This window comes from Streptomyces sp. NPDC091280 (assembly GCF_044768565.1).
Lineage (GTDB): Bacteria > Actinomycetota > Actinomycetes > Streptomycetales > Streptomycetaceae > Streptomyces.
On record NZ_JBIVUZ010000017.1, the window covers coordinates 173,015 to 276,674 of the forward strand.

Genomic DNA, 103,660 nt, shown 5'->3' on the forward strand with positions numbered 1-103,660 from the left:
TAGTGCGTCCGCTGTCGTAGGTCCCCGTGTCCAGGTTGAGTTGCTGCCCCTGGCCCCCGGCCATCGTTTCACCTTTCAGATCTGGGTCTGGGACGCCGAAGGGCGTCACGAGGTGGTTCTGGTACAGGACTCCGAGGTCTCCAGCGACCAAGTGGTCGAGGGGATCCGGAGAGTACTCCGCAATGAGGTACAAGAACACGTGGACCAAGCCCTGGTGGAGTTCTTCGTGGCACCCTCCTGGCTGCGACTTGACGTCGATACCTGGAAGTTGGCGGGGAACGAGGACGACAGCGACTTCCTGCTCGGTATCAGCCGCAGGGTCGTTCTGCGTAGTTCCAGCCGGACACGTGAGACTTACTCCGGCTGGAAGCGGCGTACCAAGGCCCTTCTGTCCTCTCAGCCCCTTGTCCTCGACCATCACTCGGCGGACCCCGCGGTCGCCCAGGCGCGGCTCGAAGCGACTCCGGACGCAGGCATCGTCATCATGTGTTGCGAGCAGGAGCACCAGAACCGAGTGCTCCGACAATGTCTCCAGGCCGGTGTGCACACCGTCCTGTGGCACCGGCAGAACCACGATGCGGAAACAGCCAAGAGGCTGCTCGACCTTCTGCAAGGGATCGGGCACGCTGACATTCCGGAGACGGTACGTCTCGAACGGGCTAGAGCATTGGTGGACCCCGAGTGTCTGACACATCATGGTCGCCGCTTGTCCCTTCTCTACGACGGGCCGGATCACAGGCCGCCGCCGCTCGCCCCCGATGCCTGGGCGCTCACTCAACCCTGAACCTCCATGTCAAGGAGAGCGACTGTGTCGCACAACGCTGCATCCGACCAGGTCCCCGGCGAGTCAGCCGAGGACTGGTGGGTGTTCCGCGGCCCGGCAGACCTGCCCCCTCCACCCCCCTGGCGGAGCCTCGCGGGCTCGAAGCAGACTCCGGCGGCTCAGCAGTACCTGTTGAGCCCGCAGCACGTGGCGGTCGTCAACGCCGCACTGCATCTGCGTCGTCCGTTGTTGGTCACAGGGCGTCCTGGCACCGGCAAGAGCTCTCTTGCTCATGCCATCGCTGAGGACCTGGGATTGGGCAGTGTACTTCGCTGGCCGGTCAACAGCCGCTCCACGCTGGAGGACGCCCTCTACCGCTACGACGCGGTTGGCCGGCTGCGAGAGGTGTCGCTGGAACGTGAGAGGCGCATGGCACGCGGCGTGCCGAAGAAGCTGCGGCACCGTGCTCGGGGCCGTCAGTCGGATATCGGTGAATATCTGCGGCTCGGCCCGTTGGGGACGGCTCTCGCCACTCCGGACCGCCCGCAGGTTCTGCTCATCGATGAGCTCGACAAAGCCGACATCGATCTGCCCAATGATCTCCTCGTGGTGCTGGAGGAAGCAGAGTTCGAGATTCCCGAACTCGCGAGGCTCCCCGAGGAGCAGCAGACCGTGAACGTCCTCGTCACCGGAAGCAGGAAGCGTGTCCAGGTCCACCGCGGCACGGTGTCGTGTCAGCACTTTCCGATCGTCGTCATGACCAGTAATGGGGAGAGGGATTTCCCGCCGGCCTTCCTCCGCCGCTGTGTACGCCTCGATCTGCAGGACCCCGACGAGCAGAAACTCCGCGACATCATCCAACTCCATCTGGGCCAGGAGGCACTTGCCGACGCGGAAGACCTCATCCAGAACTTCCTGCAGAGAGCGGCCACACAGACGCTCGCTACGGATCAACTCCTTGCCGCGGTACACCTCCGCGTGACGGGAGCCGATCTGAGTCGCGAGCAGCTGATCAACACTGTCATGCACCGTCTTGACGAGGTCTTCCCAGGATGATTGACCGTCTACGACGGATCCTGGACAGCCTCGGCCACCCACTCGGCAGTGCGGAGTTGCTAGACGTTCTCCTACTGGCCCGGACCATGGCAGCGAGCAGGAAGGACGTCCTCAGCACGACCGGATCGGGGGCGGGAAAGGAGGCCGATCACCAGGCCGACGACTCCTTGGAGCCCGCCTCAGATTCCGATCAGATGGACGACCTGGCGGAGGCGTCCGGCACAGGCCCGAAAGGCGGGGAGGAACAGCAGCCGGAAACGCCCTCACAGGGAAAGCGCCACATGCTCTTCTCGGATACGAGACCGCAGCAACCGTCGACTGGCTCCGCCGCTCACTCGCTAAGAATCCCTGGGCCTCGTGCCCTGCCGGGCGCGAACCACCTGGTCCGGTCACTGCGTCCGCTGCGTGAATACCGGGAGCATCCGCGTCGTACCGTCGTTGATGTGGAGGCCACGGTCCGGCTCGCCGCGGAGTCGGACATCTTCGATGTGGTGCTTCGCCCTACCCGTGAGCTACAGAACACTGCTGTTCTTCTAATCGACGACTCCCCGTCCATGCGCGTGTGGCGATCGCTGCTGTCGGAGGTCGGCCGTCTAGTGGAGCGCAGTGGAGTCTTCCGCACCGTTGAGATCCGTAAGTTCACGCCGGAAGAGCTGATCCGGCGGCACCGTGTGCGCAGCATCGACCCCTCCGTCGTCTTCCTGTTGACGGACGGTGTACATCGGGCCTGGGCGAGCTCGGCCATGGCCAACGCCGTCGCAGCCCTGGGGGCACGCGGACCGGTCACTGTCCTGACACCCCTGCCCCAGCGACTTTGGCGCGCCACAGGGTTCCAGCCGCAGCCGTGCCTCCTCAGGGCAACCCAGCAGTTCCCCGCGATACACGAGTTGTCCATGCTCGACCCCGTGACGGGGGAGTGCCTACAACTCGGCCCCGACCGTGTGCCGCTGCCGGTCGTAGCACTGTCACCGTCGTCGCTCGCCTCGTGGGCGCAGCTGATGACTCGGCCTACCGCTTCACAAATGATTGAATCCGCCCTGCTGGGGTCCCCACGTGCCAGCCCGCCGGCAGAGGCGGTGACCACAGATGAGAGTGCGCCGCCGGACAAGCTGATCGCCGCCTTCCGTGGATCCTTCTCCCCACAGGCCTACAGTCTCGCAGTCAGGCTCTCGGCCATCACGACGCTCAGCCCGCTCGTCATGCAGCTCGTGCGCACCGCCACCCTGCCCGAGGCCACGTCCACGCACGTGGCGGAAGTGCTGCTCGGAGGTTTGCTCCAGTGCCGGGACGACGCGGCCGGCACGCAGGAGCTCCCGGAGACGCTACGCGAGCACGACCTCTACAACTTCCGCCCCGGTGTGCGCGAGCTTTTGGCCACCGGGCTGAGCAGGGCGCAGACCCATGAGGTGACAGTGGCCGTAGGCCGCGCCCTCGCGCCCTATCTGGGCAGGCTGCCGGACTTCTCGGTCCTTGTGCCTGATGTGGCGGGTACCCACCGGATCTCCCAGGAGGCGATGCCTTTCGCAGCGCTGGCAGGCCCCCGCACAGATAGCGCACCGAGTCCTACGGCAGCGAGCGCAGCGGGCTCGGATATCGGTGGCCAGGAGACCTCTGCCGCGTTGGGCGGGGCCGCGCTGTTCCGGGCACCCGCTCGCGTTGTCGCGGCGGACGCTCTGAGGGGGTCGCTGATTCTGCGCCTCATCGAACAGCACGTGAGTGCCTTGGGGAGACGACCGACCGCTGCCCGGGTCCGCGCGTGGGAACGAGATCTTCCACAGCTGGCAGCCGCGCTCATGGACGTGGGTCTCGGCGAGGTCGAGATGCTAATCGAGTACGGACTCCCGATGAGCAGTTTCCACGTCTCCGTGGTCCTGGCAGGCTTGGACCCCGTCCACTCAGCTCCCTCCTATGTACTCGTCGAGTTGAAGCCGTGGACCCGGGCCAAACTCGATGAGGACGATCCGGTCCTGTGTTACGGGGATGCCACCTCGCGTCCAGTCCTCAATCCCGTCGAACAGGTACGGCGCTACTGCGAGTACCTGATCCGGGTCACCACAACGTTGTCCCGGAACCCGGAACGCGTCAGTGGAGTCGCCTACTTGCCCAGAGCCACCGAAGCAGGCCTGAGCGGGCTCCGTGAGCTCGAACGTGATGACCGGGTCCACTTGTTCACTGGTGAAAGACGCAGGGAGTTCCTCGACTATCTGCGTGCGAGGTTCAGCGACAGCCGGGCAGTAGAACGCGCGGCCGACGAACTCCTCCAGGCCACTTCCGTTCGTTCCGACCGACTCATGGCTGTCGCGGCGCAAGAGGTAAGGGAGCGGCAACAGTTCACGCTTCTGGACGAGCAGCAGGTCGCGTACCGCTTGGTACTCAACGCCGTGGAGAAGTCGAAGGACGCCGACCGCAAGGAAGTCGTCATCGTCACGGGCGGGCCCGGTACCGGCAAGAGTGTGATTGCTCTCCAGTTGCTCGGCGAGCTGTACCGGCGCGGCATCCCAGTGTTGCATGCCACAGGGTCGCAGGCGTTTACCCAGACGATGAGGAAGGTCGCTGGAGGCCGGAAGCGGGAAGTCCAGGACCTGTTCAAGTACTTCAACAGCTTCATGACCGCCGAGAAGAACAGTCTGGGTGTCCTGATCTGCGACGAGGCCCACCGCATTCGGGCAACCTCGACCAACCGTTACACCCCTGCCGCGCATCGGACTGGCAGGGCCCAGGTCGACGAACTCATCGATGTCGCCCGTGTGCCTGTCTTCTTCCTCGACGAACATCAAGTCGTCCGCCCGGGCGAGATGGGCACCGTGGCCGAGATCACGGCGGCTGCCCAAAGGAAGGGCCTGCCTGTCCGCGTGGTACCGCTAGGGGGTCAGTTCGGCTGTGGCGGTAGCGCCGCATATCTGAACTGGGTTGTGAAGCTCCTTGCGTTGGAGCCGGGCGGTCCGGCGCGCTGGGAGCCGGACGGCCGGATGCAACTTCTGGTCGCGGAAAGCCCGGAGGAGATGGAGGCGTTCCTTGCGGCTCGCCGATCCGAGGGACACAGCGCCCGCATGACCGCGGGCTACTGCTGGAAGTGGTCGTCAGAGCCCAAGCCGGGTGACCCGCTTCCCTTGGACGTGGTGATCGGTGATTGGGCCCGTCCATGGACCCTTAGGGGCGATCGCCCCGTTTCCGGGGCACCGCCTTCCGCCCTGTGGGCTACCGATCCGGCCGGCTTCGGACAGGTGGGCGTCATCTATACGGCGCAGGGCTTCGAGTACGACTGGAGTGGAGTCGTCCTCGGCCCAGACTTGGTCTGGCGGGGGGACCGCTTCGTCACGGACCGCACGTCTTCCAAAGACCCAGTGCTCAGACGGTCCGTTTCGGACGCTGAAACGGACCGGCTGATCCGCACCGCCTACAAGGTTCTGCTCACTCGCGGCTTGATGGGCACAGTCATCTACTCGACAGACGCGGAGACTCGCGCGCAGTTGCTCGACCAGGGGGCGCAGTCGCTGCATGGACATTCCAGTCGAGCTGAGGAGTCGGCCGTCGCCGCGCTCACGAATTGGCCGCACCGGCTCGCCGACCTTAGCCCTCGCATCACCGCCGGCTTTCATGAGACGAACGGCCGTGCAGCGGGTTTCTTCGATCGGTACCCGGGACCGGTCGAAGGCTGGCAGGACGTCATCCTTCAGGGCTCGTTCATCAGCGTTGCTACGCCGTTCCACAAGCAGCCTCCGGAGGGTAGAGCAAGAGGCATGCACGAAAGCGAGAGCTGGAATCATCTGCGCCTTGCGGCGGACGCTGTGCCGCGCACGAACTACCGTCCTACCGGGCCCCCCGCACGGTATCTCAGCGCCCAGGACCGCTGGGTGGACCACGAGCGGCTCACTCAGCTCCTGGGTGATCCGGCAGCTGTCCTGGCGGCGCATGCCGATGTCAGTGCGACCGATCTCGAATCGCAAGGGGGAGACTGCGACAAGGCCGCCGAAACAGTGCTCCGAGCCGTGAGCACACGGCCGTGCTCGGAGTTCTATCGAGTGGCATGGCGAGCCTTGCTCTCCCCCGACACAGAGCGGAGTCTGCATGCTGCACTCGTCCCGCCAGGGGCGAGCCACCTCCACACGATGCGCAGCGCTGCACTGCCGTCACCGCGGCTGACGGTACTCACAGCAGGATTCTTTGCTTCGCTTCCCTTGGACGACTTCCTCCGCAGATCAGGCCGCCACCGCCTGGACACCTCCGCCGTCGGGGACGCGCCTGCGCCCTCACCGGAACACCCCTTGGAATCAGCGCTGCTCCTGCGTACTCTCCGGCTGAACTGCCAGACCAATGCCTATGCTCCCCTCTGGGAAGAGCTGTACGACTCTTCCTGGCGCCAGGATGCCTGGGCCGCCTCCGCGCACTGGCCCGAATCCACGCCTCCACTCACCGAAGGTGTAGGCCCCACTTGGAATAGCGACGTCCCCCTCCGTACGGAGTTCGCCCGCAGGGCGGCCCTTGTGGAAATAGATGCCCTCGTCGCAGTCTGGCTTGGTATCAGCGCGGACGCATTAGTGACCGTATACGACTCCAGGTTCCCCGTTCTCCAGCGAAATGAGGAGAGCATGTGGTTCGACGCGAACGGTCGCCGCATCGCCGAGCTACGTCGGCAGCACGGTTACGATCAGCCTAAGGACGCCTGGAAGCAACTGAGTTCCCATAAGCACTTTCCGAGCGAATTTAACGTTCCTGACGGATACGCCGGCCCGCTCTACCGAGCACACCGCAAGGGCGAGATGCGGGAAGCACACGCGGAGTTCAGCCGCCGTCTTAGTGAGATCGGCCGAAGTCCGGGTGACACACGGCATCCGGACTTCCTGTGAACTCTCGCTTGATTTCCGCGCCGCCGGGATGAGCATCGGCACGGTGCGCAAGGTGACCAGCGTGAAATGGCCGCAGCCCACGCTCAGACCTGCCGACCTGCGCACCTTCCGAAGCAGTCGCCATGCCCGAGCCCGCATAGGAGCCGACCATCAGGGACTGTCCCATTCCAACGCTCAACGACTGTGTATTGGAAATGACTTGAGCCATGCCCTACTCGTGATGGACATTCAGCAGGTCGTCGTGGACACCGCTGACGACGGCTCCGGTTACCTGCCACGCCCGCGCAGGGCGACCAACGGGGTCCGGGCGGCGGATAGCCCTGTGACCTACGTGGTCATCGGGTTATTTCCCGGCTTCCCAGAAGTTGGGACACGCAACAAAGCTCTCCTTGTCATCGCACAGGCCGGCCTCTTCGTCGAGGGCGCCTCGGGCACCGAGATCCACCCGGAGGTCGCGCCCTGGCCGGGCGACGTGGTGGTCACCAAGAGACGTGCGAGCGTCCGCACAGCGGCTCGGCCGGCGTCCCCGGAAGCGCATACGGCCTCGTTCTTGCCCCCGGCGGCTCCCCGCCGGGGGCCGTCGTGCACCACACGGGACAGCTCACTTCCCCCGATTCGGTTGAAGTGGGGTAGCCAGCCGCACTTTCCGATCTCACCGCGGCCCTGACTCCCAATCCCACCGGAACGAGCGGTCTGCGTCTGATCACCTCCGTGGACGGGGCCCCGAGTATCTCGACATCAGCCTCGACCCTACCGGCGACTTCCTTGTCGAGCCGTGGGACCTGGCGAGTGAAATGAGTATCGGCCGTGACGCTCGTTTGACGCTCCGGACGCCCAACAGCAGGTCACCTGCCTTCGAAAACTGCACTTGACCTGCAGATTCTGTCGTCCCTGTGAGGAGTGACCTGTTCCCGATGACTCATCATGTGGAGTGCGTGGCGATTCTGGAGCCCGTCGCCAAGCCTTCCTGACCCGCGGTCGCGACACCCTCCGCGAACCGGCTTCGTCGCCGGGGGTCCTCATGCTGCCAGGGGAACGGCGACCCGCCCCGGGAAGCGTGGGGTCTCCGCCTCGTCGAGCATGGCGGCGGCGACCGTCTCGCGGCTGATGCGGGCCGGGAAGAAGCGCCTGGGGGTCTCGTCCAGTCCGACCGTGCGGCGCGTCGTGCTCGGCGGGCCGCCGGCGAAGGGGCCGGAGTGGAAGACGGTGCCTCCGGCGGCCAGTACGGCGGCGTCGGCGGTGACCTTGTCGGTCAGTTCCGCGCCCATCGCCTTGAGCAGGGTGCGGGTGGCGAGGCCGGCGGCCTGCGCGGACGGGCCCGTGCCGTAGGCGCCGAGCCAGATGACCGTGCCCGGGTGGGCGTCCAGCACCGCGCGGGAACCGGCGGTGAGGGCGCCGGGTTTGTCGCCCTTCGCAACGCCGAGGCCGGACAGGACAACCTCGCTGCCGTGCAGTGCCCGCGCGACGCTCGCCGGATCGCGTACGTCGGCGGCCACGCGGGTCAGCCGTGGTGAGTCGGGCACGGTGATACGTGCCGGGGTGCGGGCGAGGGCGGTGACGGTGAATCCCCGCTCCAGGGCCTGCCGGGTCAGGGCGAGCCCGACGGCGCCGGAGGCGGCCAGGATGGTCACGTGCATGACTTGTCTCCAGATTCCGGTTCTCGAACGGTGCGTGGTGCGTGGTGCGTGGTGCGTGGTGCGTGGTGCGGTCGTGTGGCGGTGACCGTGTGCCCGGTCAGACGATCGGGGCGAGGACCCGGACGGCCGGTGCGTGCAGGGGCGGCGGCGTGGCCAGGACCGTGTCGGCGCCCGGCGCCCACGGGGTGCCGTCGATTCGGGTGACCGTGCCGCCGGCCTCGGTGATCATCAGGGCGCCGGCCGCGATGCCGGGCAGGACGGGCTCGTACTGCCAGAAGACGTCGTTGTGTCCGGCGGCCACCAGCAGCATCGGGAACGTGGAGGGCACGCTGGCCCGCACCAGCAGGGCGTTGTCGAGCATCGCCGTGATGGACTGCCCGATGCGGCGGTACGTGCCCTCCTGGTCGGCCTCGGCCTGGCCGGTCACCGCTATCGCGGCGTCCAGGTCGGCCTTCGCGGAGACCCGCAGCGGGACGCCGTTGAGGTGGGCGCCCGCGCCGCGCAGCGCGGTGTAGGTGAGGTCGCCGACGGGCTGCCGTACGACGGCCAGCACGGTGTGGCCGTCGCGGACCAGCGCCACGGTCACCGCCCACTCGGGCAGTCCGTGCACGTGGTTGACGTTGCCCTCGACCTCGTCGACCACCCACCACTCGCCCGGCGGCAGCTCGGCGGTCTCGTACTCGTCGGTCAGCCAGCGTGCCTCGGGGCGCAGCGCGGTCAGTCGCGGGCGCAGGACGGCGAGGGAGGCCTCCCCGTCGGCCGTGCCCGCCCGGAACATGTCCTGGCGGCCGGCCGGACGGGCCCGCGTCGAGTACCTCGCCTCCAGGGCACGGCCGGCCTCGGTGGCGATGTCGATCACGGCGTCGAGCAGTTTCCGGTCCTGGGCCGGTGCGATCGGGGTCGGGCGGCTGCCGTCCGTGCTGGGAGCGGTCGTCTGAGTGGTCGTCATGATGCATTCCCTTCAGGGGAGTTGGGGTCTGTCCGACCCCTTCACGACCTCAACGCTACGAGCGCTTTCACATGATTGCCAGTGCACTCTTGTAAGGCCATCCGTTACCGTGGTGCATGTGGATCTGAATCTGCTGGTCGCCCTGGACGCCCTGCTGGAGGAGAACAGCGTGGCGGCGGCGGCCGAACGCCTGCACCTGTCCCCGCCCGCGATGAGCCGCACCCTCGCGCGCATCCGCAAGGCCACCGGCGACGACATCCTCGTACGCACCGGCCGCACGATGACCCCGACCCCGCACGCGCTCGCGCTGCGCGAGGAGACCCGCGAACTGGTCGCCCGGGCCACCGCCGTGCTCACGCCCGTGCGGACTCTCGACCTCGCGACGCTGGAGCGGGGCTTTACCCTCCGCTGCCACGACGCCCTCGTGTCGGCGCTCGCCCCGCTCCTGACCGCCGCCGTCGCCGACGCCGCGCCGAACGTCTCGATCAGGTTCCTCGCCGAGCCCTCCGTCGACGTCGCCGACCTCGCGCGCGGACAGACCGATCTGGAGGTGGGGGCCGCGGCGCCCGGGCGGCCCGAGATCGCCGCCATCGAAGTCGGCGTGGACCGGATGGTGGCCGTGATGCGCGCCGACCATCCGTTGGCCGCCGGTGCCCTCACCCCCGAGCGCTTCGCCGGGGCCGAGCACGTCACCGTCTCCCGCCGCGGACGGCTCACCGGCCCCATCGACGACGCCCTCGCCGCACACGGTCTGCGCCGCCGCGTCCGCACCGCCCTGCCCACCACCGCGGCGGCCCTCGAACTCGTCGCCGGCACCGGCATGCTCACCACGGTCGCCGAGCAGGTGTGCCGACCGGCCTGCGCGGCCCTGCGGCTGAGTGCCCGCCCGTTGCCCTTCGACCTGCCGCCCGTGCCGGTCGTCGTCGCCTGGCACCACCGCTACGACACCGACCCGGCCCACACCTGGCTCCGTACCGAACTCCTGACGGCCCTGCGCACCGTCCTCGGCGCACCGGCCCCCGGAGCGACCGACCTGAACCCGCCGACCGCCGACGGCACCTGAAGCCGGACGGAGTCGGACGGAGCCGGATGGAGTTGGACGGGGCGGTCCGGGCCCGGTCGAGCCGGGGTGCGGAGAGGCGCACCGGGTGGGGCGGACCCGGATTCAGGGCTGCTTCGCCCGTGCGGCTTCGAGGAGTTCGGCCAGTCTGAGGGTGTCGGCGAGGTAGCGGTCGTAGGGGAAGTCCTGTTCCCGCAGGCCTCGGCGGAGGGTGTCGGCGAGGGGTTTTCCGTTGGCGTGGTAGGTCTCGCGGCCCTTGGTGGTGAGTTCGACCAGGCGGCGGCGGGCGTGCCGCGGGTCGGTGGTGACGCGGACCAGGCCGTCCTCCTCCAGGGGGCGCAGGGCGCGGCTGATCGCCGGGTCGGAGACTCCCAGGGCCTGCGCGAGTCGGTGTTGGGTGGCCGGTTCCACGTCTTCCAGCGCGCCCAGCAGCCTGATCTGGCTGTAGCTGAGGCCGTCTTCGGGGTCGGTGTGGCGGCGGGCGAGATCGCCCAGCAGGGAGACCACGCGGTGCAGCAGGTCTGAGAGTCCGTCGTCCATTCGTGCAGCGTACCTCAATGTTGCAAAGTTAATATTAACCATGCAAGACTCGATGGCATGGACAACGCCTCGTACCTCGCGAAGACCGCACTCCCCATGCTCTGGCTGCTGGTGGCCGTCACCGGCGCGCTGATCCGTACCCGGCACAGCCCCTCCCGGCAGGCCAGGCTGGGGACCTGGCAGCGGTGGTGGGCGATCGGCGCGCTGGGCTGCGGAAGCCTGTGGATGACGGTCTCCTTCCTCGGGATGCCGGACACCATGGCCACCGCGATCGGCTTCCGGCGGACGCCGTTCGAGTTCGAGATCGCCTTCGCCAACCTCGGCCTCGCCATCATGGGCCTGCGTGCCGCCTCGTCCTCGGCCTCCGCCCGGGAACGCGTCACCATCGGCCTGGGCGCCGGGATGTTCCTCTGGGGCGCGGTGATCGGCCACCTCTGGCAGTGGTTCGCCCACGGCGACCACGCCCCGGGCAACACCGGGGGAGTCCTGGTCTACGACACGCTCATCCCGCTCGTCATGATCGCCCTCGCCCGCCGCGAACAGCGGCTCACCGCGACCGAGCGGCCGGCCGTACCCGCCCTCGTCTGAACGGCACCACGGCCTGTCCCTCCGGGAAGGGTCTCGTCGCCGTGACGACCAGGACCGCCCTGGTCACCGGGGTCGGACGGGCCACCGGACTCGGCCGCTCGACGCACTGGTCGACAACGCCGACGCCATGCCCGACTTCAGGACCCTCTCCGCGCTCGACGCCGACTTGGACGACGTACGATCCGCGCTCGACGACTCCCTCGTCGGGCCGTGGGTGCCGACCCGGGCGGTGCCGCCGCTGCCGCCCGCCGGACCCGCACCCCGGCCGAGAACGCCCACAGCCCTGATCGCGCGCCCCACCTGCGCCGCCACGACGCCTCCCGACGATGCCTCCCGGCGGCGCTTCCCGGCGGCGCTTCCCGCTGAGTTCACCACCGGTGGATTCCGTACCCACTGCTGAGACCCAGGTTCGGATGCCAGGATGAGGCGCCATGACGGCAGGGTGGGGTGCGCGCACGGTTCGGTCCGCGATGTTCGCGGCCGTCTGTGTGGTGCTCGCCGCCCTGGGCCACGTCCTGATGTCCGGCAGCCATGTGCCCGCCTGGGCGCTGGCCGCCGGGCTGGCCGCGACCGGCGCGGCCGGCTGGTCCCTGGCGGGCCGTGAACGCGGCCTCCCGCTGATCGTGACCCTCGTGGTCGCCGCCCAGGCCGCGCTCCACTCGGCGTTCTCCCTGGCCCGGCCCGCGACGGGGCGGCTGTCCATGGAGATGGGGTCCACCGGCATGGGCTCCATGCGTATGGGTGCCACGGACTCCATGACCGCCATGGACTCCATGGGCGCCATGGATTCCATGGACATGGGGCATCTGTCGGCTGCCCCCGCCGCCGGGGGCACGTCCTCGCCCGGCATGCTCACCGCTCACCTCATCGCCGCCCTGCTCTGCGGTCTGTGGCTGGCCTACGGCGAGCGCGCCGCGTTCCGGCTGCTGCGGGCCGTGGCCGCCCGGCTCGCGGCTCCGCTACGACTGCTGCTGGCGCCGCCGGTTCCTCCGCATCGCCCGCGGCCGCGTCCGCGCCGCCCCCGTTCCGAACGGGCGCCGCGGCTTCTCCTCCTCGTCCACGCGATCACCTCCCGGGGTCCGCCCGTGGGGACCGCTGTCGCCTGACGGCAGCCGGCACCCCGGGGCCGCTCCCGCGCGCCCCGGGCCCCGGCCGTACCTCCGCGCCGCTCCCGGCGCCTGGACGGCCGGCTCCCCTTTCACGGATGACCGAGAAGGACTCCAGGTGATCACTTCTGCCCTGTCCGCCGCGCCCGACGCGACGGAGTCGAGCGAGGACTCGCTGACCGGCTGGGCGCTCGCCGCCCGGCACGGCGATCCCGCCGCCGTCGACCGTCTCGTACGCGCGCTGCACCGTGACGTCCTGCGCTATGTCGCCCATCTCTGCGCCGACCCGCAGGCGGTCGACGACCTCGCGCAGGAGACGTTCCTGCGGGCGCTCGGCAGCCTGCGCCACTTCGAGGGCCGGTCCTCGGCCCGGACCTGGCTGCTGTCCATCGCCCGTCGCGCGGTGATCGACAGCTACCGTCGCGCCGCCACCCGCCCCCGCCTGTCCGACGTACCGGACTGGCAGCTGGCCGTCGAACTGGCCCAGCCCAAAGGGCTCCCGGGATTCGAGGACGGCGTGGCGCTGCTCGATCTGCTGGCCCTGCTGCCGGACGACCGCCGTGAGGCGTTCCTCCTCACCCAACTCCTGGGCCTGCCCTACGCGGAGGCGGCGGAGATAAGCAACTGCCCGGTGGGCACGGTCCGTTCACGGGTGGCGCGGGCCCGGGCCACCCTCCTGGACCTGCTGGCCGACGAGGGCGCCGTGTGCCGTAGCCGCTGATCCCCGTGCGTCAGTCGGCGGCCAGGTCCGGCAACAGGGCGCACATCGCCTCGCGTTGGGCCGGGCCGACGAACTGGGCGAGGGCCTGCCTGACCGTCTCGGAGAGGGTTCCCGACGCCTCCGTCAGCAGGCGTCGGGCCTTCTCCGTGAGGGCGACCTCGACCCCGCGCTTGTCCCCGCAGACCGACTTGCGGGTGACCAGGCCCGCGTGCTGGAGACAGGCGATCTGATACGTCAGCCGGGTCTTAGGGCGGCCGAGCAGCTCGGCGACCCGGGTCATGCGCAGCCCCTCGGGCTGCTCGGCGAGCAGGCACAGCACCAGGAACTCGTCGTGCGAGACGTCGAGGTTCCCCTTCACGACCGAGCGCAGCTCCTGCTCCACCGCGCCGGTCGCCGCCAGCAGCAGCATCCAGGCCCGCAGCTCGGGCGGGAGCAGTCCGCCGTCCGGCGAGGAGGGGCATCCGGGCTGGTCGGCAGGGTGCTCAGCGGGGTCGGTCATGCCTCCGATTCTACCTGTTGTCCAATTTTGGAGTAGGTGGTTGTCCATATTTGGATAATGGGCTAGCGTGAGGCTCATTCAAATTTGGACAACCAGAATCAGTGGGAGAGATCATGACCGTCGCCGTCGAGACCGGGGTGTGGCAGCTCGACCAGGCCGCCTCCACCGTGGGCATCAGCCACAGGACGATGTGGGGCCTGGTCAATGTGAAGGGCACCTTCGGCACCGTGAGCGGCCAGGGCGAGGTCCGCGCCGACGGGTCCGCCATCGGCACGCTCACCCTGGACGCCGCCTCCCTCGACACCAAGAACGCCAAGCGCGACACGCATCTGCGCTCCGCCGACCTGTTCGACGTGGAGAAGTTCCCGGAGATCACCTTCGCCGTGCGCAGCGCGGAGTTGCGGGACGGCGACGCCGTGCACGTCGTCGGTCAGCTGACCGTCCACGGCATCAGCCGCCCGCAGACCTTCACCGCCCGGCTGAAGGACGCGAGCGGCGAGGCGCTCACCCTGGACGCCGAATTCACCGTGGACCGCGACCAGTTCGGCCTGGGCTGGAACCAGCTGGGCATGCTGCGCGGCCTGACCACGGTCACCACCACGCTGCGCTTCCTGCGCACCGCCGCCTGACGGACCGTCAATCCGCGGGCTGGAGCCGGACGTCCGAGCTGGACAGCGTCTGCGGGCTCGCGGTGAACGCCCGCACCCGGATCCGGACCTTCTTGTGGGGGAGGGTGAACTTCCCCCCGGGCGGCCGGAGTTCGATGCGCTCGGTGCTGTGCGCGGGCAGCGTCGTCGGACCGCCCGCCTGGGACCAGAACCGGCTCATGCCCTGACCCGTGGTGAGCATGTAGTGGGGGGAGAGGGCGCTGTCGGAGGAGTTGGTGACCTGGACGGTCAGCCGGGTCACCACGGTCGGCGACGCGCGCCGCACCCCGGCCAGCCGCATGCTCATCGGCGCCGCTCCCGTCGCCGCCACGGCGGCGCTCGCCAGCGCGGGCGTGAGCAGCAGCACGGCCGCCGCGACCCGGAACCGGCGGCGGTGCGGGCCGGACAGCGCACGGGGGCGCGGCTGCCACGCGTCGCGGAACTCGGAGAGCGGTGTGGTGACCGCCGCCGCCAGCCACAGCGGCGTCATCATCAGGTAGTAGCCGTCCTGAGAGCGGGTCGCCAGATAGAAGGCGCACCACGGCAGGACGGTCGCGGCCGGGCCGAGCCGCCGTACGAACAGCACGAACACGGCGAGGAGGCCCGCCGCCAGCAGCATGCTCGCGTGGGAGTACCAGTCGAGCCGGTCGCTGCCGTTGGTGAAGTACAGGGAGATGTCCACCAGGCCCTGGCCGTGCACCACCGCGCCCTGGGTCAGCGGCAGCGCGATTCCCGCGATCCAGGTGCCCGGCTCGTGCACGATGAAGTACGTGTTGATCAGCAGCCACGCGGTGAGCGCGACGGCGACGATCCGCAGCAGCACCAACCCCGCCTGCCTGGCGCCGAGTTCACCGCGCCGCACGGCGTAGATCCCGGCCAGCAGGAACGGCGTGAGGAACCAGGGGAGTTGCTGGGCCGCGCAGGCCGCGCCCAGACACGCGGCCTGGGCGATCCCGGCGGGACCGAGCCGGCCGCCCCTGCCGATCCGGGGCCAGCGGATCACCACCGGCACCAGCAACGCCATGGCCAGCACGGCGGGATAGCCCTGCCGGCCGTACGTCGGCAGCAGGCCCAGGCCCAGGCAGGCGATGGTGGCCGCCGAGCGCCACTGGGTGGGCAGCAGCCGCCACATCAGGACCGCGCCCGCGATGAGCGCACCGGTGGCGACGGCCGTCGCGGGCGCGCCGCCGTGCCCGATCCACAGCAGCGGTACCGTCAACAGGGCTTCCAGCGGCGGATATCCGTAGGTGTAGTCGTAGCCGCCGGACACCGTCGGGGTCAGCGCGACACCGCCGGAGTGGAAGAGCCACGGCCAGGGCTGTCCGTAGACCGGGTGCCCGGCGGCCAGTTCCTTGGCGGCCTGGGTGGTGAGGACCGCCTCGTCGCCGCCGTTGTGGAACACCGACCACGCGGCCAGCGTCAGCAGGACCGCCGTCACCAGCACGGCGAGGTCGATCCGGGCCAGCGACCGCGCCCGGCGCACCACCAGGGCCAGCACACCGCACACCAGGATCGAGACGTAGCAGAGCGAGACGGCCGCCGCCACGACGAGCCGGTGGCTGGCGGCCTGCGTCCACACCGGCCGGACGCCGATGAACAGACTGATGTCGGCGAGCAGGGTGAGGATGCGATGCCACTGCGCGGGAGGTTCCGGGGCGGACACCGCCGACTGTGTCCGCCGACCGGGTGTCACCTGAGGTGTTTCTGCCAAGTGCACGACACAGGAGGCTATTCGGCGCCGGTGAGCGGGGTGGCGCGCAGCGTGAAGAGTCAGGTGTGAGGGTGGTAAGAAGTCCGATTTTGGTAGAGAAAGCCGCAAAAGCGAACGTCATTGTTCAACTGACCGAAGCCATCGGTTCATTCAGTAAACATCGCGCACATACCGTTTGGCCGCCGCCAGTTGCTTCACGTACGAGGCCGCCTCCGCCTCGTCGAGCCCGCCGTGCGCGACTGCGATGTCACGCAGCGCCCGGTCCACGTCCTTCGCCATCCGCGAGGCGTCACCGCACACGTAGAAGTGGGCGCCCTGCTGCAACCAGTGCCACAACTCCGGCCCGTGCTCCCGCATCCGGTCCTGCACGTACACCTTGGCCCGCTGGTCGCGGGAGAAGGCCGTGTCGAGCCGGGCGAGCGCGCCCTCGCCGAGCAGCGCGGTCAGCTCCTCCTCGTAGTAGAAGTCCGTCGCGCGGTGCTGCTCGCCGAAGAACAGCCAGTTCGGCGCCGAGTGCCCGAGCGCGCGCCGCTCCTGGAGAAACCCGACGAACGGCGCGACACCCGTGCCCGGCCCCACCATCACCATCGGCGTCGCCGCGTCGGCGGGCGGCCGGAAGTGCGGCGACCGCTGCACGAACACGGGTACCTCGGTGCCTGTCTCGGCATCGGCCAGGAACGGTGAGCAGACCCCGCCGCGCGGACGGCCGTCGAGATTCTCGTACCGCACCACCGACACCGTCAGCGACACACTGTGCGGGTCGACGAGCGGGCTGGAGGAGATCGAGTACAGGCGCGGCTGAAGCGACTTGAGCACTCCCGCCCAGTCCTGCGCGGCCGCCTTCACCGGATACTCGGCGAGCACGTCCACCGCCTGCCGCCCCCAACTCCACTGCGCGAGCCGGTCCTTGTTGTCCGGCCGCAGCAGCTTGCGCAACTCCCGGTCGTCCCGCGCCCGTTCGGCCACGAACCGCAGCAGGTCCGGGGTGATCCGGGTGATGTCCAACCGCCGGTGCAACGCCTCGGCGAACGGGACCTCCCCCACCCCCTCCAGCGCTACGGCCGTCCGGGCGTCGGTGCCGGTGGCGGCGAGCCACTCCTCCACCAGGGAGGGGGAGTTGACCGGCCGCACGCCGAGCGCGTCACCCGTCTCGTACGCCAGGTCGGTGCCGCCGGTGTCGAGGGTGAACCGGCGGACCTCCTTGCCCGCGCCGGGGCGGCTGAGCAGCCGGTTGCCCACGAGCCGGGCGGCGGTGAGGGTCTGTTTCGGGGTGCGGGGCCGCGGTGTCGGGGGCTCGGTCTCGGTCTCGGTGTCGGTGCCGAGCGCGTTGAGCACCTGGCCCAGCCACGCGTCCGCCGAGGGCTCGAAGTCCGGCTCGCAGTCCGTGCGCGGGGCCAGCCGCACCCCGCCCAACTCGTCCAGCCGCGCGTCCAGTCGGCGCCCGTGCCCGCAGAAGTCGTCGTACGAGGAGTCGCCCAGGGCCAGCACCGCGAACCGCACTCCGTCCAGCCGGGGCGCCTGCTCGGCGGCGAGCGCGTCCCAGAAGCCGGAGCCGTTGTCGGGGGCGTCGCCGTCGCCGAACGTGCTGGTGATGAAGAGGAGATCGGCGCCGGGCGGCAGCGTGCCGACGTCGGCCTGGTCCATGCCGAGCAGACTCGCCCGGTGCCCGGCCGAGCCGAGCCGTTCGGCGGTGGCAGCCGCCAACTCCTCGGCGTTACCCGTCTGCGAGGCCCACAGCACGACGATCTGCCGCCCGTCCTGCGGCTGCCGCTGCCCCTCCGGCGCGGGAGCGGCCGTCGACCGCGAATACATCCCGGCCAGAACACCGTTGACCCACAAGGCGTGTTCGGCACCGAAGGGCGCGTCCGGCGGAAGCGTCGGCACTCCCGGGGCACCGGACTCGATGCCCGCGAGGAAGCCGGTCAGGTAGACGCGTTCCTGTGCGGTGAGCACCGGCGGGGGAGCGGGGTCGAGTCCGAAGGGATTCGCGCCCGGGGTCACCGAGGTCGGCTCAAGTGCCTGCGGCCGTACCTCCGTTGCGGCCGGTGGCGCGCTCGCCACCTTCGCCATCGACACCGCGCAGACCTTGAACTCCGGCTGGAAGGAGACCGGGTCCACCGCGTCGCTCGTCACGGCGTTGACGCTCAGGTACTCACCGAAGAGGTCGTTCCAGTGGAAGGGCGCGAAACAGTTCCCGGGCCGCACCCGGTCGGTCACCACGGCCGGCAGCACCGCCCGCCCGCGCCGCGACGCGACCTCCACCGAGTCGCCCTCCGCGATCCCCAACTCCCGCGCGTCCTGCGGATGCAGCTCCACGAACGGCCCGGGGTTCAGCTTGTTCAGCTTGGCGACTTTGCCCGTCTTCGTCAGGGTGTGCCACTGGTGCTGGAGGCGTCCCGTGTTCAGCACGAACGGGTAGTCGTCGTCGGGCAGTTCGGCGGCCGGCAGATGCGGGCGGGCGTGGAACACCGCCCGTCCACTGGCCGTCGGGAACCGCAGCTCACCGCCGCCCACGTACCGGATGGGATTGCGCTCCGGCCCGTCCTCCGCCGCCGCCGGCCACTGCACCGGGGTGGCCCGCAGCCGCTCGTAGGTCACCCCGCGCAGGTCCCACCCGGTCACCGGGTTCCAGAACTGCCGTATCTCCTCGAAGACCTGCTCGGCACTGTCGTAGGAGAAGCCCTTCTCGTAGCCCATCGCGCAGGCCACGGCCGCGATGAGCCGCCAGTCGGACATCGCCTCGCCGGGTGGGTCGACGACGGGGCGGGCGAGGGTGAGGGTGCGCTCGCTGTTGACGAGGACGCCCTCCGACTCGGTCCACAGGGCGCCGGGCAGGACGACGTCGGCGTAGGCGTTGGTCTCGGTGTCGGTGAAGACGTCCTGGGTGACGACGAACTCGGCTGCTTCCAGGCCCTCGATGACGGTGCGTCGGTTGGCGACGGAGGCGACCGGGTTGGTGCAGATGATCCAGCAGGCCTTGATCTCGCCGTCGGCCATCTTCCGGAACATCTCGACGGTGCCCCGGCCGACACCGTCCGCGCGGATCGTGTCCGGCGGCAGCCCCCACACCTCCTCGGTGAACTCCCGTTCCGCGTCGACCAGTACGGACCGCTGGCCCGGCAACCCCGGTCCCATGTAGCCCATTTCACGGCCGCCCATCGCGTTCGGCTGGCCGGTGAGGGAGAACGGGCCACTGCCCGGACGGCAGATGGCGCCCGTCGCGAGATGCAGGTTGACGAGGGCGTTGGTGTTCCAGGTGCCGTGCGTGGACTGGTTGAGGCCCATCGTCCAGCAGCTCATCCACTCGCCCGCCTCGCCGATCAGCCGGGCCGCCGTCCGGATGTCGTCCTCGGCGAGACCGGTGGTCGCGGCGACGGCGTCCGGCGGGTAGTCGGCGAGGAACCCGGGCAGCGCCTCCCAGCCCTCGGTGTGCGCGGCGATGAACTCCTGGTCGGTGTGCCCGTTCTCGTGCAGCAGGTGCAACAGGCCGTTGAGCAGGGCGAGATCGGTGCCCGGCGCGATCTGGAGGAACAGGTCGGCCTTCGCCGCCGTGGCGGTCCGGCGCGGGTCGACGACGATCAGCTTGGCGCCCGCCTTGACCCGCTCCATCATCCGTAGGAAGAGGATCGGATGGCAGTCGGCCATGTTCGAGCCGATGACCAGGAACACGTCCGCCCGCTCGAAGTCCTCGTACGAACCCGGCGGCCCGTCCGCGCCCAGCGACGACTTGTAACCGGCACCCGCACTCGCCATGCACAGCCGGGAGTTGGACTCGATCTGGTTCGTCCGCACGAACCCCTTGGCCAGCTTGTTCGCCAGATACTGCGCCTCCAGGCTCATCTGCCCCGAGACATAGAAGGCGACCGCGTCCGGCCCGTGCTCGTCGACGATCCTCCGCAGCCGGCGCGCGGTCTCGGCGACGGCGTCCGCGACCGGCGCCGGCACCGGCTCCGCGCCGCGCTCGTCCCGGACCAGCGCGCCGGTCAGCCGGCCCGGCGCGGCGAGCATCTCGGCCGTGGTCGCGCCTTTGGTGCACAGCCGTCCCGCGTTCGCCGGGTGCGCCTTGTCGCCGGACGCCTTCAGGACCGTACGCCTGCCGTCGGGACCCGCGCCGACGTTCAGCAGCATGCCGCAGCCCACACCGCAGTACGAGCAGACCGTTCGTACCTGCTGCGTCCGGAGGCTCGTCGTCATGCCGTAGACGCTACGAATTGCCCGTTACGCCGATGTCACGCGGCTCGATCATGAGGGGTTACGCGCGCTGCACAACGGGCCGGGGGCCGGTGTGAGATGCGGCCGATCTTGTCGCGGAGTGTGTCGCTGTTGGGCCGAACGGGTGACAGTGCGCAACAATTGCCGGATGCAGACTGCCAGCGCGACCCAGGACGGAGCATGCCGGTGAACAGCCACGATGTCACCGACGAACAGTGGGAGGGGCTCGCGCAGGTGGTGCCGCTGCGCGGCCGGGACGCCTGGCCGTCCGCCGTGGGCCACCGGGCCGTGCCCGAGGCCGCGACCGAGCCGCGCCGCCGCTTCGTGGTCCTGCGCGTGAACGTGTTCGGGGACGCCCGCGAGGTCGCGGAGACCCTGATGGCGGGCATACCCGTGCTGCTCGACCTGACCGGCGCGGAGGGCGAGGTCGCCAAGCGGGTGCTGGACTTCAGCACGGGTGTCGTCTTCGGCCTGTCGAGCGGGATGACCCGCGTGGACCGGAATGTGTTCCTGCTCACGCCGCCCGGCACGGAAGTGCGCGGGCTGATGGAGGGGGCGGGGGTTCCGGGCGTGTGAGTCCGCCCGCTGCCGGGCGCGGCGCGGGCCGGTCCCCCGATCGTAGGAAGGTCGCCGGGAGGGAACGGTTCGCCTGACGGCGGAGGCCTACGGTCCGGATATGGCCCTGCCCCCACAGTCCCCGCGGTCCCACCTCCCGCAGCCCGCCCCGCCGTGCGAGCCCCGCGTGCCCGCGCAGGCCGCCGCGCCCCGGCCGGTGCCCGCCGCCGACCCGGAGGCCGAGGCCTGCCCCGACCGGCCGCACCTCACCGAACTGCGGCTGTCGGCGTTCGCCGCGCACCGGGGGGCCGGGTTCGCGCTCGGGCCGCTCACCCTCTTCGCCGGGCCCAGCGGCTGCGGCAAGACGAGCGCGCTGCGGGCCTACGAGGCACTCGCGCGCCTGGGCGGCGGAGGCGCGGTGGGGGAGGTGTTCCCGGACCCGGTCGCCTGCGTCCCGGACCGGGCCCGGCCCGACGCGCAGCGGCGGCGCGGGTTCCGCATCGGCTGCACGGCGGACGGACCCGAGGGCCCGGTACGGCTCGATGTCGCCGTCCAGGCCGAGCCCGAACTGCGCATCGTGGGCGAGCGGTTGACGTCCGGCGGGCTGGTCCTGCTGGAGACCGCCCTGCGCGACCCCACCCGCCGCTTCGTCCAGGCCGCCTGGCACACGGCGGGTTCCTCACCGGTCACCCGGGCCCCGCTCCCCGACGACCGGCTCGGCACCGCCCTGCTGCCCTTGCGGGTCGCGGGCAAGACAGACGGACAGCGCCAAGTCCTCGCCGCCGCCGAGCAGATGGTGGTCGCCCTGCGGTCCGTCTTCGCCTGCGACCCGGTCCCCGACCGGATGCGCGCCCCCGTGCCGATCGGCGACGGGCGGCTGCTGCGGGACTGCGCCAACCTCGCCGACGTGCTCTGGCGCACCCGCAGCGAGTGCGCGCGACGGCACGGCCAGCTCGTCGCGGCCGTCCGCGCCGGCTGCGCCCCGGTCGTCGCCGACGTGCTCGCGGAACCCCTGGGCGACGGCACGGTCCGGGCCGTGCTCGACCGGGGCGACCGGGTGCGCACCGGCTTCGAACGGCTCGGTGACGGTGAACTCCGGTACGCGGCCCTCGCGTTGGTGCTCCTCACCGGCCCCGGCGTCCTTGAGGTGGACCCGCCGGGCGAGGTCCCGGCCGCGATGCGGACCCTCACCGTCCTCGCCGACGGAATCGACCGGGCGTTGGACGTACGGCAACGGGCCGAACTGCTGCGGCTCGCCGCCCGGATGTGCGAGCGCGGGCACATCCGGCTGGTCGGCGCGGTGAGCGACGCGTCTTGGGCCGAACAGGTCGAGGGGGTCACGGTGGTACACCTGGTGCCGTGACAGAACATCTCGACGTGGCGAAACTCCAGCGCAGGCTGGCGGAGTTCGCCGCCGCCCGCAACTGGCAGCCGTACCACACGCCCAAGAACCTCGTCGCCGCGCTCAGTGTGGAGGCCTCCGAACTGGTCGAGATCTTCCAGTGGTTGACCCCCGAGGAGTCCGCGCGGGTCATGGACGACCCGGACCGCGCGCACCGGGTGCGGGACGAAGTCGCCGACGTACTCGCCTACTTGCTCCAGCTGTGCGAGGTGCTCGGCGTCGACCCGCTCGCCGCGCTGGAGGCGAAGATCGACCGGAACGAGGACAGGTTCCCCCGGCCGTAATGGACAGGTCGGGGGAGCGGGCGCGTCCATTTTCACTCTCCGGAGTCATTAATCTGTCCGCAACCGATTTGTTGTCCACAGATTTCCGCCTTCCTCTGGCTTTTCGCCTCAGGGACTCTCACTCTGGGTAGTGGACAAGGGAGTTCGGGCGGACGTGCGAACAGCGCGTCGGGACATGACGGGGGCAGCGGATGGACGCGATGCGGCTCATCCTGACGAGCAGGCGCGCCCTGGCGGGGAGCGACGATGTGCCGCAGACCATGACGGAGGTGTGGCAGGCGCAGGCCCTGGCCCAGGCGATCGGCAGCCGCCTCGCGGTCTTCGGCCCGCCCGAACTGCGCGGCGAGGCACTGGGGTTGACCGAGCTGGCGGGCCGGGGCTGCGGTGTCCTGGACACCCCGGTGCTCGCCGTCGAGGACCTGCGGGCCGCGCAGCTCACGGAGTTGGGCGACGCCCGGCTCGCCCTGCTCTGCCTGGGCGGCCTGCTCGGCGAGGTCGGTATCGCCCTGGTCGGCATCGCCTGCGCGGCGGACGACGAGGGGACGTACTGGCAGTGCATGGAGGCGATCGACGCGGCGGACGAGTCACGGGACCGGGTCCTGGAGATGCTGCGAAGACTGGCGGACCGGGAGCGGGCGGAGATACCGGAGCGGGAGGCGGGGTGACCGAGACGTCCGCCTCCGGCGCCGCGGCGGCGTCAGGCGGTCGCGCCGCCCTCCTCGGCGGGCGCCGACCCCGTGCTCGCGGCCGACAGATCCGCGTCGAGGGCGGACAGGTCCGCGTTCAGTGACGCCATCAGCTCCTCCATCTGCTGCAACAACCCCTTCGGTTGCGCGGTCCCGCCCTGCTGCGGCACGGCTTCTTCGGACATGACGGCCTCCTCGGCCCGTGGCCCCCGGAAGCGGAGGCCGATGCGGTTGACGCCCCGGCGTCGCCTCGCCGGTGCGGGAATCCCGGCGGTCCGGCTCCGCCCGAGCCAACGATCATCATCCGGGCCGGTCACTGGCACGGGCAGTCCCGAGCGCACGGTTGACGCAAGTTCACCCGACCGGGCAGGCGTGGGGTCCGGGGGACCGGTGGGGTCGAGGGGCCGGTCGGCGTGCAGGATGGAGGTATGGATCTCCGTATCTTCACCGAGCCCCAGCAGGGCGCCACCTACGACACCTTGCTCGCCGTGGCCAAGGCCACCGAGGATCTGGGCTTCGACGCCTTCTTCCGCTCCGACCACTTCCTGAGCATGGGGTCCGGCGACGGCCTTCCCGGTCCCACCGACGCCTGGCTGACCCTGGCCGGACTCGCCCGCGAGACCAGGCGGATCCGGCTCGGCACCCTGATGACGGCCGGTACCTTCCGCCTGCCCGGCGTGCTCGCCATCCAGGTCGCACAGGTCGACCAGATGTCCGGCGGCCGGGTCGAACTCGGCCTGGGCGCGGGCTGGTTCGAGCAGGAGCACAAGGCGTACGGCATCCCCTTCCCGAAGGAGAAGTTCGCCCGTCTGGAAGAGCAGCTGGCCATCGTCACCGGACTGTGGGAGACCAAGCCCGGTGAGACCTTCGACTTCCACGGCACGTACTACGACCTGACCGACTCGCCCGCGCTGCCCAAGCCCGCGCAGGCCCGCATCCCCGTGCTGATCGGCGGGCACGGCGCGAGCCGCACGCCGAAGCTGGCCGCACGGTACGCCGACGAGTTCAACATCCCCTTCGCCTCGGTCGAGGACAGCGAGCGGCAGTTCGGCCGGGTCCGTGCCGCCGCCGAGGCGGCCGGCCGCAAGGCCGACGACCTCGTCTACTCCAACGCCCTCGTCGTCTGCGTCGGCAAGGACGACCAGGAGGTCGCCCGCCGCGCCGCCGCGATCGGCCGCGAGGTCGACGAGCTCAAGGCCAACGGCCTGGCGGGCTCCCCGTCCGAGGTCGTCGACAGGATCGGCCGCTACGCCGAGGCCGGTTCCCGGCGCGTCTACCTCCAGATCCTCGACCTCGACGACCTGGACCACCTGGAGCTGATCTCGGCCCAGGTGCAGTCGCAGCTGTCGTAGCGCCGAGGGGGCCGGTGCCCCTGACCGCGCCCCGGCCCCTACCTCGCCGCTGCCCCCGCCCCGGCGGAGGCCGCCGTCGGCACGCCCGCGCCGACGGCGGACCGCCGGCCCGGCAGGAACGCGGCCAGTGCCAGGGCCGCCAGGGCCGCCACCGAACCGATGCCCATGATCACGCGGAAACCGTTGTGGGAGGGGACCGTCAGCGAGCCGAACGTCGTCGTCATATGGGCCAGTACGACCCCGGCGACCGCGCTGGAGGCCGACGTGCCGATCGAACGCATCAGACTGTTCAGGCTGTTCGCCGCGGCCGTCTCGGACAGCGGCACGGCCCCCATGATCAGCGCGGGCATCGCGCCGTAGGCGAGGCCGACCCCGGCGGAGATCACACAGCACACCACGACGACCTGCCAGACGGCGGCCAGCATGACGACCCCGAGGCCGTAACCGGCGGCCACGATCAGCGCGCCCAGCATGAGGGTGACCCGGGGCCCGGCCGCCGCCGAGATCCGCGCGGACAGCGGCGCCGTGGCCATCATCACCAGGCCGGAGGGGCCCAGCGTGAGGCCCGCCGCGAGCACGGTCTGGCCCAGGCCGTAGCCGGTGAGCGTGGGCAGTTGGAGCAGTTGCGGCACGGCCAGCGACATCGCGAACATGGCGAAGCCGAACACCACGGACGCGAGGTTGGTCAGCAGCACCTGGCGCCGCGCGCTGGTCCGCAGATCGACCAGCGGCCGGTCGGTGCGCAGCTCCCACCAGCCCCACACCAGCAGGACGGCGACGGCCGCGACGAACAGTCCGGTCGTCGTCCCGCTGCCCCAGCCCCAGTCCGCGCCCTTGGAGACGGCGAGCAGCAGACACACCAGGCCGATCGACAGCCCGACGCCGCCCACCACGTCGAACCGGCCGCCGCTGCGCACCGCCGACTCCGGTACGAGCGCCACGACGAGCACGGTGACCACGGCGCCGAGCACCGCCGCCGTCCAGAACAGCACGTGCCAGTCGGCCTTCTCGGCGATGAACGCGGCCGTGGGCAGCCCCAGCGCACCGCCCACCCCCAGCGACGCGCTCATCAGCGCGGTCGCCGATCCCAGCCGCTCGGGCGGGAGTTCGTCGCGCATGATGCTGATGCCGAGCGGGATGACCGCCATCGAGAAGCCCTGGAGCGCCCGTCCGACGATCATCGGCGCGAGCGAGTCGCTGAGCGCGCCGACCACCGAACCCGCTATCAGCAGCACGAGGTTGAGCAGCAGCATCCGCCGCTTGCCGTACATGTCCCCGAGCCGCCCGACCACCGGGTTGGCGACGGCACCGGCGAGCAGGGTCGCGGTGATCGCCCAAGTGGCGTCGGACGGCGAGGAGTTCAGCAGCTTCGGCAGTTCGGGCACGATCGGGATGATCAGCGTCTGCATCAGCGAGACGGTGATCCCGCCGAGGGCCAGGACCCAGACGACGGCGCCGGAGCGCGCGGGCCCGGACCCCTCGGCGGGCGGGGTGGGGACAGCGGACGCGGACATGGCGAAGCCTCCGGCTGGTGCGTACGACAGGGGGCCGAACGAAACGAGTCTGGCATGTTTTTCGTACGCCATACGCAAAATAATGGGAGCCGGGCCCGGAAAGTGCCGGAGCGGTAGCCTTCCCCTGTCCGGGCACGGCTGTCACGGACGGAGAGGCGCAGCGGATGACGCAGGTGGCGACGGGTTCCGGCCGCCGGGGCAGGGGGCGCCCGCCCCGGCTGTCACGGGAGCGGATCGTCGAGGGCGCGGTCGAGGTACTGCTCGCCGAACCCGCCGTGTCCCTCACCATCAAGCGGGTCGCCGACGCCGTCGGCGCCGCCCCCATGGCCCTCTACCGCTACTTCCCGGACCGCGACGCCCTCCTCCAGGCCGCCGCCGACCACGTCCTGGAGGCCATGCGCCGCGACCCCATCCCCGAGGGCCCCTGGCCCGACCGGCTCCGCGCCTGGATGCGCGCGGGCCAGGCCAACCTCCGCCCCTACCCCCAGCTCATGCCCTACATGACCACGACCCGGCACCCCGCCTGGACCCCCGGCCTGACCCGGCTGCGCGAGATCCTCGCCCCCGCGGGCCTCTCCCCGCAGGACCTGGCCCTGGCCGTCACCCTCATCTCCTCGACCATGCTCGGCCACGCCGTCTACGAGGGCCACCGCAGACCCGACGAGGAGATGACCGCCCTCCTCGACGACAGCCCCGCCCCCGACCCGGCGGCGGACGCCCTCCGCCCCCTCCTCGCCGGCCTCCCGGCCGCCCACGCCCGCCTCTTCGACACGATCCTCGACCAGACGGTCGCGACGGTGCGGCGGCTGGCGGACGGCCCCGCGCGATAACCGAAGGCGCAGCTCGCCCGGCCTGTGCGAAGGTGGGGCGGTCGTCCTGCCGAGCCCCCGGGTGTCACCGGCCCCGGGGGCTCCCGCACGTACGCCACCACACCCCGTCCACCGTCGGAGAGGTCCTCCGCATGTTCCTGACGATCAGTACCACCGGCACCCCCGAACTCCCCGCCACCGACCTCGGGTTCCTGCTGCACAAGCATCCCGGGAAGGCGCAGGCGTTCTCCACGTCCTACGGCACGGCACACGTCCTCTACCCCGAGGCGGATGCCGGGCGCTGCACGGCGGCGCTGTTGCTGGAGGTCGACGCGGTGGCACTGGTCCGGCGGGGCAAGGGCAATGGGCGCGGGGGCGCGCCCGACGCGGCGCTCGCGCAGTACGTCAACGACCGTCCGTACGCGGCCTCTTCGCTGCTCGCCGTCGCCCTGAGCGCGGTCTTCTCCAGCGCCATGCGCGGTGTGTGCGACGCCCGCCCCGAGCGCGCGGCCCGGCCGCTGCCGCTGCGCGTCGAGGTGCCCGCGCTGCCCGCCAGAGGCGGAACCGACCTCGTAACCAAGCTCTTCGAGCCGCTCGGCTGGACGGTCACCGCCCGACCGGTCGCGCTGGACGCCGAGTTCCCCGAGTGGGGCGACTCGCGCTACGTGAGCCTCGTACTGGAGTCGGAGACGCTGACGCTCGCCGAGGCACTGCGCCACCTCTACGTCCAGCTCCCGGTCCTCGACGACGCCAAGCACTACTGGGTGGCCGCCGACGAGGTCGACAAGCTGCTGCGGGCCGGCGAGGGCTGGCTGCCCGCGCACCCCGAGCAGAAACTCATCACCAGCCGCTATCTGTCCCGCCGTTGGTCCCTGACCCGGGAGGCGATGGAGCGACTGGAACTGGTACGGCTCGCCGAGGCCGACGACAGCGAGGTCGAGGACATCGACAACGCCGTCGCGACGGAGACGGAGACCGAGGAGAAGCCGACGCCGCTCGCCGTGCGCCGCCGGGAGGCGATCGTCGAGGCCCTCAAGGCGTCCGGCGCCACCCGCGTCCTCGATCTCGGCTGCGGCCAGGGCCAGTTGGTGCAGACGCTGCTCAAGGACACCCGGTTCACGGAGATCGTCGGCGTCGACGTGTCGATGCGCGCGCTCACCATCGCCGCCCGCCGCCTCAAGCTCGACCGCATGGGGGAGCGGCAGTCCTCGCGCGTCCGGCTCCTCCAGGGCTCGCTGGCCTACACCGACAAGCGCCTGGCGGGCTACGACGCCGCCGTGCTCAGCGAGGTGATCGAGCACCTCGACCTGCCCCGGCTGCCGGCGCTGGAGTACGCGGTGTTCGGCGCCGCCCGCCCGAGGACGGTCCTCGTGACGACCCCGAACGTCGAGTACAACGTCCGCTGGGAGACCCTCCCGGCCGGACACGTCCGCCACGGCGACCACCGCTTCGAGTGGACCCGCGCCGAGTTCGGCGCGTGGGCGGCGAAGGTGGCCGGGCGGCACGGTTATGACGTCGAGTTCGTACCGGTCGGACCCGACGACCCCGAGGTGGGACCGCCCACCCAGATGGCGGTATTCCAGCAGGTGACCACGGAGGAGGCGAAGGCGGCATGACCGAGACACAGGTTTCCGGGAACGAGCAGCGGGGGCGCGTCCTGCCCGTCACCGACCTCTCCCTCGTGGTCCTGATCGGCGCCTCCGGCTCCGGCAAGTCCACCTTCGCGCAGCGCCACTTCAAGCCGACCGAGGTCATCTCCTCGGACTTCTGCCGGGGCCTGGTCTCGGACGACGAGAACGACCAGAGCGCCACCCGGGACGCCTTCGACGTCCTGCACTACATCGCGGGCAAGCGCCTCGCGGCCGGTCGCCGCGCGGTCGTCGACGCGACCAGCGTGCAGCAGGACAGCCGACGCCAACTGATCGACCTGGCCAAGCGGTTCGACGTCCTGCCCATCGCCGTCGTGCTCGACGTGCCGGAGGAGGTGTGCGCCGAGCGCAACGCCGCCCGCGCCGACCGGGCCGGCATGCCGCGCCGCGTCATCACCCGCCACACCCGCGAACTCCGGCGCTCCCTGCGGGGCCTGGAGCGCGAGGGCTTCCGCAAGGTGCACATCCTGCGCGGGGTCGAGGAGATCGACAACGCCTCCGTCGTCACCGAGAAGCGCTTCAACGACCTGACCCACCTCACCGGCCCCTTCGACATCGTCGGCGACATCCACGGCTGCGCCGCCGAACTGGAGTCCCTGCTCGGCAAGTTGGGCTACGACGACGGCGTCCACCCGGCGGGCCGCACCGCCGTCTTCGTCGGCGACCTCGTCGACCGCGGCCCGGACTCGCCCGGTGTGCTGCGCCGGGTGATGTCCATGGTCGGCTCGGGCAACGCGCTGTGCGTACCGGGCAACCACGAGAACAAGTACGGCCGTCACCTCAAGGGCCGCAAGGTCCAGCACACCCACGGCCTGGCCGAGACCATCGAGCAGATGGACGCGGAGAGCGACGAATTCCGCGCCCGAGTAAGGGAGTTCATCGACGGACTGGTCAGCCACTACGTCCTCGACGGCGGCCGGCTCGTGGTCTGCCACGCGGGCCTGCCCGAGAAGTACCACGGCCGCACCTCCGGCCGGGTCCGCTCGCACGCGCTGTACGGCGAGACGACCGGCGAGACCGACGAGTTCGGGCTGCCGGTGCGCTACCCGTGGGCCGAGGACTACCGGGGCCGCGCGGCCGTCGTCTACGGCCACACCCCGGTCCCCGAGGCGAGCTGGCTCAACAACACCATCTGCCTGGACACGGGCGCCGTCTTCGGCGGCAAGCTCACCGCGCTGCGCTGGCCGGAGCGGGAGTTGGTCGACGTACCGGCCGAGCGGGTCTGGTACGAGCCGGCCCGCCCGCTGCGCTCGGAGGCACCCGGCGGCCAGGACGGCCGTCCGCTGGACCTTGCGGACGTGCACGGCCGGCGTGCCGTCGAGACCCGGTACGCGGGCCGGGTGGCGGTCCGCGAGGAGAACGCGGCGGCGGCCCTGGAGGTCATGAGCCGCTTCGCGGTCGACCCGCGCCTGCTGCCGTATCTGCCGCCGACGATGGCGCCGACGGCGACCTCGCGGGAAGAGGGCTACTTGGAGCACCCGGCCGAGGCGTTCGCACAGTACGCGCAGGACGGGGTCGCACGGGTCGTGTGCGAGGAGAAGCACATGGGCTCGCGGGCGGTGGCGCTGGTGTGCCGGGACGCGGAGACGGCGCGCAGGCGCTTCGGCGTCGACGGCCCGACGGGCTCGCTCTACACCCGCACCGGCCGCCCGTTCTTCGACGACCCCTCCGTGACCGAGGAGTTCCTCGGCCGGCTGCGGACGGCGCTGGACGCCTCGGCCCTCTGGGCGGAACTTGCTGCATCGGACAGCGCCTCCGGCGCGGGCGACTGGGTGCTGCTGGACGCGGAGTTGATGCCGTGGTCGCTGAAGGCGTCCGGGCTGCTGCGCGGTCAGTACGCGGCGGTCGGCGCGGCTTCCGGGGCGGTCTTCCCGGCCGCGCTGGCCGCGCTGGAGACGGCCGAGGGCCGGGGCGTGGACGTGTCCGGCCTGCTGTCCCGGCAGCGCGAACGGGCCGCCGACGCCTCGGCGTTCACGGACGCGTACCGCCGCTACTGCTGGCCGACCGACGGCCTCGACGGCGTCCGCCTGGCCCCCTTCCAGTTCCTCGCGGTCCAGGGCCGCAGCCTCGCCGCGCTCCCGCACGACGAACAACTCGCCCTGCTGGACCGCCTGGTGGAGCACGACAGCACCGGCCTCCTCCAGACCACGCGCCGCCTCTACGTCGACACCGGCGACCCGGAGTCGGTACGGGCGGGCGTCGACTGGTGGCTGGAGATGACCGGCCGGGGCGGCGAGGGCATGGTCGTCAAGCCGGTCGGGGCGGTGGTGCGCGGCGAGAGCGGCCGACTGGTCCAGCCGGGCATCAAGTGCCGCGGCCGCGAGTACCTGCGGATCATCTACGGCCCCGAGTACACCCGCCCCGACAACCTCGCCCGCCTGCGCGGCCGTTTCCTCAACCACAAGCGGTCGCTGGCGATCAGGGAGTACGCGCTCGGTCTGGAGGCGCTCGACCGGCTGGCGGAGGGGGAGCCGCTGTGGCGTGTGCACGAGGCGGTGTTCGGGGTGCTGGCGCTGGAGTCGGAGCCGGTGGACCCGAGGCTGTGACGGTCAGCCGACCAGTCGCAGCCGCTGTCCGCACACTCCGACGCCGACCGTCTGCCCCCAGGTCAGTTCCAGGGAGTCGGACTCCATGCCGTCCCCGAACACGATCAACTGCTCGGACTCGACGGTGAGTCGGAGGGAGGCGGAGCCCGCCAGTTCGCCGGCCACCAACGACGTCCCCGTCACCGGCGAGGGCCACGCCTCCCGTACGAACCACACCAACCGGTCCTCCGAGGGGTGTGGCAGGGCGAGCGCGCTGCTCCGCTCCTGCCACACCGACCGGAGCCATCCCGTGGCTCCGGTGCCCGTTCCCACGAGCACCCCGGAGGACGCCTGGGCCTCGACGACACCCCCGTCGCCCTCCAGACCCAGGCGGTATCGGGCCGTCTGGTGACCGACGGCGCCCAGATAGATCTCGTTCAGCGCGACCAGCCGCTGGGTGTCGTCGGCCACGGCCTCGACCATGGTGAGTTCGTCCGCACCCGTGCCCGCCGCGAGGGCGGAGGCCAGCAGGACGCCGGCGTCCGCCGGCCGGTGCCGCACCAGGACCCCCGGGTTGCGGCCCGGGTCCGTGTCGAAGCCCAACACCGGCTGTCCGGCGAGGTACTTGGCGACATTCGCGACCAGCCCGTCCTGCCCGACCACGACCACCACGTCCTCCGGCGCGAACAGGAACCGGTCCAAGTCGGCCCGCTCGACCTGTGTCTGACGCCAGGTCAGCGGAACCGCGGAGGAGATCTCGGCCAGCGCCCGCCGGGCGCGGCGGTGCCGTTCGGCGACCTCCTCGATGTCCCGCCCGCGCGAGCGCAGGAAGTAGGCGGCCTGGCCGTGCGTCCCGTGCCGGGCCACCAACTCCTCGTACTCCGTGGTCCGGTGGACGAGGACGACCCGCGGTGCCAGACTCACGCGCCGGCCCCGCCACCGCCGCCGAGCCGGGCGAGCAGCCCCGTCAGCACGTCCGGCGAGATGGTGACGCTGTCGATGTTCGGCAGGTTCTCCGCGAGCCGCGTCCCGGTGAGCGCGTTCAGCGTGGCGACGTCGACATCGGCGTGCACCCGCAGCCAGGCCGCCTGGGCGTAGGCCCGCGCGTCGCCCACCTCGCGCGAACCCTCGGCCTCGGCACGGGCGAGCCGTACGGAACGGGCCGCCTCGGCGTCGGCGAGCCGTACCGTCCGGGTGGCCTCGGCCTCCGAGAGCCGTACCGTGCGGGTCGCCTCGGCCTCCGCGCGCACCCCGTCGGCCGCCGCGTGCTCCTCGGCCTCGCGGCGGGCGTTCGTGCCGCGCTGGTCGACCAACTGCTCCTCACGGCGGGCGAGTTCGATCTGGCTGTCGAGCTCGTTCTCGGCGATGGCCCGTTCGCGTTCGACGGCCACCGCCCGCCGTTCGTAGGTGGCGCGGTCCGCCTCCTGCTGGATCTGCTCGCGGGCCGGGGTGCGCAGCGCCCGCTCCACCTCGGGTTCGGGCCGCAGCGCCATCACACGGACGGCGACCACCTCGATCCCGGTGGCCGGGAGGCGGGGTTCGGCGCCGAGCCCGGCCGCGATCCGCTCCCGTACCGCCGTCACCCCGTCGACCAGCGCGGACGAGAGGGAGGTGCGGGCGAGCACGGCCAGCGCGTGCTGCTGGGCCGTCTCGGTCAGCAGTGTGCCCAGCTGTTCCAGGGGCGCGCCGCGCCACACACCCGTGTCCGGGTCGACGGAGAAGTCGAGCCGCGCGGCGGCGAGGGCCGGGTCGCTGATCCGGTAGGTGACGGTCGCCTGGACCGCCACGTCCTGGAAGTCGGAGGTGCGGGCGTGGAAGGTCATGGCCAACTCCCGGTCGTCGACCGGCACTTCGGAGAGCGCCGCGGTCAACGCGCGGAACCAGAAGCTGAGTCCGGGCCCGTCGTGCAGCAGTTTGCCCGAGCGGTGGTGGCGGATGTGCGCCGTCGGCGCCCCGCGCAGGTGGCGCCAGCCCAGGCGCCGGGTGATGTCGGCCATCAGAGTCCCTCAGATCCGGTCAGCGGGATCCCGTGGGACCCCGCATCGATCTCGTCAGTAAGACGATAATCGCCCGCCGCAGTTGTCGTCAAGAGGACGAGAACAAGTGACAGTGCGACAAGTAGGGGGTGAACTCGGTCGGAGATGGTCAGGATGGAGACATGGCACTCCATGTCGACTCCGAGACCGGGCGGCTGCGCCGCGTCATCCTGCACCGGCCGGATCTTGAGCTCAAAAGGCTCACGCCCGGCAACAAGGACGCCCTCCTCTTCGACGACGTGCTCTGGGTGCGCCGGGCGCGCGCCGAGCACGACGGCTTCGCGGACGTACTGCGCGACCGGGGAGTCACCGTCCACCTCTTCGGCGACCTGCTCGCCGAGGCCCTGGCGATCCCGGCGGCCCGCTCCCTGGTCCTGGACCGCGTCTTCGACGAGAAGGAGTACGGCCCCCTCGCCACCGACCACCTGCGCGCCGCCTTCGAGGCGCTGCCCGCCGCCGAACTGACCGAGGCGCTGGTCGGCGGGATGACCAAGCGCGAGTTCCTGGCGGCCCACGCGGAGCCGACTTCCGTCCGCTTCCACGTCATGGACCTCGACGACTTCCTTCTCGCCCCCCTCCCCAACCACCTCTTCACCCGCGACACCTCCGCCTGGATCTACGACGGCGTCTCCGTCAACGCCATGCGCTGGCCGGCCCGGCAGCGCGAGACCGTGCACTTCGAGGCGATCTACCGGCACCACCCGCTCTTCCGCAGCGAGAAGTTCCACGTCTGGTCCCAGGGGCAGGCCGACTATCCGTCCACCATCGAGGGCGGGGACGTCCTCGTCATCGGCAACGGCGCGGTGCTCATCGGCATGAGCGAGCGCACCACCCCGCAGGCCGTCGAGATGCTCGCGCACAAGCTGTTCGCCGAGGGCTCCGCGCGCACGATCGTGGCGCTCGACATCCCCAAGCGGCGCGCCTTCATGCACCTCGACACGGTGATGACGATGGTCGACGGCGACATCTTCACCCAGTACGCCGGGCTCGGCCTGCTGCGCTCGTACACCATCGAACCGGGCGTCGGCGACAAGGAGTTGAAGGTCACCGACCATCCGCCGGAGCACATGCACAACGCCATCGCCGCCGCCCTCGGACTGGACCGGATCCGGGTGCTGACCGCCACCCAGGACGTGCACGCCGCCGCGCGCGAGCAGTGGGACGACGGCTGCAACGTCCTCGCCGTCGAGCCGGGCGTCGTCGTCGCCTATGAGCGCAACGCCACCACCAACACGTTCCTGCGCAAGCAGGGCATCGAGGTGATCGAGATCCCGGGCAGCGAACTGGGCCGGGGCCGGGGCGGACCGCGCTGCATGAGCTGCCCGGTCGAGCGTGAGGCCGTGTAGAAGGCCGCGCAAGGGGCCGTATAGAAATTCGAGGTATCGTATAGAATTCCAATCGTCCCTGTTCTCGCGTACCCCTGTACCCGCACCGATGGAGCGCCCCCATGGCGACAGTCCCGACCGCCCTCGCCGGCCGCCACTTCCTCAAGGAGCTGGACTTCTCCGAGGAGGAGTTCCGCGGTCTGATCGAGCTGGCCGCCGAGCTGAAGGCCGCCAAGAAGGCCGGGGGCGAGACGCGGTACCTGTCGGGGAAGAACATCGCGCTGATCTTCGAGAAGACCTCGACGCGCACCCGCTGCGCGTTCGAGGTCGCGGCGGCCGACCAGGGGGCGTCGACCACCTACCTCGACCCGTCGGGCTCGCAGATCGGGCACAAGGAGTCCGTGAAGGACACCGCGCGTGTGCTCGGCCGGATGTTCGACGCCATCGAGTACCGGGGGGACAGCCAGGCCGCCGTGGAGGAGCTGGGGGCGTACGCGGGCGTGCCGGTGTACAACGGGCTCACCGACGACTGGCACCCCACCCAGATGCTCGCCGACGTGCTCACCATGACCGAGCACTGCGCCAAGCCCCTCAAGGAGATCGCCTTCGCCTACCTCGGCGACGCCCGCTTCAACATGGGCAACTCCTACCTGGTCACCGGCGCGCTGCTCGGCATGGACGTACGGATCGTCGCCCCGAAGGAGTACTGGCCCGCCGAGGGGATCGTCACCGCGGCCCGCGCGCTCGCCGAGCGGAGCGGCGCGCGCCTCACGCTCACCGAGGGGATCGAGGACGGGGTCGCGGGCGCGGACTTCGTCGTCACCGACGTGTGGGTCTCCATGGGCGAGCCCAAACAGGTCTGGGACGAGCGGATCGCGGCCCTCGCGCCGTACGCCGTGACCATGGACGTGCTGCGGGCCACCGGCAACCCGGACGTCCGGTTCCTGCACTGCCTGCCGGCCTTCCACGACCTCGGCACCAAGGTCGGCCGCGAGATATACGAGACCCACGGCCTCGACTCGCTGGAGGTCACCGACGAGGTCTTCGAGTCGGCGCACTCGGTCGTCTTCGACCAGGCGGAGAACCGACTGCACACGATCAAGGCGGTCCTGGTGGCGACGCTCGCCTGACCGGCACGGTCAGCCCGCCGGACGCCACTGGGCCGGTACGACGGGCAGCCGGAACCACACGGCCTTGCCCGACTCGGTCGGCCGGTGGCCGCACGACGAGCTGAGCGCGCGGATCAGCAGCAGGCCGCGGCCGTGCTCCTGCCAGGGGTCGGGCTCCTCGTCGGCGGGCTTGGTCAGACTCACCGGCGGCTCCGGGTCGGGATCGTGCACCTCGACCCGGCAGCCGGAGGGCAGCAGCTCGACCACGAGCTCTATGGGGGCGTCACCGGCGGTGTGCTCCACCGCGTTCGCGACCAGCTCCGCCGTCAGCAGCTCCGCGGTGTCGCTGTCGGCCGTGTGCTTCACCTCGGACAGAGCGGTACGGACCAGTGCGCGGGCCACCGGCACGGCCGCGGCGGTGTGCGGCAGTGCGATGCGCCAGGAGGCGGAGGCTGAGGGGCGTTCTTGCAAGGCGGGTCCGTTCATGGAGCAGGCTGTCCTGCTTTCAACTATATGAATGGTACGGCGCCCTTTGTCAGGGTCTCTCGGCGGGCGCCGCAGGGGACCTTCGTCCCGGTACCGAGCGGCATACCCGGTTCAACGCCCGCTCTCGCCCGACAGGTCCCGTTGTTACCGCGCTATTGACATTTCGTGACGGCTGCGACCGCGACAGGTCATTGCGCCACCGCACGAAAACGCCCTCGGCCCCCGTCCGGAACGGGGGCCGAGGGCGTGGCGGGGCGGGGATCAGGCCAGGTCGGCCATGCCCGCCGTGAGCGTGGCGCCGTCCGCCGGGTCGATCACCAGGAACGCGCCCGTGCGACGGGACACCGCGTAGTCGTCGAGGGCGAGCGGCTCGGCGGTGCGCAGGGTGATCCGGCCCAGGTCGTTCGCGGTCAGCTCGGCGGCCCCGCCGAGATCCCTGACCACGGCCTTCACCGTGCGGGTCGTATGGCGCAGCAGCACCCGGTCGCCGACCCGCAGCGGCCGGTCGGCCAGATGGCACACGGCGGCCCGGACGTCCCGGGTGAGCGTCGGCGCGTCGACCCCGGCGGTGATCATGTCGCCGCGCGAGACGTCCCGCTGGTCGGCGAGACGCAGACTCACCGACTGCGGCGCGTACGCCGCCCCGGCCTCGGCGCCGAGCACGGAGATCCCGGCGATCTCGGAGGTCGCACCGGACGGGCACACCGTCACCCGATCACCGACCCGCAGCGCACCGGACACCAACTGCCCGGCATACCAACGGACTTCACCGTCCCGGATCACGTACTGCACGGGGAAACGGGCCGGCGCGTCGGACGGATCGGCGCCGACCGGGACGTTCTCCAGGAACTCCAGCAGCGCCGGGCCCCCGTACCAGTCCATGTGCGCGGAACGCTCCACCACATTGTCGCCGACCAGCGCCGAGACCGGCACCGGCGTGAAGGACGGCAGCCCCAACTCGGCCGCGTGGCCCGCGAATTCCTCGACGATCCGCTCGAACACCGCCTGCTCGTACCCGACCAGGTCCATCTTGTTCACGGCCAGCACCACATGCGGCACCCGCAGCAGCGCGGCCACGGCGGCGTGCCGCACGGTCTGCTCCACGACACCGTTGCGCGCGTCGACCAGCACGATCGCCAGCTCGGCGGTGGAGGCACCGGTGACCATGTTGCGGGTGTACTGCACATGCCCCGGGGTGTCGGCGAGGATGAACCGCCTGCGGGGCGTGGCGAAGTAGCGGTACGCCACGTCGATGGTGATGCCCTGCTCGCGCTCGGCACGCAGCCCGTCGGTGAGCAGCGCGAGATCGGGCGCCGCCTGCCCACGATCGGCCGACACCCGCCGCACGGCTTCGAGTTGGTCCGTCAGCACCGACTTGGAGTCGTGCAGCAGCCGTCCTACGAGCGTGGACTTGCCGTCGTCGACCGAACCGGCCGTCGCGAACCGCAGCGTGTCGATGGTGGTCGTGCTCATGGTTAGAAGTACCCCTCGCGCTTGCGGTCTTCCATCGCGGCCTCGGACAGCTTGTCGTCGGCACGCGTGGCGCCCCGCTCGGTCAGCCGGGACGCGGCGATCTCGGCGATCACGTCGTCGAGGGTGGACGCTTCGGAGTCCACGGCCCCCGTGCAGGACATGTCACCCACGGTCCGGTACCGGACCTGGCGTTTCTCCACTGTCTCGTGCGCCTTCGGGCCGCCCCAGTCACCGGCGGTCAGCCACATCCCGTCCCGCGCGAAGACCTCGCGGTAGTGCGCGAAGTAGATCTGCGGGAGTTCGATGCCTTCGCGGGCGATGTACTGCCAGACGTCGAGTTCGGTCCAGTTGGAGAGCGGGAAGACGCGGACGTGTTCGCCGGGTGCGTGCCGCCCGTTGTAGAGGTTCCACAGCTCGGGCCGCTGTCGGCGCGGGTCCCACTGCGAGAACTCGTCACGGAGGCTGAACACCCGTTCCTTGGCGCGTGCCTTCTCCTCGTCCCGGCGCCCGCCCCCGAACACGGCGTCGAAGCGCTCGCTCTGGATCTTTTCGGTGAGGGGGAGGGTCTGGAGGGGGTTGCGGGTCCCGTCGGGTCGTTCGCGGAGCACTCCGCGGTCGATGTAGTCCTGTACGGAGGCGACGTGGAGGCGCAGTCCGTGCTGTTCGACGGTGCGGTCGCGGTACTCCAGGACTTCGGGGAAGTTGTGCCCGGTGTCGACGTGCAGGAGCGAGAAGGGGACCGGGGCGGGTGCGAACGCCTTGAGGGCGAGGTGCAGCATGACGATGGAGTCCTTGCCGCCGGAGAAGAGGATCACCGGCCGTTCGAACTCGCCCGCCACCTCGCGGAAGATGTGCACCGCCTCGGACTCCAGAGCGTCCAGATGCGAGAGGGAGAAGGTCACAGCAGCCCCCGCTCGGCCAGCACCGCGTACACCGCGTCCGCCGACTCCTGCGGGCTCTGCGTCTGCGTCGGCAGGGTGAGCGCCGGGTCCGTGGGCGGTTCGTACGGGTCGTCGACACCGGTCAGACCGGTCAGCGCGCCCGCGGCCTGACGGGCGTAGAGCCCCTTGACGTCCCGCTCGCCGCACACCTCCACGGGGGTCGCGACATGCACCTCGATGTACGGCGTCCCGCTCGCCTCGTGCCGTTTGCGGACGGCCTCGCGGCTGTCGGCGTAGGGGGCGATGACCGGGACGAGGGAGAGCACGCCGTTGCGGGCGAGGACCTCGGAGACCAGGCCGATGCGCTGCACGTTGGTGTTGCGGTCCTCGCGGGAGAAGCCGAGGCCCGCCGAGAGGAAGCGGCGTATCTCGTCGCCGTCGAGCACCTCCACCCGGCGCCCCTCGGCCTTCAGCCGATCGCTCAGCCGCTGGGCGATCGTCGTCTTGCCCGCGCTCGGCAGTCCGGTGAGCCAGACGGTGGCTCCCTGAGCCCTTGCCGTGGTGGTCATGCGCAACAGTCCTCTTTCTTACCCGACGAGCGACGTCGTCGAAGGCTAGGTAAGAACTCTGAGAGGACCTGCTAAAGAACCTGAGGTTTAGCTGAGTGGCCGCGGTGGGCCGAGTGGCCGCGGTGGCACACCCGCGAACTCCGCGCCCGCGTCCCGCAGCCGTGCGTGCAGTCCCCGGAACACCTCGGCCGAGCGGGCGCCCGGCCAGCCGCGGGGGAGCAGCCCGGCGGGCAGCCCGGGGTCGACGTAGGGGAGGTGGCGCCAGGAGTCCAGGGCGAGGAGGTAGTCGCGGTAGGCCTCCTCGGGCGGAGTGTCCGCGCGCCGCCGCCAGCCCTCCAGCACGCGCGCGTGACGGTCGAGGAACGCCTCGTGCTCCTCGGCGATGGCGGTCAGGTCCCACCAGCGGGCCACGGCCTCGGCGGTCGCCGCGAAGCCGAGGTGCTCACCGCGGAAGAAGTCCACGTACGGGTCGAGCCGCAGCCGCCCGAGGATGTGCCGGGTCTCCTCGTACAGACGGGCGGGCGCGATCCACACGCCAGGGGCGGCGGTGCCGAAGCCGAGGGCGGACAGCCGGGAGCGCAGGACGTGCCGCTTCTGCCGTTCGGACTCGGGGACGGAGAACACCGCGAGCACCCAGCCCTCGTCGTCCGAGGGTCCGGCCGCGTAGATCCGCCGGTCGCCGTCGTCGAGCAACTGCCGTGCCTCGGCGGAGAGTTCGTAACCGGCGGCGCCCTGGTCGGTGCGGGCGGGGAGCAGCAGCCCGCGCCGTTTGAGCCGGGACACCGACGAGCGCACCGAGGGCGCGTCGACGCCGGTGGCGGCCAGCAGCCGGATCAGTTCCGCGACCGGGACCGGGCCGGGCACGAAGCGGCCGTACGCGCCGTAGAGCGTGACGATGAGAGACCGTGGAGCATGCTGGTCGGACACGTTGATCATCTTAGGTCGTCAGCATCACTGCTGGTCACCTCGGGTACGCAAGCTCAACCTTCGCGGTCGGCAGACCACCGCGGGCGGCGCGTACGGAAGACGATCACCTGCGAACGGTCAGGCGGCGACGGCCAGTTGACCGGCCGGTACCCGGTGCGGGGCGACGATCCGGCCGTCGGGGAGCAGCAGGCCGCTGTCGTCGAAGACGATCGCGCCGTCGCACAGCAGCGTCCAGCCCTGCTCGGGGTGGGCGGAGACGACGTGCACGGTGTCGGTGTCGGTCACGGGGCACGAGGACTGGTGGGAACACATGGCGTACCTCCACGTCGGATGCGATCCGTTCCGGCGGCTCCTTCGCCGCCCCGCATCGCATGAACAGACCATCCTCCCGCCGCGAACTCATCGGAACGGCTTGCGGTGAAGCGTGACAACACGCGGACAACACTCGGACGGTTCCACGACGCTCGGTGCCCGGTCGCCACGAAGGAGTGAGGGCGCTCGCCCGGTCCGGACTCGCCACCGAAGGAGTGAGGATCACGGGCGTGGGGGCGCCCGACCGGTACCAGTGGAGCCCTCTACTTCAGGAGGTACTCCATGTCCCTGCGTTCCGCCCTCGGTTCGACGGCCGGTGCCACGCTGCTGCTGCTCGCCGCCGCCCCCGCCGCGACCGCGTCCGCCGACCCCTACGAGACGGTGACGGTCGACCCCACGGGCAGCATCGCCCCGGACGGCACCGTCACCCTTTCCGGTACCTACCGCTGCCTCGGCGCCTCGGGCCCGGCGTTCGTCAGTTCCTCCGTCTCCCAGGGCGACTCCGGGATCCGGCACGGCATCGGCGGCACCCGGGCGGTCTGCGACGGCATGGAGCACAGCTGGGAGAACTCCGGCAAGCCCTCGTCCGACCCGCTCACCCCCGGCCCGGCCCAGGTCGAGGCCACCGTGATGGAACTGTCCCCCCAGGGCGGCCTGCCCCTGCCCCGCTTCCACGCGGCACGGCAGCAGGCGATCACCCTGACGGACAGCTGAGGCCCGGCGTTCCGCCGCCATCGCGCCATAGGCCCTGAACCTCCCGCACGGCCGGCCCGTGCGGGAGGTTCCCTGTACGACGACCGGGAGGGACCGCTCCCCTCAACCCGACGCGGGCCGGTCGGTGTAGCGGATGCGGCGCAGCTCCCGCACCTCGCCGAGGGTGCTCCACTCGTCCTTGCCGAGCCGCGCCAGCGGACGCAGCCGGGTGACCTCCGGATGACCGTCGGCCAGGACGCCTTCGTCGACCGCGATGTGCACCACCCGTCCGAAGACCACGGTGGAGTCCCCCAGCCGCAGGGTGCTGTGCAGTTCGCACTCCAGCGCCACGGGGGAGCGCGCCACCCGCGAGGCCTTCACGCGCGCGGCGGCCTCGCGTGCCACACCCACGGCGTCGAACTCGCTGACGCCGTGCGGGAATTCGGTGGCGGTCCGGTTGACCTCGTCCATCAGCGACTCCGGGGCGAGGTTGACCACGAACTCCCCGGTGGCCTCCACGTTCCGCAGCGAGTCCTTGCGGCCGACCGAGGTGAACTGCACGACGGGCGGCCGGACCGACGACACCGTGAAGAAGGAGTGCGGGGCGAGATTGTCGACCCCGTCGGCGGAGACGGTCGACACCCAGGCGATGGGCCGCGGCACGACGGTCGCCGTGAGCAGGCGGTACACCGCGCCCGGTTCGAGGGCGGCCGTGCTGAATTCAGTACGCATGCCGGTGCTATATCAGACGACACGTCAACGGCCCGCCGCCGCACCGGTGACGGCGGTGCGGCGGCGGGCCTTCGGGCATGCGTCAGATGTCGCGGAAGATCTCGATCTGCGCCCCGATGGAGTTGAGCCGCTCCGCCAGGTCCTCGTAACCCCGGTTGATGACATACACGTTCCGCAGCACGGACGTGCCCTCCGCCGCCATCATCGCCAGCAGGACGACGACCGCGGGGCGCAGGGCCGGCGGGCACATCATCTCGGCGGCCCGCCAGCGGGTCGGGCCCTCGACCAACACGCGGTGCGGGTCGAGGAGTTGGAGGCGTCCGCCGAGGCGGTTGAGGTCGGTGAGGTAGATCGCGCGGTTGTCGTAGACCCAGTCGTGGATGAGGGTCTGGCCCTGCGCGACCGCCGCGATGGCCGCGAAGAACGGGACGTTGTCGATGTTCAGGCCGGGGAACGGCATCGGGTGGATCTTGTCGATCGGCGCCTCCAGCTTGGAGGGCCGGACCGTGAGGTCCACCAGGCGGGTACGGCCGTTGTCCGCGGAGTACTCGGGCGTGCGGTCGTGGTCGAGGCCCATCTCCTCCAGGACCGCGAGCTCGATCTCCAGGAACTCGATGGGGACGCGTCGTACCGTCAGTTCCGACTCCGTCACCACGGCGGCGGCCAGCAGGCTCATCGCCTCCACCGGGTCCTCGGAGGGGGAGTAGTCCACGTCGACGTCGATGGTCGGCACGCCGTGCACGGTGAGGGTGGTGGTGCCGATGCCCTCGACCTCGACGCCGAGTGCCTCCAGGAAGAAGCAGAGGTCCTGGACCATGTAGTTGGAGGAGGCGTTGCGGATGACCGTGACGCCGTCGTGGCGGGCGGCGGCGAGCAGCGCGTTCTCGGTGACGGTGTCGCCGCGCTCGGTCAGCACGATCGGCCGGTCGAGGGTGACGGACCGGTCGACCTGGGCGTGGTAGAGGCCCTCGGTCGCCGCGATGTCGAGGCCGAAGCGGCGCAGCGCGATCATGTGCGGCTCGATGGTGCGGGTGCCGAGGTCGCAGCCGCCCGCGTACGGCAGCTTGAAGCTGTCCATGCGGTGCAGCAGCGGGCCCAGGAACATGATGATCGAGCGGGTGCGGCGGGCCGCCTCCGCGTCGATCTGCGCCATCTCCAGCTCGGCGGGCGGCACGATCTCCAGGTCGACGCCGTCGTTGATCCAGCGGGTGCGGACGCCGATCGAGCCGAGTACCTCCAGAAGGCGGTACACCTCCTCGATCCGCGCGACCCGGCGCAGCACTGTGCGCCCCTTGTTCAGGAGCGAGGCGCACAGCAGCGCCACGCACGCGTTCTTGCTGGTCTTCACGTCGATCGCGCCGGACAGCCGACGCCCGCCGACGACCCGCAGATGCATCGGGCCGGCATAGCCCAGTGAGACGATTTCGCTGTCCAGCGCTTCACCGATTCGAGCGATCATCTCAAGGCTGATGTTTTGGTTGCCGCGCTCGATGCGGTTGACGGCGCTCTGGCTGGTGCCGAGTGCCTCGGCAAGCTGCGTCTGTGTCCAGCCCCGGTGCTGGCGGGCGTCACGGATGAGCTTGCCGATACGTACGAGGTAGTCGTCTGCCATGGGGCCGAGGTTATCTCAGATATGAGATGGCGCCTCTTGGGGGGTCCATTCGGGTGACGCCCGGTCAGTCGTGCTTCCGCGTCCGGGTCTTGCGCCACCCGAAGGGACCGGGCAAATCCATCGATGTCGTACGACGTCCCGAAGTGCTCCGGGTGTAGTGCGGACCGTGCTTGCCTCCTGTCGTGAACGACAAGGAGCCCTTGTTGATGTTCAGCCGGAGCCAGGGAAGGATCCGGAAACTCTTGCGGAACGTGAGCGGCATTCCCGCCCCCTTTCGTCCCGCACCGGGTACCCCGAACTCCCGGGAACATGGCGTCGGTTCAGGAACCCGGCGTCAGTTCGGCGGGGCGGGCGCCGGGGTGCCGTAGAAGGTGATCCGCGGGCTCTCGTCGCCGGTGCCGAGCGGTGCCGTCCGGCGAAGAGCGCTCCCGTGGGGGAAGTCGGGCGTGTCGGCGGCGGCCTCGGAGGCTGCGCTGTCGCCGCGCCGCCGACCATCGCGCCCACGGAGGTCGTTCCGGAGTGTTCGAGCGGTGAGCGAGGGGGTGCGGGCGGCCGGGCATGACCAATCCGCCCCCGTGTACTAGAGTTATCTCGACATCGAGATATCTGCCGAGGTGCACCGCAGTCGCACACTCCGCCGATCCCGGGAGTAAGGCTTACCTAACTTAGCCTGACCTTAGCGGATCGGCCAAGACGTTGTGGCGGCAGGATGCGGTGGGAACGCGCACATCAATGAAGGAGACTGTCGTGTCGGCGAACAGCTTCGACGCCCGCAGCACGTTGCAGGTGGGCGACGAGTCGTACGAGATCTTCCGCCTGGACAAGGTGGAGGGCTCGGCCCGGCTCCCCTACAGCCTGAAGGTCCTGCTGGAGAACCTGCTCCGCACCGAGGACGGCGCGAACATCACCGCCGACCACATCCGCGCCCTCGGCACCTGGGACTCGCAGGCCCAGCCGTCGCAGGAGATCCAGTTCACGCCGGCCCGCGTGATCATGCAGGACTTCACCGGCGTGCCCTGCGTGGTGGACCTCGCGACCATGCGCGAGGCCGTCAAGGAGCTGGGCGGCGACCCGGCGAAGATCAACCCGCTGGCGCCCGCCGAACTGGTCATCGACCACTCCGTCATCGCCGACAAGTTCGGCACCCACGACGCCTTCGCGCAGAACGTCGAGCTGGAGTACGGCCGCAACCGCGAGCGCTACCAGTTCCTGCGCTGGGGCCAGACCGCGTTCGACGAGTTCAAGGTCGTCCCGCCGGGCACCGGCATCGTCCACCAGGTCAACATCGAGCACCTGGCCCGCACGGTCATGGTCAGGAACGGCCAGGCCTACCCCGACACCCTCGTCGGCACCGACTCGCACACCACCATGGTCAACGGCCTCGGTGTGCTCGGCTGGGGCGTCGGCGGCATCGAGGCCGAGGCCGCGATGCTCGGCCAGCCCGTCTCGATGCTCATCCCGCGCGTCGTCGGCTTCAAGCTGACCGGCGAGCTGACCCCGGGCACCACCGCCACCGACCTCGTGCTGACCATCACCGAGATGCTCCGCAAGCACGGCGTCGTCGGCAAGTTCGTCGAGTTCTACGGCGAGGGCGTGGCCGCCACCTCCCTCGCGAACCGCGCCACCATCGGCAACATGTCGCCGGAGTTCGGCTCCACCGCCGCGATCTTCCCGATCGACGGCGAGACCCTGAACTACCTGAAGCTGACCGGCCGTTCGGCGCAGCAGGTCGCGCTCGTCGAGGCGTACGCCAAGGAGCAGGGCCTCTGGCTCGACCCGGCCGCCGAGCCCGACTTCTCCGAGAAGCTGGAACTCGACCTCGCCACCGTCGTCCCCTCGATCGCCGGCCCCAAGCGCCCGCAGGACCGCATCGTCCTCGCGAACGCCGCCGAGCAGTTCAAGAGCGACGTACGCAACTACGTCGCCACCGCCGACGAGGCCGGCGAGGAGTCCTTCCCCGCCTCCGACGCCCCGGCGGCCACCAACGGTGTCCCGTCGAACCCGGTCACGGTGACCGCCCCCGATGGCTCGACCTACGAGATCGACCACGGCGCGGTGACAGTCGCGGCCATCACCTCCTGCACCAACACCTCGAACCCGTACGTCATGGTCGCCGCCGCGCTGGTGGCCAAGAAGGCGGTCGAGAAGGGCCTCACCCGCAAGCCGTGGGTCAAGACCACCCTCGCCCCCGGCTCCAAGGTCGTCACCGACTACTTCGACAAGGCGGGGCTCACCCCCTACCTCGACAAGGTCGGCTTCAACCTCGTCGGCTACGGCTGCACCACCTGCATCGGCAACTCCGGCCCGCTGCCGGAGGAGGTCTCCAAGGCCGTCAACGACCATGACCTGGCCGTGACTTCGGTGCTCTCCGGCAACCGCAACTTCGAGGGCCGGATCAACCCCGACGTCAAGATGAACTACCTGGCGTCCCCGCCGCTGGTCGTCGCCTACGCCCTCGCGGGCTCCATGAAGGTGGACATCACCCGCGACGCGCTCGGCACCGACCAGGACGGCAAGCCGGTCTACCTCGAAGACATCTGGCCCACCGAGGCCGAGGTCAACGACGTCGTCGCGAACGCCATCGGCGAGGACATGTTCAACAAGTCCTACCAGGACGTCTTCGCGGGCGACGCCCAGTGGCAGGCGCTCCCCATCCCCGAGGGCAACACCTTCGAGTGGGACGCCGAGTCGACCTACGTCCGCAAGCCCCCCTACTTCGAGGGCATGACGATGGAGACCACCCCGGTCTCCGACATCGCCGGCGCCCGCGTCCTTGCCAAGCTCGGCGACTCGGTCACCACCGACCACATCTCGCCCGCCGGCGCCATCAAGGCGGACACCCCGGCCGGCAAGTACCTCACCGAGCACGGCATCGAGCGGCGTGACTTCAACTCCTACGGCTCCCGCCGAGGCAACCACGAGGTCATGATCCGCGGCACCTTCGCCAACATCCGCCTGCGCAACCAGGTCGCGCCCGGCACCGAGGGCGGCTTCACGCGTGACTTCACGCAGGCCGACGCCCCCGTCTCCTTCATCTACGACGCCTCGCGCAACTACATCGAGCAGGGCGTCCCGCTGGTCATCCTGGCGGGCAAGGAGTACGGCTCCGGCTCGTCCCGCGACTGGGCCGCCAAGGGCACCGCGCTCCTCGGCGTCAAGGCCGTCATCGCCGAGTCCTACGAGCGCATCCACCGCTCGAACCTCATCGGCATGGGCGTCGTCCCGCTCCAGTACCCGGCGGGCCAGTCCGCCGAGTCCCTCGGACTGACCGGCGAGGAGACCTTCTCCGTCACCGGCATCACCGAGCTGAACGAGGGCACCACCCCGAGCACGGTCAAGGTCACCACCGACACCGGCGTGGAGTTCGACGCGGTCGTCCGCATCGACACCCCTGGCGAGGCCGACTACTACCGCAACGGCGGCATCCTCCAGTACGTCCTGCGCAACCTGATCCGCAACTAGCGCTTCCGGTACGGCAGTTGAGGGCCGCATCCCCGGCGACGGGGGTGCGGCCCCACGCGTTCTGCACCCCGCTGACCTCGAAGAACATCGCCAGGGCTCAGGTGGAACACAGGATTCCCTCAGCGGACCGGGACAGAATCCGGACATGACTGGCACCACCGGGTCCCGCAGCAGCCGCGTCCGCGTGCTCATCGTCGACGACGAGCCCGCGCTCACCGAGCTGCTCTCCGTCGCGGTCGCCGAGGCCGGCTGGCGGCCCTACCCCGCGCCGGACGGGCACAGCGCGCTGCGGATCGCCCGCGGCTGCGCCCCGCACGCCGTCGTCCTCGACGGCATGCTGCCCGACCTCGACGGCCTCCAGGTGCTGCGCCGGCTCCGCTACGAGAACCCGCGGCTGCCCGTCCTCATGCTCACCGCCCGGGACGCGGTCGAACACCGCCTCGACGGCCTGGAAGCGGGCGCCGACGACTACGTCACCAAACCCTTCTCCCTGGAGGAGGTCGTGCTGCGGCTGCGCGGACTGCTGCGCCGGGCGGGCGGCGAACGCACCCCGGCCGACGACTCCGTCCGCGTCCTCGGCGACCTCGCGCTGTCCGGCGAGACCCGCGAGGTGCGCCGCGCCGGTGAGCCGATCCAGCTCACCGCCAAGGAGTTCGACCTGCTCGCCCTGCTCCTCGACCATCCCCGCCAGGTGCTGAGCAAGGCCCAGATCCTCGACCGGGTGTGGAGCACCGGCTTCGACGGCGGCGGCAACCTCGTCGAGGTCTACATCTCCAGCCTCCGCCGCAAGATGGACCGGGGCCGCGCACCCATGATCCACACCGTGCGCGGGATGGGATACGCCATACGGCCCGTGGAGGACGGCAGATGAACCTCCTGACCCGCGACCGGGGCCGCCTGCGCGGCCGTTCACTCCGCACCCGGCTGCTCCTCTTCATCAGCGCCACCCTCGTCGTGGTGTGCGCCGCGATGTCCCTCACCACGTTCCTCGTCCAACGCGCCTACCTGCTGGGCAACTTGGACGACCGGGTCGGCAACGCGGCCGAACGCAGCCTGGGCGGGGCGGAACTGCGGCCGGGCTTCGACGACGACCTCGGGTTCCTCACCGAGAACGGCCACGCGGCCGGGACACTCGCCGCGCGGCTCGACGACAAGGGCGCGATCATCGCCGCCGCGGTCGTCAGCCAGGACGCCCCGCCGCACAGCCTCAGCACCGCCCAGCGCGCCGCCCTCAAGGGCGTCACGGCCGACGGCGCGGAACACACCCGCACCGTGCCCGGCCTCGGCACCTACCGGGTCACCGTGCTCGACGACGGCAACGGCGTCCGGGTCCTCACCGGCCTCCCGATGGACGACGTACAGGACATGATCAGCGGTCTGCTGGTGGTCGAGGCGGTCGTCGCCCTCGCCGGACTGACCGTGGCGGGCTTCCTGTGCGCGGTCGTCATACGACGGCAGCTACGGCCGCTCGGCCGGGTCGCCGCCACCGCCGTCGAGGTCTCCCGCTCACCGCTCGGCCGGGGCGAGGTCACCACCCTCACCCGGGTGCCCGAGCGGGACACCGACGCCGGCAGCGAGGCCGGACAGGTCGGTGCCGCGCTCAACCGCATGATCGACCACGTCGAGTCCTCGCTCGCCGAACGCCAGCGCAACGAGGAGCAGATGCGCCGCAGCGAGGAACGCATGCGCCGCTTCCTCGCCGACGCCAGCCATGAACTCCGCACCCCGCTGGCCTCCATCGCGGGCTACGCCGAGCTGATGAACCGCGGCACCGACCGCATCGAACCGGGGCTGGCCTGGCGCCGGGTGACCGCCGAGTCGGCGCGGATGACGGGACTGGTGGAGGACCTGCTGCTGCTCGCCCGCCTCGACGAGGGCAGGCCGCTCCAGTCCACCGAGGTGGACCTCGCGGCCGTGCTCGCCGAGGCGGTGTGGGACGCGCGGGCCGCCGGCACCGGCCACGAGTGGCAGCTCCACCTGTCGCTCGACGCCCCCGCGCTGGTGACCGGCGACGAGGCCCGTCTGCACCAGGTGTTGGCCAACCTGTTGGCCAACGCGCGTATGCACACACCTGTTGGCACCACGGTCACGGCGAGCGTCGAGGCCACGGCCGCCCACACCGTCGTCATCCGGGTACGCGACGACGGCCCCGGCATCCCCCCGGCCCTGCTGCCCACAGTCTTCGAACGCTTCACCCGCGCCGACGCCTCCCGCGCCCGGTCCGGCGGCAAGGAGGGCGGCTCCGGCCTCGGCCTCGCCATCGCGACGGCGATCACCCGGGCGCACGGCGGCCGGATCGACGTGACCAGCGTCCCCGGCCGCACGGAGTTCACCGTCCAGCTCCCGGCGGCCCCGCTCCCGCCCGCCGAGACACCGGCACGGGTCCGTACGGCACCGGCCTGACGGGCACGGGCACCGTCGCGGGCGGCGCCGTCACGGACCCCGCCTCGCGGACGGCCGCTGCTTCGCGGACTGCCCCCGCCTCGCGGACGGCCCCTGCGTCGCGGACGGACCCGCCCCCGAGGACCCGGCCGCCACTTCGAGTCCCGCCCGGCGTTTACAGCCTCCCCACTCCGCGCTAACTTCACGGACAAGCGGGGTGGGAGCGCTCCCATAGCTCCGGCGGTCCGGAACCCGTCGGGTGTCCCGGTACGCTCCCGCCCCGCCCACCCTCCCTTGCACGTTCCGCACACCGTCGAAGGGACGTAGATCTGTCATGTCTATGACACGATTAACCCTCCACCGAGCCTTCTTCCTCACCCTTCTCGCCCTGCTCACCACCGTCCCCGCGCTGGCCCTGATCCTCGCCACCGGCGGCCGGGCGGAGGCCCACGGCACGCCCATGAAACCCGGCAGCCGCACCTTCCTGTGCTGGCAGGACGCGCTGACCACGACCGGTGAGATCAAGCCCGTCAACCCGGCCTGCAAAGCGGCCCAACAGGTCAGCGGCACCACGCCGTTCTACAACTGGTTCTCCGTGCTGCGCTCCGACGGCGCCGGCCGCACCCGCGGCTTCGTGCCGGACGGTCAGTTGTGCAGCGGCGGGAACCCGAACTTCACGGGGTTCAACCTCCCGCGCGACGACTGGCCCGTCACCCATCTCACCTCGGGCGCCACGGTCGACTTCTCGTACAACGCCTGGGCGGCGCACCCGGGTTGGTTCTACGTCTACATCACCAAGGACGGCTTCGACCCGACGAAGACACTCACCTGGGACGACATGGAGGACACCCCGTTCCTCACGGTCGACCACCCGCCGCTCAACGGCACCCCGGGCACGGTCGAGGCCAACTACTCCTGGACCGGGCAGCTTCCGGCGAACAAGTCGGGGCGGCACATCATCTACATGGTGTGGCAGCGCTCGGACAGCACGGAGACCTTCTACTCCTGCTCGGACGTCGTGTTCGACGGCGGCAACGGCGAGGTGACGGGTATCCACGACCCGGGCAACCCCACCGACCCGGTCCCGGGCGTCTGCTCCGCCACCCGCCGCACCACGGGCAGTTGGCCCGGCGGCTACCAGTCCGAGGTCACCGTCACCAACAGCGGTGACGTCCCGATGCTCGGCTGGATGGTCGACTGGACGCTCCCGAGCGGCCAGTCGGTCGCCAGCCTCTGGAACGGCAACGCCACCTACACCGGCCAGGACGTGATGGTCCACAACGCCGACTGGAACGGCTCGCTGAGTCCGGGGCAGAGCAGCACCTTCGGCTACGTCGTGAACGGCGACGGCGGTGACCCGGCGACCACCCTTCCCTGCCAGGTCGGTTGACCTCGCGCTCGGGGCGGCACGGGTACGGACAAGGACCCGGTCGTCACCCGTGTGTTCGCCACCGGGCCGGGCACGGCGGCCACGGGCAAGCCCATCGAGAGCGTGACACTTCCGGACGACCCGGATCTCCAGGGGGTCACCCTTGCGGTGAACTGACGTCCACTGTGTGTGCCCTCGTCCGTTTCGGTGGCGGGGGCACATCGGCGCGTGCGAGCATCCGCAGATGGGTAAACGGCCGCAACTGCCCGAGGAGTTCCGGGCCCAGGCGCGTTCGGCCTTCGCTTTCCTGGTCGAGGGCGAGGGCTTCGCGCCGCCGGAGGACATAGACGGCGGGCTGCGCTATCTGCGCGCCGACCTGATGGTGCGGGTCTGGTTCCTGGGCGGTGCCGAGTCGGAGGTCCTGACCCGGCTGATCCCCCTGGCGCCGGACGGCACCAGGGGGAACGGGGCCTGGCTGGACGATCTGTACAAGGCCGCCGCGTGCGGCCCGGCCCAGGACGTGCCCGTCTTCGCGTCGACCAGGAGGGGCGTGCTCAGACGGGTCCATCAGCACGCGGAGGCGTTGCGCAGGCTGCTGCCCCGCCTCCCCGTGCCGTGAGGGGCCCTCAGCCGAGCAGTTCCACCTCCGCGAGGGTCGCCGAGCCGCTCAGCACCAGGCGGTAACGCGCGTACGAGCCGGGTGACTTGACCGAGAAGACGCGCGTCTGCCGGTCCCAGGCGAAGGACTCGCCCGAGCGTCTGTCCAGCGTCTTCCACTTGCTGCCGTCGGCCGAGCCCTGGAGGGTCCAGCCGGTCGGTGCCAGCGTGCGGTCCGCGGACGACGTGAGCGTGTACTGGACGCCCTTGGTGGCCTTCGTGACCGGCAGGTCCACCGAGGTCACCGTCGCGGCCGTGGCCGAGGTGTTGTCGAACAGGGGCCCGGTGGCGGCGAGTTGGTCACTGCGGGGGGTCGGCACCTGGTCGTTCTTGGTGATCGACACCGGTGCCGCGTTCTTGCCGCTGCCCCACGCCGAGGGCTCGGCGCCCATGGCGAAGTCCAGCACTCCGCCCTGCTCCAGCAGCGAGTGCGGGAGCGAAGTCGACGTCCAGGCCTTGCCGTTGACCGTCAGCCCCTGGACGTAGACGTTCTTCACGCTGTTCTTCGGCGCCTTGACGACCAGGTCCTTGCCGTTCTCCAGGTGGACGGTCGCCTTGGTGAACAGCGGGGAGCCGATGGTGTATTCGCCGCTGCCCATCACCAGCGGGTAGAAGCCGAGCGCGGAGAAGAGGTACCAGGCGGACTGCTCGCCGTTGTCCTCGTCGCCGTGGTAGCCCTGCCCGATCTCGCTGCCGGTGTAGAGCCGCGACAGCACCTCGCGCACGTTCTTCTGCGCCTTCCAGGGCTCGCCGGCCGCGTCGTACATGTAGATGACGTGGTGGGCGACCTGGTTGGAGTGTCCGTACTGGCCCATGCGGACGTCCCGCGCCTCCGTCATCTCGTGGATGACCCCGCCGTAGGAACCGACGGTGGCGGACGAGGCCTTCTCCGGGGTGGCGAAGTACTCGTCGAGCTTGTCGCCGAGGGCCTTCCGCCCGCCGTAGAGGTTGGCGAGGCCGCGGCTGTCCTGGGGGGCGGTGAACGCGTAGCCCCAGCCGTCGGTCTCGGTGTAGTCGTAGCCCCAGATCTTCGGGTCGTAACTCGCCGAGTCCACCCGCCAGTTGCCCTTGGCGTCCCTGCCCTGGAAGAACCCGGCCCGCGCGTCGAAGAGGTTCACGTAGTCCTGGGCGCGGTTGAGGAAGTACTCCGACTCCTCCTTGTAGCGCTGCTCGCCGGTCTTCTTGTAGAGGGCCCGGCCCATCTCGGCGATGCCGTAGTCGTTGACATAGCCCTCCATCGCCCAGGAGAAGCCCTCGCCGGTGTCCGTGGTCGTGTAGCCGAGGAAGGGCGAGGTGGTCATGCCCTTGCGGCCGACGCCCGAGGAGGGCGGTACCACGGTGGCGTTCTTCACGGCCGCGTCGTAGGCCGACTTGGCGTCGAAGTTCACGCCCTTGACGTACGCGTCCGCGAACGCGACGTCCGAGGAGGTGCCGGTCATCAGGTCCGCGTAGCCCGGGGAGGACCAGCGCGAGGTCCAGCCGCCGTCCTTGTACTGCTGCACGAACCCGTCGACCATCTCACCGGCCTGACCGGGTGTCAGGAGCGAGTAGGCGGGCCAGGTGGTCCGATAGGTGTCCCAGAAGCCGTTGTTGACGTACACCTTGCCGTCCACGATCTTCGCGCCCGTGTGCGTCGGGGTGTCCTGGCTCGGCATCGGGGAGAACGGCGAGGCGTACCGGTAGACCGAACCGACCTTCTCGAAGCCGGAGTTGGGGTACAGGTACAGCCGGTACATGCTGGAGTAGAGCGTGGTCAGCTGGTCGGGCGTCGCGCCCTCCACCTCGACCTTGCCGAGCAGCTTGTCCCACACCTTGCGCGCCTGGTCCTTGACCGTGTCGAAGGAGGTGCCGTCCGGGATCTCCTGGCGCAGGTTGTCCTTGGCCTGGTCGACGCTGATCAGCGAGGTGGCCAGGCGCAGGGTGACCGTGTGGTCGGCGCCCGGCTTGAACCGCAGATAGCCCTTGACGCCGCTGGAGGAGCCGTCCGTCACCGGCGCGTCGAACACGCCGTAGACGAAGAGCCGGGTCGCGCCCGTGGACAGACCGGACTTGACGTCCGAGTAGCCGGTGACGGTCCCCTGGGTCTTGTCGAGGGTCAGGCCGGCCTGCTCGGTGACGTTGTCGAAGATGACGCTCGCGTCGTCGCCGGGGTAGGTGAAGCGCAGCGAGGCCGCGTGGTCGGTCGGGGCCATCTCGGCCTTGAGACCGTTCTCGAACGTGACGCCGTAGTAGTACGGGCGGGCGGTCTCGTTCTCGTGCCGGAACGCCAACTCCCGTGCGGCCGGGGCGGTGTCGGGCGTTCCCGAGGCCGCCGAGGGCATCACCTGGAAGGTCTGCCGGTCGCCCATCCAGGGGCTCGGCTCATGGCTGAGGCTGAGCGCCTGGAGCGTCGGCAGGTTCGCGTCGTTGTTCGCGCGGGCGTAGTCGTAGAGCCAGCTCAGCGACGACGAGTTCGTCACCGGCGTCCAGAAGTTGAAGCCGTGCGGCAGCGCGGTGGCGGGGAAGTTGTTGCCGCGCGAGAAGCTGCCGCTGGAGTTGGTGCCCCGGGTGGTCAGCGCGTAGTCGGACAGATGCGCCTTCGGCGGCTCGGGCGCCACCGTCCTGAGGCTCACGTCGTCGAGCCAGCCGCGGAACCGGGCCGGCCCGGCGGGCGAGTCGTAGGCGAGCAGGATCCGGTCGACGGTCTTGCCGGCCGCGACCGAACCGATCCGCGAGACGACGTCGTTCCACTGGTTGACGTAGAGGATCTTCGCCGCGCCCTGGCCCTGCGGGGTGAGCGGGAAGCCGTGCGAGTCCGTGGCGCCGAGGCCGCTGAGGTAGGTGCCGTCGGTGAAGGCGAGGTCGACGGAGACGTTCGTGGCGTCGTAGTCGAGGTCGCCGTCCGCCATCTGCGGGAAGATCCGGTACGACAGCGCGGTGTCCCGGCCGACGGGCACGTTCACGTCGAAGACCTTGTTGTACGAGTACGCGCGGCCCGTCGCCGTGTGACGGCCCGCGTACCGCAGCGCCCGGGTCCCGGTGAAGCCGGCGCCCGCCTTGGCGGTGGGGGAGCCGCTGGGCCCGCGGTCGACCAGCGAGAGCATGTCCTCGGGGACCGGGGCGGTGGAGCCGCCGGTGGAGAACTGGACGTCGGCGAGCTGGAGGATGTCGCCGCCGTTGTTCCGGCTCACGTCGAGCCGGAAGTGCTGGTACTCGGCCGGCTCGGCGAGGTCGTACGACTTGGTCTGGAAGCGGGCGGAGAACGACTCGCCGGAGCGGGTGTCGACGGTCTTCCAGTCCTTGCCGTCGGTCGACCCCTCAAGGGTCCAGTCCTGCGGGTCGCGCTCGTCGTGGTCATTGGCCGAAGTCAGTGCGTACGTCACTATTTTGAGTGGTTTGTCGAGGTCGAACTCGACCCACCCGGTGGGCGCGAAGGTGAGCCACTTGGTGCCGGACTCGCCGTCGACGAGGTTCTCCTTCACCTCGCCCGCGCCGGTGTTCTCGCCGCTGGCCCGCAGGTCCGTGACGTGGTCGTCGACATTGCCGGGGATACCGCTGGTGTATCCGCCGTCGACCCCCGAGGCCCGCTTGGAGCCGTCCGGCGCGGTGTCCACGGTGTTGAGCCAGTCCGGCGCCGGATCGCCCGCCTCGAAGGAGGACGCGAACTCCCCGGCCGGAGCGGGGGCCTTGCCGGGCAGCGCGACGGCCGCCCCCTGAGAACCCGCCAACAGAGCGACGGCGGCCACCGAAACGGCCGCCGGACCCCACCATCTGTGATGCATACGAGGGCATCCTCCCTGCACGTCGGACAACGTTGTCAATTTCGCCGCGCAAGGAACAGTAGGGAGTCAAGTGGCCAGGGATGTCAAGGGTGTTGAGTGCGGCATTCGAGGGCAATGGCGGGGATTTCTCCGGCATCGAACACACAGGGCGTTCATATTTCCGCGAGGTCTCACTTCGGAAAAGACCGACAACCGACCGTGCATTCGATCTTGCTCTGCTGGCAAGAAGTGGACTATACCTGTCGGCGTTCCACCCCTGCACGAACCAGCTCGACCTGACCGCGGTGCCGGGGAGGATCCGGTTCACCGCCTGAGTCCTGGAGAAGGCGAGGACTTGAGCATGGGATCCACTTCCGGCGAGAACCACGGTTCCGGTACCGCGAACACGCCCGGTGTCGGCCGCCGAGACCTGATCAAGAGGTCGGCCGCGCTCGGTCTGATCTCCGTACCCACGATGAGTTTCCTGTCCGCGTGCGCGAGCGGCGGCGGGGACAGCAGCGGCAGCGACGACAACACCAAGGGCACCACGTCGAAGTCGAATCCCTTCGGTGTGAAGAAGGGCAGCACGCTCGACGTCGTCGTGTTCAAGGGCGGTTACGGCGACGACTACGCCAAGGCGTGGGAAGCCGACTTCAAGACGAAGAACGGCGTCAGCTCGACCCACACCGGTACCCAGGAGATCACCGGCAAGCTCCAGCCCCGCTTCAACGCGGGCAACCCGCCGGACATCGTGGACGACTCCGGCGCCCAGCAGATCAAGGTCGACGTCCTCTACAAGAACGGCCAGTTGCTCGACCTGTCACCCGTGCTGGACGCGCCCGCGATCGACGACCCGACCAAGAAGGTCCGCGATCTGCTGATCCCCGGCACCCTCGACCCGGGTGTGCAGGAGGGCAAGGTCGTCGCCCTCAACTACATCTACACGGTCTGGGGCCTGTGGTACTCGGGCAAGCTCTTCAAGGAGAAGGGCTGGACACCGCCGAAGACCTGGGACGAGTTCATCGCCGTGTGCCAGACCGCCAAGAAGGCCGGCATCGGCGGTCTCGCCCACCAGGGCAAGTACCCGTACTACATCAACGTCGCCATCATGGACCTGATCGCCAAGAAGGGCGGGATCGACGCCGTCAAGGCGATCGACAACCTCGACCCCAAGGCGTTCGTCGGCTCGGCCGCCGCGCAGGCCGGCGTCGAGGCGATCTACGAGGTGGTGGAGAAGGACCTGTTGATGCCCGGCACCAACGGCCTGACCCACACCGAGTCGCAGACCCGCTGGAACCAGTACAAGGCCGCCTTCATCACCTGTGGTTCCTGGCTGGAGAACGAGCAGCTCAAGCAGACGCCCACGGACTTCGACATGAAGTTCCTGCCGATGCCGCTGCTGGCCGACAGCAAGATGCCGTTCGAGGCGATCAGGGCCGGCTCGGGCGAGCCCTTCATCATCCCGGCGAAGGCCAAGAACCTCCCCGCTGCCAAGGAGTTCATGCGCCACATGCTCTCCAAGGAGTGGTCGACGCTCTTCGCCAAGGAGGCCAACTCGCTCACCATCCTCAAGGACGGCGTCGACTCCAGCGTCACCCTGCGCCCGGGTACCCAGTCCACGGTCGAGGCGTCCAAGGCGGCCGGCGACAACACCTTCCGCTACCTGTATCCCGACTGGTACAGCGAGATGGACACCTCCATCCAGAACGCGTCCAACGAGCTGATGGCCAAGCGCATCCAGCCCAAGGAGTGGCTGAAGCGCTGCCAGGCCGCCGTCGACAAGCAGGCCAAGGACCCGGCGTCCAAGAAGAACGTGCACTCCTGATCGCAACGCCTGATCGCACCACCTGATCACGCTCGGGACACCAGGGGCAGGAAACGCCAATGCGCAAAGGGCAGTACAGGTTTGTCGCGGGATTTCTCCTCGTTCCCGTGGCGCTCTATCTGATCTTCGTGATCTGGCCTTACATCCAGACGTTCGGCTATTCGCTGACCGACTGGAAGGGCGAGTCGCAGACCTTCAAGTTCGTCGGACTGGACAACTATCGAGCGCTGTTCCACGACGACGTCTTCAAGGAGGCCATCTGGCACAACCTCCTGTTCCTGGTGTTCATCCCCGTGATCACCATTTTGCTGGCCCTTTTCTTCGCCTTCATGGTCAACGCGGGAGGACGCAGCAAGGCCGGCGGTGTGCAGGGAGTCGCCGGTTCCGGGTTCTACAAAATCGTCTACTTCTTCCCGCAGGTGCTGTCGCTGGCGATTCTCGCGGTGCTGTTCAACGCGGTGTACCGCAGTGACGGCGGCGGTCTGCTCAACGGTGTCCTGATCAAAATCCACCTGGTGGACGCCAACAATCCGGTGGAGTGGCTCAACGAGCCCCACATGGTTCTCTGGGCGCTGATGGCGGTCGTCGTGTGGCACGGCGTCGGTTTCTATCTGGTGCTGTTCTCCGCCGCCATGCAGTCCATTCCCCGGGACATCTACGAGGCCGCCCTGATCGACGGCGCGAACCGCTCCCAGTCCTTCTTCCGCATCACCCTGCCGCTGCTCTGGGAGACCGTGCAGACGGCCTGGGTGTATCTCGGCATCATCGCGATGGACATGTTCGTCCTGGTCTCCTCCATGACCTCGAACATGGGCGCCTACGGAGGCGGTCCCGACCACGGCAGCGACGTCATGTCGACCGTGATGATGCGCAACTTCCTCTACTTCGGGAAGAGCGGCTACGCCTGCGCGATGGGCGTCGTCATGCTGCTGCTCACCCTGGTCCTGTCCGTGGTCACGCTGCGCGCCACCCGCCGTGAGCGCATCGAGTTCTGAGCGGGAGACATACGACGATGAGCGCACCCCTCAAGGAGAACGCCCCCGCGGGCGGCACCGTCCCGCCGCAGCCGTCGGCCGGCAGGTCCACCGCCCGGTCCGGTGAACCACGCGGCGAGGGCGTCGTGTTGAACGTCTTCTCGCACGGCTTCCTGGCCCTGTGGGCCCTGCTGATCGTGCTGCCGCTGCTGTGGCTGGTGTTCAGTTCGTTCAAGACCGACGCGCAGATCGGCAACTCGGCCTTCGGCTGGCCGCACAGCTGGTCGTTCGACGTGTTCCGCCGGGCCTGGAGCAAGGGCATCGGCGACTACTTCGTGAACACCGTGATCGTGCTGGTGTTCTCGGTGCCGCTGACCATGCTGTTCGGCTCGATGGCCGCGTACGTGCTGGCCCGCTACCAGTTCTGGGGCAACCGGCTGCTGTACTACTTCTTCGTCGCGGGCGCGATGTTCCCGGTGTTCCTGGCGCTGGTCCCGCTGTTCTTCATGGTCAAGCGCCTCGACATGCTGAACACCTACCAGGGGCTGATCCTGGTCTACGTCGCCTACTCGATGCCGTTCACCGTGTTCTTCATGCACGCGTTCTTCCGCACGCTGCCCACCGCGGTCTACGAGGCGGCGATCCTCGACGGCGCCTCGCACACCCGGACGTTCTTCCAAGTGATGTTGCCGATGGCGAAAGCCGGGCTGATCAGCGTCGGCATCTTCAACACCCTCGGACAGTGGAACCAGTTCATCCTGCCCACGGTCCTGATGCAGCCGCAGAGCGGCTCCGACCCCGAGCGCTATGTCCTCACCCAGGGCCTCATCCAGCTTCAGCAGCAACAGGGATACGCCTCCGACCTGCCCGTTCTCTTCGCGGGCGTCACGATCGCCATGATCCCGATGCTGGTCGTCTACCTGTCGTTCCAGCGCCAGGTGCAGTCCGGTCTGACATCGGCGACCCTGAAGTAGCGCGACGGGAGAACGCAGAAGGAAGCGCTCGTTCCGCCACCGCTCCCGGCTCACCGGGAGCGGTGTCCACGTATGTGTCCCGGACCCTCGATGCGGTTCAACCTCTTGACGGGAGGCGACCCGAACGGCTCAGCTTAGAGTTCACTAGTTGGACATAGACGGGGCCTCATCGATGCGGTCCCGCGCGCAGGAGGTCGTCGTGGAGACTCCGGGGTCGCAGTCGTCGCTGCACCGAGCGAATCTAGAGCGGGTCGTGCGAGCGGTGCGGCTGGCGGGGTCACTCACGCAGGCCGAGATCGCGAGGACGACGGGTCTGTCCGCCGCGACGGTCTCCAACATCGTGCGCGAGCTCAAGGACGGCGGAACGGTCGAGGTCACCCCGACCTCGGCGGGCGGTCGCCGGGCCCGCAGCGTCTCGCTGAGCGGGGACGCCGGCATCGTCATCGGAGTCGACTTCGGGCACACGCATTTGCGCGTCGCGGTCGGGAATCTCGCCCACCAGGTGCTGGCCGAGGAGTCCGAGCCGCTCGATGTGGACGCCTCCTCGACCCAGGGCTTCGACCGCGCGGAACAGCTGGTCAACCGGCTGATCGAGGCGACGGGCGTGGACCGTTCCAAGATCGCCGGGGTGGGTCTCGGCGTGCCCGGTCCGATCGATCTGGAGTCCGGCACGCTCGGCTCCTCCGCCATCCTCCCGGGCTGGTCCGGCATCAGACCCGCCGAGGAGCTCGGCAGCCGTCTGGGTGTACCGGTGCACGTCGACAACGACGCCAACCTCGGCGCCCTCGGTGAGCTGGTGTGGGGCAGCGGCCGGGGGGTCAGGGACCTGGCGTACATCAAAGTCGCCAGCGGGGTCGGGGCCGGGCTGGTCATCAACGGCAAGATCTACCGGGGCCCGGGTGGCACAGCGGGAGAAATCGGGCATATTACTCTTGATGAGTCCGGCCCTGTCTGCCGTTGCGGAAACCGGGGCTGCCTGGAGACCTTCACGGCCGCGCGCTATGTGCTGCCGCTGCTCCAGGGCAGTCACGGCACCGACCTGACCATGGAGGGAGTCGTACGGCTGGCGCGGGACGGAGACCCGGGCTGTCGTCGGGTGATCGCCGACGTCGGCCGACACATCGGCAGTGGAGTCGCCAATCTCTGCAATTTGCTGAACCCGAGCCGAGTGGTCCTCGGTGGCGATCTCGCCGAGGCCGGTGAGCTGGTGCTCGGGCCGATCAGGGAGTCTGTCGGCCGCTATGCGATCCCCAGTGCGGCGCGTCAACTGTCCGTTCTCCCGGGGGCGCTTGGAGGCCGTGCGGAGGTGCTCGGAGCACTCGCTCTCGCACTCAGCGAGATGGGTGATTCGACCCTTTTGGACGGGTCGCTGACCGCCGCCACACCTGTCTTCACTTAGAGAACGCACGACGCCGTTGCCATCTCGTTAAGTATTTACTTCTTGACGTCGCACGCGTGGCCGAGTTGACTTCCAGCCACCTCGGCCGCAACGACGCGGCCTCGTCAGGGAGGTTTCTGAAGTGAACACGCGTATGCGTCGTGCCGCCGTTGCTGTCATCGCCACCACGATGGCTGTCGCCATGGCCGCCTGTGGCAAGGCCGGCGACGACAAGAAGTCCGACAGCAGCTCCAGCTCCTCGGGCGGTACCAACGCCTCGATCGGTCTGCTGCTGCCCGACAGTGTCACCACGCGGTACGAGAAGTTCGACAAGCCGTACTTCGAGGCCAAGGTCAAGGAGCTCTGCTCCGGTTGTAGCGTCCAGTACGCCAACGCCAACGCCAGCGCGGCCACCCAGGCCCAGCAGGTCAGCACCATGATCACCAAGGGCGTCAAGGTCATCGTGATCAGCGCCCAGGACTCCGCCGCCATCAAGTCCTCGATCCAGCAGGCCGTGGACAAGGGCATCAAGGTCGTCGCGTACGACCGTCTGGCCCAGGGCCCGGTCTCCGCGTACGTGTCCTTCGACAACGTCCAGGTCGGCAAGCTCCAGGGCGAGGCGCTCCTCACCTCGCTGGGCTCGAAGGCCACCACGAAGTCGAAGATCGTCATGATCAACGGTGACGACGCCGACCCGAACGCCGCGCAGTTCAAGAAGGGCGCGCACGAGGCCCTCGACGGCAAGGTCGACATCGCCTACGAGCAGTCGGGTCTGTGGAAGGACAGCGTCGCCGGGCAGAAGATGTCCGCGGCCATCACCCAGCTCGGTGCCAAGAACATCGCGGGCGTCTACTCCGCCAACGACGGCATGGCCGGTGGCATCGCCACCGTTCTCAAGGGCGCCAAGATCAGCGGCATCCCGCTGACGGGCCAGGACGCGGAGCTCGCCGGTATCCAGCGCATCGTCGCCGGTACCCAGTCCAGCACCGTCTACAAGGCCTTCAAGCCGGAGGCCGAGGCCGCCGCCACCCTCGCCGTCGACCTGGCGCAGGGCAAGAGCATCTCCTCGCTCGCCACCACGACCCAGACCAGCGGCTCCGGCAACAAGGTGCCCTCGCAGCTGCTGACCCCGGTGTCGGTCACCAAGGCCAACATCAAGGACACGGTCATCAAGGACGGCCTCTACACCGTCGCCCAGATCTGCACCGCCGACTACGCCGCGGCGTGCAAGGCGGCCGGTCTGTCCTAACCACCGCCCGGCGGTGAGCACCGCTCAGCGGTGAGCACCGCCCAGCGGTGACAAAGCCCCTTCGGCGTCCGCCCCACCTTCCAACCCCGCTGTGGGGCGGGCGCCGATCGGAACCCGTGCGAACGCAGCCGTTGCCAACTGGCATCGGCCGCGCGCATGTTCATCTTGTAAATCTGTGCCCAGGCACAACCCTCCGCGCCTTTTGACAAGCGCGGCATCCCCGCCGGTCAGGCGGCGAAGGAGATGGTTCACGTGTCCGCTACGCCCGTGCTGGCGTTGCGCGGAGTCTCCAAGCGATTCGGTGCGGTGCAGGCCCTCACCGACGTAGAGCTGGAGGTCCACGCCGGAGAAGTGGTCGCACTGGTCGGCGACAACGGCGCAGGAAAGTCCACCCTGGTGAAGACCATCGCCGGAGTGCACCCCATCGATGAGGGAGTCATCGAGTGGGAGGGCAACCCGGTCAGCATCAACAAGCCGCACGACGCCCAGGGACTCGGCGTCGCCACGGTCTACCAGGACCTCGCGCTGTGCGACAACCTCGACGTCGTCGGCAACCTCTACCTCGGACGCGAGCTGCTGCACCGCGGCGTCATCGACGAGGTCACGATGGAGAAGAACTCCCGCGAGCTGCTCAGCACGCTCTCCATCCGCATCCCCAGCGTGCGCATCCCGATCGCCAGCCTCTCCGGCGGGCAGCGGCAGGTCGTCGCCATCGCCCGCGCGCTGATCGGTGACCCCAAGGTCGTCATCCTCGACGAGCCCACCGCCGCTCTCGGCGTCGAGCAGACCGCGCAGGTCCTCGACCTGGTCGAGCGGCTGCGCGAGCGCAACCTCGGCGTCATCCTCATCAGCCACAACATGGCCGACGTCAAGGCGGTCGCGGACACCGTCAACGTGCTGCGGCTGGGCAAGAACAACGGCTCCTTCCCGGTGAAGGACACCAGTCAGGAAACGATCATCGCCGCGATCACCGGTGCCACGGACAACGCCGTGACCCGTCGTGCGGTGCGCAGCACGGAGGCGGCAAAGTGAGCGACACGTCAGGCACCGTGAAGAAGGACGCGGTCGAACCGACCGCACCGGCCCCGGCGGACGACCCCACGGCGGCAGCCGCGTCCGCGACCGTCATCGACCCGCGGCTGCTGATCCGCGAAGAGGGCTTCAAGGGCTACATCACCGAGTTCAAGCGCAAGGTCAAGGGCGGTGAACTCGGCTCGCTGCCGGTCGTCGCCGGCCTGATCGTCATCGGCGTCATCTTCCAGTTGCAGAACAGCCGGTTCCTGAGCGCGGACAACCTGTCCAACATCAGCTACTACCTGTCGGCCACCGGCATGCTCGCCATCGGCCTGGTCTTCGTGCTGCTGCTCGGCGAGATCGACCTGTCCGTCGGCTCGGTCAGCGGTCTGGCGTCCACCCTGTTCGCCGTCTTCGTGGTCAACCACGGGATGAACGGCTGGCTGGCGCTGGTCCTCACGATCATCACCGGCATCGGTATCGGCGCCCTGCACGGCTTCTTCTTCGCGAGGATCGGCGTACCGGCGTTCGTCGTCACCCTCGCCGGCTTCCTCGGCTGGAACGGCCTGATGCTGTGGCTGCTCGGTTCGAGCGGCACCATCAACATCACCGACAGCGGCCCGGTGCACCTGCTCGGCCAGAGCTCGTTCTTCATGGACCAGTCGATCGCGGGCGCCTACATCCTGGCCGCCCTCGGCGTCGCCTCCCTGCTCTTCGGCTCGCTCGTCGACCAGCGCCGCCGCAAGGCCGCCGGGGTGCCCTTCCGCCCCACCAGCGAGATCGTGCTGCGGGTCGGCCTGCTCGCCGTGGCCGCGTTCGTCACCGCCGCGGTGCTCAACTCCTCGGCCGGTGTCTCCAACTCGCTGGTGATCTTCCTCGCCTCCCTGGTGATCGTGGACTTCGTGCTCCGCCGTACCCCGTACGGCCGCAAGGTCTTCGCGGTCGGCGGCGGCATCGAGGCCGCGCGCCGTGCCGGTATCAACGTGTCGATGATCCGCATCACCGTGTTCGCCATCTCCGGCGGCTTCGCGGCGGTCGGCGGCATGTTCTTCGCCGGCCAGACCCAGAGCGCCACGCTCAACGCGGGCGGCGGCAACACCCTGATGCTCGCCATCGCGGCGGCCGTCATCGGTGGTACGAGCCTCTTCGGCGGCCGGGGCACCGTCTGGTCCGCCCTCCTCGGCATGCTCGTCATCCAGTCGATCCAGACCGGTCTCGACCTGCTCAACATGAACACGTCGATCCAGTACATGATCACGGGTGGCGTGCTGCTCGGCGCGGTCGTCATCGACTCCGTGTCCCGCAAGAGCCAGAAGGCCTCCGGTCGCGGCTGACCTGTGTCCTTCCGTACTGTGCCCGGTACCGACATCGGTACCGGGCACAGTCATGTCGTACGAAAGACTGTTCTTGGGTACAGCCGATCGCGTGACGTATGACGCAGAGCCCGGGCGCGGTCCGCAAAGGCGGAACATTAGACTCGACAAGCCCGGCAACAGCTCGATCAGCTCTACTCGCAAGGAGGCACGGGTGCCGCTGCTGACCCGCATCAGGGGACCGCGCGATCTGGACCGGCTCAGCCTGGAGCAGCTGGACCAGCTGGCCGAGGAGATCCGGACCTTCCTCGTGGACGCCGTCTCCAAGACCGGCGGCCACCTCGGCCCGAACCTCGGTGTGGTCGAGCTGACCATCGCCCTGCACCGCGTGTTCGAGTCCCCGAAGGACCGGGTGCTGTGGGACACCGGCCACCAGTCCTACGTCCACAAGCTGCTCACCGGCCGCCAGGACTTCTCGAAGCTGAAGATGAAGGGCGGCCTCTCCGGCTACCCCTCGCAGGCCGAGTCCGAGCACGACGTCATTGAGAACTCGCACGCCTCGACGGTCCTGGGCTGGGCCGACGGCCTGGCCAAGGCCAACCAGGTGCTGAAACGCGACGACCACGTGGTCGCGGTGATCGGTGACGGCGCGCTGACCGGCGGTATGGCCTGGGAGGCGCTGAACAACATCGCCGACGCCAAGGACCGCCCGCTCGTCATCGTCGTCAACGACAACGAGCGGTCGTACGCGCCGACCATCGGCGGCCTCGCCAACCACCTGGCGACCCTGCGCACCACGGACGGCTACGAGCGCTTCCTGGCCCGCGGCAAGGACCTCCTGGAGCGCACCCCGGTCGTCGGCAAGCCCCTCTACGAGACCCTGCACGGCGCGAAGAAGGGCCTCAAGGACTTCATCGCCCCGCAGGGCATGTTCGAGGACCTCGGCCTCAAGTACGTCGGCCCGATCGACGGCCACGACATCGAGGCCATGGAGTCGGCGCTCGCCCGCGCCAAGCGGTTCGGCGGCCCGGTGATCGTGCACGTCCTCACCGAGAAGGGCCGCGGCTACCAGCCCGCCCTCCAGGACGAGGCCGACCGCTTCCACGGCATCGGCCCCATCCACCCCGACACCGGCCTGCCCGTCAAGGCCTCCGGCGCCGACTGGACCTCCGTCTTCGGCGACGAGATGGTCGCGCTCGGACAGGAGCGCGAGGACATCGTCGCGATCACCGCCGCGATGCTCCAGCCGGTCGGCCTCAAGAAGTTCGCCGACGCCTTCCCGGACCGCATCTACGACGTCGGCATCGCCGAGCAGCACGGCGCGGTCTCCGCGGCGGGCCTCGCCACCGGCGGACTGCACCCGGTCTTCGCCGTCTACGCCACCTTCCTCAACCGCGCCTTCGACCAGGTCCTCATGGACGTGGCGCTGCACAAGTGCGGGGTGACCTTCGTCCTCGACCGGGCCGGTGTCACCGGCACCGACGGCGCCTCGCACAACGGCATGTGGGACATGTCGATCCTCCAGGTCGTCCCGGGCCTCAGGCTGGCCGCCCCGCGCGACGCCGACCAGGTCCGCGCCCAGCTCCGCGAGGCCGTCCAGGTCAAGGACGCGCCGACCGTGGTCCGCTTCTCCAAGGGCGCGGTCGGCCCCGCCGTACCCGCCGTGGGCCGCATCGGCGGCATGGACGTGCTGCGCGCGCCCGGCACCGACGCCCCCGACGTCCTGCTGATCTCGGTCGGCGCCCTCGCCCCGATGTGCCTGGAGATCGCCGGCCTCCTCGACAGGCAGGGCATCTCCACCACCGTCGTCGACCCGCGCTGGGTCAAGCCCGTCGACGAGGCCATGGCCCCGCTCGCCGAGCAGCACCGGGTGGTCGTCACCGTCGAGGACAACTCCCGTGTCGGCGGCGTCGGTTCGACGATCGCGCAGGCCCTGCGCGACGCCGGTGTGGATGTTCCGCTCCGCGACTTCGGCATCCCGCCGCGCTTCCTCGACCACGCCTCGCGCGCCGAGGTGATGACGGAGATCGGCCTCACCGCCCCCGACATCGCCCGCCAGGTCACCGGCCTGGTCTCGAAGCTGGACGGCCGGTTCGAGCGGGCGGCGGCCGAGGTGGAACCCGCCCGGGACTGACCCCACCAACACCGCCGAACGGGCCGCTTCCGCCACTCTTTGCAGTGGCGAAGGCGGCCCGTTCGCGTGAACCCGCCCGCGTCGGGGCATACGCACATCGCCCCCTCTCGATCATGTCGAGGACGCCAAGCGTGGGAGGTACCACCCGTGAGCAGCACACTCTTCCGGACGAAGAGAGTCGAACAGTCCATCAAGGACACCGAGGAACCGGAGCACGCGCTCAGGAAGTCCCTCTCCGCCCTGGATCTGACGGTCTTCGGCGTCGGTGTCGTCATCGGCACCGGCATCTTCGTCCTCACCGGTACGGCCGCCAAGAACACCGCGGGCCCGGCGGTGGCCCTGTCCTTCGTCGTGGCCGGCGTCGTCTGCGCCCTCGCGGCGCTCTGCTACGCCGAGTTCGCGTCCACGGTCCCGGTCGCGGGCTCCGCGTACACCTTCTCGTACGCCTCGCTCGGCGAGTTCCCCGCCTGGATCATCGGCTGGGACCTGGTCCTCGAACTCGCCCTCGGCACGGCGGTGGTGGCCGTCGGCTGGTCCGGGTACATCCACTCGCTGCTCGACAACGCGGGCTGGCATCTGCCCGAGGCGCTCAGCGGCCGGGACGGCGCCCACGGCTTCGGCTTCGACATCCTCGCCGCCGCGCTCGTCCTCGTCCTCACCGCGATCCTCGTCCTCGGCATGAAGCTCTCCGCGCGGGTCACCTCGGTCGTCGTCGCCATCAAGGTCGCCGTCGTGCTCGTGGTGATCGTCGCCGGTGCCTTCTTCATCAAGGGCGACAACTACAAGCCGTTCATCCCCAAGGCGCAGTCGGTGGAGGCGGGCAGCAACCTCAAGGCCCCCCTCATCCAGCTGATGTTCGGCTGGGCCCCCTCCAACTTCGGCGTGATGGGCATCTTCACGGCGGCCTCCGTGGTGTTCTTCGCCTTCATCGGCTTCGACGTCGTCGCCACCGCCGCCGAGGAGACCCGCAACCCGCAGCGTGACGTACCGCGCGGCATCCTCGGCTCCCTGGTCATCTGCACCACGCTCTACGTGGCGGTCGCGATCGTGGTGACCGGTATGCAGAAGTACAGCTCACTGTCGATCGACGCACCGCTCGCCGACGCCTTCAAGGCCACCGGACACCCGTGGTTCGCGGGCCTGATCAGTTTCGGCGCCGCGATCGGTCTGACCACGGTCTGCATGATCCTGCTGCTCGGCCAGGCCCGCGTGTTCTTCGCGATGAGCCGCGACGGACTCCTGCCGCGCTTCTTCTCCCACGTCCACCCGCGCTTCCGCACCCCCTACCGCCCGACCATCCTCCTGGGCGTGGTCATCGCGATCGTCTCGGGCTTCACGAGCCTGAGCGAACTCGCCGAACTGGTCAACATCGGGACCCTGTTCGCGTTCATCGTGGTCGCGATCGGCGTGATCATCCTCAGGAACAAGCGCCCGGACCTGCCCCGCGCCTTCCGCACCCCGCTGGTCCCCGCCCTCCCGATCGTCTCGGTCCTCGCCTCGCTCTGGCTGATGCTCAACCTCCCCGCCGAGACCTGGCTCCGCTTCGCCATCTGGATGGCGATCGGCTTCGTCGTCTACTACTTCTACGGCCGCACCCACAGCCGGCTCGGCCAGGAGCAGGCGGCGCAGGCGGGCGGGACCCCGCGACCGCCGGCCGGCCCGACGCCGTAGCCAACTGCCTTGACCCACCGGCCCCGTGGACCCCGCAGCGGCGGAATCCACGGGGCCCGGCCATGCGCTCGCGCTGACCGGAATTGGCTGTCGACATACCGGAGCCGACCCGTAAGCTGCCTCTGCCGCCCTTGTATCGACCGGAAACGACCAGGATGATGGGTGGAGTGGTGACGACATGCCACCTCCCGACCGCTCAGTGCGATTCCACTCGGTGGGAATCCGTTCGACACGCGATTCCACGAACCGGCGAAGGAGACCGCGATGACGTATTCCGGAGAGGCATCCGGTGTGGTCCAGCGCGCGTTAGGGGCCGCGTCCCCGCAGCCGCCGAGGCTGACCACGCACATCCCCGACTGCGGCACCAGCTCGCTCGACGACCTCGGGACGGTCGACCGGCGCACGCTGAACAGGCTGCTGTCGGCCGGGCGGCACCAGGGCTCCGGCTTCAACTCCAGCGTCTGACACCCCGGACACCATGGACCGATGACCGCCGGGACAAGAGCGTTCCGCCAGTTCGTCCTCAAGGTGCACAGCAGATGCGACCTCGCCTGCGACCACTGCTACATCTATGAGCACGCCGACCAGAGTTGGCGCCGCCGGCCGCGGGTGATGCCGGACGAGGTGACGAACGCGGTCGTGTCCCGCATCGCCGAACACGCCCGCGCCCACCCCGAACTCCCGCGCGTGCACGTGATCCTGCACGGCGGCGAACCCCTGCTCGCCGGCCGCGAGCGACTCGCCCGGATCGCCCGGGAGCTGCGGGCCGCGCTGGACGGCGTGTGCGCACTCGACCTCCGCATGCAGACCAACGGCCTCCGCCTGGACGAGGATTCGTGCCGCATGCTGGTCCGCGAAGGGATCAGCACCGGCGTCTCCCTCGACGGCGACCGCGCCGCGAACGACCGCCACCGCAAGCGGGCCGACGGCACCGGTTCCTACGACGCCGTGGTCCGCGCGGTACGGCTCCTCGGCTCCGCCCCGCACCGCGCCGCCTTCGCGGGCCTCCTGTGCACCGTCGACCCGGCCAACGACCCGCTCGCCGTCTACGAGGCACTGGCCGCACTCGACCCACCGCGCGTCGACTTCCTTCTCCCGCACGCCACTTGGGACCGTCCGCCGCGCGGCGGCGCCGCCCACGCGCGCTGGCTGATCACCGTCTACGACCGCTGGCGCGGCGACGGCCGACCCTTCCCGGTGCGGGTCTTCGACTCCATCGAGGCCGGGCGGGACGGCCAGGAGTCCTTCACCGAGGCCCTCGGCCTCGGCAGCCCCGACCTCGTCGTGGTCGAGACCGACGGGGAGATCGAACAGGCCGACTGGCTCAAGACGGTGGGCCACGGCGCGCCCGGCACCGGCTTCCACGTCCTGCGGCACAGTTTCGACGAGGCGGCGGCCCACCCCGGCTTCCTGGTGCGGCACGGGGGAGTGGAGGCACTGAGCCGGCAGTGCCGCGACTGCTCCGTGGTGCGGATCTGCGGCGGCGGCCTCTACGGCCATCGCCACCGGGCCGGCAACGGCTTCGACAACCCCTCCGTCTACTGCGAGGACCTGTTCCGGCTCATCGGCCATGTCCTGCGGACTCCCCGCCCCGAGCCGGTGAGCAGCCCGCACACGCTGACCGCGCACGGCTTCGACTCCCTCGCGGCGGGCGACGGGGACGCCGACGCGCTGAGCGCCCTGGTCACCGCCGAGGCCAGCGCCCGCCGCATCCTGCTGGCCGCCGTGTGCGCCCGCCACCCCGGCCCCGAGGCGAGCGCGCTGACCCGGCTGGACCGGCACCGGCCCCGGGAGAGCGCCGCGACCGTGCGCCATCCCCACCTCGGCACCTGGGCCGTGCGCGCCCTCGAAGGCCGGCTGCCCGCCGCCGCCGTCCGCCTGCGGCTCGGCGAGATCGCCGCCACGACGGCACTGCGGTCCGGCTGCGGCCACCGGCTCGCGCTGCCGGAGGGCACCGCGCAGGCGCACCTGCCCGGGATCGGCCGGCTGACCCTGCGGCCCGGTCACGGACCGGCCGAACTCATCGTGCGCGAGGGCGAGTTGCTGATCGCCCGCCGACCCGGCCACGACCCGCTGCCGCTCGCCGAGGCCGCGGGACCGGAACACGGCATCGGCTGGGAACCGGTGCGCCGTCTCACCGTAGGCGCGGCCACCCTCCTCCTGGAGGACGGCGACCCCCACCGCGACGGCTTCCCCGCCGCGCCCGCGCCCCGCCCGGAAGCGGCCGAATACGCCCGCTGGGCCCGCCTGTTCGCCGAGGCCGGCCCGCACCTGAGCGCCCGGTACCCGCACCGCCTGCCCGGGATCCGCGCCCTGCTGGCCACCTGCACCCCCTTGCGCGCACCGCACCGGCCGGGCCGTGCTGCCGTCGACCCGCACGCGTTCGGCGCCCTCGGCATCGTCCTGCCGCCCACCGCCGAGGAGTTGGCCGACCTGCTCGTGGAAGGAGTGCAACAGCTCAAGTTCAACGCCCTGTTGGACCTCTTCGACCTGGCCGGCAGCGACGAGTCCACCGAACACCTCCGGTCCGCCTACCTCGACCGCCCCCCGGCGCACCCGATCTCCCTCGACGGCCTCACCGCCTACGGACGCCGGATGGCCGTCAGGCTGCGAGGCTGACGGGGGATGCACACCGCGCTCTCCCTCACCGCCGACCTGCGCGAACTCGGCGTCGAGAAGGGCATGACGCTGCTGATGCACGCGTCCTCGCGCTCCGTCGGCCGGGTCCACGGCGGCGGCTTCGCGACGCTACGCGCGCTGCGGTGCGCGCTCGGCCCGGAGGGCACCTTGGTGGTGCCCACGTTCACCGAGGGAAATTCGTTGACATCACGGACGTACCTCCGCTTGACGCAAGGCCTGACACGACATCAACTCCTGTCCTACCGTGAGGGCATGGAGCCCTTCAGCGCGGCTTCCACCCCCTCCTGCGGCATGGGACGGCTGGCGGAGGAGGTGCGGGTCGCCCCGTCCGCCGTGCGCAGCACCCACCCGCAGACGTCCTTCGCCGCGCTCGGCCCCCGGGCCGCCCGGATCACCGCCGGGCACGCCCTGGACTGCCTGCTCGGCGAGCGGTCACCCCTCGGCCGGCTGTACGAGGAAGAGGCGTACGTCCTGCTGCTGGGCGTCGGGTACGAGACCTGCTCGGCCTTCCACCTCGCGGAGTACTGGCAGCCCGGCGCGGCCCGCCGCCGCTACGACTGCCGGGTGCTGACCGACGACGGCCCGCGCTGGACCGGCTTCGTCGACGTCGACCTCGACGACAGCGACTTCGGCCGGCTCGGCCACTGGCTGGAGACCCGGGCCCCGGGCGCGCGCGACCACATCGCGCGCGGCCCGGTCGGCGCCGCCGACAGCCGGCTGCTCCCGCTGCGCTGGGCCGTCGACACCTCCGCCGAGTGGATGGCCGCCGGCCGCGCCGCGCCCCGGGACCTCTCCGCGGGGGCCGACCATGGATGAGCGCGACCAGCACCGCGCGCACCGGGGCGTCCAGCGGTCCTACGGCTTCCTCAGCTACGGCCGCGCGCCCCACGTACCGGAGAACCACAGACCGCCCGACAGACAACTGCGGGACTTCCACGCGGAACTGACGGACCATCTGTTGCAGATCACGGACCTGGACGCCAAGACCCCCGCGGTCTACCTGGACACGCGGATCCAGCTCGGCACCGGCTGGGAGGACGAGTTGAAACTCCGCCTCGCGCACTGCCAGGTCCTGGTGCCGGTGCTGTCCCGGCGCCTGTTCAGCAGCGAATGGTGCGCGCTGGAATGGCAGTGCTTCGAACGCAGACAGCAACTCCAGCGCGCCCAGGGCAGGTTCACCCGCAACGCCGTCGTCCCGGTGCTGTGGAACGGACTGCGGCGCGAGGAGATCCCCCGCCCCTACGCGGACGTCCAGTACGACCACCAGGACCTCGGAACCGACTACACGGAGCTGGGCCTGCTCGGCCTGCGCAACCACGGACGTCACCCCACCCACCGCAAGGTGGTCTACCAACTCGCCCTGGAGATCGTCGAAGTGGCGGTCACCGCCCGGCTGGAACCGTGTGACCCCAGCCTCTTCGACGATCTCTTCGACCAGCTCGTCAATTCACCGAACGGCTCGGCGGGGGAGGAACACTGATGCGTGGCGGCCGTTCCACCGAGGGGGAGCGCGACAAGGCGCCCCACTTCTTCCTGAGTTACGCCCCCGTGCCCTCGCCCGTCGGCGACGTCGACGCGGCCCGCCCCGAGGCCGACAAGGACGTACGGGAGTTCTACGCCGACCTGAACCGGGCGGTCGCCGGAGTGAGCGGCCCCTTCCCCTCGCCCGCCCTCGGCTACCTGGGCGCCGCCGACCGCACCGGCGCCGACACGGCCCGCGCCCTGCACCGCTGCCGCAGCTTCGTGCCGCTGATCACCCGCCGCTACTTCACCGACGTGTACTGCGGCCGGCAGTGGTACGCCTACACCCACCGCGCGCCACGGGCCACCCTCATCCCGGCGTTGTGGACACCGGTACCGACCACCGCCCGCCCGGTCACGGTCGACCTGGACCTGCCCGTGCCCCAGCGGCCCGCCGTCCCGGTCCGCGTCGACGAGGCCGCGCAGCTCCGCTACGCCAAGGGCGGCCTGTACGGGCTGCGGCAGTACTACGACCACCCCGAGTACTACGACCAGTGCGTGCGCCGGATCGCCCAGTGCGTGATGCAGGCCGTCCGCCGGGCACCCGAACCCACCCCGGACGAAACGGAGTTCACCGATCTGGACACCGTCCCCGACGCGTTCGCCGCCTCGTCCTGGCACCCGCTCTGCATCGCCGTGCTCGCCCCGGACGTCCACCATCTGCCGCCCGACCGCAGGGACACCAAGTACGGCCGCGAGCCACGGGACTGGCAGCCCTTCAGCGACGGCTACGCCACCCCGCTGGCCGAACGCACCGCCGAACTCGCCCGCAACCTCGGCTTCGCCCCCGAGATCCACACCTACGACGAGGCCGAACCCGTCTTCCTCGGACAGCGTGAGGCCACCAGCCCGTGGGTCCTCATCCTCGACCCCTGGATCCTGCACGACCGCACCGCCCTGGAGCGGCTGCGCGCCTTCGACGCCCGCGACCTGCCCTGGGTGACCGTGCTGACCCCGCTGGCCGACGACCCGCAGACCCGGGACGCCCGCGAGGAACTCGCCGCGCTGCTGCGCTCCGCGCTGCCCCGCAGGCTCAGCGGCGGCCGGGCCATCCAGCGCGGCGCCGCCGCCGGCATCGAGAGCTCCGAGGCGTTCAACTCCCGTTTCACCGAACTCGCCGACAGCGCGGCCCAGCAATACCTCAACCGAGATCCGCTACGATCCTCGCCCAGGCCCCGGGCGTCGGCGAAGCGCCCCCACTCCGCTTTCGGCGGACCGGTCGCTCCCGCCCCGGACGAGGCCGATTCCCAGGGTGACCAGGAGGCCCAACCGTGACCGGCGTGCTCCCCCGCCCCGACGGCGGCAAGATCGTCACGTTCTACAGCTACAAGGGCGGCACCGGTCGCACCATGGCACTCGCCAACTCCGCCTGGATCACGGCCTCCCGGGGCAAACGCGTCCTGGTGGTCGACTGGGACCTGGAGGCACCGGGACTCAGCCGCTTCCTGTACCCGTTCCTGGAACCGAACGCGGCGCACGACCGCCGGGGCGTGCTCGAAATCATCAACGACTACGTCCTCAAGTTCGAGGCCATGCACGGCGCCGAGATCGACGAGGCGTGGATCGCCCAGCAGGCCGACATCGCCAACGCGGTCTCCCCGCTGCTGTGGAGCTTCCCCGGCGGCGGCCGGCTCGACTACCTCGCGGCGGGCCGCCAGAACCGCAACTACTCCTCGATCTTCTCCCAGTTCAACTGGAACCGCTTCTACGAGGACCAGTACGGCGGCCAGTTCCTCGACGCGCTGTGCGCCCAGTTCCGGCAGGGCTACGACTACGTCCTCGTCGACAGCCGCACCGGTCTCAGCGACGTCTCCGACATCTGCACCATCCACTTCCCCGATGTGCTGGTCAACTGCTTCACCCACAACAACCAGAGCATCGAGGGCGCCGCCGCCGTCGCCCGCCGGGTGGAGGACACCTACAGCGAGCGGCGCATCCGCATCCTGCCCGTCCCCATGCGGGTGGAGGACTCCGAGGCGGACCGGCTGGAGGCCGCGCGGGCCAAGGTCCGGCTCACCTTCGACCAGCTGCTGGTCCGCACCCCGCACGTCGAGCCGCGCAGCTACTGGGGCAACGTCGAGGTGCCGTACAAGCCCACGTACGCCTACGAGGAGATCCTCGCGACCTTCCGCGACGAACCCGGCACCCACGCCTCGCTGTTGGCCGCCTGCGAGCGGCTGACGGCGGTCATCACCGAGGGCGAGGTGACCTCGCTGGTCCCGATGACCGACGAGGAGCGCCAGAACTACCTCAAGACCGTGGTGCGCCGCCGGCCCCCGGACCCCACCCATGTCTTCCTCAGCCATGTGCCCGAGGACCAGATGTGGGCGGACTGGATCAGGCGGGTCCTCGCCGACGCGGGCTTCACCGTGGGCGACGCCCGCTCCGAGGACGGCTTCGCCGCCGGCGTACCGCTGCGCGACGACACCGACAGCAAGGTGCGCGGCGCCTCCCGCACCCTGGCCGTACTGTCCGCCGCCTACCAGAAGTCCCCGCAGGCCAGGGCTGTCTGGGAGGCCGTGGCCGCCGCCGACCCGATGGGATCGCGCCGCACCCTGGTACCGGTCCGGGTCAGCGACGCCCGGCTGGAACACCCCTTCGCCGACCGGATGCCGATCCATCTCAGCAACATGACCGAGGCACAGGCCAGGAAGGCCCTGCTGCGGGCGCTGGACGCCCAGGTCGTGCAGGGCGAGCACCCCGCCGACGGCTCCGGCAGCGGCCCGCGGTTCCCCGGCGCGGAGCCGCCCGTGTGGTCCGTGCCCGTGCGCAACGCGGCCTTCACCGGACGCACCGAACTGCTGGAGGACCTCAGACTGCGGCTCTCCGACACCGGCACCGCCACCCTCCTGCACGGCATGGGCGGCGTGGGCAAGACCCAGCTGGCCACCGAGTACGCGCACCGCTACCGCGGGAACTACGACGTCGTCTGGTGGATCGAGGCGGAGTTCGGCGACCTCGCGCTGCGCCAGTACTCCGAACTCGCCTCCCACCTGGACGTCGACGAGCGCGACAGCATCAGCGCCACCGCCGACGCGGTCCGCGACGAACTGCGCCGGGGCGCGAAGTACGACCGCTGGCTGCTGATCTTCGACAACGCGACCACCCCCGAGTCCATCGAGCGGCTCCTCGTCAACAGCCCGGCCGGACACGTCCTGATCACCACCCGCAACGAGGGCTGGGCCCAGATCGGCGAGCGGGTCGAGGTCGACGTCTTCTCCCGCACGGAGAGCGTCGAGCACCTGCTGCACCGGGTGTCCGCCATCAGCGCCGAGGACGCGGACCGGGTCGCGGAAGCGCTCGGCGACCTGCCGCTGGCCGTCGACCAGGCCGCCGCCTGGCTCAACGAGACCGGCCAGGACGCCACCGAGTACCTCGAACTCCTGGAACCCCAACTGGCCTCCCTGGAGGCCGTCGAGGACTCCGGAACCTACCCGCTCCAGGTCGGCGCGACCTGGAACATCTCCATCCAGCGGCTCAACTCCCCTTTCGCGCTGCGGCTGTTGCAGCTGTGCTCGCACTTCGGTGCCGACCCCATCTCCTTCAACCTGGTGCACGGCAGGGAGATGAGCGACGCCCTCAACGAACTCCAGCCGGGCAGCGCCGGTACGGCACTGGTCTCCCGCGCCATCCAGCAACTGCACCGCTACGCCCTCGCCAAGGTCGACCGCAAGAGCAAGAGCATCCAGGTGCACCGGCTCGTCCAGGCGGCCGTACGGTCCTCGATGTCCGAGGAGGAGCAGGAGGAGGCGCTGCGCGTCGTGCGCAACGTCCTCAGCGGCGCGCGCCCCTCCGAGGGCGATGTGGAGCACCCGGACAACTGGTCGCGCTACAACACCATTTGGCCCCACCTGAAGACACCGTGGACCAAGGACTCGCTGGACGACCGGATCCGGCTCCTGATGACCGAGTGGCTGCGCTACCTGCGGGCACGCGGCGAGTACGCGGACGCCGTGGCGCTCGCCGAGGAGCTGCTGATCAAGTGGGAGAAGGAGGCGGGCCCGAACGACCGCTGGACGCTGCACCTGCGCTTCGAGATGGCCAACGTACTGCGCTTCCAGGGCTGGTACAGCAGGGCGCTGGAGATCGACGAGGACGTCTACGAGCGACAGCGCGCCGCCCTCGGCGACGACGACAACCACACCCTGATGACGGCGGGCAGCTACACGGCGGACCTGCGGGCCGTCGGCCGGGTGGGCAGGGCCCTGGAGATCGACCGCGAGACCTACGAGCGCTCCGTGGACCTCCTGGGCGTCGACCATCCCCGGACTCTGTTCGCGGCGAACAACCTGGCCGTGTCGATGCGCATGGCCGGCGACTGCTTCGACGCGAAGGCCGTCGACAACGACAACTGGGACCTGCGCGCCCAGACGCTCGGCCCCAACCATCCGTACACCCTGTTCTCCCTGATCAACCTCGGCCGCGACCAGCGTTCCTGCGGCGAGTACGAGGCCTCGGCCGAGACGCTGCGCGCCGTCCACCAGACGGCCGTGGCGCTCGGGCCCGAGTCACCGCCCGCGATGGAGGCGGCGAAGGCGCTCGCCATCACCCTGCGCCGGCTCGACATGCTGGACGACGCCATCGACCTCAGCCAGGGCGTCCTGGACATCTCCCGGCGGCGCCTGGGCGACACCTCGCCCGAGACACTGGTGGTGCGCCTCGGCCACGCGGGCCATCTCGCGGCGGCGGACCGGCACGAGGAGGCCTGCGAGGAGACCGCCAAACTGCTGGAGAGGTTCCGCGCCGAACTCGGCCAGGGCCACCCCAACACCCTTGCCTGCGCGGTCAACCACAGCATCAACCTGCTGTCGACCGGCCGCCCGGTGGAGGCTCGCGAGGTGTGCGAGCAGGCGCGTACGGCGCTCCAGAACACGATGGGACCCAAGCACCCGTTCAGCATGAACTGCCAGATGAACCTGGCGAACACGGAGGCGGCCCTCGGCGATGTCACGAAGGCCGAGCGCAACTACCGCCAGGCGTACGACGAGTTGTGCGTACGGCTCGGCCCGGACCACCCCACGCCCCTCACCTGCCGGGGCAACCTCTCCATCCTGCTCCGGGAGATCGGCCGCGGCACCGAGGCCGAGCAGCTGGCCCGGGAGACCCTCGACGCGCTGAGCGCCAAGCTCGGCGGGGAGCACTCCAAGGTGGTCCGGCTGCGCGGCGGCCAGCGGGTCGGGCTCGAACTGGACCCGCACCCGATCTGACCGGGTCCGGCGAAGCCCGCGCCCGGTCCGCGCCCGGTCGCGGGGCGGGCGTCAGGCCGTGGCGGCCGGGGCGGCGCCCGCCCTGGCCCGCTCCCGGAGCCAGCCCAGCACCTCGGGCAGCACCGGGACGGCCGCGAAGTGCGCCGCCGACGGCTGGAGGACGACGGTGGCGTGCTCGATCCGGCCCGCCAGCCACCTGAAGTGCTCGACGGGGGAGAACACATCGTGCTCGCCGTGCCACAGCAGGGTCGGCACGGTGATCTCCTTGGGGTCGAAGCCCCACGGCGTGCTGAAGGCGATGGCGTCGTCGATCCAGCCGTCCGCGTTCAGCTCGATCCCGGTCTTGAAGTTCTCGTGCAGCATCCGCCGGATACCGGCGTCCGCCACCACCTGCCGGTCCACGTCGGGCATCTCGCCGTCCAGGTCCGACAGCAGCGCCATGGGGTTGGCCCGCATGGCGTCCGCGTTCTGCACCAGGGTGGACTGCAACAGGTTCTGGTTCTCCCGGGCGTTGCGGTACTCGCGGACGTTGGACTCGGTCATCCCCTCGAACCAGTCGTCCATGTCCTCGGCGTCCGGCGGCGCCAGGCTCACCAGGACGGCGGCGCTGCGCACCCGGTCGGACAGCTTCGCGGCACAGGCGAGCGCGTGCGGACCGCCTCCTGACCTGCCCACGACGGAGAAGTCGTCCAGCCCCAGGAAGTCGGCGAGGTCCTCCACGTCCGCTGCGGCGTCGACGACCTTCCGGCCCTTCACACGTGTCGAACCGCCGTAGCCGGGACGGTCGTAGGCGATCAGGCGGATGCCGAGCTGGTACAGCACCATCGACCGCGGGCGGGGGCCCTGGTGGCTGCCGGGGGTTCCGTGCAGCAGAAAGACGGGGTGGCCTTGCGGGTCACCCCAGGAATCGAAAACGAGCTCGCGCCCGTCTCTGATGTGAGCGGCACGCGCCACTCCTGCCTCCCGTCCACCGGCCGTCAAGATTGCCGGAATCCTCTCAGAACGACGGGCACCATTGAGTCAGCTTCTCGTGTCGGCGTCACCCCGTCACTGGAAAGTGACCAGAATGTCGAAAACCTGACCGAAGAAGGCCAGCTTATGCCTGTTTAGCCTGACCGGCCCCGGGTGTGAAGGCCGCCAATTCGGTGCAAGCGGGACTTAGCGATCGGGGCGCGCACCACGCACCGCACGCGGCCCGGTGACCTCGGCGCCCAACTCCGTCACCCTGCGCCGCAGTTCACGGTCGGCCGTCACCACGAGACAGACCCGGCCGGCCGCGCCGGCGACCAGTTCGACCATCCGGTCGTCCCCGCTGCCGGGTGCCGACTCCACCCGTACACCCGGGACGGACGCCACGCCACGGGCCGCGCCCTCCACGACCAGGACGATCTCCACGGGGTCCGGGCGGCCCGGCACCCCGTCCGCCGCCAGCCGGTCGCGCAGTCGCTCCGCCGCGCCCCGGCGGTCCCGCCACCAGCCGTCGGGCACCGAGCCGACCACGTTCGCGCCGTCGACGACCACGAGCAGGGGAGCGTCCTCGTCCATGGGGACAGGGTCCCACGGGGGCGGGCGGCGGCCCGTGGCCAAGGACCCGCCCCGCGCGCGAGGACCCGCCCCAATTAGAGTGAACCGGTGAACGGCGACTGGCTCATACGCGGCCGTGACGGCCGGCTCAGTGTCTATCTGCCCTCGGACGACGCCGTCCTGTGCCGGGCCGAACGCGGCCCCGACGGCCCCTGGGGCGCCCCGCGCACAGTGGGCGGCGACCAGCGGCTGCACCCCGGGCGGCTCGGCATCGGACAGGGCGCGGACGGCTACGCCCACCTGGTGTCCTGGCGGCCCACGCTGCCCGGCGAGTCCGGACTGGTCCACTCCACGCACTTCCGGCCCCGGCTCACCGCCCTCGACTGGACCCCGGTCGGTCACCCGGACAAGAAGGGCGACCACACCGGTGTCCCGGCGGTCGCGGTCGACGCCGAGGGACGGGCCCACCTCTTCGTGCGCAACAAGGCGGGCGGGGTGAGCATGCTGGCCCAGCGGGAGAAGGGCGGCTGGGAACCGTGGCGCGACCTCAAGGGCAGCGACGTCCACGAGGACCTGGCCGCGGTGACCGGGGAGTCCGGCACGGTCGAGCTGTACGCGGCGGTGCCCGGCGCGATCCTGCGCTGGCGCCAGCCCGAGCCCGGCGGGCAGCCGGTCCTGGAGGAGGCGATGGAAGCCAGGATCAGACCGGGTACGCTCCGCGCGCTGGCCACCTCCCCGGAGACGACCACCCTCTACTACACGGACGACTCCGGCGACCTCTGCGTCTGGCGCCCGGGCGGCAAACCGCTCACCCTGCTGCCCTCCGCGGGCCCGGGGCCGGTCTCCGCCGTGCGCTGCGAACTCGACGGCCACGACTGCACGTTGCTCGCCCAGCGCTCGGCCAGCGGCCGGGTCGCGTTCGCCGCGTACCCCACCGAGCAGGAGTCGGCGGGCGCCTGGTGGACCGAGTCGGGCCCCCAACTCCCGTCCGACGCCGAGGTGTCGCTCGCCCTGGACGAGAACGACCGCGTCGTCGCCGCGACGCTGTCCCCGTCCACCGGCCAACTCCTGCTCACCAGAAGGAAGGACGAGCCGGGCCTGGCCCTGGAGGCGTGGCGCGAGGTGTGAGTGCGCCATGATGGCCACCGTGGACACCGAATCACTCATCGCCGTCTGGCGGCTCATCCTCGGCGGCTCCGAGAAGCCGTGGGTCCTGTTCGAGCACGGCACCTGCGTGCTGCTTGAGGAGCCGGAGGGCGAGCCCGCCGGACAGGCCACCGCGATCCTGCGCGAGTTCGGCCCCGTACAGGTGGCGACCTCGGCGGGCGACTTCCGCGTGCTCGAACTCAAGAACGGCGAGGGCTGGTTGGTGACGAGCCACCACCGGGACGTCGTCACCTTCGTCGCGACCGACGAGCCCGACGACCCCTCGCACCTCGCGGTCGGCATGCACGGCCGGGCCAAGCGCGACCAGGACGGCACCGAACTGCGCGTCGTCCATGTCGAGGACGTCCCCTGACACGCCGGTGCCCGGTACATCGGCCGATGTACCGGGCACCGTGACAAGGGGCTAGGGGCCAGGGACTAGGCGGGCACGCTCGCCAGACCCGGAGCCAGGAACGGCTTGCCGTTCACCCGCTCCGACACACCCTCCCGGTCCAGGTACGGCGTGATGCCGCCCAGGTGGAAGGGCCAGCCGGCGCCCGTGATCAGGCACAGGTCGATGTCCTGGGCCTCGGCGACGACACCCTCGTCGAGCATCAGGCCGATCTCCTGCGCGACCGCGTCCAGGACCCGGTCGCGCACCTGCTCCTCGCTCAGCACGGAGTCGCCCTGCTGGAGCAACGCGGCGACCTCGGGGTCGAGTTCGGGCTTCCCGCTGTCGTAGACGTAGAAGCCGCGCTTGCCCGCCTTGACGACGGCCGCGAGGTTCGGGGAGACCGTGAAGCGGTCCGGGAAGGCCCGGTTGAGGGTCTCCGAGACGTGCAGGCCGATGGCCGGACCGACCAACTCCAGCAGGACCAGCGGGGACATGGGCAGGCCGAGCGGCTCGACGGCCTTCTCGGCGACCGCGACCGGGGTGCCCTCGTCGATGACGTTCTGGATCTCGCCCATGAAGCGGGTGAGGATGCGGTTGACGACGAACGCCGGGGCGTCCTTCACCAACACCGCCGTCTTCCTCAGCTTCTTGGCCACCGCGAACGCGGTCGCGAGCGAGGCGTCGTCGGTCTGCTCGCCGCGCACGATCTCCAACAGGGGCAGGATCGCGACCGGGTTGAAGAAGTGGAAGCCGACGACCCGCTCGGGGTTCTTCAGCTTCGACGCCATCTCGGAGACGGACAGCGAGGAGGTGTTGGTGGCGAGGATCGCGTGCGCCGGGGCGACCGCCTCGACCTCCGCGAACACCTGCTGCTTGACGCCGATCTCCTCGAACACGGCCTCGATGATGAAGTCCGCGTCCGCGAAGCCCTCGGCCTTGTCCAGCACACCGGTCACCAGGGCCTTGAGGCGGTTGGCCTTGTCCTGGTTGATACGGGACTTCAGCAGCAGCTTGTCGATCTCGGCGTGGACGTAGCCCACACCCTTGTCCACGCGCTCCTGGTCGATGTCCGTGAGGACGACCGGTACTTCGAGGCGGCGCAGGAAGAGCAGGGCGAGCTGCGAGGCCATCAGGCCCGCGCCGACCACGCCGACCTTCGTCACCGGACGCGCCAGCGACTTGTCGGGCGCGCCCGCAGGTCGCTTGCCGCGCTTCTGCACGAGGTTGAACGCGTAGATGCCGGCGCGGAGTTCACCGCCCATGATCAGGTCGGCGAGCGCCAGGTCCTCGGCGTCGTAGCCCTGCTGGAGGTCGCCGTTCTTCGCGGCCTCGACGATGTCGAGGGCGCGGTAGGCGGCCGGGGCCGCGCCGTGCACCTTGGAGTCCGCGATGAAGCGGCCCTTGGCGACGGCCTGGTCCCAGGCCTCGCCGCGGTCGATCGCCGGACGCTCGACCTTGATCTCGCCCTTGAGGACGTTCGCCGTCCAGATCAGCGACTGCTCCAGGAAGTCGGCGCCCTCGAAGAGCGCGTCGGCGATCCCGAGGTCGAAGACCTGCTGGCCCTTGAGCTGCTTGTTCTGGTTGAGGCTGTTCTCGATGATCACCGAGACGGCCTTCTCGGCGCCGATCAGGTTCGGCAGCAGCGTGCAGCCGCCCCAGCCGGGGACGAGACCGAGGAAGACCTCGGGGAGGGAGAAGGCCGCGATGTGCTTGGAGACCGTGCGGTACTCGCAGTGCAGACCGACCTCGACGCCGCCGCCCATGGCCGCGCCGTTGTAGTACGTGAAGGTCGGCACCGCGATGTCCGCGAGGCGCTTGAAGACCTCGTGGCCGCCCTTGCCGATGGCGAGCGCGTCGGAGTGGTTCTTCAGCAGCTCGACGCCCTTGAGGTCCGCGCCGACGGCGAAGACGAACGGCTTGCCGGTGATGCCGACACCGACGATCTCGCCGGCCGCCGCCTCCTTCTCGACCTGGTCGATGGCGGTGTCCAGGTTCGCCAGCGAGGCCGGGCCGAAGGTGGTCGGCTTGGTGTGGTCGAAGCCGTTGTCCAGCGTGATGAGCGCGAACCGCCCGGCGCCGTACGGCAGTTCGAGGTGGCGGACGTGCGCGGACGTCACGACCTCGTCCGGGAACAGCTCGGCCGCGCCCTTCAGAAGCTCGGTGGTGGTGCTCACTTGTCCCCCTCGAAGTGCGGGTTCTCCCAGATGACCGTGGCGCCCATGCCGAAGCCGACGCACATCGTCGTCAGGCCGTAGCGGACGTGCGGCTGTTCCTCGAACTGGCGGGCCAGCTGCGTCATCAGGCGGACGCCCGAGGAGGCCAGCGGGTGACCGAAGGCGATCGCGCCGCCGTACTGGTTGACGCGCTCGTCGTCGTCCGCGATGCCGTAGTGGTCCAGGAAGGCCAGCACCTGTACGGCGAAGGCCTCGTTGACCTCGAAGAGGCCGATGTCACCGATGCCGAGGCCCGCCTTGGCGAGCGCCTTCTCGGTCGCCGGGATCGGGCCGTAGCCCATGACCTCCGGCTCGACGCCCGCGAAGGCGTACGAGACGAGCCGCATCCTGACCGGCAGGCCGTTCTCGCGGGCGAAGTCCTCGCTCGCGATGATCGACGCGGTGGCGCCGTCGTTCAGACCGGCCGCGTTGCCCGCGGTGACCCGGCCGTGCACGCGGAACGGGGTCTTCAGCCCGGCCAGGTTCTCCAGGGTGGTGCCCGGACGCATCGGCTCGTCGGCGGTGACCAGACCCCAACCGGTCTCGCCCACCTCGGAGTTGGTGTTGCGCACCGAGATCGGCACCAGGTCCTGCTGGATCTTGCCGTTGGCGTACGCCTTGGCGGCCTTCTCCTGCGAGCGCACCGCGTACTCGTCGGCGCGCAGTTTGGTGATGTGCGGGTAGCGGTCGTGCAGGTTCTCCGCGGTCATGCCCATGAACAGCGCGGAGTCGTCGACCAGCTTCTCGCTCACGAACCGCGGGTTCGGGTCCACGCCCTCGCCCATGGGGTGGCGGCCCATGTGCTCGACACCACCGGCGATGACGGCGTCGTAGGCACCGAAGGCGATGGAGCCCGCGGTGGTGGTGACGGCGGTCAGCGCGCCCGCGCACATGCGGTCGATGGAGTAGCCGGGCACCGACTGCGGCAGCCCGGCGAGAATGCCCGCGGTCCGCCCCAGGGTCAGGCCCTGGTCGCCGATCTGCGTGGTCGCGGCGATGGCGACCTCGTCGATCTTCGCCGGGTCGAGCCCGGGGTTGCGGCGCAGCAGCTCCCGGATGGCCTTCACGACGAGGTCGTCGGCCCGGGTCTCGTGGTAGATGCCCTTCGGGCCCGCCTTGCCGAACGGGGTACGGACGCCGTCTACGAAGACGACGTCCCTGACGGTACGAGGCACGATTGGCTCTCCTCCAGGGTGCGGGATGGCACTGCTGCGACGCGCAAGCGCTGAGCGCGCGCTCAGCGCCCATGCTACTTGCGAGTAACGTCACTGCCCAGTCCCGGAGCGGACAGCGGCGAACGTCACATCACCCCGGCCCGAGGATCTTGGCGCGATCTGGTCGTTCCCGCGACCCCCGGAGCCACCCCGAAGGGGCATGGGGCCGTGTCATATGCGACTCCGCCGCGCGGGCGGGACCGGCTGCGACGGACCCGCGCCCGCGATGCGGCGGACGCCCTTTACGGCGTTTTGGCGGTCAAAGCCCCCACCAGCGCCGGCGTCACCTGCTCCACCTGCCAGGGCCGCGCGCCGTACCCCGCCAGCGCGGCCCCCACGGACTCCGCGTCCGCGTTCTTCGGCGGCTCCCAGCAGACCCGCCGGACGGTGTCCGGCGTGATCAGGTTCTCCTGGGGCATGTTGAGCCGCTCGGCCACCGCCGACACCGCGGAGCGCGCCGCGGACAACCGGGCCGCGGCCTCCGGGTCCTTGTCCGCCCAGGCGCGGGGCGGCGGCGGCCCGGTGACCGGCTGCCCCGGCTGCGGCAGCGCGGAGTCGGGAAGCGCCTTCGCCCGGTCGACGGCCGCCTGCCACTGCTCCAGCTGGCGCCGGCCCATCCGGTGCCCGAACCCGTTCAACGCGGCCAGCGCCTGCGCGTCGGCGGGCAGCGACAGCGCGGCCTCCACGATCGCCGCGTCGGACAGCACCTTCCCCGGCGACACGTCTCTGCGCTGCGCGATCCGGTCCCGCGTCTGCCACAGCTCGCGGACGACACCGAGCTGCCGGCGCCGCCGTACCTTGTGCATGCCGGACGTGCGGCGCCACGGGTCCTTGCGGGGTTCGGCGGGCGGCGCCGCCGCGATCGCGGCGAACTCCTGGCGGGCCCACTCCAGCTTGCCCTGGCGGTCCAGCTCCTTCTCCAGGGCGTCCCGCAGGTCCACCAGGAGCTCCACGTCCAGGGCCGCGTAGCGCAGCCACGGCTCGGGCAGCGGGCGGGTGGACCAGTCGACGGCGGAGTGTCCCTTCTCCAGGACGAAACCGAGGACGTTCTCGACCATCGCACCCAGGCCGACCCGCGGGAATCCGGCGAGCCGACCCGCCAGCTCGGTGTCGAAGAGCCGCGTCGGCACCATGCCTATCTCCCGCAGGCACGGCAGGTCCTGGGTGGCCGCGTGCAGCACCCACTCGACGCCGGAGACGGCCTCGCCGAGGCCCGACAGGTCGGGGCAGGCGACGGGGTCGATGAGCGCGGTGCCCGCGCCCTCGCGGCGCAGCTGCACCAGATAGGCGCGCTGTCCGTAGCGGTAGCCGGACGCGCGCTCGGCGTCGACGGCGAGGGGGCCCGTGCCGGCGGCGAAGGCCGCGATCGTCTCGGCGAGGGCGTCCTCGTCGGCGATCACGGGCGGAATGCCCTCCCGGGGTTCGAGCAAGGGGATCGGCGCCGTTTCGACGTCGTCCGGAGGGGCGCCTCCGGTGGTTCGCAGTGAGCTGTCTGCTGCGGTTTCTTGGGCGTCGGTCACGTGTCAAGGGTATCCGTGTATGGACAACGCCCGCCGACGGAACGTTCCGTCGACGGGCGTCTGGGGGTCGTAAACCAGTCAGGTAAGTGAAAGATCAGGTTCACGGCTCGGCGGGGGAGTGGAGGACGTGGTTCCGGGACGGGGTCAGTGGATGATTCCGGTGCGCAGGGCCACCGCGACCATGCCGGCGCGGTCGCCCGTGCCGAGCTTGCGGGCGATGCGGGCGAGGTGGCTCTTGACGGTCAGTGCGGACAGGCCCATGGAGACGCCGATCGCCTTGTTCGACTGGCCCTCCGCGACCAGGCGGAGCACCTCGACCTCGCGGCCGGACAGTTCGCGGTAGCCGCCCGGGTGGCTCGGGGCACCCGGGGGGCGGCGGTGCATACGGGCGGCGGCGGAGCCGATGGGGGCGGCGCCGGGTCGGGTGGGGAGCCCGACGTTCGTACGGGTGCCGGTGACGACGTAGCCCTTGACGCCGCCCGCGAGGGCGTTGCGCACGGCGCCGATGTCGTCGGCGGCGGACAGGGCCAGGCCGTTGGGCCAGCCCGCGGCTCGCGTCTCGGAGAGCAGGGTGAGTCCGGAGCCGTCCGGAAGGTGGACGTCTGCCACACAGATGTCGCGGGGGTTGCCGATGCGGGGACGAGCCTCCGCGACGGACGAGGCCTCGATGACGTCGCGCACACCGAGCGCCCACAGGTGGCGGGTGACGGTGGAGCGGACGCGCGGGTCGGCCACGACCACCATGGCGGTCGGCTTGTTCGGGCGGTAGGCGACCAGGCTTGCGGGCTGCTCAAGGAGAACGGACACCAGGCCTCCTGGGTGTGGGACGACTTTCAAGGTCACAGTCGTCTTCGGCAGCAAACCCGCGGTCCTTTAGAGAAAGATCACGATTTAGTGAGTAGCAATCAGTGCAATTCGGACACGCTGTCGATCGTTCGGTGAACGAAACGGCTCGTTCGAGCGACTGCTCGTGATTGAAAGTGGCCGTATCGACAAAGACACCGAAAGCGAGGGGTAAGACCTCGGTGTGCCTCCGGTAAGGCTCAGCGTGACTGCGGACCCCGGCGCTGCGGCAGCGTGACGATGGACGCGTCGCCCGGACCCGCCGGCGGCAGGCCCGCGACCTGGGCCAGCAGATCGCACCAGGAGGCAAGATGCGCCGCCGTGTCCGGGACGCCGCCGAGCCCCTCGCGCGGTGTCCACGAGGCGCGGATCTCGATCTGCGAGGCCGAGGGGCGCTCGGACAGCCCGCCGAAGTAGTGCGAGCTCGCGCGGGTCACCGTGCCGCTCGGCTCGCCGTAGGTCAGACCGCGGGTCTGGAGCGCGCCGGTCAGCCATGACCAGCACACGTCCGGGAGCAGCGGATCCGCCGCCATCTCCGGCTCCAGCTCCGCGCGCACCAGCGTCACCAGCCGGAACGTGCCGTGCCAGGCGTCGTGCCCGGCCGGGTCGTGCAGCAGCACCAGGCGGCCGTCCGCCAGGTCCTGGTCGCCGTCGACCACAGCGGCCTCCAGCGCGTACGCGAAGGGAGCCAGGCGCTGGGGCGCCGGTGTGGGGTCGATCTCGATCTGCGGTCGCAGCCGACCGTTCCGCAGGGCCTGGACCGCGGCCTGGAAAGCCGGCGGTGCCGTACCGCCCCCATCCCGGTCCCCCTCCTTGGAGTCGTCCATTCCGTCAGCGCCGTCCGACAGTCGTCCCTGAGCCGCAGCCATGCGGGAAGATTAAGGGGAACGGAGGCATCGTGCGGGCCTAGACACCCGCTCTTCGGTCGCGCACACCGTGCAATCGCCTTCCGGCGCCGTGCGAGACTTGCCCCCGTGAGTGTCAACCAGAGCCCCACGGGCCAGCAGCCGACCGCCACTTACGACTCCGCCTTCATGAAGGCGTGCAGGCGCGAGCCCGTTCCGCACACACCCGTGTGGTTCATGCGGCAGGCCGGGCGCTCGCTGCCGGAGTACCACAAGGTGCGCGAGGGCATCCCCATGCTGGAGTCCTGCACCCGGCCCGAGCTGGTCGCCGAGATCACCCTCCAGCCGGTGCGCAGGCACGGCGTGGACGCGGCGGTCTACTTCAGCGACATCGTGGTCCCGCTCAAGGCCATCGGCCTCGACCTCGACATCAAGCCCGGCGTCGGCCCGGTCGTGGAGAAGCCGATCCGCACCCGCGCCGACCTGGCCCGGCTGCGCGACCTCACCCCCGAGGACGTCTCCTACGTCACCGAGGCCATCGGTCTGCTGACCGCCGAACTCGGCGCCACCCCCCTCATCGGCTTCGCCGGCGCGCCGTTCACCCTCGCGAGCTACCTCGTCGAGGGCGGCCCCTCCCGCACCTACGAGAACGCCAAGGCGATCATGTACGGCGACCCCGAGCTGTGGGCCGACCTCCTCGACCGCCTCGCCGACATCACGGCCGCCTTCCTCAAGGTCCAGATCGAGGCGGGCGCCAGCGCCGTCCAGCTCTTCGACTCCTGGGCCGGCGCCCTGGCCCCCGCCGACTACCGCCGCTCGGTGCTCCCCGCCTCGGCGAAGGTCCTCAAGGCCGTCGAGGGCTACGGCGTCCCCCGCATCCACTTCGGCGTCGGCACCGGCGAACTGCTGGGGCTCATGGGCGAGGCCGGCGCGGACGTCGTCGGCGTCGACTACCGCGTGGCGCTGGACGAGGCCGCCCGCCGGGTCGGCCCCGGCAAGGCGCTCCAGGGCAACCTCGACCCGGCCGTCCTGTTCGCCTCCACGGCGGCCGTCGAGGCGAAGACCCGCGAGGTCCTCCACGACGCGAAGGACCTGGAGGGCCACATCTTCAACCTCGGGCACGGCGTGATGCCGTCCACCGACCCGGACGCGCTCACCCGGCTCACCGAGTTCGTCCACACCGAGACGGCCCGCTGAGCCCGCTCACCACGTGTGCCGGGGCCGCGCCCGCCTGCCGAACAGCAGGCCGCGCGGTTCCGGCGGCGGGGGAGTGCCCGCTTTGAGCGGCCAGGCCAGCAGCATGCCCGCCAGGAACCCGACGACATGCGCCGCGTACGCGACCGTGCCCGCCTCGGAGACGCCCTCGCCGGCCGAGTAGAACGCCTGGAGCACGAACCAGAAGCCCAGCACCAGCCAGGCCGGCAGACGCAGCGGCAGGAAGAACAGGAACGGCACCAGGACCCACACCCGGGCCTTCGCGTACAGCACCAGATAGGCGCCCAGGACACCGGCGATGGCCCCGGAGGCGCCGATCAGCGGGTCCCCGGAGTCGGCGTTCAGGAGCGCGAAGCCGTAGCCCGCCGCGTAACCGCACACCACGTAGAAGAGCGTGAAGCGGATGTGGCCCATGCGGTCCTCGACGTTGTTGCCGAAGATCATCAGGAACAGCATGTTGCCCAGCAGATGGATCCAGCTGCCGTGCAGGAACATCGCGGTCAGGACGCTCAGCGGCGCCGACTTGTGGTAACCCGGCGGGGCGAGCGCGCAACCGGCGCCGCCCGGGCCGTTCTGCACGGCACCGGTGGGGACCAGCTGCGGCATCTGGTGGTGGATCAACTCCCGTGGCACGGCCGCGTAGTGGTCCAGGAACGCCTGGAGATGGCACAGCTGCGAGAGGTCGCTGCCGCCCGCCACCGAGCCCGCCATTCCGGGCGTGGCCAGGAAGACCAGCACGTTCGCTGCGATGAGCGCGTACGTCACCCAAGGGGTGCGGCGCACCGGGTTCACGTCATGGACGGGGATGACCACAAGGGATTAGTGCCCCCGATCCGCGCGGCGAACCGGTGAACACCGCCGTCCGCCGGTGCGTATGACTCCTCAACCGCCCGCGGTGCGGGGAAGGCGTGTCGCGGGGACGACGTGAGGAACAGGCGATGAACGACCGGATTTCCCCTCAGATGCACGCCACGCCCGACGGCGAGGCCGAGATCTCCCTGGTGGTGCGCCTCCCCTGGGAGGACGTCGCCAAGCTCGGCCAGGAAGCGGGACGCCTCGCCGCGCAGATGCAGCGCCCGGTGACCCTGGACGAGGCGGTCAGCAACCGGCTGCGGTCCACGGCCCTGGGCGCCCACGCGAAGCAGGCCGCGCCGCAGCCCGCCGCGATGATGCCGCCGAGCGCGTCGGTGTCCTCGCTGCCCTCCAGGCCACCCGCCGAGCAGGCACGGCAGGCCATAGACCGCATCAACGGCACGGCCTAGGAACACCTTCGACGCCCAGCGTCGTCGGATCGTTCAACGAGGACCGGCCTGGACCTTGGCGGTCGCCTTGCGGGCCGCCACCAGGACCGGGTCCCACACGGGGGAGAACGGTGGCGCGTACCCCAGGTCCAGGGCCGTCATCTGTTCCACCGTCATACGGGCCGTGAGGGCGACCGCCGCGATGTCGACCCGCTTCGCGGCACCCTCCCGGCCGACGATCTGCACGCCCAGAAGACGTCCGGTACGGCGCTCGGCGAGCATCTTCACCGTCATCGGGGAGGCCGCCGGGTAGTAGCCCGCGCGGCTGGTCGACTCGATGGTGACCGCCTCGAAACGCAGCCCCGCGCGGTGGGCGTCCTTCTCGCGCAGCCCGGTGCGCGCGATCTCCAGATCGCACACCTTGCTCACGGCCGTACCGACCACCCCCGGGAAGGTCGCGTAACCGCCGCCCGCGTTGGTGCCGATGACCTGCCCGTGCTTGTTGGCGTGCGTCCCCAGGGCGATGTGCCGCTCCTGCCCGGAGACCAGGTCGAGCACCTCGACGCAGTCGCCCCCGGCCCAGATGTTCTCGTGCCCGCGCACCCGCATCGCCATGTCGGTCAGCAGCCCGCGGTGCTGCCCCAGGGGCAGCCCGGCCGCCTCGGCGAGGGTCGTCTCGGGCCGCACCCCGATCCCCAGCACCACGACGTCCGCCGGATACTCCGCGTCCTGGGTGACCACGGCCCGCACCCGCCCGTCGTCCCCGGTGCGCAGCCCGGTGACCCGCGCGTCGTTGACCATGGTGATGCCCAGGCCCTCCATCGCCTTGTGCACCAGACGGCCCATGTCCGGGTCGAGCGTCGACATCGGCTCCTTGCCCCGGTTGACGACGGTCACGTCATACCCGCGGTTGACGAACGCCTCCGCCATCTCCACCCCGATGTACCCGGCGCCCACCACCACCGCGCGCCGCCCAGGCGTGCGTGCCAGCGAGTCGAGCAGCGCCTGCCCGTCGTCGAGCGTCTGCACCCCGTGCACCCCGGGCGCGTCGATCCCCGGCAGGTCCGGACGGACGGGCCGCGCCCCGGTCCCGATCACGAGCTTGTCGTACGACGTCCAGGACTCGGCCCCGGAATCGACGTCACGCGCGCGTACCCGCCCGCCCGCGACGTCCAGCTCCACGACCTCGGTACGCATCCGCAGGTCGATGTCCCGCGCCCGGTGCTCCTGCGGAGTGCGGGCGATCAGCTCCTCCGGAGCCGACACGTCACCGCCCACCCAGTACGGGATGCCGCACGCCGAGTACGAGGTGAAGTGGCCCCGCTCGAAGGCCACGATCTCCAGCTCGTCCGGCCCCTTGAGACGGCGGGCCTGTGACGCCGCGGACATGCCGGCGGCGTCACCGCCGATGACGACCAGTCGTTCCCGGGTACCCCTCGCACGGCTCATGTCCATGCGAACACGCTACGGGGACCGCCGACTTCAGTCCTGTCCGCCCCGCTCCTCCTCGCCCACCGGCCGGGCCGCCGACAGCGGTCCCACGCCCGTCGCCGTCGGCAGGGCGGCGGTCCGGCGCGGCCGTACGAGGCGCAGCCACAGCGCGACCAGCAGCGCCGCCACCGCCGCGAACGGCAGCGCCGCGCCCAGCGCCAGGGCGATCCAGCGCAGCATCGTCACGAAGACGTGCCAGCCGCCCGCCAGCGCGTCCACGAAGCCGGGGGAGTCGTCCTTCGCGGCCGGCTTCGCCGCCGGGGTCTGCGACAGGGACAGCGTGATGGTGGCGAGGCTGGTGCGGTCCTTCAGGGAGGACTGCCGGGCGAGCAGCGCCTCCAGGTCGGACTCGCGGGTGCTCAGCTCGCCCTCCAGCTCCACCACGTCGCTCAACTTGGTCGCCCGGTCCATCAGTTCACGCACGCGTGCCACGCTGGCCCGCTGCGAGGCGATGCGGCTCGCCACGTCCACGACCTGGTCGGTGACGTCCTGGGCCTTCGCCGTCCGGTCGAGCAGCCGGCCCGTGCCCTCCAGATCGGCGAGGACCTCGTCGTACTTGTCGGTGGGCACCCGCAGGACGACCCGGGTGCGCTCGTTGCCCTGTCCGTCGCGGGTGGTCGTCTCGTCGCCGACGAAGCCGCCCGCGTTCTCGGTCGTGGTGCGGGCCTCGTCGAGGGCCTTCGGCACGTCCTTGACCCGCACGGACAGCGAGGCCGTACGGATGATGCTGCTCGTGGTCAGCTTGGGCAGGGAGTTCGTGTTCTTGGCGGTGCCGCTGCCCGACGCGCCCTCCTTCTGAGCGGTGCCCGGAGCCGCGGCCTTGGCGTCCCCGGCGGCATCGCTCGCGCTGGTCTTGTCGGCGCCGGCGCTGCATCCGGTCAGGGCCAGGGCCGCGGCCAGCAGGAGCCCGGTGAGGGCCTGGACGGGCCGTACGGAGTGTCGTGTGCGCATGGGTCGGTACCCCCGAGGGTCGTCGTGACGACTGACGCTCCTTCGACGCCGGGACCCGCCGGGACGTTGGCCTCCTGTGGTTCCGAAGCGGTCACGGTCGGGACTCACCGCGGACACCGGGCCGGAGTCGGACTGTCAGTGGGGTCTGAGAGGCTGGGGACATGCGCGAAGTGGAGACTCGTACGGGTACAGGGCACGTCGTCGTCATCGGCGCCGGGATCGGCGGACTGGCCGCCGCGCACCGGCTGCTGGACTCGGGCGTGCGCGTGACGGTCGTCGAGGCGTCGGACCGGGTCGGCGGCAAGCTGCTGCCCGGCGAGATCGCGGGCGCCCGCGTGGACCTCGGCGCCGAGTCGATGCTCGCCCGCCGCCCCGAGGCCGTCGCGCTGGCCCGCGAGGCCGGCCTCACCGACCGCCTCCAGCCGCCCGCCACCGCCACCGCCGCGCTCTGGACCCGGGGTGCCCTGCGCCCGATGCCCAAGGGCCACGTCATGGGCGTCCCGGGCACCGCCGCCGCCCTCGCCGGGGTCCTTTCGGAGGAGGGCCTGCACCGCATCGAGCGCGACGCTCAGCTGCCCCGCACGGAGGTCGGCGAGGACGTCGCGGTCGGCGAGTACGTGGCGGCCCGCCTCGGCCGTGAGGTCGTCGACCGCCTCGTCGAACCCCTCCTGGGCGGGGTATACGCGGGCGACGCGTACCGCATCTCGATGCGCTCCGCCGTCCCCCAGCTCTTCCAGGCCGCCCGGAGCCACGACTCCCTCACCGAGGCCGTCCGGGGCATCCAGGAGCGGGCCGCCGCGGCACAGCAGACCGGCCCGGTCTTCATGGGCATCGCGGGCGGAGTGGGCGAACTCCCGCTCGCCGTCGCGGAGTCGGCCCGCGCGCGGGGCGCCGAGATCCTGACCGGCACACCGGTGACGGAACTCCGCCGGAGCGGAGCGGCCGGCTGGCGGGTCGTCGCCGGGGACCGCGTCCTCGACGCCGACGCGGTGATCGTCGCCGTACCCGCACCGGCCGCCGCCGCCCTGCTGCGGGACGAAGTGCCGGGCGCCGCCGCCGAGTTGAGCGCGATCGAGTACGCGTCGATGGCCCTGGTCACCCTCGCCTACCGCAGAGCGGACGTTCAACTCCCCGAAGGCAGCGGATTCTTGGTACCGCCGGTCGACGGCCGGACCATCAAGGCAGCCACCTTCGCCTCCCAGAAGTGGGGCTGGATCGCCGACGGGAACCCGGACGTACTGGTCCTGCGCACCTCGGTGGGCCGCTACGGCGAGACGGCGGTCCTGGAGCGCGAGGACACCGACCTGGTCGACGTCTCGCGCCACGACCTGCGCGAGGCCACCGGCCTGGCCGCCACCCCCCTCGACAGCCGCGTCACCCGGTGGACCGACGGCCTGCCCCAGTACCCGGTCGGCCACCACGCGCGCGTGGCCCGCGTCCGCGAACACGTCGCCAAGCTGCCCGGCCTCGCCGTGTGCGGCGCGGCCTACGACGGGGTCGGCATCCCGGCCACCATCGCGAGCGCGTACGCGGCCGTCGAGCGGGTGACCGGCGACCCGGTGCCGGGCGCGTCCGGCGGAGCGGGAGAATAGGCCCATGAGCGACGACGCCCCCACCACCGAGCCCGGCCGTGTCCCGAACAAGGGCAAGCTGGCCAAGGACCTCAACGAGGTCATCCGCTACACCCTGTGGTCCGTCTTCAAGCTGAAGGACGTACTGCCCGAGGACCGCGCGGGATACGCCGACGAGGTCCAGGAGCTGTTCGACCAGCTCGCCGCGAAGGACGTGACCGTCCGCGGCACGTACGACGTGTCGGGCCTGCGCGCCGACGCCGACCTCATGATCTGGTGGCACGCCGAGACCGCCGACCAGCTCCAGGAGGCGTACAACCTCTTCCGCCGCACCCGGCTGGGCCGCGCCCTGGAGCCGGTCTGGTCGAACATGGCGCTGCACCGCCCCGCCGAGTTCAACCGCTCGCACATCCCGGCCTTCCTGGCCGACGAGACCCCGCGCAACTACGTCAGCGTGTACCCGTTCGTGCGCTCCTACGACTGGTACCTGCTCCCCGACGAGGACCGCCGTCGGATGCTCGCCGACCACGGCAAGATGGCCCGCGGCTACCCGGACGTCCGCGCCAACACGGTCGCCTCCTTCTCCCTGGGCGACTACGAATGGCTCCTGGCCTTCGAGGCCGACGAGCTGTACCGCATCGTCGACCTCATGCGCCACCTGCGGGCCTCCGAGGCCCGTATGCACGTCCGCGAGGAGGTCCCGTTCTACACCGGCCGCCGCAAGGACATCGGCGACCTGGTGGCGGGCCTGGCCTGACCGCCGGACCGCTCAGCCGCCCGCACGCGCGGGCTTCGGCTCCGCGTGCGGCGCGCAGGAGGCGCGCCGCTCCGGCAACCGCCCGTCCAGCAGGTAGGCGTCCAGATAGCCGTTCACGCACTTGTTGGCCCCACCCGCGATCCCATGGGTCCCCGCGTCCCGCTCGGTCACCAACACCGAGTCGGACAGCCGCCGTTGCAACTCGAGCGCCCCGTCGTAGGGCGTGGCCGCGTCCCGCTCGGCGGCCATGATCAGCACCGGCGGCAGCTCCCCGGGCCCGGTCCGCACGTCGAGGGGCTGCTGACGCGGCGCGGGCCAGTACGCGCAGGGCAGATTCATCCACACGTTGTCCCACGTCTCGAACGGCGCCACGCGCGCGAGCCGCGTGTTGTCCCGGTCCCAGACGCTCCACTCGGTCGGCCAGGGCGCGTCGTTGCACTCGACGGCCGTGTACACCGCGTTGCCGTTCTCCGCCTCGACGGCCGCCTGGGGCGTCGGCCCCGCCTGCTGCACCAGCAGCTTGGGGTCGCCCTTCAGATAGGCCGACAGCGCCGCCGCGGTGTGCGGCCAGTAGTCGTCGTAGTACCCGGCCGACAGGATCGCGCCCTGCAACTGCGCGGGCCCCACCTTGCCGCCCGCCGGCTTCTCGGCCAGCCGCGCCGAGGCCTTCTCGTAGCTGCGCAGCACCTTCGCGGCCGTGTCACCGAGCCCGTACACGTCGTCGTGCTCGGCGATCCACTCCCGGAAGTCCGCCCAGCGGCCCTCGAACGCGGCCGACTGGTCGAGGTTGTTGCGGTACCAGATCTGCTCGGGGTCCGGGTTCACCGCCGAGTCGAAGACCATCCGCCGTACGTGCGAGGGGAACAGCGTCGCGTACAGCGCCCCGAAGTAGGTGCCGTAGGACGCGCCCATGAACGTCAGCCTGTCCTCGCCGAGGGCGGCGCGCAGGACGTCCAGGTCGCGGGCGTTGTTGAGGGAGTTGTAGAACCGCAGCTTGCTCCCGGAGCGCCGGGCGCAGCCGCGCGCATAGGCCTTGGCCTCCGCGACACGCTCCTTCTTGTACGACTCCGAGGGGTGGGCGGGCGACTGCGACGGCGCCTTGAAGAAGTGCTTGGGGTCCTCGCAGGACAGTGGTGCCGACTTGTCGACCCCGCGCGGGGCGTAGCCGACGAGGTCGTAGGCCGACGCGACGCGTTTCCACTCGGGGAGCAGGCCGATCAGCGGGAAGTAGAGGCCGGAGGCGCCGGGGCCGCCGGGGTTGTAGACCAGGGAGCCCTGGCGGGGGACTCTGCGCTTGCTGTTGTGCGGGTCCTTGTGGGTGGCCCGGACGCGGCTGACGGTCAGTCTGATCTGCCGGCCGTCCGGGTGCGCGTAGTCGAGCGGGACGGAGACCGTGCCGCACTCCATGGTGCCGGGCATGTCCTGCGCGTCCGCGCACGTCCCGAAGTCGATGCCCCGCGCGCGGGCGTGCGCGGCGGCGAGCGCGGTGCCCGCCGACTCGACGACGCCCGGCGTACCGGTGGCCGGGGCGGCGGCGAGGGTGGTCAGGAGCAAGGACCCGGCGGCCGAGTACAGGGCGGCGGCTCGCATGGTGGCGTATCCCTTCGGAGCACGGCTGCAACAAAAGGGATGTTTCGTTCGGCCGTCCGCGAAGGCAAGCACCACCGGGCCGGTGTCGGCCCCAATGCCCCCCGTGCGCCCCTCGGCGCGCTCTCACGCCGAGGCCGTGTCCGCGAAGTCCCGTCTGTCTCGCGACGCCCGGCACGCACGCTCGCCGCACCGCCCGAAAGCCCAAGTACGCCCAGTACGAAGGCTTCCGGGCGGACGACGGGACTTTACGGACACGACCCAGGTCAGCGCCGCCACCCGTCGAACTGCTCGCGGTACTGCTCCCGGTGCGCGAACGCGGCCCGCAGATCCGGTTCGCCGACCGCGCGGATACCGCGCACGGCCACCGAGGTCAGATACGTACGGTCGTCGGCGTCGCCGCCCGCGTGCCGGGCCAGGGTGCCGAGCAGCTGCTGACCGGCCGGGGAGGCCCAGTGCGAGTACGGGTGCACCTCGACCCGGGCGATGGCCAGGCAGCTCAGCGTCAGCGCGAGCGGCAGCGCGAACCAGAGCGCGACCAGCCCGCGCGGCATCTCGGCCCCGGGCGTCAGCAGCGCGATCCCGCCCAGCACCAGCACGGCGAGCGCGGCGGCCCGCACTTGGCGGACCCCGGAGGCCACCGTCGCACGGGTGCCGTCCGGTACGGCGAGACCCGCGTCGACGAGCCGGTCCGCCACGTCGCGCACCGCGTCCGTGGCCGCCGCCGTGGCCCGCACCGGGGCGATCCGGGACTGCCCCTCGGGTCCGATCGCGCCGATCACCGACCGCTCGATGGGGTCCCGGCCGCGCGGGTCGACGACGGTCGCCCAGCCGGTGTGGGCGAGCAGCAGCCGGTGCTGGCGCGCCATGGAGACCAGTGTCAGATCGGCGACCCGCGCGGGGCCGCCCGAGAGGAACGCGGCCTCGTAGAGCGTCAGATCGTGTCCCTTGCCCGCGTCGTCCGCGTCGACGGCCGCCGCTCTGACGGCGGCCAGGCACAGCCGCGTGCACGCCGTGCCGGCGACGGCCCAGGCCATGAGCAGGAGAAGGACCCAGAACATGCCAAGTTTCTATGCCAAAGGCCCAGCGGGACGCCATGCCTTGTTCACAATCCGGACGGAGCGTTGTCTGCATGTGACGTTCCACTTGTCCGGAAACAGCCCACGGCCGAAAACAGTGCTACGGCTACGGCTGTGCCGACGGCGGCGGACTGGAGGCGGGCGGCGGCAGCGTGTATGTCGGGGAGAGCGACGGGGCCAGCGGGACGACCTGGCCCGGGTCGGCCACGGCGGAACTGCTGGGCACGGGCGCGCTGCTCGCGGCCATGTCCCGGGCCAGCGCGGCGAAGTCGACGTACCCGGTGGCCTCCAGGACCTTGATGTGGTCCAGGACGGTCGTGTTGGCGTCGTCGGCGAGCGCGCGGACCAGGGAGTTCTGGGTGGTGGCGCGGACCTGCGCGACCACCGTGAACACCTTGCCGTGCGCGAGGCGCAGGATGTTGGCGAACTCGCGGTCGAAGGCCACGCCCCGCGCCGCGTCGAGCGTGGCGAGCCACTGCTGTTGCTGCGCGTTGGGCTGGTTCGGCAGCGGCAGCCCGAGCTTCGCCGCGACGTCCCGCACCCGCTCGTCCAGGAACGTGTGCCCGTCGATCAGATGCTGACCCGCCGTCCGTACGGCCGCGGTGGTGCCCTTCTCCTCGGCCTGCTGCCCGGCCGGCAGCTCCCACAGCCCGGCCAGCCGCACCCGCGTGACGAAGTCCCGGTCCAGCGCGGACAGCGGCCCGTACGGCGTCACCGTGGTCTGGTCGCTGAGCACGTTGGCGGCGCTCGTCCCGGCCCGGTCGGCGTAGGACCAGACCGGGAAGACCAGGGCCGCCAGGGTCGCGGTCAGGCCCACGACGATGACGCCGGTGCCACTGAATATGCCTCGGCCCTTGACGGGGGGACGCGGTCGCATGGGGTGCCTCCTGTGACGGCACCGCACGTAAGTGCGCTTCTCGTGCGGAACCGCCATATTACTGTGGAGTCACTGTCACCTTCCAAGGCCCCTCCCGGCCCTTCCGCACCCCGTCAACGGCGCAGCAGCACCCGCCTGGTGGCCCGGGCGAGCCGGACCGCGGGCCGCGCCGAACGCGGGACCGGGCCCGAGCGCTCCAGCCACCACTCCCGCAACTCCCGCCGCGCGTCGGCGTTCCCGGGTTCCCCCGAGAGCAGCACCTGTCCGGCGAAGTCCAGCGCGTCGCGGCGGTAGCCGCCGGACATCGGGTGCGCGTGCGCGTACGCGAGGAACGCCGGCCGGTACGACTCCCCGAGAATCTCCGGCAGTTCGGGAGCCACCTTCGCGACGACGTCGGCCCGCTTCGCCCCGAGCGCCCGCGCCTGCACACCGAGCCGTATCCGGTCGAAGCCCTCGGGCACCGGAGTACCGGCGACCAGCGCGGAGAGCAGCGCGGCCTGGGCCAGGGCGAGCCGCTGGCGGGCGGGGGCGGAGTCCCGCGCCACGGCTGCGGGAGCCGGGGCGGGCGTACCGCGGACCCCCGTGCCGACCGCCCGCCCCCGCCCGATGTCCAGCGCCCCGCGAATCGACGCCAACTCCCGCTCCAGTTCTGCCGCTTCGGGGAAGTTGTCGTCGCGCTCCAGCAGCACCCCCGGAGGGGAGACGCGGGACGCCAGGTCGGTGAGGATGTCGAGGACCGGGGCCGGGACGGGGTGCGCGTGGCTGTCGTGCCAGACGCCGTCGCGTTCGACTCCGCCCGCGACATGGACGTAGGCGATGGCCTCGACGGGGAGTTCGGCGAGGGCCCTGGCCGGGTCCTCGCCGCGGTTCACGTGGTTGGTGTGCAGGTTGGCGACGTCGATGAGGAGACGGACGCCGGTGCGGTCGGCCAGCTCGTACAGGAACTGGCCCTCGGTCAGTTCCTCGCCCGGCCAGGCGAGCAGCGCGGCGATGTTCTCGACGGCGAGGGGCACGGGCAGCGCGTCCTGGGCGACGCGGATGTTCTCGCAGAGCACGTCCAGGGCGTCCCGGGTGCGCGGCACGGGCAGCAGATGACCGGCCTCCAGCAGCGGGGAGGCGGTCAGCGGGCCGCCCGCGCGGACGAACGCGATGTGCTCGGTGACCAGCGGCGAGCCGAGGGCCTCGGCCCGCTCGGCGAGCGCCGTCAGCCTGCCCTCGTCGGGGCGGTCGGCGCCGCCGAGGCCGAGGGAGACGCCGTGCGGGACCACGGTCACACCGCGCTCGCGCAGCCGGAGCAGCGAGTCGGGGAGGTGGCCGGGGCAGAGGTTCTCGGCCACGGCCTCGACCCAGTCGATGCCCGGCAGGCGCTCCACGGCGTCCGCGATCTCGGGCCGCCATCCGATGCCCGTCCCCAGTCGTTCCATCGCCTGCCCCCGTCCCCGTCCCTGTCCCCGTCTCGTGCTCGATGTCCTCGCCGAGATCCCCTCACGTCACAGGACCGCTGTCCGGTGTGACGGAGGTATCGCCCCCGGGCCGGTCCCCGAACCCCGGCCGTGTCACCTTCAGAGCAACATTTGAGGTTCGGGGCGGGGGTCCGGACCGCTAGCCGAGCACTCCGTTCGAGTCGACCGGATCCGGTCGGCCGGTGTTGACCGTGCCCGGCGCGCCCGGGGACGGCCGTGAGGTGGTCCCGATGTTCGGGCTGGCCACGGCCGCCGGTGCCGAGGGCACCACCTGGCCGGGTACGGGCGCGGCGGGACCGGTCGGACTGGCGGTGGAGGCGTTCGCGAGCTCGTTGGCGATGGCGTCGAAGTCGACCCGCCCGGTCTTCTCCAGGATCGTGATGTGGTCGAGCACGGTCTGGTTGGTGTCCGAGGCCAGCTGCCGCACGAGGGTGTTGCGCGTGCTGTTCCGTATGGCGCCCACGGCCGGGAAGATCTTGCCGTGCGCGGCTCGCAGCAGGTTGACGAACTTGTACTCGTACTCGGCGCCGGTCGCCGCGCTCATCTCCTGGAGCCAGCCCTGCTGCTGCTCGTTCGGCACGTTGGGCAGCGCCACGTTGAGCTGGGCCGCGACGATCCGCACCCGCTTGTCGAGGTCGGTGTGGCCGACGATGAGATGGTCCCCGGCCTCCTTGATCGCCGCGCTGGGCGCCCGCTCGATGGCCTGCTGCCCGGCCGGCAGCTCCCACAGCCCGGCCAGCCGCACCCGCACGATGAGATCCCGGTCGGCGGCCGTCAGCGGCCCCCACTGGGTGTTCACGGTGCCGGCCGCCACGTTCGCCTGACCGGTGCCCGAACGGTCGGCGTACGACCACACGGGGAAGACGAGGGCGCCAGTGGTGGCGACGACGGCCGCGATGAGCACAGCCGTTCCGTTGATACGACGCAAGGGAGCCTCCGAGGGGAACCAACTGGTCGTTGGGGAGAGTGGACGCGTGGCCAGTGCCTGGAGGTACGCGCGGGACCGGCGCCTTGTTCAAAGGAAGGGCAGTGTTGCCCAAAGGGCAGGCAAAGAGAGCGAGTTCGGCGGGTTTGGGTCCGTCCCCGCGACCGGCCCTCCACCCGTGGGTGGAGCCGGTGAATCAGCCCGTGGGTGGTGGTGATCGACGCAGGTCAGGGCGCAGCCTTGTGCCATGGACTCACTGCGTTCCGCACTCGTCGCGCTCATCGGCATCTGTGCCACGGTCTTCGTCGTGGCGTGGATAACGGGCGCCGTCTACTTCGGGGTGAAGAGCGAGTCCGGGCTCGCCGGCTGGGCGCGCGGCCTGCGCCGCACCCTGCCCCGGCGGGTGCCCCTGATCGTGGGCGCCTACGCGTTCTCCGTACTGATCAGCCGCTCCCCGGACTCCTTCTGGCGCCACCTCCAGTACTGGCAGCCCGAACTCGCCGTCCTGGGAGCCCTGCTCGCCGTCGCCTCCACGGCCCTGCTGCTGTGGGCCCGTTGGGTGCTGGGCGCCATGTGGGCCAGCGTCCCGCTGGTCCACGAACACCACGAACTGCGCACCGAGGGCCCCTACCGAATAGTGCGGCACCCCATCTACACCGGCCTTCTGGGCCTGGTCACCGGAGCCATGCTGGCCTGCGGCTTCGGCGTCTGGATCGTGTTCCTCGCCGTCGCCGTCCCCTGGCTGCTGCGCCGGGTCCGCACGGAGGACGGCCTGATGGCCGACCGGTTCGGCGCGTCCTACGACGCCTACCGCGCCCGGGTCCCGGCACTCATCCCGTGGACGCGGCCCGCCCCGGTCGGCCCCCGGCCCGCCGGCAGCCGGTAGGGGCGGCGGGGGACGGCCGACGCGAAACCTTCACCACCGACCGGTCCTCACCCCTCACCCCTCACCGCTCACTCCTCGCCGCGCAGCTCGCCGACCCGGTCGTGTCCCTCGACCGCGACAGTCAGGCCGGGAGCGATCTCCGTGAAGCCCGCGTCCCGGACCAACGGCCGCTCGCCGCCGATGAGTTCGGCCCACCGGGCGGGGGTGGCGGTGCGGACGGTGAGCGGGAAACCGGCCTGGCGCCAGGCGGTCCGGGCCGCGTCCGACAGCTCCCACCAGGCGAGTTGGGCGCCATGGCCGGTCTGCGCCATCGTCTTGCCGGCGGACATGTCGAGTTCGGGGTTCAGCCAGAGCACCGGGGCCGTCGGATCCGCGTCGCCCGGAGCCTCGGGGTCGTCGAGGTCGGTGCCGGACACCTGGAGCTTGGCCAGGTCCTTGGGCCAGCCGTCGAGCGGGACGGGCGGGAAGACCCGTACCTGAGCCGACTTCCCGGTCACCGTGATGCCCGGCAGCGCCTCGGCCCGCCGCCACTCGGCCCCACGGGCCCGGCGCACCACCTTCCGGATGCGCGCGTCCTGCCAATCCCGCACGGCCTGCGCCCACTCGCCGTCACCGACGGCCCGCTCGTCGCTCAGGATCGTCAGCACGGCACGGGCGGCCGTCTCCAGCGCGTCCGTCCGGGCCGGTGGGGCGTCCCGCTCGATCCGCACGACCAGGGGCAGCACGAACTGCGGTGCCTCGTCGCGCGAGGTGCGCTCGTTGCGGAAAGGGTCGGCATCGCCACCGGGAACGGGGGAATCACTGGTCACGCGGTCCAGTCTGCCAGGCGGCGGACGGGCGCCCATCGGCACCGCCGGGAGGACGTCCTCAGGGGCGAAGGACCGCCTCGCCCCTCACTCCTCGCCCCTCACCCCGAGCAGGCGGTCCGCTGCGCCTCCTGCCACTCGCACACGGGACACAGCGTGATCCCCTTGTGCGACTCCGGGTACTCGGTCGGTTCCCGGCACAGCACGCACTCCGCGTACGCCGGCGTCGGCTGTTCCTCAGTCATGCGACCAGCGTACGAGGAGAGCGCGCGCCCCTCAGCGGTGCCGATCCGTCGCCCCGATCAGCTCGGAGACCTTCACGAACCGGTACCCCTTCTTGCGCAGCTCGGGCACGATCATGTGGACGGCCCGCTCGGTCGCCGGGGCGGCGCTGCGCGTGCAGTGCATGACGACGACCGACCCGGGCCGCACGCCCTCCAGCACCTGCCGGGCCACGGCGTCGGAGTCCGTCGCGAAGGCGTCACCGCTCACCACGTCCCACTGCACAGCCGTGACACCGACCGCGCTCAGCGTCTTCAGCGCCTGCTTGTCGTAACAGCCGCCGGGGAAGCGGAAGTACGGCATGGCGTTCGGCACGCCCGCCTTCTTGAAGGCCGTGTACGCCCGCTCCACATCGGCCTTCATCCGGTCCCGGGACACGGTCGGCAGGCCGTAGCAGTCACCGGTGAAGGCGTAGTGGCTGTAGGAGTGGTTGGCGATCTCGAACTGCGGGTCCCGCCCGATGTCACGGGCCTCGGCCGGGTACTCGTCGGCCCACCGGCCGGTCATGAACACGGTCGCCGGCACCTTCAGCGCCCGCAGCGTCGCGATGAGCTGTGGATTGTCGAAGTGCTCGCCCGCCGCCGCGCGCGGTCCCTGGTCGGCGGTCATGTCGGCGTCGAAGGTCAGCGCGACGGTCCTGCCGTCCACGCGGGGCCCGTTCTTGAAGACGGGGGTCAGTCCGGCGGGCCCGGGCGCGAGGGTGGGCGGCCGGGAAGGCACGGCGGTGGCGGCGGTGGAGGCGGTGGGCGCCGGACGGCTGGTGTGGGGAGTGGAAGGGGCCCCGCAGGCGGTGAGCGCGGCGCCGAGTGCACAGGCGGCGGCGACTCGTCGTACTCGAATGGTCACCGTAGGAACATAAGGTAGTAAAAGCGGCTGATCGGCCATCGACACGGGAGGAGGGTGTCGGGCGGATCGGCCGGATCAGTCGGAGCCGAGCAGCCGTTCCCGGCAGGCGGCCACGTCGAAGTCCGCTTTCGGGTACTGCGGATCCAGCGCCGTCAGATGGTCGAGGAGCAGGCGGCTGATCGCCCAGTTGCGGTACCACTTGCGGTCGGCCGGGACCAGGTACCAGGGGGCCTGCGGAGTGGAGCAGCGGGTGAGGGCCGTCTCGTAGGCCTGCTGGTACGCGGGCCACAGGGCGCGTTCCTCGATGTCGCCGGGGTTGAACTTCCAGTGCTTGTCCGGGTTGTCGAGGCGTTCGAGCAGACGGCGGCGCTGCTGGTCGTAGGAGATGTGGAGGAAGCACTTGACGATCGTCACGCCGTCGTCGGCCAGGGACTTCTCGAAGCGGTTGATGCGGCCGTAGCGGTCGTTGATCTCGCGGTGCGGGGCGAGTTCGCGGACGCGGGCGATGAGGACGTCTTCGTAGTGCGAGCGGTCGAAGATGCCGATCTCGCCGGGGTGGGGGAGGGCGCGTTTGATGCGCCAGAGGAAGTCGTGTCGGCGTTCCTCCGGGGTGGGGGCCTTGAAGGCGCTGATCCGGCAGCCGGAGGGGTTGAAGAGGCCGATGACGTGCTTGACCGTGCCGCCCTTCCCGCTGGTGTCCATGCCCTGGAGGACCAGGAGCAGGCGGCGCCGGTCGCCGGCCGTGCTCGCGGCCCACAGGCGTTCTTGCAGGTCGGCCAGGTGTTCGCCCATCCGGGCGGTGTCCTTGAGTCCGGCCGCCTTGTCCTCGGGGCCGCCGGGGGTGGCCGAGGCGTCGTGGGAGGAGAGGTCGACGGGTCGGTCGGCCGGGACGCGCAGCAGGTCGGGGAGGGCCTGCTGTCGGTTCTCGCGCTTCGCGCCCTTCCTGGCCATGGGGCACCCCTTCCGGTCGGCTCCCTCGATCCTGCGGGGCCGGGGCGGGGGCCGCCAGTCAGCGCGCGTGAGGGCAGGGGTGCTACTGCTCGGCGGCGGGCGGGGGCGGTGGAGGTTGCGGTGGTTGCGGCTGTGCCCGTTCCAGGAAGCGCAGTAGTTCCACCGGGAAGGGCAGGACGAGGGTCGAGTTCTTCTCGGCGGCTACCGCCACCACCGTTTGCAGCAGCCGGAGTTGGAGGGCGGCGGGCTGCTCCGA

The 103,660-nt window shown here is 70.7% G+C and carries 85 protein-coding genes and 4 pseudogenes (1 of these 89 only partly in view); 49 read left to right on the forward strand and 40 right to left on the reverse strand.

The genetic code is table 11. The features are described 5' to 3' along the window. The 5 genes and pseudogenes from ACIQPR_RS41285 to ACIQPR_RS41305 form a co-directional block, all read left to right on the forward strand. Positions 1-784, forward strand: partial view of a trypsin-like peptidase domain-containing protein gene (locus tag ACIQPR_RS41285; RefSeq protein ID WP_403660047.1) — the final stretch only. It extends 1,337 nt beyond the left edge of the window; only the last 784 of its 2,121 coding nucleotides appear in the window; its start codon lies off the left edge, out of view; its stop codon occupies positions 782-784. A 6-nt stretch (positions 785-790) separates the two neighbouring features. Further along, complete coding sequence (locus ACIQPR_RS41290) at positions 791-1,819, forward strand: AAA family ATPase (protein WP_403660050.1); 1,029 nt, start codon at positions 791-793, stop codon at positions 1,817-1,819. Continuing rightward, positions 1,816-3,255 (forward strand): annotated as a pseudogene (locus ACIQPR_RS41295) (SAV_2336 N-terminal domain-related protein); the annotation flags it as partial. The gene ACIQPR_RS41290 and the pseudogene ACIQPR_RS41295, both read left to right, overlap by 4 nt. A gap of 198 nt (positions 3,256-3,453) precedes the next feature. Then, positions 3,454-5,292: pseudogene (locus ACIQPR_RS41300) on the forward strand (DNA/RNA helicase domain-containing protein); the annotation flags it as partial. Positions 5,293-6,865: 1,573 nt separating this feature from the next. Continuing rightward, positions 6,866-7,165: pseudogene (locus ACIQPR_RS41305) on the forward strand (isochorismatase family protein); the annotation flags it as partial. Positions 7,166-7,685: 520 nt separating this feature from the next. Here ACIQPR_RS41305 and ACIQPR_RS41310 read toward each other — a convergent pair. Together ACIQPR_RS41310 and ACIQPR_RS41315 are read right to left on the reverse strand one after the other, a co-directional pair. Further along, positions 7,686-8,303: an NAD(P)-dependent oxidoreductase gene (locus ACIQPR_RS41310; RefSeq protein ID WP_403660053.1), complete on the reverse strand. Its 618-nt coding sequence runs from the start codon at positions 8,301-8,303 to the stop codon at positions 7,686-7,688. Positions 8,304-8,400: 97 nt separating this feature from the next. Next, positions 8,401-9,252 (reverse strand): inositol monophosphatase family protein, encoded by an 852-nt coding sequence (locus ACIQPR_RS41315; protein WP_403660056.1) that lies wholly within the window; start codon positions 9,250-9,252, stop codon positions 8,401-8,403. A 118-nt stretch (positions 9,253-9,370) separates the two neighbouring features. On the opposite strand from ACIQPR_RS41315, the gene ACIQPR_RS41320 reads away from it, so the two are divergent. Then, a complete protein-coding gene (locus ACIQPR_RS41320) occupies positions 9,371-10,315 on the forward strand; it encodes a LysR family transcriptional regulator (protein ID WP_403660059.1) in 945 nt (314 codons plus the stop codon). Positions 10,316-10,417: 102 nt separating this feature from the next. Here the strand turns inward: ACIQPR_RS41320 and ACIQPR_RS41325 are convergent, their stop codons facing one another. Further along, positions 10,418-10,852 carry a MarR family winged helix-turn-helix transcriptional regulator gene (locus ACIQPR_RS41325; RefSeq protein WP_403660062.1) on the reverse strand — a complete coding sequence of 145 codons (435 nt, stop codon included), beginning with the start codon at positions 10,850-10,852 and terminating at the stop codon, positions 10,418-10,420. A gap of 57 nt (positions 10,853-10,909) precedes the next feature. On the opposite strand from ACIQPR_RS41325, the gene ACIQPR_RS41330 reads away from it, so the two are divergent. The 4 genes from ACIQPR_RS41330 (at position 10,910) to ACIQPR_RS41345 (ending at position 13,267) form a co-directional block, all read left to right on the forward strand. Further along, entirely contained in the window at positions 10,910-11,440 is a 531-nt protein-coding gene (locus ACIQPR_RS41330) for a DUF6790 family protein (RefSeq protein ID WP_403660065.1), read from the forward strand. A 127-nt stretch (positions 11,441-11,567) separates the two neighbouring features. Further along, positions 11,568-11,840: a hypothetical protein gene (locus ACIQPR_RS41335; RefSeq protein WP_403660068.1), complete on the forward strand. Its 273-nt coding sequence runs from the start codon at positions 11,568-11,570 to the stop codon at positions 11,838-11,840. A 31-nt stretch (positions 11,841-11,871) separates the two neighbouring features. Continuing rightward, positions 11,872-12,546, forward strand: coding sequence for a hypothetical protein (locus ACIQPR_RS41340; protein ID WP_403660071.1), 675 nt, complete (start codon positions 11,872-11,874; stop codon positions 12,544-12,546). A 118-nt stretch (positions 12,547-12,664) separates the two neighbouring features. After that, the gene (locus tag ACIQPR_RS41345; RefSeq protein ID WP_403660074.1) at positions 12,665-13,267 is read left to right on the forward strand and encodes a sigma-70 family RNA polymerase sigma factor; all 603 of its coding nucleotides are present in this window, start codon (positions 12,665-12,667) and stop codon (positions 13,265-13,267) included. Positions 13,268-13,277: 10 nt separating this feature from the next. Here the strand turns inward: ACIQPR_RS41345 and ACIQPR_RS41350 are convergent, their stop codons facing one another. After that, entirely contained in the window at positions 13,278-13,766 is a 489-nt protein-coding gene (locus ACIQPR_RS41350; RefSeq protein ID WP_403660077.1) for a MarR family winged helix-turn-helix transcriptional regulator, read from the reverse strand. A gap of 113 nt (positions 13,767-13,879) precedes the next feature. Here ACIQPR_RS41350 and ACIQPR_RS41355 point away from each other — a divergent pair, with 113 nt between their 5' ends. Beyond that, positions 13,880-14,395, forward strand: coding sequence for a YceI family protein (locus ACIQPR_RS41355; protein ID WP_403660080.1), 516 nt, complete (start codon positions 13,880-13,882; stop codon positions 14,393-14,395). A gap of 7 nt (positions 14,396-14,402) precedes the next feature. Here the strand turns inward: ACIQPR_RS41355 and ACIQPR_RS41360 are convergent, their stop codons facing one another. After that, on the reverse strand, positions 14,403-16,076 hold the full coding sequence (locus tag ACIQPR_RS41360; RefSeq protein ID WP_403660083.1) for a hypothetical protein: 1,674 nt from the start codon (positions 16,074-16,076) through the stop codon (positions 14,403-14,405). A 198-nt stretch (positions 16,077-16,274) separates the two neighbouring features. Then, positions 16,275-20,318, reverse strand: coding sequence for a molybdopterin-dependent oxidoreductase (locus tag ACIQPR_RS41365; protein WP_403660086.1), 4,044 nt, complete (start codon positions 20,316-20,318; stop codon positions 16,275-16,277). Positions 20,319-20,516: 198 nt separating this feature from the next. Between ACIQPR_RS41365 and ACIQPR_RS41370 the strand changes: the two genes are divergently transcribed. The 4 genes from ACIQPR_RS41370 (at position 20,517) to ACIQPR_RS41385 (ending at position 23,242) form a co-directional block, all read left to right on the forward strand. Continuing rightward, positions 20,517-20,912 carry a cell division protein SepF gene (locus tag ACIQPR_RS41370; RefSeq protein ID WP_403660088.1) on the forward strand — a complete coding sequence of 132 codons (396 nt, stop codon included), beginning with the start codon at positions 20,517-20,519 and terminating at the stop codon, positions 20,910-20,912. 100 nt (positions 20,913-21,012) lie between these two features. After that, positions 21,013-22,254 carry an AAA family ATPase gene (locus ACIQPR_RS41375; protein ID WP_403660091.1) on the forward strand — a complete coding sequence of 414 codons (1,242 nt, stop codon included), beginning with the start codon at positions 21,013-21,015 and terminating at the stop codon, positions 22,252-22,254. Further along, complete coding sequence (locus ACIQPR_RS41380) at positions 22,251-22,577, forward strand: nucleotide pyrophosphohydrolase (RefSeq protein WP_403660094.1); 327 nt, start codon at positions 22,251-22,253, stop codon at positions 22,575-22,577. Before ACIQPR_RS41375 ends, ACIQPR_RS41380 begins: the two co-directional genes overlap by 4 nt. A gap of 191 nt (positions 22,578-22,768) precedes the next feature. After that, positions 22,769-23,242, forward strand: a complete 474-nt coding sequence (locus ACIQPR_RS41385; RefSeq protein WP_403660097.1) for a DUF6099 family protein — start codon at positions 22,769-22,771, stop codon at positions 23,240-23,242. Positions 23,243-23,274: 32 nt separating this feature from the next. Here the strand turns inward: ACIQPR_RS41385 and ACIQPR_RS41390 are convergent, their stop codons facing one another. Further along, positions 23,275-23,448, reverse strand: a complete 174-nt coding sequence (locus ACIQPR_RS41390) for a hypothetical protein (RefSeq protein ID WP_403660100.1) — start codon at positions 23,446-23,448, stop codon at positions 23,275-23,277. A 243-nt stretch (positions 23,449-23,691) separates the two neighbouring features. On the opposite strand from ACIQPR_RS41390, the gene ACIQPR_RS41395 reads away from it, so the two are divergent. Continuing rightward, entirely contained in the window at positions 23,692-24,615 is a 924-nt protein-coding gene (locus ACIQPR_RS41395) for an LLM class F420-dependent oxidoreductase (RefSeq protein WP_403660103.1), read from the forward strand. A 38-nt stretch (positions 24,616-24,653) separates the two neighbouring features. Here the strand turns inward: ACIQPR_RS41395 and ACIQPR_RS41400 are convergent, their stop codons facing one another. After that, positions 24,654-26,129 carry an MFS transporter gene (locus ACIQPR_RS41400; protein WP_403660106.1) on the reverse strand — a complete coding sequence of 492 codons (1,476 nt, stop codon included), beginning with the start codon at positions 26,127-26,129 and terminating at the stop codon, positions 24,654-24,656. A gap of 164 nt (positions 26,130-26,293) precedes the next feature. Here ACIQPR_RS41400 and ACIQPR_RS41405 point away from each other — a divergent pair, with 164 nt between their 5' ends. The 3 genes from ACIQPR_RS41405 (at position 26,294) to ACIQPR_RS41415 (ending at position 31,133) form a co-directional block, all read left to right on the forward strand. Beyond that, complete coding sequence (locus ACIQPR_RS41405) at positions 26,294-26,959, forward strand: TetR/AcrR family transcriptional regulator (RefSeq protein ID WP_403660109.1); 666 nt, start codon at positions 26,294-26,296, stop codon at positions 26,957-26,959. Between the two features lie 131 nt (positions 26,960-27,090). Continuing rightward, positions 27,091-28,554 (forward strand): 3' terminal RNA ribose 2'-O-methyltransferase Hen1, encoded by a 1,464-nt coding sequence (locus tag ACIQPR_RS41410; protein ID WP_403660111.1) that lies wholly within the window; start codon positions 27,091-27,093, stop codon positions 28,552-28,554. Beyond that, positions 28,551-31,133 (forward strand): polynucleotide kinase-phosphatase, encoded by a 2,583-nt coding sequence (locus ACIQPR_RS41415; protein ID WP_403660114.1) that lies wholly within the window; start codon positions 28,551-28,553, stop codon positions 31,131-31,133. Before ACIQPR_RS41410 ends, ACIQPR_RS41415 begins: the two co-directional genes overlap by 4 nt. Before the next feature lie 3 nt (positions 31,134-31,136). Here the strand turns inward: ACIQPR_RS41415 and ACIQPR_RS41420 are convergent, their stop codons facing one another. Both ACIQPR_RS41420 and ACIQPR_RS41425 read right to left on the reverse strand, forming a co-directional pair. After that, positions 31,137-32,036 carry a hypothetical protein gene (locus ACIQPR_RS41420; RefSeq protein ID WP_403660117.1) on the reverse strand — a complete coding sequence of 300 codons (900 nt, stop codon included), beginning with the start codon at positions 32,034-32,036 and terminating at the stop codon, positions 31,137-31,139. Further along, entirely contained in the window at positions 32,033-33,109 is a 1,077-nt protein-coding gene (locus tag ACIQPR_RS41425; RefSeq protein ID WP_403660120.1) for an SPFH domain-containing protein, read from the reverse strand. Before ACIQPR_RS41425 ends, ACIQPR_RS41420 begins: the two co-directional genes overlap by 4 nt. A gap of 161 nt (positions 33,110-33,270) precedes the next feature. Between ACIQPR_RS41425 and ACIQPR_RS41430 the strand changes: the two genes are divergently transcribed. Together ACIQPR_RS41430 and argF are read left to right on the forward strand one after the other, a co-directional pair. Beyond that, on the forward strand, positions 33,271-34,494 hold the full coding sequence (locus tag ACIQPR_RS41430; protein ID WP_403660123.1) for an arginine deiminase: 1,224 nt from the start codon (positions 33,271-33,273) through the stop codon (positions 34,492-34,494). A gap of 101 nt (positions 34,495-34,595) precedes the next feature. Next, positions 34,596-35,603 carry an ornithine carbamoyltransferase gene (argF, locus tag ACIQPR_RS41435; RefSeq protein ID WP_403660126.1) on the forward strand — a complete coding sequence of 336 codons (1,008 nt, stop codon included), beginning with the start codon at positions 34,596-34,598 and terminating at the stop codon, positions 35,601-35,603. A gap of 9 nt (positions 35,604-35,612) precedes the next feature. On the opposite strand, the gene ACIQPR_RS41440 is transcribed toward argF, so the two are convergent. The 6 genes from ACIQPR_RS41440 to ACIQPR_RS41465 form a co-directional block, all read right to left on the reverse strand. Continuing rightward, the gene (locus ACIQPR_RS41440; protein ID WP_093629617.1) at positions 35,613-36,068 is read right to left on the reverse strand and encodes an ATP-binding protein; all 456 of its coding nucleotides are present in this window, start codon (positions 36,066-36,068) and stop codon (positions 35,613-35,615) included. Positions 36,069-36,329: 261 nt separating this feature from the next. After that, on the reverse strand, positions 36,330-37,541 hold the full coding sequence (locus ACIQPR_RS41445) for a sulfate adenylyltransferase subunit 1 (protein ID WP_403660129.1): 1,212 nt from the start codon (positions 37,539-37,541) through the stop codon (positions 36,330-36,332). A gap of 2 nt (positions 37,542-37,543) precedes the next feature. Further along, positions 37,544-38,443, reverse strand: a complete 900-nt coding sequence (cysD, locus tag ACIQPR_RS41450; RefSeq protein ID WP_403660132.1) for a sulfate adenylyltransferase subunit CysD — start codon at positions 38,441-38,443, stop codon at positions 37,544-37,546. Then, positions 38,440-38,991 carry an adenylyl-sulfate kinase gene (gene cysC, locus ACIQPR_RS41455; RefSeq protein ID WP_403660135.1) on the reverse strand — a complete coding sequence of 184 codons (552 nt, stop codon included), beginning with the start codon at positions 38,989-38,991 and terminating at the stop codon, positions 38,440-38,442. Before cysC ends, cysD begins: the two co-directional genes overlap by 4 nt. A gap of 87 nt (positions 38,992-39,078) precedes the next feature. After that, positions 39,079-39,927 carry a PaaX family transcriptional regulator C-terminal domain-containing protein gene (locus ACIQPR_RS41460; RefSeq protein WP_403660138.1) on the reverse strand — a complete coding sequence of 283 codons (849 nt, stop codon included), beginning with the start codon at positions 39,925-39,927 and terminating at the stop codon, positions 39,079-39,081. A 108-nt stretch (positions 39,928-40,035) separates the two neighbouring features. Further along, the gene (locus ACIQPR_RS41465) at positions 40,036-40,230 is read right to left on the reverse strand and encodes a DUF5999 family protein (RefSeq protein ID WP_262064304.1); all 195 of its coding nucleotides are present in this window, start codon (positions 40,228-40,230) and stop codon (positions 40,036-40,038) included. Positions 40,231-40,512: 282 nt separating this feature from the next. Here ACIQPR_RS41465 and ACIQPR_RS41470 point away from each other — a divergent pair, with 282 nt between their 5' ends. Further along, complete coding sequence (locus tag ACIQPR_RS41470; RefSeq protein WP_403660141.1) at positions 40,513-40,944, forward strand: DUF6299 family protein; 432 nt, start codon at positions 40,513-40,515, stop codon at positions 40,942-40,944. 102 nt (positions 40,945-41,046) lie between these two features. Here the strand turns inward: ACIQPR_RS41470 and ACIQPR_RS41475 are convergent, their stop codons facing one another. From ACIQPR_RS41475 to ACIQPR_RS41485, 3 genes are all read right to left on the reverse strand, one after another. Continuing rightward, positions 41,047-41,655 (reverse strand): flavin reductase family protein, encoded by a 609-nt coding sequence (locus ACIQPR_RS41475; protein ID WP_403660144.1) that lies wholly within the window; start codon positions 41,653-41,655, stop codon positions 41,047-41,049. An 82-nt stretch (positions 41,656-41,737) separates the two neighbouring features. Next, positions 41,738-43,267, reverse strand: coding sequence for a helix-turn-helix domain-containing protein (locus ACIQPR_RS41480; protein ID WP_403660147.1), 1,530 nt, complete (start codon positions 43,265-43,267; stop codon positions 41,738-41,740). A gap of 64 nt (positions 43,268-43,331) precedes the next feature. Then, positions 43,332-43,529, reverse strand: a complete 198-nt coding sequence (locus tag ACIQPR_RS41485; protein WP_403660150.1) for a DUF4236 domain-containing protein — start codon at positions 43,527-43,529, stop codon at positions 43,332-43,334. 485 nt (positions 43,530-44,014) lie between these two features. Here ACIQPR_RS41485 and acnA point away from each other — a divergent pair, with 485 nt between their 5' ends. From acnA to ACIQPR_RS41510, 5 genes are all read left to right on the forward strand, one after another. Then, complete coding sequence (gene acnA / locus ACIQPR_RS41490; protein ID WP_403660153.1) at positions 44,015-46,729, forward strand: aconitate hydratase AcnA; 2,715 nt, start codon at positions 44,015-44,017, stop codon at positions 46,727-46,729. A gap of 145 nt (positions 46,730-46,874) precedes the next feature. Continuing rightward, positions 46,875-47,600, forward strand: coding sequence for a response regulator transcription factor (locus ACIQPR_RS41495; protein WP_403660156.1), 726 nt, complete (start codon positions 46,875-46,877; stop codon positions 47,598-47,600). Continuing rightward, the gene (locus tag ACIQPR_RS41500) at positions 47,597-49,132 is read left to right on the forward strand and encodes a sensor histidine kinase (protein ID WP_403660159.1); all 1,536 of its coding nucleotides are present in this window, start codon (positions 47,597-47,599) and stop codon (positions 49,130-49,132) included. Before ACIQPR_RS41495 ends, ACIQPR_RS41500 begins: the two co-directional genes overlap by 4 nt. 313 nt (positions 49,133-49,445) lie before the next feature. Beyond that, entirely contained in the window at positions 49,446-50,501 is a 1,056-nt protein-coding gene (locus tag ACIQPR_RS41505) for a lytic polysaccharide monooxygenase (protein WP_403660162.1), read from the forward strand. Between the two features lie 223 nt (positions 50,502-50,724). Next, the gene (locus tag ACIQPR_RS41510) at positions 50,725-51,099 is read left to right on the forward strand and encodes a hypothetical protein (RefSeq protein ID WP_403660164.1); all 375 of its coding nucleotides are present in this window, start codon (positions 50,725-50,727) and stop codon (positions 51,097-51,099) included. 7 nt (positions 51,100-51,106) lie between these two features. Here the strand turns inward: ACIQPR_RS41510 and ACIQPR_RS41515 are convergent, their stop codons facing one another. Beyond that, complete coding sequence (locus ACIQPR_RS41515) at positions 51,107-54,898, reverse strand: GH92 family glycosyl hydrolase (RefSeq protein WP_403660167.1); 3,792 nt, start codon at positions 54,896-54,898, stop codon at positions 51,107-51,109. A 340-nt stretch (positions 54,899-55,238) separates the two neighbouring features. On the opposite strand from ACIQPR_RS41515, the gene ngcE reads away from it, so the two are divergent. The 15 genes from ngcE to fxsT all read left to right on the forward strand — a co-directional run bounded on the left by ngcE (position 55,239) and on the right by fxsT (position 76,777). Further along, positions 55,239-56,702, forward strand: coding sequence for an N-acetylglucosamine/diacetylchitobiose ABC transporter substrate-binding protein (gene ngcE, locus ACIQPR_RS41520; RefSeq protein ID WP_403660170.1), 1,464 nt, complete (start codon positions 55,239-55,241; stop codon positions 56,700-56,702). Between the two features lie 59 nt (positions 56,703-56,761). Beyond that, a complete protein-coding gene (locus ACIQPR_RS41525; RefSeq protein ID WP_403660172.1) occupies positions 56,762-57,697 on the forward strand; it encodes a carbohydrate ABC transporter permease in 936 nt (311 codons plus the stop codon). Between the two features lie 17 nt (positions 57,698-57,714). Then, entirely contained in the window at positions 57,715-58,650 is a 936-nt protein-coding gene (locus ACIQPR_RS41530; protein WP_403660175.1) for a carbohydrate ABC transporter permease, read from the forward strand. A gap of 199 nt (positions 58,651-58,849) precedes the next feature. Then, on the forward strand, positions 58,850-60,049 hold the full coding sequence (locus ACIQPR_RS41535; protein WP_403660178.1) for an ROK family transcriptional regulator: 1,200 nt from the start codon (positions 58,850-58,852) through the stop codon (positions 60,047-60,049). Positions 60,050-60,182: 133 nt separating this feature from the next. Continuing rightward, positions 60,183-61,277, forward strand: a complete 1,095-nt coding sequence (locus tag ACIQPR_RS41540; protein WP_403660291.1) for a sugar ABC transporter substrate-binding protein — start codon at positions 60,183-60,185, stop codon at positions 61,275-61,277. A gap of 243 nt (positions 61,278-61,520) precedes the next feature. Then, positions 61,521-62,309 carry an ATP-binding cassette domain-containing protein gene (locus ACIQPR_RS41545; RefSeq protein WP_403660181.1) on the forward strand — a complete coding sequence of 263 codons (789 nt, stop codon included), beginning with the start codon at positions 61,521-61,523 and terminating at the stop codon, positions 62,307-62,309. Further along, the gene (locus ACIQPR_RS41550; RefSeq protein WP_403660183.1) at positions 62,306-63,625 is read left to right on the forward strand and encodes a sugar ABC transporter permease; all 1,320 of its coding nucleotides are present in this window, start codon (positions 62,306-62,308) and stop codon (positions 63,623-63,625) included. Before ACIQPR_RS41545 ends, ACIQPR_RS41550 begins: the two co-directional genes overlap by 4 nt. Before the next feature lie 193 nt (positions 63,626-63,818). Next, positions 63,819-65,738 (forward strand): 1-deoxy-D-xylulose-5-phosphate synthase, encoded by a 1,920-nt coding sequence (gene dxs / locus ACIQPR_RS41555; protein ID WP_403660186.1) that lies wholly within the window; start codon positions 63,819-63,821, stop codon positions 65,736-65,738. Between the two features lie 147 nt (positions 65,739-65,885). Next, positions 65,886-67,409 (forward strand): amino acid permease, encoded by a 1,524-nt coding sequence (locus tag ACIQPR_RS41560; protein ID WP_403660188.1) that lies wholly within the window; start codon positions 65,886-65,888, stop codon positions 67,407-67,409. A 264-nt stretch (positions 67,410-67,673) separates the two neighbouring features. After that, positions 67,674-67,874, forward strand: coding sequence for a hypothetical protein (locus ACIQPR_RS41565; RefSeq protein ID WP_403660191.1), 201 nt, complete (start codon positions 67,674-67,676; stop codon positions 67,872-67,874). Between the two features lie 21 nt (positions 67,875-67,895). Beyond that, complete coding sequence (locus tag ACIQPR_RS41570; RefSeq protein WP_403660195.1) at positions 67,896-70,028, forward strand: FxsB family cyclophane-forming radical SAM/SPASM peptide maturase; 2,133 nt, start codon at positions 67,896-67,898, stop codon at positions 70,026-70,028. A gap of 6 nt (positions 70,029-70,034) precedes the next feature. Then, positions 70,035-70,865, forward strand: a complete 831-nt coding sequence (locus ACIQPR_RS41575; protein WP_403660198.1) for an aminoglycoside N(3)-acetyltransferase — start codon at positions 70,035-70,037, stop codon at positions 70,863-70,865. Further along, positions 70,858-71,529 (forward strand): TIR-like protein FxsC, encoded by a 672-nt coding sequence (locus ACIQPR_RS41580; RefSeq protein WP_403660201.1) that lies wholly within the window; start codon positions 70,858-70,860, stop codon positions 71,527-71,529. Before ACIQPR_RS41575 ends, ACIQPR_RS41580 begins: the two co-directional genes overlap by 8 nt. Further along, entirely contained in the window at positions 71,529-72,845 is a 1,317-nt protein-coding gene (gene fsxC / locus ACIQPR_RS41585; RefSeq protein WP_403660204.1) for an FxsC protein, read from the forward strand. The genes ACIQPR_RS41580 and fsxC overlap by 1 nt, the downstream gene beginning before the upstream one ends. Continuing rightward, the gene (gene fxsT, locus ACIQPR_RS41590) at positions 72,842-76,777 is read left to right on the forward strand and encodes an FxSxx-COOH system tetratricopeptide repeat protein (protein ID WP_403660207.1); all 3,936 of its coding nucleotides are present in this window, start codon (positions 72,842-72,844) and stop codon (positions 76,775-76,777) included. The genes fsxC and fxsT overlap by 4 nt, the downstream gene beginning before the upstream one ends. A gap of 51 nt (positions 76,778-76,828) precedes the next feature. Here the strand turns inward: fxsT and ACIQPR_RS41595 are convergent, their stop codons facing one another. Further along, complete coding sequence (locus ACIQPR_RS41595) at positions 76,829-77,731, reverse strand: alpha/beta fold hydrolase (protein ID WP_403660210.1); 903 nt, start codon at positions 77,729-77,731, stop codon at positions 76,829-76,831. A gap of 204 nt (positions 77,732-77,935) precedes the next feature. Further along, on the reverse strand, positions 77,936-78,322 hold the full coding sequence (locus ACIQPR_RS41600; protein ID WP_403660213.1) for an NTP pyrophosphohydrolase: 387 nt from the start codon (positions 78,320-78,322) through the stop codon (positions 77,936-77,938). Positions 78,323-78,409: 87 nt separating this feature from the next. On the opposite strand from ACIQPR_RS41600, the gene ACIQPR_RS41605 reads away from it, so the two are divergent. Both ACIQPR_RS41605 and ACIQPR_RS41610 read left to right on the forward strand, forming a co-directional pair. Beyond that, positions 78,410-79,429 carry a hypothetical protein gene (locus ACIQPR_RS41605; protein WP_403660215.1) on the forward strand — a complete coding sequence of 340 codons (1,020 nt, stop codon included), beginning with the start codon at positions 78,410-78,412 and terminating at the stop codon, positions 79,427-79,429. 10 nt (positions 79,430-79,439) lie between these two features. Beyond that, complete coding sequence (locus tag ACIQPR_RS41610) at positions 79,440-79,820, forward strand: hypothetical protein (RefSeq protein ID WP_403660294.1); 381 nt, start codon at positions 79,440-79,442, stop codon at positions 79,818-79,820. 65 nt (positions 79,821-79,885) lie between these two features. Here the strand turns inward: ACIQPR_RS41610 and ACIQPR_RS41615 are convergent, their stop codons facing one another. The 5 genes from ACIQPR_RS41615 to ACIQPR_RS41635 form a co-directional block, all read right to left on the reverse strand. Continuing rightward, positions 79,886-82,015, reverse strand: coding sequence for a 3-hydroxyacyl-CoA dehydrogenase NAD-binding domain-containing protein (locus ACIQPR_RS41615; protein ID WP_403660218.1), 2,130 nt, complete (start codon positions 82,013-82,015; stop codon positions 79,886-79,888). Then, entirely contained in the window at positions 82,012-83,229 is a 1,218-nt protein-coding gene (locus tag ACIQPR_RS41620; protein WP_403660221.1) for a thiolase family protein, read from the reverse strand. The genes ACIQPR_RS41615 and ACIQPR_RS41620 overlap by 4 nt, the downstream gene beginning before the upstream one ends. Positions 83,230-83,510: 281 nt before the next feature. Beyond that, positions 83,511-84,788 carry an HRDC domain-containing protein gene (locus ACIQPR_RS41625; RefSeq protein ID WP_403660224.1) on the reverse strand — a complete coding sequence of 426 codons (1,278 nt, stop codon included), beginning with the start codon at positions 84,786-84,788 and terminating at the stop codon, positions 83,511-83,513. A 144-nt stretch (positions 84,789-84,932) separates the two neighbouring features. After that, positions 84,933-85,595, reverse strand: coding sequence for a response regulator transcription factor (locus tag ACIQPR_RS41630; protein ID WP_019073943.1), 663 nt, complete (start codon positions 85,593-85,595; stop codon positions 84,933-84,935). Positions 85,596-85,831: 236 nt separating this feature from the next. After that, positions 85,832-86,458 carry a DUF3000 domain-containing protein gene (locus ACIQPR_RS41635; RefSeq protein WP_403660297.1) on the reverse strand — a complete coding sequence of 209 codons (627 nt, stop codon included), beginning with the start codon at positions 86,456-86,458 and terminating at the stop codon, positions 85,832-85,834. Positions 86,459-86,605: 147 nt separating this feature from the next. Here ACIQPR_RS41635 and hemE point away from each other — a divergent pair, with 147 nt between their 5' ends. Continuing rightward, the gene (gene hemE / locus ACIQPR_RS41640) at positions 86,606-87,673 is read left to right on the forward strand and encodes a uroporphyrinogen decarboxylase (protein WP_403660228.1); all 1,068 of its coding nucleotides are present in this window, start codon (positions 86,606-86,608) and stop codon (positions 87,671-87,673) included. Between the two features lie 6 nt (positions 87,674-87,679). On the opposite strand, the gene ACIQPR_RS41645 is transcribed toward hemE, so the two are convergent. Beyond that, the gene (locus tag ACIQPR_RS41645) at positions 87,680-88,504 is read right to left on the reverse strand and encodes a rhomboid family intramembrane serine protease (RefSeq protein ID WP_403660230.1); all 825 of its coding nucleotides are present in this window, start codon (positions 88,502-88,504) and stop codon (positions 87,680-87,682) included. Positions 88,505-88,629: 125 nt separating this feature from the next. On the opposite strand from ACIQPR_RS41645, the gene ACIQPR_RS41650 reads away from it, so the two are divergent. Then, positions 88,630-88,953 carry a hypothetical protein gene (locus tag ACIQPR_RS41650; RefSeq protein ID WP_403660233.1) on the forward strand — a complete coding sequence of 108 codons (324 nt, stop codon included), beginning with the start codon at positions 88,630-88,632 and terminating at the stop codon, positions 88,951-88,953. A 33-nt stretch (positions 88,954-88,986) separates the two neighbouring features. Here ACIQPR_RS41650 and ACIQPR_RS41655 read toward each other — a convergent pair whose 3' ends face one another. Then, complete coding sequence (locus ACIQPR_RS41655) at positions 88,987-90,387, reverse strand: FAD-dependent oxidoreductase (protein ID WP_403660236.1); 1,401 nt, start codon at positions 90,385-90,387, stop codon at positions 88,987-88,989. Positions 90,388-90,414: 27 nt separating this feature from the next. Then, positions 90,415-91,374 carry a DUF4349 domain-containing protein gene (locus tag ACIQPR_RS41660; protein ID WP_403660239.1) on the reverse strand — a complete coding sequence of 320 codons (960 nt, stop codon included), beginning with the start codon at positions 91,372-91,374 and terminating at the stop codon, positions 90,415-90,417. Positions 91,375-91,535: 161 nt separating this feature from the next. On the opposite strand from ACIQPR_RS41660, the gene hemG reads away from it, so the two are divergent. Both hemG and hemQ read left to right on the forward strand, forming a co-directional pair. Continuing rightward, complete coding sequence (hemG, locus tag ACIQPR_RS41665) at positions 91,536-92,966, forward strand: protoporphyrinogen oxidase (RefSeq protein ID WP_403660242.1); 1,431 nt, start codon at positions 91,536-91,538, stop codon at positions 92,964-92,966. A gap of 4 nt (positions 92,967-92,970) precedes the next feature. Then, on the forward strand, positions 92,971-93,702 hold the full coding sequence (hemQ, locus tag ACIQPR_RS41670; RefSeq protein ID WP_403660245.1) for a hydrogen peroxide-dependent heme synthase: 732 nt from the start codon (positions 92,971-92,973) through the stop codon (positions 93,700-93,702). 12 nt (positions 93,703-93,714) lie between these two features. Here the strand turns inward: hemQ and ACIQPR_RS41675 are convergent, their stop codons facing one another. The 5 genes from ACIQPR_RS41675 to ACIQPR_RS41695 form a co-directional block, all read right to left on the reverse strand. Beyond that, complete coding sequence (locus tag ACIQPR_RS41675; protein ID WP_403660248.1) at positions 93,715-95,292, reverse strand: alpha/beta hydrolase; 1,578 nt, start codon at positions 95,290-95,292, stop codon at positions 93,715-93,717. 263 nt (positions 95,293-95,555) lie between these two features. Next, on the reverse strand, positions 95,556-96,350 hold the full coding sequence (locus ACIQPR_RS41680; RefSeq protein ID WP_403660251.1) for a TIGR04222 domain-containing membrane protein: 795 nt from the start codon (positions 96,348-96,350) through the stop codon (positions 95,556-95,558). A 124-nt stretch (positions 96,351-96,474) separates the two neighbouring features. Next, positions 96,475-97,245, reverse strand: coding sequence for a DUF4142 domain-containing protein (locus tag ACIQPR_RS41685; protein ID WP_403660254.1), 771 nt, complete (start codon positions 97,243-97,245; stop codon positions 96,475-96,477). 113 nt (positions 97,246-97,358) lie between these two features. Further along, entirely contained in the window at positions 97,359-98,669 is a 1,311-nt protein-coding gene (locus tag ACIQPR_RS41690; protein WP_403660257.1) for a DUF692 domain-containing protein, read from the reverse strand. A gap of 178 nt (positions 98,670-98,847) precedes the next feature. Further along, positions 98,848-99,636, reverse strand: coding sequence for a DUF4142 domain-containing protein (locus tag ACIQPR_RS41695; RefSeq protein WP_403660260.1), 789 nt, complete (start codon positions 99,634-99,636; stop codon positions 98,848-98,850). 244 nt (positions 99,637-99,880) lie between these two features. Between ACIQPR_RS41695 and ACIQPR_RS41700 the strand changes: the two genes are divergently transcribed. Next, positions 99,881-100,519 (forward strand): methyltransferase family protein, encoded by a 639-nt coding sequence (locus ACIQPR_RS41700; RefSeq protein WP_403660263.1) that lies wholly within the window; start codon positions 99,881-99,883, stop codon positions 100,517-100,519. Positions 100,520-100,587: 68 nt separating this feature from the next. On the opposite strand, the gene ACIQPR_RS41705 is transcribed toward ACIQPR_RS41700, so the two are convergent. The 5 genes and pseudogenes from ACIQPR_RS41705 to ACIQPR_RS41725 form a co-directional block, all read right to left on the reverse strand. Beyond that, positions 100,588-101,364 (reverse strand): peptidyl-tRNA hydrolase, encoded by a 777-nt coding sequence (locus tag ACIQPR_RS41705; protein WP_403660266.1) that lies wholly within the window; start codon positions 101,362-101,364, stop codon positions 100,588-100,590. Between the two features lie 62 nt (positions 101,365-101,426). Continuing rightward, positions 101,427-101,570 (reverse strand): hypothetical protein, encoded by a 144-nt coding sequence (locus ACIQPR_RS41710; RefSeq protein WP_403660268.1) that lies wholly within the window; start codon positions 101,568-101,570, stop codon positions 101,427-101,429. 31 nt (positions 101,571-101,601) lie between these two features. Further along, the gene (locus ACIQPR_RS41715; protein WP_403660271.1) at positions 101,602-102,453 is read right to left on the reverse strand and encodes a polysaccharide deacetylase family protein; all 852 of its coding nucleotides are present in this window, start codon (positions 102,451-102,453) and stop codon (positions 101,602-101,604) included. 75 nt (positions 102,454-102,528) lie between these two features. Continuing rightward, entirely contained in the window at positions 102,529-103,404 is an 876-nt protein-coding gene (locus ACIQPR_RS41720; RefSeq protein ID WP_403660273.1) for a PPK2 family polyphosphate kinase, read from the reverse strand. An 82-nt stretch (positions 103,405-103,486) separates the two neighbouring features. After that, positions 103,487-103,660, reverse strand: a pseudogene (locus tag ACIQPR_RS41725) (slipin family protein); the annotation flags it as partial.

Bases quoted from the DNA above. Each gene is read 5' to 3' on its own strand.
- hemG (WP_403660242.1), top strand. From the start codon at position 91,536: ATGCGCGAAGTGGAGACTCGTACGGGTACAGGGCACGTCGTCGTCATC.
- ACIQPR_RS41340 (WP_403660071.1), top strand. From the start codon at position 11,872: ATGACGGCAGGGTGGGGTGCGCGCACGGTTCGGTCCGCGATGTTCGCG.
- ACIQPR_RS41660 (WP_403660239.1), bottom strand. From the start codon at position 91,374: ATGCGCACACGACACTCCGTACGGCCCGTCCAGGCCCTCACCGGGCTC.
- cysC (WP_403660135.1), bottom strand. From the start codon at position 38,991: ATGACCACCACGGCAAGGGCTCAGGGAGCCACCGTCTGGCTCACCGGA.
- ACIQPR_RS41510 (WP_403660164.1), top strand. From the start codon at position 50,725: ATGGGTAAACGGCCGCAACTGCCCGAGGAGTTCCGGGCCCAGGCGCGT.
- ACIQPR_RS41335 (WP_403660068.1), top strand. From the start codon at position 11,568: ATGCCCGACTTCAGGACCCTCTCCGCGCTCGACGCCGACTTGGACGAC.
- ACIQPR_RS41655 (WP_403660236.1), bottom strand. From the start codon at position 90,387: ATGGACATGAGCCGTGCGAGGGGTACCCGGGAACGACTGGTCGTCATC.
- ACIQPR_RS41600 (WP_403660213.1), bottom strand. From the start codon at position 78,322: ATGGACGAGGACGCTCCCCTGCTCGTGGTCGTCGACGGCGCGAACGTG.
- ACIQPR_RS41400 (WP_403660106.1), bottom strand. From the start codon at position 26,129: ATGTCCGCGTCCGCTGTCCCCACCCCGCCCGCCGAGGGGTCCGGGCCC.
- ACIQPR_RS41415 (WP_403660114.1), top strand. From the start codon at position 28,551: ATGACCGAGACACAGGTTTCCGGGAACGAGCAGCGGGGGCGCGTCCTG.
- ACIQPR_RS41290 (WP_403660050.1), top strand. From the start codon at position 791: ATGTCAAGGAGAGCGACTGTGTCGCACAACGCTGCATCCGACCAGGTC.
- ACIQPR_RS41690 (WP_403660257.1), bottom strand. From the start codon at position 98,669: ATGGAACGACTGGGGACGGGCATCGGATGGCGGCCCGAGATCGCGGAC.
- ACIQPR_RS41565 (WP_403660191.1), top strand. From the start codon at position 67,674: ATGACGTATTCCGGAGAGGCATCCGGTGTGGTCCAGCGCGCGTTAGGG.
- ACIQPR_RS41395 (WP_403660103.1), top strand. From the start codon at position 23,692: ATGGATCTCCGTATCTTCACCGAGCCCCAGCAGGGCGCCACCTACGAC.
- ACIQPR_RS41445 (WP_403660129.1), bottom strand. From the start codon at position 37,541: ATGAGCACGACCACCATCGACACGCTGCGGTTCGCGACGGCCGGTTCG.
- ACIQPR_RS41495 (WP_403660156.1), top strand. From the start codon at position 46,875: ATGACTGGCACCACCGGGTCCCGCAGCAGCCGCGTCCGCGTGCTCATC.
- ACIQPR_RS41580 (WP_403660201.1), top strand. From the start codon at position 70,858: ATGGATGAGCGCGACCAGCACCGCGCGCACCGGGGCGTCCAGCGGTCC.
- ACIQPR_RS41425 (WP_403660120.1), bottom strand. From the start codon at position 33,109: ATGGCCGACATCACCCGGCGCCTGGGCTGGCGCCACCTGCGCGGGGCG.
- ACIQPR_RS41540 (WP_403660291.1), top strand. From the start codon at position 60,183: ATGCGTCGTGCCGCCGTTGCTGTCATCGCCACCACGATGGCTGTCGCC.
- ACIQPR_RS41675 (WP_403660248.1), bottom strand. From the start codon at position 95,292: ATGCGAGCCGCCGCCCTGTACTCGGCCGCCGGGTCCTTGCTCCTGACC.
- ACIQPR_RS41705 (WP_403660266.1), bottom strand. From the start codon at position 101,364: ATGGGCGCCCGTCCGCCGCCTGGCAGACTGGACCGCGTGACCAGTGAT.
- ACIQPR_RS41375 (WP_403660091.1), top strand. From the start codon at position 21,013: ATGGCCCTGCCCCCACAGTCCCCGCGGTCCCACCTCCCGCAGCCCGCC.
- ACIQPR_RS41310 (WP_403660053.1), bottom strand. From the start codon at position 8,303: ATGCACGTGACCATCCTGGCCGCCTCCGGCGCCGTCGGGCTCGCCCTG.
- ACIQPR_RS41325 (WP_403660062.1), bottom strand. From the start codon at position 10,852: ATGGACGACGGACTCTCAGACCTGCTGCACCGCGTGGTCTCCCTGCTG.
- fsxC (WP_403660204.1), top strand. From the start codon at position 71,529: ATGCGTGGCGGCCGTTCCACCGAGGGGGAGCGCGACAAGGCGCCCCAC.
- ACIQPR_RS41530 (WP_403660175.1), top strand. From the start codon at position 57,715: ATGAGCGCACCCCTCAAGGAGAACGCCCCCGCGGGCGGCACCGTCCCG.
- ACIQPR_RS41475 (WP_403660144.1), bottom strand. From the start codon at position 41,655: ATGCGTACTGAATTCAGCACGGCCGCCCTCGAACCGGGCGCGGTGTAC.
- ACIQPR_RS41515 (WP_403660167.1), bottom strand. From the start codon at position 54,898: ATGCATCACAGATGGTGGGGTCCGGCGGCCGTTTCGGTGGCCGCCGTC.
- hemQ (WP_403660245.1), top strand. From the start codon at position 92,971: ATGAGCGACGACGCCCCCACCACCGAGCCCGGCCGTGTCCCGAACAAG.
- ACIQPR_RS41410 (WP_403660111.1), top strand. From the start codon at position 27,091: ATGTTCCTGACGATCAGTACCACCGGCACCCCCGAACTCCCCGCCACC.
- ACIQPR_RS41460 (WP_403660138.1), bottom strand. From the start codon at position 39,927: ATGATCAACGTGTCCGACCAGCATGCTCCACGGTCTCTCATCGTCACG.
- ACIQPR_RS41465 (WP_262064304.1), bottom strand. From the start codon at position 40,230: ATGTGTTCCCACCAGTCCTCGTGCCCCGTGACCGACACCGACACCGTG.
- ACIQPR_RS41485 (WP_403660150.1), bottom strand. From the start codon at position 43,529: ATGCCGCTCACGTTCCGCAAGAGTTTCCGGATCCTTCCCTGGCTCCGG.
- ACIQPR_RS41680 (WP_403660251.1), bottom strand. From the start codon at position 96,350: ATGTTCTGGGTCCTTCTCCTGCTCATGGCCTGGGCCGTCGCCGGCACG.
- ACIQPR_RS41650 (WP_403660233.1), top strand. From the start codon at position 88,630: ATGAACGACCGGATTTCCCCTCAGATGCACGCCACGCCCGACGGCGAG.
- ACIQPR_RS41610 (WP_403660294.1), top strand. From the start codon at position 79,440: ATGGCCACCGTGGACACCGAATCACTCATCGCCGTCTGGCGGCTCATC.
- ngcE (WP_403660170.1), top strand. From the start codon at position 55,239: ATGGGATCCACTTCCGGCGAGAACCACGGTTCCGGTACCGCGAACACG.
- ACIQPR_RS41700 (WP_403660263.1), top strand. From the start codon at position 99,881: ATGGACTCACTGCGTTCCGCACTCGTCGCGCTCATCGGCATCTGTGCC.
- ACIQPR_RS41390 (WP_403660100.1), bottom strand. From the start codon at position 23,448: ATGTCCGAAGAAGCCGTGCCGCAGCAGGGCGGGACCGCGCAACCGAAG.
- ACIQPR_RS41545 (WP_403660181.1), top strand. From the start codon at position 61,521: ATGGTTCACGTGTCCGCTACGCCCGTGCTGGCGTTGCGCGGAGTCTCC.
- ACIQPR_RS41440 (WP_093629617.1), bottom strand. From the start codon at position 36,068: ATGAACGGACCCGCCTTGCAAGAACGCCCCTCAGCCTCCGCCTCCTGG.
- ACIQPR_RS41575 (WP_403660198.1), top strand. From the start codon at position 70,035: ATGCACACCGCGCTCTCCCTCACCGCCGACCTGCGCGAACTCGGCGTC.
- ACIQPR_RS41330 (WP_403660065.1), top strand. From the start codon at position 10,910: ATGGACAACGCCTCGTACCTCGCGAAGACCGCACTCCCCATGCTCTGG.
- argF (WP_403660126.1), top strand. From the start codon at position 34,596: ATGGCGACAGTCCCGACCGCCCTCGCCGGCCGCCACTTCCTCAAGGAG.
- ACIQPR_RS41315 (WP_403660056.1), bottom strand. From the start codon at position 9,252: ATGACGACCACTCAGACGACCGCTCCCAGCACGGACGGCAGCCGCCCG.
- ACIQPR_RS41505 (WP_403660162.1), top strand. From the start codon at position 49,446: ATGTCTATGACACGATTAACCCTCCACCGAGCCTTCTTCCTCACCCTT.
- ACIQPR_RS41405 (WP_403660109.1), top strand. From the start codon at position 26,294: ATGACGCAGGTGGCGACGGGTTCCGGCCGCCGGGGCAGGGGGCGCCCG.
- ACIQPR_RS41570 (WP_403660195.1), top strand. From the start codon at position 67,896: ATGACCGCCGGGACAAGAGCGTTCCGCCAGTTCGTCCTCAAGGTGCAC.
- ACIQPR_RS41430 (WP_403660123.1), top strand. From the start codon at position 33,271: ATGGCACTCCATGTCGACTCCGAGACCGGGCGGCTGCGCCGCGTCATC.
- ACIQPR_RS41370 (WP_403660088.1), top strand. From the start codon at position 20,517: ATGCCGGTGAACAGCCACGATGTCACCGACGAACAGTGGGAGGGGCTC.
- ACIQPR_RS41635 (WP_403660297.1), bottom strand. From the start codon at position 86,458: ATGGACGACTCCAAGGAGGGGGACCGGGATGGGGGCGGTACGGCACCG.
- ACIQPR_RS41470 (WP_403660141.1), top strand. From the start codon at position 40,513: ATGTCCCTGCGTTCCGCCCTCGGTTCGACGGCCGGTGCCACGCTGCTG.
- ACIQPR_RS41525 (WP_403660172.1), top strand. From the start codon at position 56,762: ATGCGCAAAGGGCAGTACAGGTTTGTCGCGGGATTTCTCCTCGTTCCC.
- ACIQPR_RS41480 (WP_403660147.1), bottom strand. From the start codon at position 43,267: ATGGCAGACGACTACCTCGTACGTATCGGCAAGCTCATCCGTGACGCC.
- ACIQPR_RS41355 (WP_403660080.1), top strand. From the start codon at position 13,880: ATGACCGTCGCCGTCGAGACCGGGGTGTGGCAGCTCGACCAGGCCGCC.
- ACIQPR_RS41500 (WP_403660159.1), top strand. From the start codon at position 47,597: ATGAACCTCCTGACCCGCGACCGGGGCCGCCTGCGCGGCCGTTCACTC.
- ACIQPR_RS41720 (WP_403660273.1), bottom strand. From the start codon at position 103,404: ATGGCCAGGAAGGGCGCGAAGCGCGAGAACCGACAGCAGGCCCTCCCC.
- ACIQPR_RS41685 (WP_403660254.1), bottom strand. From the start codon at position 97,245: ATGCGACCGCGTCCCCCCGTCAAGGGCCGAGGCATATTCAGTGGCACC.
- ACIQPR_RS41710 (WP_403660268.1), bottom strand. From the start codon at position 101,570: ATGACTGAGGAACAGCCGACGCCGGCGTACGCGGAGTGCGTGCTGTGC.
- ACIQPR_RS41385 (WP_403660097.1), top strand. From the start codon at position 22,769: ATGGACGCGATGCGGCTCATCCTGACGAGCAGGCGCGCCCTGGCGGGG.
- ACIQPR_RS41365 (WP_403660086.1), bottom strand. From the start codon at position 20,318: ATGACGACGAGCCTCCGGACGCAGCAGGTACGAACGGTCTGCTCGTAC.
- ACIQPR_RS41350 (WP_403660077.1), bottom strand. From the start codon at position 13,766: ATGACCGACCCCGCTGAGCACCCTGCCGACCAGCCCGGATGCCCCTCC.